Here is a 112223-nt window from a genome sequence, read left to right on the forward strand (position 1 = left end):
CGCCCTGGATCGGTTCTAAGATGACCGCCGCGGTCTCGTCGTCCACGGCGGCCGCGAGTTCCTCGCTATCACCGTAGGGTACGAACGCAACGTCGCCGGCCAGGGGTTCGTAGGGCTTCTTGTACTTGTCTTTCCAGGTGGCCGCGAGCGCCCCCATCGTCCGGCCGTGAAAGGAGCGGGTCGCGGCGACGATCTTCGACTCGCCGGTCGCCGAGCGGGCGAACTTCAGTGCTGCCTCGTTCGCCTCGGTACCGGAGTTACAGAACCAGGCCTGATCCAGTCCGTCCGGCGTCGACGCGACGAACGCGGCGTAGGCGTCCTCGCGCGACTGGACGGGGTACGACGAGTCGACGAACGTCAGTTTGCCGACCTGGTCTTGGACCGCGTCGACGACCGCCGGATGGGAGTGACCCAGCGGCGTACACGCGAAACTCGCACCCGCGTCGATGTACGCCGTGTCCTCCGCCGTGTAGAGGTACGGTCCCTCGCCGCGCTCGATGCCGATCGGCTTGCCGCCGGATACGAAATCGTGGTCGCTCATTCTGTGGCCTCCGTTTTCGCCTTCTCGTCGTCCTCGAGCGCTCCGGGCAACAGGGTCGTCCCGTCGCCGTCGAGCGCGCTCGTGATCGGTTCGTCCGCGTTCGCGTCGGCGACGACGACCGAGGCCGCCCCGCCCTCGAGTGATTCCTCGGCCGCCATCACCTTCTTCGTCATGAACCTTCCGCAGCGTCTTTGACCGCCTCGAACGCCGCGGGCGTCGCCGCCTCGTCGATCTTCGTCGACTCGTCGTCCGGGTCCTCGTAGATCCCAGAGACGTCGGTCAGGAGGACGAGGTTCGCCTCGAGCGCGCCCGCGACTGCGGCGGCCGCGCGATCCGCGTCGGCGTTGACGGCGGTGTAGCCGCCGTCTTTCTCCGCTCCGAGTACCGGAACGGAGACGACAGGCGTGTACGAACTCGAGAGCAGCGTCTCGAGTAGCTCCGCGTTGACCGACTCGATCGTTCCCGAGTGGTCGCCGCGTTTGATCTTCTTCTTCCCGTCTTCTTTGACGCGGACCGCGGACTTGCGCTTGCCTGAGAGCAGCTTTCCGTCGGTGCCGGTAAGCCCGACTGCGTCGACGCCCTCGTTCTGGAGGGCCTCGACGAGATCCGTGTTCAGTTTGCCGGGCATCACCATCTTGAAGACGTCCATCGTCCGATCGTCGGTGAATCGGCCGACGACGCCGCCGGGCGTCTCGACGTAGGTCGGCTCCTCGCCGAGTTCCTCGAGCGTCTCGTCGACGGCTGTCGAACCGCCGTGAGTGAGGACCACGTCCTCGCCATCCTCGACGAGCGAGGCGACGTCAGCGAGTGCGCCTTCGGGGTCGACGGCGCGCGCGCCGCCGATCTTGACGACGGTTACCATCTACGGTGCCCCCACGGGGTGTAATCCCGTAAATTCGAGTCCGGCGGTCTCCTCGAGACCAAGCGCGATGTTCGCCGCGTGGACGGCCTGTCCGGCCGATCCCTTCATCATGTTGTCGATGGCCGAAAAGACCACGACGCGCTTGTTCGACGGATCGAGTTCGAAGCCGACTTCGGCCATGTTCGTACCCGCGATCGCCTTCGGTTCGGGGTAGCGATAGACACCCGAGCCGCCGGCGGCCATCCGGACGAACGGCTCGTCCTCGTATTCGCCGCGGTAGGCCTGCCAGAGGTCGCCCTTCGAGACCGGTCCCGACGGGAAGACGTGACTCGTCGCGCTCGCGCCCCGGACCATGTCCACGGCGTGGCAGGTAAAGGAGACCGAGGTGCCGAGGAACTGCTCGATCTCGGCCTCGTGTCGGTGCCCCGTCGGCGCGTACGGGCGAACGACGCCCGAGCGCTCGGGGTGGCTCGAGGCTTCGCCGCCGCCGGCTCCGCCTTCGGAGGAGCCGACTTTCACGTCGACCACGATCTGTTCGTCGCCGTCGAGGATCTCGTGTTCGAACAACGGATACAGCCCGAGAATCGTCGCCGTGGCGTTACAGCCGCCGCCGGCGATCAGCTCCGCGCCCGCGAGGTTCTCGCGGTTGATCTCGGGGAGCGCGTACTCCGATTTCTCGAGGTACTCCGGCGCGTCGTGGCCGTCGTACCACTCGTCGTACTGGGCCTCGCTCTCGAGGCGAAAGTCAGCCGAGAGATCGACGACGGTGTCTGCAACGTCGAAGAACTCGTCGATCTGTCCCATCGACACGCCGTGGGGCGTCGCGGCGAAAAGCACGTCGACGGACTCGAGATCGTCGGGTTCGGTAAATCGAAGGTCCGTCCCGCGAAGCGGCGGATGGACCGAACCGACGCTCTTGCCGGCTTTCGAGCGGCTGGTCACTTCGGCGAGTTCGATGGTCGGGTGGCCGGCGATCAATCGCAGGAGTTCCCCACCCGTGAAGCCGCTCCCGCCGATGATACTGGCGGTAACCGCCTCGGTGTCCGTGCCGCCGTCGTCCAGCGAGTCGACCGCCATCAGACGGTCACCTCGAGTTCGGCATCGGACGCCGCGACGGCTTTCCGTTCGATCCAGTCGACGACGGTGCCCGCAACGTCGGTCTCGACGGCCGAATCAAGCGCCTTGAACTCGACGGTGTGGTTGACCTCGTGGACGGTGTAACTGTCACCGGTTTCCATCAGATCGACGCCGAGCAGTCCGCCGCCGACGGCGTCGCTCGCGTCTTCGACGAGGGCTTTCGCTTCCTCGTCGAGTTCGAAGACATCGGTCTCGGCACCTTTGGCGGCGTTCGTGAGCCAGTGATCCGAAGAGCGGGCCATTGCCGCAACGGGTTCGCCGTCGATGGCCAGCACGCGGATGTCGCGACCCGGCTTCTCGACGAACTCCTGGACGTAGAACACCTTGTGTTCGTAGTGGCCGAGCGTCGCCTTGTGCTCGAGGATCGCTTCCGCGGCGTCTCGAGAGTCGATTTTGGCCATCAGGCGACCCCAGGAACCGACGACGGGTTTGAGGACGCAGGGATAGCCGAACTTCTCGATGGCCTCGAGCGCGCTGTCTTTGGTGAACGCGACGGTCGTCTCGGGCGTCGGCACGCCCGCGGCCTCGAGCGCGAGGCTGTTTTTGACCTTGTCGGCGCAGATGTCGGCCGTTTCGTTCGAGTTGATGATCGGAATGTCGTACGCCTCGAAGAACTTCGTCGCGTACAGGCTCCGGCTCGTCGCGAGACAGCGATCGATCACGATGTCGAGATCGGCGAACGAGTCGGGCGCTCCCGAGATGTCGAACGTCTGCTTGCGGACGTCGATCTTTTCGACCTCGTGGTCGCGGTCGCGAAGCTCCGAGAGGAGCAGCTTCTCGTCCTTGCGGATTCGTGAGTAGAGGAGTCCTACTTGCAAGGTTACTCACCCCAGTCCTCTTCGAGCTCGGGGGCCCGTTCGAGGACTGGCGGCGCGGTGTCGACGACTTCTAGCTCTGCTCCACAGGTCGTACAGTCAACGATCTCTCCAACTTCCAGATCGTCGTGCAGGGCGATGTCAGCCCCACACTCGACGCATTCGGTCATTGTACTCCCAACTGGGAGGTGATTACCCTTAAACCTGTCGAACCTAACAGCACAATTACAATACTGCACGCCCCACTAACGGTGCCTACGTGTCTTTTTCAGGAATATCCATACCGATATATCAGAATACAGTTGTATATTGGCCCCGCGGGGGCCGCCGGGGTAACGGGGGCCTAAACCCGATTGGGGCCCGACCGGCCAGAGCGTGTGTCGAAATCGCGTCACACATACGCACCCACCTCCTGGCGGAGTAACGCATGTGCGCTCGCGAGTCGGTCCTCGAGGTCGTCGAACTCCTCCCGGTCAGCCTCGAGCGCTTGCCGACCGGACTCGAGTTGGTCTCGGACGGTCGACGGGGCGGGTCCGCCCTTCGAGTCGCGGCTGGCAACGCTCTCGGCCGGATCAAGCGCCGCTTCGACCGCGGCCGGATCGACGTAGCTCTCGAGCGGTTCGCCCAAAACCTCGGCGGCCGCGGCCTCGACGGCCTCGAACTCGTCGTCGGTGTCCGCTTCGGCCGCGCGTGCGACCACCTCGTGGGCGGTCCGGAACGGCAACCCGTTTGCCGCCAGCAGATCCGCGACGCCGGTCGCCGTCGAGAAGCCGGCACCCGCCTCGTCGGCGAGTTCGGCTTCGTTCCAGTCGGCCGTCGCGACCGCACCTGCTGTGACTTCCGCCGCATCGCGGACGGCGTCGACCGCCTCCCAGGCGTGGGTCGTCGCGCGTTGCAAGTCGCGATTGTACGCGCGCGGGAGTCCTTTTAGCGTCGTCGTCAACCCCTGTACCTCGCCGGCCGCGTCGCCGGCGACCGCGCGGACGAGTTCGAGCGTATCTGGATTTTTCTTCTGGGGCATGATCGACGACGTTGAGGAGTAGTCGTCCGACAGGGAAACGAAGCCGCGGTTCGCGAAGATGATGACGTCCTCGGCGAGTCCCGACAGCGTCGTCGCGTGCGTCGAGAGCGTCTGCGTCGTCTCGAGCAGGAAGTCGCGGCTCGAGGAGGCGTCCATCGAGTTCTCGAGGACGGAGTCGAACCCGAGCAGGTCGGCCGTCCGCTCGCGGTCGATGTCGAACGTCGTCCCGGCAAAGGCCGCCCCGCCGAGGGGCGACTGGTTGATTCGACCGTACGCGTCCAGCAATCGAGCCGTATCGCGACGGACGGCGTTCTCGTAGGACAGCGCCCAGTGGCCCACGGTGATCGGCTGGGCCGGCTGGAGGTGCGTGTAGCCGGGCATGGTTGTTTCGGCGTGTTCGTCGGCGACCTCGAGCAATGTCTCGCGAAGCGCGAGGGTCGTCTCGATCGCCGAGAGAACGTCCTCGCGGAGGCGATACCTGATGCAGGTCGCTACCTCGTCGTTGCGCGAGCGGGCGGTGTGCATCTTGCCGCCGTCGGGGCCGACCTGTTCGATAACGGCGGTCTCGATCGCCTCGTGGACGTCCTCGCCGTCGGGGAGGTTCTCGTGGCCCTCGACCTCGATCGCATCGAGCGCGGTGAGAATGTCGCCCGCGACCGTCGGCTCGATGATCCCGCGCTCGGCGAGCATCACGACGTGTGCGCGGTCGACCTCGAGATCCGCCTCGAAAATGCGCGCGTCGGCCTCGAGCGAGGAGAGAAAGCTCCGTGCGGGCCCGCTGCTGAACCGCTCACGGCGGACGACGCCCTCGCTGTTTCCGTCGGCGTTCCCGCCGTCAGCGTTCTCTCCCGTCATGGTTATTCCTCGCTCGAGTCGTCGCCGCCGTCGGTCTCGACCGAAACGGCGTCGCCGTCGATACTCTCGATGGCGGCGTTCGCGAGGCGGCGCTGGAAGCCGTGGTACTTCGCGACGCCAGTGGCGTCTTCCTGTTTGATCTTGCCGACCGTTTCGGTGTCGAAGGAGGCGTGGGCCGCCGAGTACGCCGCGTACTCGCTGTCACGAGCGACCGGGCGGGCCTTGCCGCCCTCGAACCTGATCGTCACGGTTCCGGTGACGCGTTTCTGGGTTTCGGCGATGAATCCCTCGAGCGCGTCGACAAGCGGCGCGTCGATCAGGCCCTCGTAGCCCTTCTGAGACCACTGCTGATCGATCTGCTGTTTGAACTGGCGCTCTTCTTGCGTGAGCACGAGGCCCTCGAGCGCTTCGTGGGCGTTGAGCAGCGTCGTCGCCGCCGGGTGCTCGTAGTTCTCGCGGACCTTGAGACCGAGCATGCGGTCTTCCATCGAGTCTGTACGACCGACGCCATAAGAGCCGGCGAGGTCGTTGAGGGTCTCGATCAGGTCGATCGAGTCGTACTCCTCACCGTCGATGCCGACGGGGTAGCCCTGTTCGAACGAGATCTCGATCTCTTCGGTCTCGCCGGTCGGCTCGTCGGTCCACTCGTAGATGTCAGTCGGCGGAACGTAGCTCGGGTCCTCGAGATCGTCTCCCTCGACCGAGCGGCTCCAGAGGTTGGTGTCGATCGACCAGTCACCGCCGCTGCCGCCCTCGACGGGCAGATTCTTCTCGTCGGCGTACTCCTGTTCCCACTCGCGTGTGAGCCCGAGTTCGCGCACCGGCGCGATGACCTCGAGGTCGGAGTCGCGCCAGATCGCCTCGAATCGAAGCTGGTCGTTTCCTTTGCCCGTACAGCCGTGTGCGATACCGGTACAGTCGTTTTCTTCTGCGACCTCGAGAATCGCCTCGGCGATCACCGGGCGAGCGAGGGCGGTTCCAAGCGGGTAGCCCTGATAGGTCGCGTTCGCGCGAACGCTCTCGAGACAGAGCTGTGCGAACTCCTCCTTTGCGTCGACGACGTAGTGTTCGAGGCCGAGCGCCTCGGCCGTCTCTTCGGCCTCGTCGAACTCGGAGGCCGGCTGTCCGACATCGACGGTGACGCCGATGACGTCGTCGTATCCGTACTCTTCCTCGAGCAACGGGACACAGACCGTCGTGTCCAGGCCGCCCGAAAACGCAAGTGCCACGCGTGTCATATCGTACTCGAGTGAAACGGCAGGGGAGACTTAAATTCATTGGTTTTAACTACGTAAAAATACGTCAGCAGCGCCGCTATCTACGAAATCGGTAGTTCGTGGGTTGGAAAATCGCCGGTGGGGGAAGGAGATGGTTCGGGCTCAACGAGCCCGCCGCGGTCGCCGCCGGGAGACGAACCTGTCGGTCACGGAATCGCGGTTCCGAACGCCGACCAGATTGCTCATTGTCCCCAATGAGCGACTCGACGTACTTAAAACCTTCTTGTAGCGACGACGGCCACTGTGTGTGTCAGTCGCGCTTCGGGAAGTATCGATCGGACTTCGAGAGCAACGATACCAGACTGGAGACGGTAAACCGGAAACACGCCAAAACGCGAACTCCCTGACAGAGGTCCCTCGCGTCGCTGGACAGTTGCTGGAGACGCCGAGCTATTCGTCGTCGGATTCCTCGGACAGCGTCAGGACGTTCTCGCGACCGATCCGGAAGACGTCGATCTCGTCGTCCTCGCGCAACCCGCCTACGACCTGACTCGTCTTCGCTTCGGTCCAGTCGAGTTCCGAAACGACCTGCTGTTGTTTGAGTCGACCGCCGCGTCTCTCGAGCAACTGCAACACGCGCTCTTCGTTGCTCAGGAGATCCGACGGTGGCGTCGCGGGTTGATCGGTCTCAGTGGCACCCGCCGCAGGCGCATCGGGACGATCCTGGGGTTCCGGGCTCGATATGCCACCATCGCGTCTGAAAAACCAGCCAGCCACGACGGCGGTCGTCGTGACGGCGACGAGAACGAGCGCGATAGCCAGCGTATCGAGCGGCACCGAACGAGGCTCGTCGTCGGCCGGCGTCGACTCGTTCGGCTCCGTGCTCTCTTCGATCAGTTCGATCTGTGGGGGTTGCCCGTTGGAGCCCGTGTCCTCACCGTCCCACGTCGCGACGTTGTCCTCGACCGACTGGGGCTGTGGCTCGGCGGCGGTCATGTTGTAGGACTGCGGCCAGCTAATTCTGAGCTCCGAGGCGTCGTCGAGCATAAATCCGGCGAGTGCGCTCCCCGCTTCCATCCGGTTCAGTTCGACGTAGGCGAACGATTCCCACTCGAAGGAAAACCGGACGTGTCCGTACTCTCGAGGAGTCGAGGTCTTGTCCGTTTCGACGGTGAACCCGGAGAGGTTCATGTCCCGACCGGTTTCGTTCTGACCCTCCTCGAGTGTCTCCTGCCAGTTTGCCGATTCCTCCTCGATGTAGGTCTGGTTGTTCGAGTTGATGTCCGTTTTGAGTTCCTCCCACTGCTCGTCCGTTTCAGTGTCGTTACCAATGTTGTATTGGTAGTCAACGGAGACGGTCGCGTTGCCGTCCGACTGCAGTTCTACTTCGGTGACGATGGTATCGGCGTCGTCGAGCGTCAGTCCGTCCGCCGAGTCCTGCTGTAACGCGGCGGAAGAACTCGAGCCGGTGTCGGCCATCGCGACCGCTGGCGAGCCCACCACGAGCACCACACTCGTCACCACGAGCACACAGATCAGGGCACGAAGCCCCCTCCCGACCATTGTACGGTGATGGTATGGCCGCGTAAATAGGTCTTTCCGACTCCGACGACAGTACTTATAGGAAAGTCATCCAAAGCAGAACGTATGATCGATACCCGCGGTTCCATCGAAGTCGAAACCCTGTTGAAAATCGTGCTCGCGCTGCTTGCCGTCTGGCTCGTGCTCTCGATCGTCAGCATGGTCGTGGGCTGGCTGCAGGCGATCCTTCCGATCTTGCTGTTAGGTACTATTGTGCTAATCGTCCTCTGGTATTTCGACGTCGTCTGAGCCTTTCAGCGACCGATCGAAGAGACTCGAACCGAACACTGATACGACGCCGAATCCAACCCGCAGACCACGTGTACAGCGTCAACGTCCCCGTTCCCGGCGAGGCTCGAGCGCTCGCAACGGAACTCTATCCGTCGCTTCGGGCCTTCGAGACGGTCCGCGAGAACCACTCGATGGTCCTCAAGCGACTCGGCGACGACGGCCACATCTCACAGCTCCAACACCGGTTCAACCGCACACTCGAGGGGACGGCCCCTATCGAAGCACGGATTACGGGAATCGACTACTTTTCCGACCCGCCGCTTGGAACCGCTCCCGTCGTCTATCTGGCCGTCGACAGCCCCGGCCTCGAGTCGATCCACCGCGAGTTGCTCGAGGAGTTTCCGCCCGTCGACGAACTCGAGGGGCCTGACTACGTTCCACATATCACGCTCGCTCGAGGCGGATCCGAACGGGATGCAAAACGGCTCGCGTCCCGTGATATCGAGCCGATCGCGTGGACGGTCGACGGCCTCGAGTTCTGGAACGGGACGGAGAAAGTACCGGTGAGTCGGATCGCCCTGTCGAAGTGATGGATCGGCAGGTCGAGTTCGCCAGCGAGACGGGGCGAGGCGAGGCGAAAACAGCCAGAAATTATTACACGTCGGTCTCGGAATCACTCACCATGCACAGACGAGCGTTTCTGGCGATCGCGACGATCACCCCACTCGCGGGGTGTGCAAGCGTCCTGGGAGGCGGCGGCGTCGATACCACGTTAGACGACGAGACGCGGGCCGAGTTCCGGGCCGAGGAGGGAACTGAACTGACCGCCACCGTCGACGTACAGAAAATCGCAGAGACCGGTGAAGGAACGGACGAGGACCCGGACGTCGAACGAGACTCGATCGGGTTCCAGATACAACACGAGGAGGAGGGACCGATCGAGACCTGGAGCGTCAAGGATTCTGAGACGTTCGACGTGACGGTCGAGAACGGCGGTATCCATTATGCGGTCGTCATGAGCGGCACCGCCGACGTAACCGTCGAGTGGTAGCGAGTAAGACCCACGAGAAGCGCACTCGAGCGCCACAGAACCGAGCTACGGCTCCGGCGGATCGCCGTCGTACCGGTCGTGATCCGCGTAGAAGTTCAACATCGCGAACTTGAGTTTCTCGGGGTCGATATCGATCAGTTCCTCGCGCTCCTCGATCGGGAACGTGCTGTTGACGCTGTACTTGCCGAGATCCGACTTCACTCGAGCGGAGTACCGCCGGTCGAGGATGGCCCGAACGCCGACGTCTTCGGGCGAACGGATCACCCGGCCGAGCGCCTGTCTCGTCTTTCTGACGGTCGGGATTTCGACGGCGTAGCGCCAGCCCGTGTCGGTGCCGTCGAAGGCTGCGTCGTAGGCCTCTTGGACCGCTTCGGCGCGGTCGTCGAGATGGGGGTAGGGCACCCCGACGACGAGGACCGTCGTGGCATCGTCGCCGTCGAAGCTCACCCCTTCAGCAAGGGTTCCCCACAGCGAGGTACACAACACGGCGTCCTCGTCAGCGACGAACTCCCGGCGTAGCTCTTCGACCGACACGCCCGGTTCGTCGCTGTAGACCGACGCGGCGGGGGATCGGGTCTCGAGTCGATCGGCGTACCGCGTCGCCTCGCCGTAGTTGGGGAAGAACGCGAGTGTGTTTCCGGGGGTGAGCCGAACCGCGTCGTCGATCGCGTCGGTGACCGCCGCCTGAACGTCTGGGTCGTCCCGATCCGAGGAGAAAAGCGGCGGCGTTTCGACGGCGTACGTTCGGCGATTCTCCGCGGGGAACTGGAGGCCGTATGCCATGGTCACGGGTTCGGAGAGGCCGAGAACGTCCTCCGTGACGTCGAAGGGCTGGAGCGTCGCGCTCATCAGCACCGTCGAGTGGACCTCCTCGAACAGTTCGCCGGTCACCTGTCGTGGGAGGCAACTGTAGAGTTCGGCGCGGCCGTATACCTCGTCAGTTCCCGCGTCTCGGCGAACCGATACGACCGGATACAGCCCCTGACTCGTTCCCTCGTCCATCCACGCGCTGACGAACTGAGCGGCCTGTAAGGTCTGACACTCGGTGCGGGTCGCGGTCTCTCCCTCCCGATACTCCTCCTCGTACTGCTCGTCGAGTCGTTTGCCGAGTTTTAACGCGGCCTCGAGATCCGAGTCGATGCCCTGGCCGGAGTATCGCTGCAGGAAGGCGATCGCAAGGTCGTCCCGGCCCTCCTCGTTGCTGATCGGGACGTCCTCCCAGTTCTCGCCGATCTGCTCTCGCCTGCCGAACCCAAACGAGTCCTCGTAGGTATCGACGAGGGCGGTCGCGAAGGCGCTGATGACGTTCGTCGCCCGGTCGGCCAGCGGATCGTCGGCGTCGGCGAGTTCGTCGAGCGCGGAGTCGAACGTTCGTTCCGTACAGGTCCGCGTCGCGTGCTCTCGAGCGGCGTCCTCGACGTTGTGGGCTTCGTCGAAGACCGCGATGACGTCGGAGGGATCGCGTCCGAGCCAGCGGAAAAACTGCTCGCGGATGCCCGAATCCAGCAGGTGGTGGTAGTTACAGACGACCAGATCGACGCCCTCGATTCCCTCCTTGAGGAGTTCGTAGCCACAGAGTTTTCGCTCGTCGGCGTACTCGTAGATTTGGTCGGGCGTGCGCACGTCCTCGAAGAGCCAGCCGAAGAACTCGTCGGTGTTCTCGGTGAGGTTGTTGTGGTAGTACTCACAGACGTTCTGGTCGTCTAAATCCTCGAGATCGTCCTCGAGTTCCTCGAGTTCGTCCATCACCGCGCTCCGGGCTTCGGCCGCGCTGGAGTCTCCCTCCCGACTCTCTGCTAAGAGTTCGCGCTGACGTTGCTCGAGTTGGTCGCGGTCGCGTTCGGTTTCGACGAGCGATCGGGTGTTATCACGAAGGGCCTGACACTCCTCGTAGCCGACATCGATATGACACATCGAGGACTTGCCCTTGAAAACGATCGTTCGAATCGACTCCTCGCGGGAGATCGCCCGCGCCTCGGCGACGAACTGACGCATCTGCTGGTGGACGTTCGTCGTGATGACGACCGTCTTGTCCTGCTCGCGGGCGACCTCGAGGGCCGGCACGAGCGAGGACAGCGTCTTGCCCGTTCCGCAGGCCCCCTCGAAGAGGACGTTCTGACCGCGAACCAGCGAGTTGTACATCCGCTCCATCGCCTCACCCTGGTTTTCGTACGGCTCTTCGTAGGGGAAAAAGCGCATGTACCCGTCAGTCTCGGCCACGGTGAGTGATTCGTTCCTCCCGCGATAAAAGGATTCGTCTCGACCCGGCGTACGCACGCATCAACCATACTACCTCGCCGTGCCGAGAGCAACCGATGCCAATCCCCGGCTACGATCCGACCGACGTACACGAGATCACACTCGAGTACCAGGACGACCCCCCGACAGTGCTCGACTCGAGCAGTCACGAGCAAAACAGCGACGAACGAACTGAGAGCGGGGAAAGCGGGGACACGGTTCGGGACCGTGCACACGTCGCGGTCGTCGCCGATCGAGTCCCCGACTCGGTTTCCGTTCGCGAGAGCGATCTGCCAGCGCCGGCCGACGCGCTCACCGAGCCGATCGAACTCGTCGGATTCGAGGTGATCGACGGACTCGAGGCGATCCAGCTCACGCTCGCGTACGATCCCGCGGCACTGCCGCCGGGAGCGAGCCCGACGGACGTCGCGGTCGGCTTCCAGACGCGAACGGAGTGCGAACAGGTCCCCTCGGCGGTGGACCTAGAGCGGACGACTGTCACCGCGATTCTAACTGAACCGCCTGCGTGGGGCACGGTCGTTGCGGTCCACGCGGTCGACGACGAGGAGTTAGTGGGCCGAATCGAGTGATCGGCTGGCCACGGGTGTCCGGCTGACCGCACCTACGGACGGACAAACGAAAGGTTCGTCCGGTCCGAGGCGATATCGGTCGTATGATCGCGATTCTCTCCGACACCCACAGCACCGGTGGCCACCGGCTCGAGGGCGCGCCGCTCGAGGCGGTTCGCGACGCGTCGGCCGTCCTCCATGCCGGCGACTTCACGAGCGCGATGGCGCTCGAGGCGTTCCAGTCCGAGTGTGACCTGCTGTACGCCGTTCACGGCAACGCCGACTCGGTCGCGGTCCGCGATCGGCTTCCAACCGCCCGAACGGTCGAACACGACGGCCTCCGAATCGCAATGACACACCGTCGAGACGGCGGTGAGACGGGCCTCGCGATGTTCGGTCGGTCGCGGGACGCAGACGTCGTCGTCTCCGGACACACCCACCGGCCGGCGGTCGTCGAGACGGACGACGTACTGCTTCTCAATCCCGGCAGCCACGCCGATCCGCGCGGGAACACGCCCGGATTCGCGACTGTCGAAGTCGAATCTGGCTCGTTCGAAGGACAGTTGCTCGCGACCGACGGGACCGTTCTCGAGACGTTTCGCGGGCAAATACAGCGATAGGCCGGGGTACCGAGATTACGCCAGCAACGCGTGAATAGTGAACGTCAGACGCGCGCGGAATCGGCCCGCGCCAGCGGGGACCACATGGATCGATCGGGTCGACAGCGATCCAGTCGGACACGGAATCCGGTCCGACGGATCGAAAGCGGTGGGCGAATGGTGTTGGCCGGTCGCGTGCCGGCCAGGACCAGCGGGCAGCGCCCCGGTCTCGAGAGGGTCGACGGCGTGGAGGGCAGGCGACCGGGACAAGAACACCTACATCTCGGACCGGGAAATACCCACGCTAAGCTAAAACCGCCATTTTAGTTTGTGGATCCGCTCGAGCGGGCGATCTGAACCGAGAGCAGCGAACCGCGATCATATCACTCCGATCGCGGTCGAAACGATTTTGCAACGCCGCTTCGTATGGCTCGCCAATGCTGGACCTGCTCCCCGACGACCCGGTCATCATCGTGGTGGTCGTGATACTGCTGTCGCTTATCTTCTTCTCGTACCTGCTGGTCCGCCGGACCATCCTCGAGTTCCGAGAGGGGATGGACGGCGATCGGTAAGTCGATCACGAACTCGCCCCCGCGACAGACGCTCGGTCGACCGCTGTCTTCTCTCGGTCGAGCGCAGTTCTGCCGCTCAGCAAATCGGCTTCGTCAACCAAATCGGCTTCGTCACTCGGTCTGAACGGTCGACAACGACGAAGATCGGTGAGGTTACTTCACCGACAGATTCATTTCGGTGTCACGTCTGCGATGGACTGAATGGTCCCCACTCCAACCGAACCGGGCGAATACGCGACCGATCCCGACGAGAGCCCGAACGGGTTCTGGTGGCACGTCGGCCGAATCACGGATCGACTGGACGACTTGGCGGTGTTCGCGCTGGTTCCGCTCCTGACGGCGCTTTTGAACGTTTCCAGTGTTGGACGGACGCTCGCGCCGAACCGGGGATTTTCGATCAATCTCGAGTTCGCCTTCCCGTCGCCGCTACTCGACCTCTGGTCGCTTGCCACTCCGCCGGAACCCGCCCCTGCGAGCACGGGCGGCGTGTATGGATCGCCCGCGACGGGCCCGACGAGTCCAACCGGTGGGAGCGGGTTCAGTGGTGGCGGCCCGACACCGGGCGGCACCGATCTGACCGTCGACACGCCGTTCGGTATCGTGGCCGGTTCGCTCGAGTCGGTCGGCCTCGCCATCGTGCCGCTCATTATTATCGGAGCGATCGTCTACGTCGTCTTCCTCGGCGTACTCGAGGCGATCTACGTCGGCGGACTCGACAGGCGACTCGAGCACGAGCGGATCGAACCCGTCGCCTGCGTCCTGCGGTACGCGCCGCGACTCGTCCTCTATAATCTCCTCATCGTCGGTGGATTCGCAGTACTGGTCCCGGTTTTGCTCGTCGCACCGCCCCTGTTGCTCCTCGCGTTCCCCGTACTGATCCTGGTCGCGTATCTCTTCTACGCCGTCCCGTTCCTGTTCATCGTGGACGACGCCCGTTTTCTCGAGGCCTTCCGCCAGTCCCACAGGATGGCGATCGATGGCGGCGCGTACTTCTGGTTCGCAGTCTGGCACGCCGTGACCGCCGTCGTCGCCTCGATCATCCTTTCGATTCTGGTGAGCATCGGCGGGCCGGTCGGATTACTCGTCGCGCTCGGTTTCGCGACCCCGCTCGGACTCGTGTTGACCGCGGCGACGGTGTCCTTCCTCCGCGAACTGGTCGAACTCGAGGGACAGCGATGGACGATGTAGCGAATCGAGTGGGGTGATCCGCCGCAGTGGGTTTTCGAATCGGCGAGACCGTCGCTGATAGTCACTTCCGAAACCAACCGGATCACAAACCGTTTTTCATGGCCGGGTCCGACTACCCGGGTATGGACCCACGCATTCGCGAACACGCCGAAATCATCGCCAACCACTCCGTCGACATGGAGGCAGGCGACAACGTCGTCATCGACGCCCACCCCGTCGCCGAAGACCTCGTCGTCGCCCTCCACGAGGTGATCGGCGACATCGGCGCGAATCCCGTCGCGACGAGTCAGCGAACCGGTACCCGAAACCGACGTGCATATCTGAAAGCCACGGGAGCCGACCTCGAAGACGACGAGTTCGAAACGCCCGAACACGAACAAGCGCTCATCGAGAACACGGACGTCTACATCGCCATCCGAGCCAGCGATAACGTCACCCAGACAAGCGACGTCGACCCGGAGGTCAGCGCCGCCTACCGGCAATCCCAGCGCCCAATTCTCGAGGAGCGACTCTCGAAGCGCTGGTGTCTCACGCAGTATCCCGCACCCGCCAACGCCCAGCTCGCGGAGATGAGCACCGAAGCCTACGAGAACTACGTCTGGGACGCCGTCAACAAGGACTGGGAGGAAGTCCGCGAACACCAACAGCAGATGGTCGAGATCCTCGATCCCGCCGACGAGGTTCGCATCGTCAGCGGCGACACCACCGACGTGACGATGTCCGTCGAAGGCAACCCGACGATCAACGACTACGGGGAGAACAACCTGCCCGGCGGCGAGGTCTTCACCGCACCCGTCCCCGACAGCGTCGACGGTGAGGTACTGTTCGACATGCCGCTGTACCACCAGGGCCGAGAGATCACGGACGCGTCTCTCGAGTTCGAGGACGGCGAGGTCGTCTCCCACTCGGCCGAAAAGAACGAAGAGACGCTGACCGAAGTGCTCGAGACCGACGACGGGGCCCGGCGACTCGGCGAACTGGGTATCGGAATGAACCGCGATATCGACCAGTTCACCTACAACATGCTGTTCGACGAGAAGATGGGCGACACCGTCCACATGGCCGTCGGCCGGGCCTACGACGACACCGTCGGCGAGGACAACGAACAGAACGATTCCGCGGTCCACGTCGATATGATCGTGGACATGAGCGAGGATTCGTTCATCGAAGTCGATGGTGAGGTCGTTCAAGAGAACGGGACGTTCGTCTTCGAGGAATAACGACTGCGACGAACGGAGTGAGGCGCAGCTTTTTCATCGAAGGTTTTGCGTGAGCGGTTGTCGAAGACAACCCGAACGGAAAAAGTTCGGAGTGATTCGTTCATCGAAGTCGATGATGAGGTCGTTCAAGAGAACGGAACGTTCGTCTTCGAGGAATAACGACTGCGACGAACGGAGTGAGGCGCAGCTTTTTCATCGAAGGTTTTGCGTGAGCGGTTCCGAGCGGACCGCTCGAGCTACTGCGTGTTCGTCATCCCGCCGTCGACGACGAGCGATTCGCCGGTGACGTAATCAGAGAGGTCACTTGCGAGGTACAACGCGGCGTCGGCGACGTCCTCGGGTTGGCCCGCGCGCCTCGAGGGAATCGCTTGTACGAACCCCTCCTCGGCGTCGGTCCCCATAATTTCGACATCGTCGGTCGTCATCGTGGTCTCGATCAGGCCGGGATGGATGGCGTTGACGCGAATTCCCTCCGGGCCGAGGTTCGACGCCATCGCGTAAGTCAGCAGGCGAACCGCACCCTTGGTTCCACAGTAGGTGATGTAATCGGCCGACCCCTCGAGTCCTGCGACCGACGAGAGGTTGATGATCGACCCGCCGTCGGCGTCAACCATTCGCTTGGCCGCCGCCTGCGCTCCGAAGAAGGTTCCCTTGACGTTGATGTCCATCATCCGATCGTAGGTCTCCTCGTCGATCTCGAGGAACTCGTCCTCGTGGAAGATCCCCGCGTTGTTCACCATGATGTCCACCCCGCCGTACTCCTCGGCGGCGTCGACGGCGTCCTCGAGGTCCGATCGACTCGTCACGTCGCACTCGACGTAGGTCGCGCTGGCGTCCGTTTCGGCATCGATCAGTTCGTGCGTGGGTTCACCGCCCTCCCGCGGTTCCTCCTGAATATCCGCGATCACGATATCGGCCCCTTCGCTCGCGAATCGCCGAGCCATCGCTCGGCCGTTCCCACTCGATGCGCCGGTGAGTACCGCAACGCGGTCTTCGAGCATTGGTGACATTGCACCGAGACGGACCACGAGTACACTAATAAAATCGAGCGGGGAGTATCACCTCGAGCAACGGACCTGTGGCTGCTCGTAACGGGGACCCACTCGAGATTCGCCTCGCTCAGTCCGCCCCACTGTACTCGAACCGGTCCAGAATAGTGCTCCGGTCGTTCGCGTTCCAGACGACCTGGATCTCGCCACCGTCCGAATCGAGCCCGCCATCCGAGTCCTCGGCGAGCGTGATCGAATCGCCGGTCGAGGTTGAGTTATCCCACGAGTTGTCCTCGACGCCGCCGCTGTCGTCGTCCGTCATCGCGGACAGTTCCTCGGTCATTCCGCTTCCAGTGATCGTCACCCCCGCGGCATCGAAGTCGTCACCGCCACCGTGGGCGATCGTCACCGTCTCGTTGTGTTCTTGAAACTCGAGGTTGACCGTCGGCTGTGACGGCTGGTCGGGGATCATTCCCATGACGAGCCCGCCGATAATCGCAGCCATAATCACGGTGATTCCGACCATGAGGACGATGCCGATAACGGGGCTCACTGCGCGCTCGTTCGACGATTCCGCTCGCTCGAGTGAAAGTGCGTTCAGATCCATTGGTGGAACAGCCTGCGAACTGACGGCGTTGCGAGCGCGAGTGCGGTTGTCGATCGCAAAGGTGCTCGAGATCGATGGTCGACGATGGCTCGCGAGTCCGTCCGGTTCGACCAGTGCTGTGGAAGCCTCCTTCGTTTTCTATTAAAAACTCTCGCGTGTGCTCACCGCTGGGGGGCGAGTCTCGAGGACGTTCGCTTCCACAACACGATCGAAACCCCAACAGGTCGGCGCGAGTTCAGATTCTACATGATCTATATTCTTTATAAAAAGAAGGAACTCAATTTATAGTACAATTTTTGAAATTGACGAACTCGGTGTATTTCCTGGTTTGCGCTCTGTACCCGCAACATCGCCCGCGTTCGGCCGTCACAACCGACAAACGACAATACTTTTCCATCGGGGTCCGAAACGACAGGTATGGCAGACGACCTCAAGAAAGGGCTGGAGGGAGTGTTGGTCGCAGAGTCAGGGCTCAGCTCCATCGACGGCGACGTGGGTCGCCTGGTGTATCGCGGGTACACCATCGAAGACCTCGCACGCGGTGCGAGCTACGAAGAAGTCGCGTACCTGCTCTGGCACGGCACGCTTCCGGACGAGGAGGAACTCGCGGAGTTCTCCGACGCGATGGCCGCAGAGCGCGACGTAGACGACGCCATCCTCGAGACGATTCGCGCGCTCGTCGAGGCAGACGAGCGACCGATGGCGGCGATGCGAACCGCGGTTTCGATGCTCTCGTCGTCCGAACCCGAACCGAACGCGGACCCGGCGGACCGGGAGGCGTCGCTTCGGAAGGGGCGTCGGATCACGGCGAAGATTCCGACGATCCTCGCGGCGTTCGAGCGGTACCGACAGGGCGAAGAGCCGGTCGATCCCGATCCGAGTCTCGGACTCGCGGCCAATTTCCTCTACATGATGACCGGCGAGGAGCCGGACGAGGTCGCCGCCGAGACGTTCGATCAGGCGCTGATCCTCCACGCCGATCACGGGCTCAACGCCTCGACGTTCACGTCGATGGTCATCGGCTCGACCATGGCCGACATCTACTCCGCTGTCACCGGCGGGATCGGTGCCCTCTCGGGGCCCCTTCACGGCGGCGCGAACCAGGACGTCATGGAAGTCCTCATCGAAATCGACGAGAGCGGCCTCGACCCCCTCGAGTGGGTCGAGCAGGCGACCGAGGAAGGTCGGCGCATCCCCGGCTTCGGCCACCGCGTCTACAGCGTCAAGGATCCCCGAGCGAAGATCTTACAGGAGCGCAGCCGCGAACTCGCCGAGACCGGCGACTCGAAGTGGTACGACATCACCACTACCATCGAGGACTACCTCACCGACGAGAAGGGACTCGTCGAGAAGGGCATCGCGCCGAACGTCGACTTCTACTCCGGATCGGTCTACTACCAGCTGGGCATTCCGATCGATATGTACACGCCCATCTTCGCGATGAGCCGCTCGAGCGGCTGGATCGCACACGTCCTCGAGTACCAGGAGGACAACCGACTCATCCGGCCGCGCGCACGCTACACCGGCCCGGACGAACAGGAACTCGTTCCGCTTGAAGACCGATAGATCGGGTCGAAAACCGCCGCTGGTGCCGATTTTTGAAAACTGATGTTCGTCTTCGTCTACGGAACGCTCACCGACGCGACTCGAGTCGACGCCGTGCTCGACGAGACGATCCGCGGGTCCAGACCGCCCGCATACGCGGACCCCGAGTTCATCGGTGATGCGACGCTCGAGGGACTTCACCGCGTCGACGGCGCGTATCCGACGCTCGTTCCCGGCGGACGCGTTACTGGGCGAGTGCTCTCGGTCGACGAACGCGATCTCGAGGCCCTCGACGCCTACGAGGGACTTACACAGGGACTGTACGTACGAGTGAGGCTTCCGCGCGTCGAGCAGCTCGGTTCGACGGCGACGCTGCCTGCGGACGATTTCGATGTCGCGGTGTCCGACGAGCCCGGCGCCGTTCCGGCAGAGGAACTGGATCCTGAGTCGTCCGTGTGGACGTACATCGGCGATCCGGATCGGCTCGGAGTCGAATCCGAGCAGGAATCGGCGGCCCACTGGCCGGGCTCGGGACCGTTCGCCGAACGGGTTCGTCGATTTCTCGAGCGGGACCCAACCGTGGTACTGACCGACGAATGACGATCGTCTGCTCGCCGTCAGACACCAGTTTCAGGTCGCTTCCCGCTTGCGATTTCACTTTCACTTCGGAGGCATGAGATTTATATGTGCCCGGTCCTCCTGTATAGTCGCACGTCACACGCCGTGCATTCCCTGTATTCCCGTAGTGCTGTTCCCTTGTATCAGCACTACCTTCCGACACTACTCGTGAGACACATCGCGAGCGATCGACGAGCGACGACGGCCCACAGCAATCCTTACAGTTCGTCCCGAGTAGTCGGTTGTATGCTCTCACTTGAGGCGATTCTCGAGGCGCGTCCGCGGGTGCGAGAGACGTCGCGGCACACGCCGTGTGAGTACTCGCACACGTTCTCCGCGATGACGGGCGCGGAGATCCACCTGAAACTCGAAAATCAGCAGCGAACGGGGGCGTTCAAGATTCGAGGGGCGACGAACCGAATCGCGACGCTGACGCAGGCCGAGAAAGACGCGGGCGTCGTCACCGCGAGCGCGGGCAATCACGCGCAGGGCGTCGCGCTCGCCGCGACGCGAACGGGCGTCGACTCGAAGATCGTCATGCCCGAGAACGCGCCGATCGCGAAGGTCAAGGCGACGAAAAACTACGGCGCGTCGGTCGTCCTCCACGGCGTCGACTACAGCGAGGCCGCCGAACGCGCACACGAGATCGAACGCGAGGAGGACAGAACCTACCTCCACGCCTTCGACGACCCGGACGTGATGGCGGGCCAGGGAACGATCGGCCTCGAGATCCTCGAGGATTGCCCCGAAGTCGAAACCGTCGTCGTCCCGATCGGCGGCGGCGGATTGATCAGCGGAATCGCGACGGCGATCAAAGAACAGCGCCCGGACGTGCGTGTGATCGGCGTACAGGCCGAAGGGGCCTCGAGCGCGGCCAGTTCGCTCGAGAAGGGAGAGCTCGTCACGCTCGATTCGGTCGACACCGTCGCGGACGGCATCGCGACCCGCAGCATCGGCGAACAGACGTTTCCGATCATTCAAGAGCGCGTCGACGAGGTCGTCACGGTCTCAGACGCCCAGATCGCCACGGCGCTGGTGCAACTGCTCGAGCGCTCGAAGACGCTCGTCGAAGGCGCGGGTGCGGTGCCGCTCGCCGCCGTGCTCTTCGAGCGGTTCGACTACGAGGACGACGAGGTCATCGTCCCCGCGCTCTGTGGGGGCAACATCGACATGAACATGCTCTCGACGGTCATCGTCCGCGGGCTGGTCGAAACCGGCCGGTACCTCAAGATCCGAACCGTTCTCGAGGACCGACCCGGCGCGCTCGAGGACTTACTCGACATCTTCTCGGCCCACCGCGCGAACATCTACGGCATCCAGCACGACCGGACCTCGCGCGATATCAGTATGAGCGACACCGAGGTCGAAATCGACCTCGAGATGCGCGGGCACGATCACGTCGCGGAATTCCTCGAGGACCTTCGATCCGAGGGCTACGAAGTCGACGTGCTGGTGTAGGCTCGCGTGTGGGCGGCGTTTGCGCTGGCTTCGGTACGTTTAGGTCGGCTCCGGAACTTCCCTCGAGCGAGTGCACTCACGACACAAATCTGCCCTCCTCTGGGGCCTGGTCGGTTCGATGGCGTTTCTCGCCGTGTTACAGGGCTATACGCTCGCTCGAGAGCCGTTGCTTTCGATCACGCAGGCGATTCTCGTCGCCGCCGTCGTCGGCGTGATGACGGCATTGATAGCCTACGGGCTCGAGCACCGTATCGCCGAGTGGACGGCAAAACGGGTGGACGGACAATGATCGCAGGCGGGCGCGGTCACTATCGTAGTCTTTAAACGACCGACCCGGTTAGCTACGGGTGAGCCAGGATGGCCGAACGGTAAGGCGCACGCCTGGAAAGCGTGTTCCCTTTGGGATTCAGGGTTCAAATCCCTGTCCTGGCGTATTCTGTCGCGAACAAACTCGTGAGCGACAGATACCCAAAGAAGGGATTTGAATCAGGGAGGTCGCGCACAGCGAGCAACGCGAGCGAGCACGTCCGACCGTGGTTCAAATCCCTGTCCTGGCGTTTTGTCGGAATCACGACTCGCTCCGATCGTCGGTTTTTCGACAAACTCCTGTCCTGACCCCCGTTTCCACGTATTTGACGCCTAACAACCGCATCACCCGAGACTCCTCCCCCGAAATTCGTCCCGGAACAACCGTTCTTAGCAGTTCCTCGAGCAGCCACTATTCTCCTCTCCCTCTGTCGCTCGAGACCGCGTCACTGCGTGATCTCGACCGGGGAGTCGGTCGCGATCCAGCAGTCGGGGTCGTCTCGGTCTCGCAGTTCGAGCAGTCCGTCGTCACAGACCACGAGTTCGTATCGGTCGTCCATTGGAATCGTCCGTCGATCCACCGAGAACGCGTATGGTAACGGGGCGCCTACCGTCCGCTGTGAAGGTGGTATGGACCGTGTACCATCGTCCCAGAGCGTGAAACTCGGGTGGGGACGGAGGCCTCGAGCGAGGGGTTCGACCGATGGGGACCGATGAAAGGATCTTATCGATGCGCCCCGTTGGAATCGGTATGTGTGGCCGCTATACGCTCTTCGTCGATCAGGACGATCTCGAGGATCGGTTCGACGCCCGGTTCGCCGAGCCGTTCGCGCCGCGGTACAACATGGCACCGGGCCAGCGTCTGCCCGTCATCACGAACGAGGAACCGGAAACGATCCGGTCCCTCGAGTGGGGACTGGTGCCGTCGTGGGCCGACAACGATAGAGACGGGCTAATCAACGCGCGTGCGGAGACCGTCGACGAGAAACCGAGTTTTCGCGAGGCCTACGACCAGCGCCGTGCGCTGGTGCTCGCCGATGGGTTCTACGAGTGGACCGAGACCGAAGACGGCGGGAAACAGCCGTATCGAGTCGCGTTCGAGGACGATCGACCGTTCGCGATGGCGGGGCTCTGGGAGCGCTGGGAGCCGGAGACGACCCAGACCGGCCTCGAGTCGTTCGGTGGCGGCGCTGGAGACTCCGAACCCGGCGACGATGCGGGACCGCTCGAGACCTTCACGGTCGTCACGACGGAACCAAACGACCTCGTCGGCGAGTTACACCACCGAATGGCAGCGATTCTCGAACCGACGGTCGAGCGCGACTGGTTGACGGGTGCGGCGTCGACGGCGGCGCTCGAACCCCATCCGGCCGACGAGATGGTCGCCTATCCGGTTTCGACGGCGGTGAACAGTCCGGCAACCGACGAGCCGTCGCTGGTCGAGCCGGTGTGATCGACCCGGTCGATAGAATATAAAAGTAGCACGGAACCGACGACGCTCGTTCCCGGAAAGGTACGCTATTGTGTGACACACTCCCCGAGTGAATCGGGCGCAGTGGTGCGATTTCGGGATGCGACTGCGTTCGCGATCGATCGGCCCCGGTCGACACCGAGAGTGAAGGTTTATATAGAAGGACAAACATAGAATCAGCTGACTATGAGTCAGCGAATGCAACAGGGACAGCCGATGATCGTAATGAGCGAGGACTCCCAGCGCGTCAAAGACCAGGACGCGCAGGACTACAACATCAGCGCCGCTCGAGCGGTCGCCGAGGCCGTTCGCTCGACGCTCGGTCCGAAAGGAATGGACAAGATGCTCGTCGACTCGATGGGCTCGGTCACCATCACGAACGACGGCGTCACCATCCTCAAGGAGATGGACATCGACAACCCGACGGCCGAGATGATCATCGAAGTCGCCGAAACGCAGGAGGACGAAGCCGGTGACGGCACAACGACCGCCGTCGCCATCGCGGGCGAACTCCTCAAGAACGCCGAGGACCTGCTCGAGCAGGACATTCACCCGACGGCCATCATCAAAGGGTTCCACATGGCCGCAGAGCAGGCTCGAGCGGAAGTCGACGATATCGCCGAAGACATCGACCCCAGCGACGAAGAACTCATCCGCAAGACAGCGGAAACCTCGATGACCGGCAAAGGTGCCGAGGTCAACAAAGAGCACCTCTCGCAGCTCATCGTGGATGCTGTCTCCGGCGTCACCGTCGAAACGGACGACGGCGAGAACGTCGTCGACCTCGAGTTCCTCAACATCGAGACCCAGACGGGCCGAGCCGTTGGCGAATCCGACCTCCTCGAGGGCGGCATCGTCGACAAGGACCCGGTCCACGACAACATGCCGACCGACGCCGAGGACGCGAACATCCTCCTGCTGAACGAACCGATCGAGATCGAAGAGACCGATGTCGACACCGAAGTCTCCGTCACGGATCCGGACCAGCTCCAGAAGTTCCTCGACCGTGAGGAAGAACAGCTCAAGGAGAAGGTTCAGCAGATCGTCGACCTCGATGCTGATGTCGTCTTCTGTCAGAAGGGAATCGACGACCTCGCACAGCACTACCTCGCCAAAGAGGGTATCCTCGCCGTTCGCCGCGCGAAAAAGAGCGACCTCGAGTTCCTCTCGGAAGTCGTCGACGCGGCCGTCGTCTCGGACCTCGCAAGCGCGAGCACCGAGGACCTCGGCTTCGGTGACGTCACCCGAGACGAGGAAGACGAACTGTTCTACGTCGAAGGGGAGGACGCCCACGGCGTTACCCTCCTGCTTCGCGGCTCGACCGACCACGTCGTCGACGAACTCGAGCGCGGCGTCAACGACGCGCTCGATGTCGTCGCACAGACCGTCTCCGACGGCCGCGTTCTGGCCGGCGGCGGCGCGATCGAGGTCGAACTCGCCTCGCGTCTGCGCGACTACGCTGACTCCGTTTCCGGACGCGAACAGCTCGCCGTCGAGGCGTTCGCAGACTCCCTCGAGCTCGTCCCGCGCGTGCTCGCGGAAAACGCCGGCCTCGACAGCATCGACACGCTCGTCGACCTCCGCGCGGCCCACGAGGACGGCGACGTTACGGCCGGTCTGAACGTCTTCTCGGGCGACGTCGAGGACACCTTCGACGCCGGTGTCGTCGAGCCAGCCCACGCGAAAGAACAGGCCGTGACCTCCGCGAGCGAGGCAGCGAACCTCGTGCTCAAGATCGACGACATCATCTCCGCCGGCGACCTCTCGACCGACAAGGGCGACGACGAGGGTGGCGCACCCGGCGGCGCAGGCGGCATGGGCGGCATGGGCGGCGGCATGGGCGGCATGATGTGAACTCGGCCCAAAGCCTATCCCATCCCTTGACCAACGGCAGAGCACACGACTGACCGTTTCGGACATTTTTGCGAGCGTGGATAGTTGCCGATCGAGCGGTGAGCCAGTTCTTTTATTCTTGCCCACGATAGACTGGTATGGCCTATCAAACCACGATCGGCTGGTCGCTCGTCTCCTCGGGGCTCGTCACGCTCGTGCTGTTCGTCCTCCCCGGCGATTCACTGTGGTGGGGGATCGGACTGCTCGTGCTCGGAGTACTCGTATTATACATCCGGTGAGCGCGCTCGTTCTCGAAAATGGGACTGGTGAACGAGTCACACGAGGAGTGACTTGAGGCGAGCGACAGAGACGAGACGCTCTGGGCTCGCAGGCAGATGATCGGAAGTCAGTAGTGGGTGTATCGAGGAGAAATTCGGTACGCAGGTCTCAGCAGGATTACTCGTCTTCGCGAACCTCGAGTTCGAACTGTTCGTTCTCCGAGACCGAGTTGAGGACGACGCTCGTGTTCGAGGCTTTGATGTCTGGATCGGTCAGCAGGGCTTTGATCTGTTCGTTCATTCCGTCGGTGTCGACGAACTTGGTGGAGCGCTCGAAAGAAAGTGGAAATGCTGCGAAAGCCGGACGAAGTCCGGTAGTTAGTGGTCGTTAGTTCTGACGTCGGAGTGCGAGCATCGCGGCACTGACGAGTGCGACGAGTGCGACAGCAACGCCGAAGCCAGGTGCTCCGTCGCCATCGCCTTCGCCGTCGTCACCGTCGTCGGAGGATCCTTCGTCATCGGAGGATCCTTCGTCATCGGAGGAGCCCTCATCGTCAGAGGAGCCCTCGTCGTCGGAGGATCCTTCGTCATCGGAGGAGCCTTCCTCGTTGACGGTCAGCGTACCGTCGTCGGTGGCCTCGAAGTCACCATTTTCGACGGTGATGGTGTAGTCGTGGTCACCTGCTGGAAGGTCCTCGACGGACATCGTGAACTCTGCCGAGCTGTCTGCGTCGATGTCGACAGACTCCATGACTTGCTCATCGCCAACCTCGAGCGTGACGTTGGCGCTGGTGTCTTCGCCTTCGTAGTTCTCGACGGTCACGTCGAATTCGGCGGTGTCGCCGACCGTGATGTCGTCAGCACTGCTGTCGACGCCGAGTCCTTCTTCGTCGGACTCGTCAGTGCTTTCGACGAGTTCGATGTCTTCGACGGTGTCGTCAGTGCTGAGCGGACCTTCCGCGTTGAGGTCGAACATCGATCCGACCTGTTCTGCGCTCAGGTCGAACGAGGCTTCGAAGGTGCCGTCAGCGGCAACTTCTGGGTCGTCCGACTCGAGGAAGCCGCCTTCCTCGTTTGGCGAGTCAGCTTCCGTGGTGATCTCCGTACCAGGTGCGAGGTTCGTCGTACCCGTCGCGTTCGATTCCGCGTTTGCGGGCATCTCGCTTACATCGTCCCACTCGAGATCAGCTTCTTCGAAGGTGAACTCGCTCTCAGTGGAGTAATCCTCACTGAGGATGTTGCTGTTATCGGCGTCAATGGAGAAGTTGATGTCGTAGGATTTGTCGTTGACATCGAAGCCATTGCCTTCGTAGTTGACCTTGAAGATCAGGTCGCCAGCAAGCTCCTCGTTGGTGTCGTACTCATCAGTGTCGATGAGTGACTCGACATTCAGCATTTGGCCAGCATCGCTATCCTCCTTCGCGTTGTAACTGGTGTTCCAGTAGTTGGCGTCACCAACAGCACCGGCATCCTGCTCACTGATGTTCAGGGCAAGGCCAGTCTGGTCGAAGAAAGCTTCATCAAGTCCGCCTGCCTCGTTAAGGGACTCGATCGAGCCATTCGCGCCAAAGTCCTCAACGGTCACGAAGAGGTGGTCACCAGTGTCGGCGTCTGTCGTTGCGATGGTGTCCGTTTCGGTGACAGTTGCGTCTTCGAAGTCGCCGAAGTTGTCAACCGTCGTGTCGCTTGGGGCCGTCTGGATGACGGTATCGCCCGGCGCAGACCGCTGTTCGATCACGAACGTTGCGCGGTCGTTGCTTTCGTCAAGGAAGTCAGCCGCACCGTAATCGACTGCGCTTGTCGTATCATCAGCGGTGGAGCCGACTTCAACGTCCCAGTTTGCGTTTGGCAGGGCTTCGCCCTCGCTGAGTTCAGTACTGACGTTGTAGCCGGTAATGCTTGCGTTGTATGCGTTGAATCCGACATCTGCGGCAGCCGTATCAACACCGCTGGAATCGTAATCCTCGCCGAAGGATGGCGAGTCACCAACACCGCCTGCGTTGTAGGTGTTGTATTCGAGGACAACCTCGTCGTTATCGGTGTCGTAGTCGCCAAGGGTCAGGTTTGCAACGTGGCCCTCTGCGTTGTCACCGACGGAGACTGCGACCTCGTCCGTGTTTGCGACATCGATCGTGATGTTGCCGATGTCACCCTCTTCGATGGTGTCAATGTCGATGATTTCGGCTTCCTGCGAGTCGTCAGTGATTTCGACGGTTGCGTTGTCTGAAGCGATCGAGTCAGTGTTCGAGAAGTCGAATTCGACTTCGTCGCCTGCGTCGACATCAACGCTATCGAAGTTTGCCTCGAGTGCACCGTCGCCTTCACCGAGCTGTTCGATGGTCAGGACGTCGTCATCATCGTGCACTGCATCCTCACTGGTATGGAGGGCGGTGTAGTTACCATTGTCACTGAAGATTTCGTGGAGATCCTCTCCATCGAATTCCTCAGAGGTGACGTTTACCGTCTGGTAGTTACGGTCGGATGCGAAGTCGACGGGAACAGTGCCATCTTCTGCGGCTGTTCCGTCGAACTCAACATTAAGATCCTCGGACACGAGGTTGAAGACCGCGTTACCCTCAGCATTCGAGTTTGAAAGGTCGTTCAGGTGATAGAAGGTGTCCGCCTCGAGATCAGAGGTATCGAAGCTGACCTCACCATCTTCACTCTGGGCCTCATCAACGACCTCAGCGTCTTCGTTTGTTGAATCAAGTCCCTGACGGAGTTGGACGTTATTCTCCGTCTCTACGGTGAATTCTTGGCCGACCCAAATCTGGTCATTTACGTCTGCTTCAGCTGGACTATCAAATGTCGGTCCTTCATCGTATGTCTCTTCATTGATTGCTGCTGCAGCACCGCCCGCAAACGCTGCGGACGCGGCAACAACCGAGAGGACCAACATTGCGGCAAGGAACAGTGAACGTCCCTTTTCGCGATACGTTGTTTCGTTCGTCATTTATGTTGTCTTGTTGTTTCGTTTGGTTGGTTAGCGCGCGATTCAACCGGTCAGGCGACCGTTACCGGCTTCCGACCTACATGTCATCGGTGAACGACTCAGCCTACCGGGTAGGGGTATATGGGGAATTTCGATGGTTCGTAATAAGTCTTCTTGTGCTATAGGTCCGATTTCGGGAGCGTTGTAAGTAGCGATTAAACGGTTTCAAACGGCGTCTCGAGCCCTCGAGCGCTAATATACGAAATATACCCATATTTGCATGAGAAGGTCTGGCAATGGTGACTACCACCGTCGGTAATATGTTGAGCGCGAGAAAGTGCCATGGAAAATAGGCGGTAGAGCCCCTATAACGCCCGAACTGATCGAGCCGACTCACGCGCGAATCTCGAGACGGCCTGTAGACCGACCCTCGTGGAGGGCCTAAGTCGAGTAATAATGATTGTTCGCACGCGTGGGAACGAACGGTTCACTCGAGTTACACCGGATTACGATCGGTTAAACGCAGTAAACAGCTATTTTCGGCTGGCGAAACTCGCTGGTTCGGCCTGCGAGTCGCTCGAGGGTGTCGTATCGAATCGACCGATTCTGCCACGATAACGCGTTTGAGACGACGGTTGCACGCGGCGAAAATACTGAGTGAGGGTATAGCTGGCCCGAAGGAAACACGGGTACCTAGTGAGACAGGACACTCTCTGCAACCATAATTTCCGCCTCGAAGCAGTAATTATATGTCACTACAGGTCAACGAGTCGAACGGAAGCCACCGAACAGCGCATGTGGGCGTTTCCGTTGAAATGCCCCGGGTGCTAGCCCACCCGAGACGTGGCTTCCAACCCTATGGAGGGTGGTTGCCATGATTGGATATCTTCTCCGCGGGCTTAAACATCCCGTCCGACAGACGAATCGAAGTCGACGACTGCACTCGAGGCCCACGCCGTCCCCCACCGCCGCTCGAGCGGGGGTGACCGACGAGTGAGCGCGCTCGAGCCGAGCCTGACCGTGGCCGTGGTCCGGGCGCTCGAGGCCCACGGCCTCGGGTGTGAGGAGTACCGACTCGCCGACGCGTTCGATCCCGACGCCCTCGAGCGGCTGGTGGCCTCCGCCGACGCGGTGGAGGTCCGACTCGAGGTGGCGGGGCGCGGACTGGTCGTCACCGACGAGGAAATTCGGGTGCTCGAGGAATGACCGGCGCGGAATCGGGCGACGAAGCCGGCGGTTCGGAACCGGAGCCCAAGCCCTGCCCCCACTGCGGCGTGGAAGTGACGGCCGTGATTCAACTCATCCCGTCGGCCCACCACGCCTATCCCTGCGGCTGTGCAGTTCGGGGTGATCTGCTCGAGTAACAACCTGAATCGGAACTGAGACGACTCGCGACTGTGCTGCGTTTTCCTGGCGGTCGTTGTTCACAATACGGTCAGCGGATCCCGAAGCGTCACCTGATCGGCGACTCGTTTTCGCGTCGCAATATCGAGAACGATTTGTCGGAGCTTTCGATCACCCGTCACCAACTGGACGGGCGTCTCCTGTGCTAACTCGCAAACGAGCGCCGGGAGGTACTGATCAGCCTTCACCTCGTGTTCCGGAAGCGAGTCGCTTGCGATCCGCCGACGCGCCTCGTCAATCACGTCACTCGAGGTTGCGTAATCGGGAGCGAGAACACTGAGATACCCCGCATCGACGAGTTGTTGGATCGACTGTGCGGATGCTCGATGATTCGAGGGCGCGTCCTCGTTTTCGAGAACGTCGTCGACGAGTTCTCGTTTCACCGACTGTGGCAGGATAACCGAGACGCCGTCTTCGACAGTATCTCGAACGCGATCGGCAAACGCGCGACCGTGCATAATGATCGCATTCGCATCGAGCACGATCACGGTCATCGTGTTAGCAACTCGAGTTCCTGAGCGACTCGCAGGAAGTCTGCGTGACGCATTCCGACCGCATCGCTCGCCTCGCGATAGGTCAGTTCACCGGCTTCGACCGACTCCCACACGTCGAGGACCGCATCGATGCAATCGTCACCGTACGTCTCGAGGGCGTACTCGATCGTTTCCGATTCGGACTCGACCGCGTTTGCGATCGAGGTCAACGAGAGTTGCAAGTCGAACTCTATCGGTGCGTATCGGGCTGGCTTGCCACCGATTCGTTCGAGGAGACCGGCTGCGTGCAGATCGCGACAGTATTCGTGCGCTGTCGTATGTGCGATATCGAGATCCGCTTTGAGTTCCGTCACCGTGAACTCGTCTCGGTCAGCGGCGTACCCCAAAATCTCGAGTTTCCGGTCGTTCGCGAGTTGTTCGAAGACTGTTTGTAACCGCTTTCTCGAGAGCGGCGTGTCGTCAGTGACGCTCATTTCTATTCTATGTATATACGCATGGTTCGAATGAACAAAGAACTTCGGTTAAGCTCTCTGGACGATAGGTGTGTTCTGATCCTACTTAGCAAACCGACCAACAGGGTACGTTCACCAGTGAGAAGCCAATTGACTATCCGAATCGTTACAACACGTTGGCCAGTCTTACTCCGCGTACACGCAGGCCTCGAGATACGACTCGACTTCCGCGCGAACGTCCTCGACCCACTCGTCGTCCTCGCTTGTCGAGCGCCGAACGATGATTCCGTTGATCAGCGTGGTGATCGTCGCCGCGACCCCCTCGGGATGACACGGCTGGAAGACGCCCTGTTCGACCCCCGCCTCGACGATATCGACGACCAGGTCCTCGAACACGTCGTCGCTCCGGTTGAAGTGCGATCGGTACGCCTCGTCGTGGGTCGCCTGCGCCCGGAGTTCGAACAGCGCGGCCAGCGACTGGCGCTCGTCGTCGTCGATGCTCCGCTCGAAGAGCCGATCGACCACCTCCTCGAGAGCGGCTCGAGGGTCCTCGATCGGTCCCTCGAGCGTCTCCGTGCGAAACGACTCGAGCATGAACTCGAGGGTCTCGAGGACCAGGTCGTCCTTCCCGTCGTAATGGTGGTAGATCAGCGACTGGCTCTTTTCGAACTCGTCGCCGATCTTGTCGATCGTCAGATCCGCGTACCCGTACTCGAGCAACGTCGAGAGCGTCGCGGCCATGATCTCCTCGCGGGTGTTCGAGGGGTTCTCGAGGATACTATCGGGCATCGAGCCCCCGTCGGCGCAGTCCGTCCTCGCCGCGCCCGCTCGTGTTCCGCCGGTAACCGCCTCGAGCGGCGGTCGGTAACTGTCCTCTGTCGTGCATACCATCGTGGACGAGATGGGAGATCAAAAAGTAGTTGATTGAACGTTCAATCAGAAGGCCTATAACCGCGCTGTTACGATATCGGGTAATGACAGACATTCATCGGCGGCGGAAAGTATCTCTGAGTGAACTGGCGATGAGTGGCGCATTCTTACGAGCAGGCGACCACCAGAGGGGGGCGTGAAACCATGGGTGTAAGACGTCGATCGGTCGTTGCGATTACGTTTGTTTTGCTGGTCGGAGCGAGCCTGACTGTGGGACCACTCGGCGCGCTCGCACAGGACAGCGGAGCAGGCGGTGGTGCCAGCGGCTACGTCCCGCCGGATCGAGGCCACCCGGACCTATCCGCGAACCTCCCCGATAACGAGGTCGGGACGGGAACGATAGAAGAACTCCAGTTCGAGATCACTAACGACGGAGAGATCATCTCCGGGTCCGGTTCGGGCGTCACCGACGCCCAAAGCGTCAGCGTCGAGATGGACGACGACGGACCGTTCGAGGCCCAGATGGACGAGGTCTCGATCGGAGCCGTTCAGGACGGCGGCGTTGCCGAGGCGGTGTTCCCGGTGGCCGTCCCCGATGACATCGAATCCGGCGAGTACGAGGTGAACCTCGACATCAGCTACACGTACGCCGAGAAGATCGGGTCCGACGGCAGCGTCGACCGCGAGCGCGAAACCGAATCCGTCGACGTCACCGTCGAGGTCCCCGACGAACCGCGCTTCGAGGTCGCCGACGTGAATACCGACGTCGAACCCGGCGCAAGCGGCGATGCGATCCTCGAGATCGAGAACACGGGGACGAAAGCCGCCAACGAGACTCGAGCGACGATCACCGGCGGTGGCGGCGTCGTCGTCGACGGCGAGGCCGCACGGGAAGTCCTCGGCGACATCGGCCCTGGGGAGTCGGCCACCGCGGTCGTCAACGTGCAGGTCAATAAGGCGACCAGTTCCGGCGAGAAGCCACTCGACCTCGAGTTTACCTACCGCGACGAAAATGGGGTCAAAAAGGAAGCACAATCCGTAACCGCGAGTCTCGCCCCCGCCGACGAACAGGAGTTCTCCATCCAGAATGTAGAGAGCGATCTCTCGGTCGGCTACGAGGGAGACATCAGCGGACAGGTCCGCAACGACGGCCCACAGACGGTCGACGACGCCGTTCTGGTCGTCGAACCGATGAGCGAAACGGTGTTCATCGAGGACACCCGCTACGCGCTTCCCGAAATCGCGCCGGGCGAGACCGCCGACTTCACCTACCCGACCGACGTCAGTGGCGAAGCCGACGGCGGCGCTCGCCAGCTTCGGTTCACCGTCGAATACATGGGCGGCGACGACACGCCGCTCGAGGACGGCCCGCTCTCAGAGCGTGTGATCGTCGAGGACAGGCAAGACGGGTTCTCGATCAGCGGCGACAACGCCTCGGTCGAGCAGGGCGAGAGCAACGAGGTCGCACTCGAGATCACCAACGAGCGCTCGGAGACGCTCTCGAACATCAACGCGATGTTGTACACCAGCGGCGAACTCGGTACCGACGACGACGAGGCGTTCGTCGACGAACTCGCGCCCGGCGAGTCCGCGGAGATTACCTTCGACGTCTCGGCGACGAGCGCCGCGTCTGCGAAGACCCACCCGGTCGAACTGGACTTCCAGTACGACACCGAAAGCGGCGAGACCATCGTCTCCGACACCTACCAGCATCCGATCGAGGTCACCGAGAGCGAGGACGATGGCGGCGGAATTACGGGGACGCTCGTCGGTATTCTGGGCGCGCTCGCCGTTGCGGGCGTCGGAATCACGATCTGGTGGCGACGAGGGTAACTAGATGAGTGAGTCCGATCGCCCCGACGACCGTGCCAGCGACGCCCCCGGCGACCGAGCGGACGCGCTCGCCAGCGACGGCGGCCGCTCCGGCGAGGGGGAAGACGCCACGAGCCGCGCGAGCGGACTTGTCGGCTCGCTGACCGACCGGCTCGGGAGCGGCGGTTCGGACGACGGCGAAATGGATCCGTTCACGAAGCGAATCAATCCCCTCATCTCGAAGCGTCCGTGGACGATCGTCGTCGTCTTTCTCCTGCTGACCGGCGTCTTCCTGGCCGGTGCGGGCATGGGCGGCGGCGAGTCCGAAGCCGGCACCGACCAGTTCGCAGACGACACCGCGGAGTCGGAAGCCTACGAAGACATTCAAGACGAGTTCCGCGAATCGGGCCACCAAGGGGGTGGGACGACCGCTCAGTTGTTCATCGAAGACGAGCGCAACGTGCTCTCGCAACCGAACCTCCTGCGGATGCTCGAGTTCCAGGAGGAGCTCGATACCCGCGAAGCGCTCCGCGTCGAATCCTCGACCAGCCCGGCGTCGCTGATCGCCCAGCAGCTCGATCCCGAGGCGACGACTGCCGAGGAACAGTATCGAGCGGTCGAGGCAGCCTCGGCCAGCCAACTCGAGCGGGCGATCGCGGACGCCGACGAGGCGGCCGGGCTCCCGGTGAGCACGGACTTCACCCCGGAGTCGGCGGAAGCTGACGTCGCGCAGGTTGCGATCACCTACGACACCCCGCCGATGGCCGACACGGACGACACCGCGGAGTTACAACACGAGACCGAAGCCGTCGCCGACGAGATCGACGGCTTCGAGAGCGGCGAGAACGTGATCGTCTTCGGGAACGCTATCATCGAAGAAGAGACCGTCCAGCTGTTGAACGATACCGCGATTGTCGTCTTCCCGGCCGCGATCGTGCTCATCCTGTTCTTCTTGCTTGTGGCCTACCGGGATCCGATCGATCTCGGGCTCGGGCTCGTTTCGCTGCTGATGGCGATGATTTGGACGTTCGGGTTCATGGGATTCTCGGGGATCGCGTTCTCCCAGTCGTTGCTCGTGGTCTTTCCCTTACTGTTAGCGGTCGGGATCGACTTCGGGATACACATCATCAATCGCTACCGCGAGGAACGTGCCGAGGGTGTACCGATCGGCGAGTCGATGACGCTGACGACGAAGCAGTTGACGGCGGCGTTTCTCATCGTGACGCTGACGACCGTCTTCGGCTTCGCGTCGAACCTCGTCAGTTCGATGAGCGGGATGCAGGACTTCGCCATCGTCGCCTCCGCCGGGATGCTCTTTACGTTCCTCATCTTCGGCGTCTTCCTCCCCGCTTGCAAGGTCGGCTTCGACCGGCTCCGAGAGGGGACCCGTTTCCCGCAGTTCGGAACCACGCCGATGGGCAGTGAAGGCTCCGTCCTGGGCAAAATACTCCCCGTCGGCGTTCGGATCGCTCGAGTCGCGCCCGTGATCTTTCTGATCACCATGCTCGTCGTCGGTGGCGGCGTGGCCGCCTATGGGACCGGCGTCGACACCGAGTTCGATCAGGAGGCCTTTTTCCCCGAACAGGATCGCCTCGATCAGTACGAGCAACTGCCCGGGCCGCTCGCGCCCGCCGATTACACCTTCATGACCGTCCTCGATTACATGGAGGAGGACTTCGATCGAGGGATGCAGAGTTCGGTGACGATCTACGTCGAGGACGGGGATTTACGATCCGACACTGCACTCAAGGATATCGACCGCGCGCTCGAGAACCCGCCCGACGAGTTCCGGCGCGACGGACGGACGGCCGACGCGGACAGCATCGTCTCGGTCGTCGAGACCCGGGCCGCACAGGATCCCGAGTTCGACGCGGTCGTCACCCGGTACGATTCGAACGGCGACGGAATCCCCGACCGAAACGTCGACGCCGTCTACGACGAACTGTTCGCCTCCGACGCGGGCGGCGAGGCGAGTCAGTACCTCACGAGCGACCGCGGCTCGAGCCGAATCAACATCATGATCGACGTCGACGCCGATCAGGCGGAAGCCGTCGACGCCGCCCAGCAGACCGCAAGCGACATGGAGATGGACGCGACGGCGACGGGACAGCTGGTCATCTTCGAGTCCGTCATCGAGGAGACGACCCAGTCGTCGATCAACAGCCTCGTGGTCGCGTTCCTCCTGACGACGATCTTCCTCGTGCTCGCCTACTGGTGGCTCGAGGGGCGGGCGATCTACGGGGTGCTCAACCTCGTGCCGGTGTTGATCACGGTCGCGTTGCTCGCCGGGTCGATGCGACTGTTCGACATTCCGCTGAGCCCGATCAACGCGCCGATCCTCTCGGTCTCGATCGGGCTCGGGGTGGACTACACGGTTCACTTCATGCACCGGTTCGTCGACGAGTTCGAGGACGGCAACGGCGTCCACGAGGCGTTGCTCACCACCGTCCGCGGAACGGGCGGTGCCCTCACCGGCAGCATGCTCACGACCGTCTGCGGACTTGGGGTGCTCTATCTCGCCTTGATCCCGCTGATCATGGAGTTCGGCCTGCTGCTCGCGCTGGGCGTGTTCTACGCCTGCTTTACGTCCCTGCTCGTGCTCCCCTCCGTGATCGTCGTCTGGGATCGCCTCGAGAACGGAACGATGAGCCTCCCCTCGCTCGGCTAGAGGCTCTCGGGCTGGTGCGTATCCCGTCTCGACACCCGATCGGCGGACCGCGCGTGCGAGTGAAGAGGAAGTGCTTTGCGGCTGGAAAAACGAGATCTGACATCACATGGTGGATCGTCGCGACGTGTTGAAACTCACCGGTGCAGTGGCGACGGTCGGGACGGCGGGCTGTCTCGAGATTCTCGCGTCGGCCTCCGAGGAACAGCCGCCCGCGTACAGAGACCACATCGTCACCGACGAGGACGGCTGGGTCGGGTTCGGCTACGTCGACTGGGACGAACTGACGTCGATAAGCGGTGCCGGTGCGGGCGAACGCGAGTACACCATCGAACTCGACGCTGCTGAGGTGATGCACGGCTATCCTCTCGAAGGAGTGCTCGCGCTTACCGACCGACTTACCGTCGAACTCGCCGGCTCGGGGCTCGACGATCTGCTCCGACCGTACCCGGTTCTGGAGGGGGTCAACGCCGATACCTCCGACCGCGAGGAGTCGACATCGTTCGACTCGACGGTCGACGCGGTCATGACCGTCAACGAATCACTGCTCGTCCGCGGTTCGATCGACGTCGAGGAGATCGCGACCCACGTCACCGAATCCGTCGAGGGAGACACCGTCCGGCGCGAGTACGAACGGAGCGGCGAACGGAACGGGTACGACGTGTTCGTTCCGGTCGAGAGCGATCCCTCACTCGGGACGCCCGCACTCGCTGTCGGCGAGGAAGAGATACTCGCCGCCGGCGGCGAGAGCGGGATCGAGTCGGGGTCGCCGGCCCTCGAGACGATAACCGACGACGGCGATCGAGCGGTCGAGGAGATCGACGCCTTCGGGTGGCTGTTAGATCACGCAGGAGCGGGACAGGTCATCTTCGGCGGCTACGGCGAATCGACGAGTTTCCCGCCGGACCCGAGCGAACACTGGGGTAACGTCGATCCGATCGCCGAGTCGTTCACCCAGTTCGTCGACGCGAAAGGGGCCGTGGGCTCGCTTACGTTCGAGAACGACGCGACGACGAGCGCGGCGCTCGCGATCGACTACCAGTACGATACGATCGACGACAGCTACGCGGCCGCGCTCAGGGGACGGCTCGCCTCGAGCGCGAGCGACCGGTCGATCGAGGTGGACGGCGAAGACCACCGCGTCCGGGCGTCGGCGACCTGGGCCGACGGCGGCAGAGACGGCGGAAACGAGTCGGTCCAGCAGTAAGAGCCAGCGCGCGTTCTGTCGGCGGGCGACTCCGATCGATCGCCCTCGAGCATTCGAACCTGAACCATGCGCGTTCGTCCACCGCCATCGACAAAATTCGCAGCGACCGTGAGCCGTCGTTCGACAGTCGTATGTCATCAGATGCCGTGATACTCTCCTGCCAGTTTCGGTCCGAATCGCAACTGTTAAGGATGTTTTAGGCATCCCTAAATATGGAATGGCAGGATCGAATTCGGCTGAAATGGGGCCGATCGTCCGCGACCGGGACGGGTGGGTGACCAGGCCGCTCCTCCTCTTTTGTCTGACAAGTACGCTGATCACCATCGTCGCCGGGTTCGTTCAGGTCAACTTTGGAACGTACTCGATGACGACGCTCGAGGTCGCTCGAGCGGTGACCGAGCCGACGATCCTGTTCAACCTCGACGCCTGGACCGGCTTTCTGTTCGGGACCGAACTTCCCGAGATGGAACCGGGAGAACTCATCGTCTGGACCATCCGCCTCCCGCGCGTGTTCGTCGCGATCATCGCCGGCGCGACGCTCGCGGTCTCGGGTGCGATCTTTCAGGCGGTCACGCGCAACGAACTCGCGAGTCCGTTTATTCTCGGGGTCAGTGCCGGTGCCGGGTTTGCCGTCCTCGCGACCCTGGTCGTCTTCAGCGGACTGGCGCCGTTTCTCCCGTTCATCGCGGCAATCGGCGGAACGGTCGCGTTCCTAATCGTCTACGTGATCGCGTGGAAGAACGGAACGAGCCCGGTTCGGCTCGTCCTCGCCGGCGTCATCGTCAACATGGTTTTTCAGTCCCTCCAGCAGGGATTGTTCTTCTTCGCCGACGACCTCGGCATCGTCCAGACTGCGATCTCGTGGCTCACCGGTTCGCTCACCGGCACCGGCTGGCCGGAGGTCAGAATCGCGATCCTGCCGGCCACGCTGGCGATCGCGATCGCGCTCGCTGGCTCGAGACAGCTCAATCTCCTGTTGCTCGGCGAACAGACCGCTCGCTCGCTCGGTATGCGCATCGAGTTGGTTCGGTTTTTGCTGTCGGCCGTCGCAATCTTGGCGGCCAGCGTCGCCATCTCCGTCGCGGGAATCGTCAGTTTCTTCGGGCTCGTCGTCCCCCACATCGTTCGAAACACGATCGGTGGCGACTACCGACAGCTGATGATCGGCTGTCTGTTCGCCGGGCCGGCGCTGATGGTCACCGCCGACGTCGGCGCGCGTCTCGCACTCGGCGGCACACAGATGCCGGTCGGCGTCGTCACCGGCCTGATCGGCGGCCCGTACTTCCTCTATCTGATGCGAAAACAGCGTTCGATGGGTGAACTCTAATGAACCGAGGCAACGCAAACGACGGACGGACCGCGACCTCCGAGTCGACGGACGCACAGGCGGCTAACGACCGATCGACAACTTCGACAGACCCAAACTCGATGCAGGACGGGTCGTCCGGGGAGTACGAACGCACGCGTGAGCAGGCGATCGACGAGGACGGCGTCGTCGTCGACAGCGCCCTCGCCGGCGATCGACTCGAGTTGAGCTACCCGACGGCCGAGGAGACGATCGTCGACTGCGAGCGCCTCGACATCCCCGAGGGGGAAGTCACCGCGCTCGTCGGCCCCAATGGAAGCGGCAAGAGTACGCTGTTGAAGGCGCTCTCGAGCCACCTCGAGCCCGAGGAAGGCGTCGTCAGGCTCCGCGGCGACGAGCTCCAGTCGTTCGGGCAGAAAGAACTCGCGCGCAAGCTGGGACTACTCTCCCAGGAAAACGATCCGGTCGGAAGCATCACCGTCGAAGACCTGGCCTACTACGGCCGGTACCCACACCGCGGGTTCTTCGAGGGCATCTCCGCGGAAGACCGCGAGGCGGTCGACCGGGCGATCGATCTCGCCGGCGTCGACCACCTTCGAGACACGGAACTGGGCCAGCTCAGCGGCGGGCAGAAACAGCTCGCCTGGATCGCGATGGTGCTGGCCCAGGATACCGACATCCTGTTGCTCGACGAGCCGACCACGTTTCTTGACCTCCACCACCAGTTTCGCGTCCTCGAGACGGTTCGCCAGCTCAACGAGCAAAAGGACGTCACCGTCGCGGTCGTCTTACACGATATCTCACAGGCAGCGCGCTTTGCGGACTACCTGATCGCGCTCCACGACGGCGTGCTCTACGACTGGGGGCCGCCCGAAGAGATCGTGACCGAACAGCTTCTGGCGGACGTCTTCGGCGTCGAAGCGAGCGTCCAGTACGATCCCGAGATCCAGATTCTACCCAAGCGTGCGCTCTCGGAGCGACGACGGTAGCCGGCCTTGAGCCGCGAGCCGCGGTAGATTCTCATCGCAGCCCCTCAACCGGTTCGTAAGCGATGGCAGCCCCGATCGCAGAGATACCTCGCGGATGCCACTTCCAACAAGTACACAACGACGGGGCGAGTGAGAATCGACAATGGACGTTCGGTCGCTCGCGCCGTACCGGTTGTCGAAACCCGAGATCGCGGTTTTCGTCTCGGGTATCGTCAGTATGGGTATCGAGATCCTCGCGGGGCGAGTTATCGCTCCCCAGTTTGGAAGCAGCATCTACACCTGGGGCAGCATCATCACCGTCTGTCTGGCCGCGCTCAGTCTCGGCTACTGGCAGGGCGGGAGGCGAGCGGAGCGCGCGACCACCCGGGAGATGTCCTGGATCCTCTTCGGGACGGCGATCTACATCGCCGTGTTGATCTACGGGAGCGATCTGCTCTTGACCTACACGTCGACGATACCGCTTGGCGCGCGCTACGCGTCCCTGCCGGCGGTCACCGCCCTATTCGGTCCGCCGACGTACCTGCTCGGCTTTATCAGCCCGTACGCGGCGGAACTCAGTCACAAGGAGGGGATCGGCGAAGCCTCGGGCCACGTCTACGCCGTCGGCACCATCGGGAGCATCCTCGGGAGCACGGCCACGACGTTCGTGTTGATTCCCGAGTTCAGTATCGAAACGATCAGCCTGCTTTTCGGCTTCCTCCTCGTCGTGACCGCGTTCGCGCTCACGCTCCCAGACGTCTCCCGGTCTACGACCGGTGCAACGGTGCTCGTCTCCCTGCTGCTTGTCGGCTCGCTGGTCGGTAGTGCGAGCGCGTTCGACCACAGAGGCGACGTGGTCTACCAGACCCAGACTGACCAGCAGCAACTCGAGGTGATCGACGACGGAGACACCCGAACCATGTACCTCGACGGTGCCAGACACAGCGCGATGGACCTCGAGAAGCCGGATCAACACGTCTTCGAGTACACGAAGTACTTCAACCTCCCGATGGCGATGACCGACGATATGGACGAAGTCGATAACGTCCTGTTCATCGGCGGGGGTGGGTACACCGGCCCCAAGGAGTTCGAAGACGAGTACGATGTCGACGTCGACGTGGTGGAAATAGACGGCGAAGTGACCGACGCCGCCGAGGAGTACTTCCGACTCGAGCACGGCGAGAACATGACCAGCTACGAGGAGGACGGTCGAAGCTTCCTCGAGGACGCACCCGACGACGAGTACGACGTGATCGTCCTCGACGCCTACAAGAAAGAACAGGTCCCCTTCCACTTGACGACCGTCGAGTTCATGGAACTGGTCTCCGATCGACTCACCGATGACGGAATCCTCCTCGCGAACGTCATCTCCGGGCCGAGCGGCTCCGCGGGGGAGTTCTACAGGGCCCAGTACAAGACCGCCGAGCAGGTCTTCCCCGACGTCTATAGCTTTCGAACGTCGAACTCGAGTAACATACAGAACATCGAACTCGTCGCGACGAACGAGGAGACCGACTTCACGCAGGCGGAGTTACAGCGCCGAAACGACGAGCGCGATCTGCCCGTCGATCTCGAGCCGGCTATCGACAACTACATGGACGAACCCGAAACCGGCGATGCGCCGGTGTTGACGGACGACCACGCCCCCGTCGACAGACTGCTCGATCCGATGGTCGGCCAGCGATACATCATCGAGGAATCGGACGGCTCGACGAGCGCCACCCAGACCGAGACCCCGGCGTCGATCGGCGCACGACCGGCAGTTGCATCCGGATAGGGCCCCGATCTGCGGTGTTAGAGCCTGGATAGGATCTCGATCCGCAATCGTTCTCTCGAGCGCTGGGCGTGACAGCCACGCACTCGTCTGTGTTACGAGCACAAACAGGACGGATCGAGAAACAGCAAAACAACACGTGAGCGTCGTTAGCGACGGTTTCGAGCGCGAACTCGAATCATCCAAAGCATGTAGTAGTCACTCTTAGGTCCATCCCGGCCGAACGGTCGGTGTGAAGGATCTCTCCCCGTCGCAGCCACCGACGATTCTCCTCGTCGAGGACAATCCCGGAGACGTGCGGCTGACCCAGGAAGCGTTCGAACGGTCCGCGTTCGATGCGACGATAGAGAGCGTCACGAGCGGCGAGGAAACTCTGTCGTATCTGGACAGGTGTGGCGACTCCCGACCGTACCCGCAGCTGTTACTGCTGGATCTCAATCTCCCGAAGACCGACGGATTCGCGGTCCTCGAGAAACTCAGAGAGAACGGCGATCACCCCCGGATTCCGATCCTCGTTCTCACGAGTTCGAACGCCGACGAGGACATTCTCAAGAGCTACGAACTGTCCGCCAACGCCGTTCTTCGAATTCGGTCCCTTGCTTCTCCGAAAACGTTTCCCAGATGTTGGTCCCGAGGAGTTCGTTTTCGTCCAACCCGAGAATTTCCGCGGCCCGTTCGTTGACGTACGTAAACTCCCATTCCTCGTCGAGCGCGAGGAATCCGTCGGTGATGCGACCGTAAATCTCCGAGAGTTCCGTCGCGAGTTCGTCCGTGCGACGCTCGAGTCGCCGTTCGCGTTCTTTGAGGTCCGTAACGTCTTCGCCCGTTGCGACGACGCGGTCGACACGCCCCTCGTCGGTCAGCAGCGGCGACGTACTGACGGACAACCACCGCTGGTCCCCCTCTTGTCGTTCGACGCGCAGTACTCGATCGGAGATCGCCTCTCCCGTCCTGACAGTTTCGATAGGGGGGTGTTCGTCCTCGGAGAGTCGTCTGCCGTCTTCCGTGTACGCGGTCCGCTCCGACGGGGAAAACTCGCCGATGTCATCGATATCGAGGAGGTGCCGTCCCCTGTCGTTTACCCTCGTGACCTCCCCGTTTCCGTCGAGCACCATGATTCCGACGGGGCTCGTCTCGAGGATTCGGTCGGTCAGATTGCGCTCACGCTCGAGTTGCGCTTCGCGGTTTCGAAGCCGCCGCTCGGTCCGCTTTCGGTCCGTGATGTCTCGGACAACCCCGACGGTCCCCGTGAACGAATCGCCGTCGAAAAGGAGACTCAGTCGAATTTCGCAAGCGAACGTCCCGCCGGTCGCCGTTCGGGCTGTACACTCGAACCGTTCGGTGGGCTCTCGGTCTGCTGTCAGTCGCCCGTGAATCTCGCGTTCGATTCGTTCGATGTCCTGCGAGTCGAGCAGCAGCGATGCAGACTCTCCGAGGAGTCCCGCGCGGTCGTAACCGGTCATCTCACAGATGACGTCGTTGACGGCGACGAAATGACCCTCCGCGTCGACCTGGTAAATTCCATCGTCGACCGTATTAACGAGCGTTCGATAGCGTTCGAGCGTTTCTCCGCCAGGACTTTCCGCCCAGAAAGCATATTCACGAGCGCTTCCCTGTCGACTCATAAAGCGAAGGTGGGTATCGAGTTGTATAAGTCGTCCCCCGTCCGTCGGTTTTGTGGACAGTTGGCCGTTCTTATCGGAACGTCCGCTTTCGTCAGGACTCGAGGACCTGATCGCCGATCGTGTTCCGAAGCACCTCGCTGGTCCCCTCGTAGATTTCGTTGAGTTTCGCGTCCCGATAGAACCGCTCTGCGGGGAAGTCCTTCGTGTAGCCGTAGCCGCCGTGGATCTGGATCCCCTCGTTTGCGACCTCTCGAGATACCTCCGAGGCGTAGAGTTTGGCCTGGGCCGCGTGCTTGATGAAGTCCTCGTCTCGAATCTTTCGATCGGCCGCACGGTGCATGAGCAGCTTCGCGGCCTGTACCTTCGTGTCCATATCGGCCAGTTTGTGTTTGATCGCTTGGAACTCGCCGATGGGCTGGTCGAACTGCTCGCGCTCGTTCGCGTAGTCGGTCGCTTCCTCGAGGGCCGCTCGAGCGATGCCGACGCCGCGGGCGGCGATGGTGATCCGGCCGCCGTTGAGCGTCTTCAGCGCCTGCACGAATCCCTCGCCCTCCTCGCCGAGCATTCGATCCGCCGGGACGCGAAGGTCGTCGAACCGGAGTTCGGCGGTCGGACAGCCTTTGTCGCCGAGTTTCTCTTCCGTTCCTTCCACGACGAAGCCGTCGTCCTCGTCCGGCCGAACGATAAACGACGAGATACCCTTGTTGCCGGCTTCGGGGTCCGTTTTCGCGAACAGCGTTATCGTGTCCGCGACCGAGCCGTTCGAAATCCAGAGTTTCCCGCCGTCGATGACGTACTCGTCGCCGTCTTTGCGCGCTGTCGTCGTCATCGACGGAACGTCGCTGCCCGCACCGGCTTCCGACAGCGCGAACGCGCCGATGTCGGACCCTTCGGCGAGCGGTGTGAGATACTCGCTCTTCTGGTCCTCGGATCCGAACTCGTAGAGCATGTTGCCCGCCAGCGAGGTGTGAGCGGCGACGATCGTTCCCAGTCCGCCCGAGCCCCGGGAGATTTCCTCGAGGCCGATCGCGTAGGAGTGATAGTCGAGTCCGGCGCCGCCGTACTCCTCGGGGAAGGGCATCCCCAGCAAGCCGAGTTCGGCCATCTCGTCGACGAGGTCCGCCGGAAACTCGTCGTCGTGGTCGACCTCGCTCGCGACGGGAACGACCTCTTCGTCGACGAACGTAGAAACCATCTCGCGGATCTGTCGTTGTTCGGCCGAGAGCGTAAAGTCCATATGCGTGCTAACGGCGGGTCGATCCTTTACAGTTTTTGTAACTGGACTCGAGTTCACTCGCGTGGTCGCGAGCCCGCTGTGGGTCGGTCAGTCGCCACAACGCGACGGAACTGACGTGCCGAAATCGGGTATCTGTCCCCCGCTGAAGGTCGCAACCGGGACCGCGGTGTTTTTCCGGAAAGCCCGCTAATAGGGTTGCACGTAGATGACTTCGGGCCAGCGCGAACTGACGACGGACGCCGATTTCGAGTGGTGTTTCGAGGCCGTACACGGGGTCTCACGGACGTTCTCGATAACTATCGACCGACTCGAGGAGCCGATGGCCGGACACATCTGTGTCGGCTATCTCCTCTGTCGAATCGCGGACACGATCGAGGACGCGGGTCACATTCCAGCCGAGACCCAGACGGAACTGCTCGACTCGTACGACCGGTTGCTCGACCCGGAAGACGACCTCGCCGTCGAGCAGTTCATGAACGACGTCGAGCCGTGGATCCCCGAAGAAACCACCGACGACTGGGAGGTCGTCGCCCAGACGCCGCGGGTCCTCGAAACCTTCGACGCGCTCGAGGACGAGCCGCGCGAGATCATGCGCGAACCGGTCCGGGAACTCGTCGGCGGGATGGCGATGTTCACGAGCCGGTACGCCGACGAGGGCGGGCTCCGCCTCCAGACCGTCGAGGAACTCGAGGAGTACTGCTGGTACGCGGCCGGGACGGTCGGGACGCTCATCACCGGGCTCGTCGCCCGCGGCGTCTCGGCGGATCGAGCCGAGGAGATGCGAGACAACGCCCGATCGTTCGCCCTACTCTTGCAGCTGGTCAACATCGCGAAAGACGTCGAGACCGATTACCGCGAGGAGAACAACGTCTACCTCCCTGCCGAGTGGCTCGAGGAGGAAGATGTGCCCGTCGAGGAAGTCACCCACGAGGACAACCACGGCGGCGTCACGAACGTCATCAAACGCGTCACTGGGCGGGCGGAAACCTACCTGGATGACGCCCACCGCTATCTCGAGATCATCCCCGAACACCACGGCAACAAGCTCTCGGCGTGGGCGATCCCGTACTTGCTCGCGGTCGGCACCATGCGCGAACTCCGCGAACGACCCGAAGACGTCGTCCGCGACGGCGACGTGAAGATCTCTCGAGCGGAAGTGTACGAACTCATTAGCCAGTTCGAGGAGGGCGTCGCACGGGGGAACCTTTCGACCCTTCGCAGCGAGATGGCGGACGGTCCGCTTCACCAGTAGTCGGCCCGTGTGCCGGCGGCCCGCCGGTCCCATCACCACCAGTCCGTCGATCTAGCCACCAATGGCCTGTCGATTCCATTTTTGACAACCCGCTGATCGCTCCCCTGACCGTTCGTCGATTCAGTCCCTAACGGTCGTCTCGAGGACGCTTACTCGTACTCGTAAAAGCCCGATCCCGTCTTTTTGCCCAGATCGCCCGCCTCGACCTTGCGCTTGAGGAGATAGGCCGGTCGATACCGCTCTCCGAGTTCCTCGTGAAGCGTCTCGGTCGCGTGGAGACAGATGTCGAGTCCGATGTGGTCAGCGAGCGCCAGCGGCCCCATCGGGACGTTCGTCCCAAGTTCCATCCCCGCGTCGATGTCGTCTTTCGTGGCCACGCCCTCGTCGTAGGCGCGGATTCCCTCGTTGATCCAGGGCATCAGGATGCGGTTCGTGACGAACCCCGGCTTGTCATCGGACTCCCAGGTCGTCTTCCCCAAATCCTCGGCGATTCCGTGGGCCAGTTCGCGAGTCGACTCGCTCGTCTTCTCGCCGACGACGACCTCGACACCCTCCATGATCGGGACCGGATTCATGAAGTGCAAACCGATCACTCGCTCGGGGTGGGCGAGATCCGACGCGATTGACGTTATCGAGAGGGTGCTCGTGTTCGTCGCGAGGACGACCGACGGATCACAGACCGTCTCGAGCTCCTCGAAGATATCCCGCTTGACCGGGAGTTCCTCGAGCGCGGCCTCGACGACGAGGTCGCAGTCGGCGAGTGCCTCGAGGGCCGTCGTTCCCTCGATTCGCTCGCGGATTGTCGCCGGGGATTCGGCGAGGCCGTCTCTGCCGGCGAGTCGCTCGAGGCTGTTGTCGATCGAGTCGAAGCCGCGCTCGACGAGTTCGGTGTCGATATCGCGCACGACAACGTCGTAGCCCGCGGTTGCGGCGACCTGTGCGATTCCACTGCCCATGGTACCCGCGCCGACGACGCCGATTCGGTCGATGCTCTCACGAACCATACTTCGACGGTCACGAGAGGTGGTGGTAAGCCTACCGGTGGTGACGATCCCCACGGCAATTCTGCCGTTCGGCGCCAAACGGGTCCGCCGCGACGATCGTGTTCGACTCCCCGACGACCGCGTCGGACTCGACGGGGACAACTTTCAAGACGAGACGCCGAGAGTTACGGATAGACTGGTGTCCCGAGTGAGCAACGACGCCGCCGTCGAGCGAACGGACGAGTCGCGGATCGAGGATCGAATCCGCGACTCGCTCGAGCGGGCCGACATCGACCCGGATCGGGTCGCCGAGAAGGGCTACTCCTTTCGCATGCTGCTCGAGGCCGGCCTCGAGGAGTCGGACGCCGAGGCCCTCCGCCGGCGGTTTTCGTTGCCGTGGTCGTTCGAAACCGACGGCGACCTCGACAGGCGCTCGACGACGGTTCGAGGACTCGGCGACGCCGAACGCGAGTGGGTCGTCGCCAGCGCCGACGAGGACTGGCAGGCCTTCGAGAACGTCTCCCCCCCGGACGAGCCAGCGGAGTCGACCGACGAACCCGAGCGCCCCTACCCCCACCCGACTCCTCTCGAGCGCGTCACCGGCGTCGGCCCCGACGACGCGGATCGGCTGGCGACAGCGGCATCACCTCCGCGGAGCGACTCGCGACGATCCGCGCCGCCGAGGTGGCCGAGGTTCTCGAGCTAAACGTCCTGCACGTCAGAACCTGGCGACACAACGCCAGAGAACTCCTCGAGTAGGTTCCGTAGGTTTCGTCGCGACGACCGATCGTCGCGGGCGCTCGAGCGATCACGTCGGCTATCCGACTCGAACCCGAAGGTCCTTTTCCGTCGAGTCCGTACGATCGTGTATGTTCGGTCCCGCAAACACACTCGCTCGAGTGACAGTCGCGGAGGGATCGCGATGAAACGCCGAGAGGCGATCGCCGGCGTCGCCAGTCTCGGGACGCTCGGCAGCGGCGTCGCCCTCTGGCAAACCGGAGTGCCATCGTTCGGAGGCGGGGCCAAGTCCCCGGAGAGCGATTCCGAGGACGAAGACGACGGTCCGCCCACAGTCCAGACGATCGACGCTGGAGCGAGCGAGGCCGGGACCCAGGTGCTCCCGCCCGAGGGGACGATTTCGGTGCTCAATTTCTTCGTCACCTACTGTGGGTACTGCAAACGACAGATGGGACCGCTCGCGGAAGCCAGAGCGGAGATCGACGACGACGTTCGATTCCTCTCGATAACGACCCAGACGATCGGCAAGACACTCGAGAAAGACAGGCTCCGCGAGTGGTGGAAAGACTACGACGGGGCGTGGGATGTCGGCCACGGGTCGACGTACTCGTTCCGCCAGCAGTACGATGTCATCGGCACGCCGGTAACGCTCGTCATCGACGAAGCGGGCGAGGCCGTCTTGAACAGTGACGCATCGATCGTCGGCTCGGGCGAAATCATCGACGCCGTCAACGAAGCCAGAGACGGTGATAGCGCGTGAACCGCCCCGCGTTCGACCCGGCCTGAAACGGTTTTCCCTCGGGCCGCTCACACGACGCTCGAGATCATGTAGAGGTTGATACCGATCGCGACCAGCCACGGCAGGGCCAGCCCCGCCGGCACGATCGGTCGGTACTCCGCGGGGAGCAAGGATCGACACCCGATGCCGACGGCGACCGCGACCAGTTTCAACCCGACCATGCCCGCTGGACCGTAGCCGTCGATCGCGCCGTGTGCGATCGGGTTCGATTCGGTGAGTCCGAGGTGGAGTCCGACGAACGTCGTCACGACATCTCCGATCAGGGCCGCGCCAACGGCAACCCACAGTAGCCCCTCGAGTTCGATCGGCGACGCTTCCGCGTCGGCCGCTCTCGCGAACCCGGCATCGGAACGCATAGGCCCCTGACCGGAGTCGAACCGGCTGGCGTCGGTGACCGTCCACCGGCGGTGGACCGTCTCTACCCTCCCACGGTGTCACGGAGCGGCCGTTCGAACGCCCGCTCTACCGATCGACGTATTGTTATGAGACCCATAGCCCGCGATCCGCGGCGAGGATGGTTCACGGTTCTTCGTTGGGTCGCAGAAAGCAGCGCTTACCACCCGTCGAAGCGTACGCCCGTCGACACGGATCGCTCTCAGCGCGAATTCACAGCGCGAGAATTCAGCGAGTTTCGAGGCCGTTCTCCCCCGCCCACTGGATCGAACGCCGAACCCACGTCCCCAGTCTACAGCGCTCGGATGTCATCCGAACCATCAGGATAATTCATCGCGGACAGCGTTTTTACCGTGCGGTTCTCAGTGCATTCACCATGAGTCACCGCCCTCTCACCCCCGACGAGGACCCGCCGAAGAAAGGCGTCCTCTTCTGTCCCGACTGCGGACACGAAAGCCACATAACGGGCGATTGGATCGTCCGCGAACGGCCCACTCGAGACATCTACGAGTGTCCGGCGTGTTCGACGACCATTCTGCGTCGCCGCCGTTTCGTTTCGCTGTCCTGTTGACTGCTCTTTCGTTCCGTTGAATTTCGTCGCCTCGGTTCGCCGGATTGGCGACCATCGCCGCCGTCGCTCACAGAATCGTGCCGTGTTTCTTGCTCGGGAGGGATTTCTCGACAGTGATAGCCGGTGTGCTTGGATTTGCCTTCTTCGCTTGGTTCCAAATCGCTAACGAAACAACAGGTTTCTTCTAACTGAAAGCTATCCACCGTCGTCTCGAGGAAGTCGCTGATGGTCGGTGAATTCGATTCCATAATGTTGGTGGAGAAGTCGTCAAGGGTTGCGCACGATACTTTAGACATTGGGATCACCCTCTGAAAGCGCTTCTTGTGCTTGATCGAGCGCTCCGCGTGCCGCGTCTGAATCGCCACGTTCGAAGGCTTCTTCGATCTGATCGAGTTCAGCCTGTACATCGGCGAGCCGTGTCTCGAGATTACGAACGTCCTCGGAGAGCGCCCCACATGCGTCATCGGTGACCATCTCGTACACCTCGGTGAAATCCTCTCGGAGGACGTCAATATCATCGCTGAACTGCTTTCTGACCCGGTTTCGGACAAGTGACTGTACCTTGTACCGATAGTTGCTCGTGACATCAGCATCTCCTGCGATAATCTCGCGTTCGCGCTCAGTCATGAGCGCGCGTCCTTCTTCGGCCATTAGCTGAGCCGTTTGTGTCGCTGCCATAAATTACTACATGTCGTAAGTCCTACCGAGAGCACTAAACTATACTGCTATCCGTATATCCTATATCCTGTGTATACGATATAAAGTAAGAATTAATAGGGTGGCTGATAGACTATTGAGTATAGATCAGGGGTCGCCGGGAAAATCCTGGCCGCGTGTTGTAGCACGCGACCCTGGTCTTAGCTCAAGACCAATGATCGATACAACGCGAATCCACGAAACGGTTTCGACCGCAACGGAGGACAACTAACATGGCCCGAATCCAACACATCGAACCAACGCCGACCAACGTTCCCGAGTCGGCGACGGTCCAGTGGGATTGGAGCGGCCCGCAGTGGGCCAGCGAGGGCACGTACGACGATGTCGACTACCCAGAGCCAGCTGTCGACGAGCGCGTGTTCTTCACAATCGCTGTCCAGGTCGGCCGGAAGCGCAACATCAAAGCGTGCGTCGACGTTCTCGCCGTGACGGCTGACCTCGAGTACGCGATCGAGGTGCGACTGCCAGCGACGCTTGACGCGGGCTACCAGGTGTATGTCCGAGATCGCGACGGCGTTCCGGCCAACTTCGTTCGTGAGCACGCTGCGGGCTCGATGATTCCTGAGGAGCGCCACGAGCAGTATGGACGGATACTCGAGAAGGCACACGGGATCGCCTCGGGGGTGTCCGACCGATGATGCCCGACGCACCGTCCTTCGACGACTACGAGCAGGGGATGGAAGCGGTGTGCGAGCGCGCCGAGGCACTCGAAACGACCACTGACCGGCGCCTGCACGAGCACGCGGTTGCGGAGTCGGTCGCCGGGCCCGGATCTGAGTCCGGTGGAATTCTGGTGGCCGACGGCGGCCAGACGATGCGTCGAACGCCCGGTGTGAACTACGAGCCAGATAGCAGGACAGACGTCGAGGACTTCGTGGCCGACTACGGCTACGACGCGATCGACGCTGGCGTCCATCCAAAACAGGTTGCGGCTGCGATTCGAGTGGTCGCGGACGAACTCGAGGTACACGCACACGAACGCGAGCGGACCCGTGACGAGCCGACGCGCTCCGAACCTGCAGACTTCGGCGGCGGTGAATCAACCGGGGTGGAAGACCTATAATGGCGGTCGCACAGTCAGCTGACCTCGAGGTCCTCGATGATCGCGACGGCCGCGCGCTCACGACGCCTATGACTGTGATCGAAGACGCTGGGATCGTTCGCGGCGCCGACGGGGTGTTCGAAGTCACGAGCGCAAGCGGGCGCGAGTACATCGTCGATATCGACGCCCCGGCAGACGCCCGATGCAGCTGTGACGATCAAAAATACCGACGCCCAGACGGCGGTTGCAAGCACATTTGTCGAGTTCTGTTCGCCATCGGGGCGAAGCCGATCCCATCGTGGGTCGATCGCGACGACGTCGACGACCAGCTGGGCGCGCACGTTGCCTCCGGAAACCCGGTGTGGTCCGAATGAGCGAGTACTCGGTCTGGAAGGTCAGCGACGACGGGTTCACGACCTTTACGGAGGATCCGCTGTTCGCAGAATGGTGCGAGCTCCGCGGCTGGATGGTCTCGATCGTCTCCTACGAGGTCGATCGGGATGGGTGAAGAACTGACTGGCGAGGACTGCAATAAGTGCAACACGGCACTGATCCGAACCAGCGCCGACGACGTCGCCAACCCCTACAGCAATCCGGTCGTGACGTGTCCGAACTGTCCGCGAGAGATTCGGGTGGAACGATGAGTTCGCGATCTCCGTTCACAATCGAGTGGACGCCGCCGAATGCCCGCCGCCGGAAGTTCGTCTTCGAGCCACGCCCGACCGGCGGGTACGATCGTGAGGAGTTTGAAGAACAGGACGACGGATGGCGGTTCGTCGGGTCGGAGATCGTCTCGAACGTGAGCCTCGAGACGCCCAGCGAGATCGTGCTGGATACGTCGTAGCTGCGGTTCGTGTTATTCGCCGCTGTTTTCGTTTAACTCCTTGAGTTCCCGGCGATCGGGTTGTTCGGTGTTAACCAACAAAAACTCTCTAGTATTATAAACTGTTGGTTAATATAACTCATAACTCAAAAGCGGGTACCAGCTGAGTTTCACTCGATTACGAGAGTTATGTACCAACTACATATTCGTGTGGAATTATATAATTGGGTCTCGTGACTTTCAATCCGGAAATAATGTATTAGATGCAGTTATAAAACTTCTAGCTCGTTTTGAAACAGTCCTGTAGGTGTGTATAAACGGGCGTGAAACGTCTATTCATCGCTTTCGGCCTGAATATATCTGAAAATCTGCTAACCGACCTGCCTTTATAACATACTCCCCCGACAAGGCGTAATCGTCGATGAGCACTACAGCCCACCCCTCCACGGAAAGCAAGGAACGTCGCCTGAAGAACTACCTGCGCAAACGCGCAGAAGACGGCGAACTGTACTTCAAAGGCAAGTTCATCGCTGACGACGTCGGCATGTCCCCCAAAGAGATCGGCGCGATGATGGTCAAACTCTCGGAGTCCGCGACGGACCTCGAGGTCGAGAAGTGGTCCTACACGAGCGCGACCACCTGGCGCGTCGAATCCGCGTAACCGACTGTTCGATCGACCTACCCCCCGGCCATACGACACCGAACGATCATAGAGTTCCCTCTCCTATCACACGTTGTTCCTCCTTGTTACTGCCGATCACTGTGACTCGATCCGGCACGCCTATCGATCTCGTTTGGTCCCGCAACAACCGATCGTCAGCGACTGTCGTCCGGCAGTCGATTTATACGACCCGAGGGTGAACCACCGGTGATGGACGGCCCGGATTCGTCCGCCGTCGGACGACACTGGTATTCCTCCGCGACCGACGACGATGTCGATCCGCCCGACGAGGGACCGCCGCTCGAGCAGATCGAGTCGACGTTCGTCGTTTCCGAAACGCGACGGGAGGACGAGACGCTTCTGTATGTCGGGACGCCGCTGGTTTCGCCCGAATCGATGATGCGCGAACTGTGGTCTGTCTTTCGCGAATCCGGCTACGAGGCGCGACTGACGGTTCGAGACGGCCGGTACGTCATCGTCGCCGAGCCTACTCGGCTCGGGATCGGTGGCATTCCGTGGACGAACATCCTTCTGTTCGTGGCGACGGTCGTCTCGACACTGTTTGCCGGTTCCATGTGGTACTACATCGATCCGTTTTCGAATCCAACGGAGATTTGGCGTGCCTGGCCGTTTACCGCGGCCATCCTCGGCGTCCTCGGCGTTCACGAGATGGGCCACTATCTGATGAGTCGGTACCACAGGGTCAGCGCCTCGCTGCCCTATTTCATCCCCATTCCGACGCTCATCGGGACGATGGGCGCGGTGATCAAGATGAAGGGTCGAATGCCGAATCGAAAGGCGCTGTTCGATATCGGCGCTGCGGGACCGCTCGCGGGACTGGTCGCGACGGTCGGCGTGATAAGCGTCGGCCTCCACCTGCCGCCCGTCCCCGTTCCCGACGCGCTTTTGAATAACCCCGACACGGTCGAGATCCAGCTCGGCTACCCGCCGTTGCTCGAGTTCCTCGCATCGGCGTTCGACCAGCCGCTGTACCGGAACGATCCCACAAGGGACGTCAATCCGGTCGTGATCGGCGGCTGGGTCGGGCTGTTCGTCACGTTCTTGAATCTCATCCCCGTCGGCCAACTCGACGGCGGACACATCCTGCGCTCGATGGCCGGGTCCGTCCAGCAAACGATCGCCGCTATCGTCCCCGGCGCGCTGTTCGCGCTCGCGGGCTATCTCTACTACGTCGGCGATCACAGCCTCAACACGGTCACGATCTGGGGGTTCTGGGGGCTCATCACGCTCTTCGTCGCGGCTGCCGGCCCAGCCCAGCCGGTCCACGACGAGCCGCTCGACCCGAAGCGCTTCGCGCTCGGGGTGGTGACGTTCGGGGTTGGACTCCTCTGTTTCACCCCGGTTCCAGTCATGATCGTCGGCTGACCGCTCGAAGCCGGTGGCTCGACCTCCGCTGATCGTCCGAAGTCGATGCCCCGACCTCGACTGACCGCTCGAAGCCGACGACTCGATCGATCGATTCGAGCTAGCCGTGCGTGTATCCCCGATCCGGGAGCGGTTCGCCCTCGATCGTGATACCGCTCTCGACGACGGTCCCGATCGGCGTGAGCGGCACCGTCGTCGCGGCCTGTGTGGCTTCGAGCGCAGTCTCGGGAATTGTTACGACGAGTTCGAAATCCTCGCCGAAGGTGATCGCACGCTCGAGGGCCGCCTCGTCCGTTTCGGTCGTCTCGAAGACGGCGTCGTCTACCGGGATCGTCGCGGCGTCGACGGCGAACCCGCAGTCCGATGCTTCGGAAAGCTGGTGGAGCGACCGGGCGAGCCCGTCGCTCGAGTCCATCATCGCGCTCGCGTGGGGTGCGAGCGCTCGTCCGGCCCCGACCCGCGGTTCGAACCGAAACAGCTCGTTCGCCCGCTCGAGCGCTGCGTCTCGTTCGTTCGCGTTCGTTTCGGTGCTCCCCGACCGATCGCCGGATTCGTCATCGCGCTCGGGTCCAGCACGATCGAACAACTCGAGGGCAGCCGCGCTGCGACCGAGCGTTCCGGTGACACAGACGCGATCACCGACCGCCGCGCCGCTCCGGCGGACGGGCGCGTCCGTCGTTCCGAACGCCGTCGTCGTGATCGTAAACTCTTCGTGGTCGTCGAGGTCGCCGCCGACGTACTCCGCACCGACGCGCTCGCAGACATCGCTCGCGCCGCGAACGAACGCCAGTAGCTCCTCTTCGTCGAATTCGGGCGCGGCGTAGGCCGCGACGGCGGCGGTCGCCCGTCCGCCCATTGCAGCGACGTCAGAGAGCGACGCGCCGACCGCCCGCCAGCCGGCGGTGTATCGGGTCGTTCCCGGCGGGAAGTCGGTCGTCTCGTGGAGCATGTCCGTCGTTACGACGAGATCGTCGACGACGGCGGCGTCGTCTCCGACCGGCCCGAGTTCGTCCTCGAGCACTGCCAGCGCGGCCCGTTCGTCCATACCCCTCCTTTCGACTCGAGTGCGAAAAATCGCCCGACGTTTGCGCGGCTGTGACGCGGTAGACCGACTCGAGCGCCGGTGACAGCCACAACGATGGTCTTAAATGCCGCGGAAGGGAACCAAACGCCAATGGCTACGATGTACGACGTTCCGGCGGACGCGCTGATTCAGGCGCTCGCTGCGGACCTCGAGGACCGACTCGACGAACCCGACTGGGCACAGTTCACGAAAACCGGCGCGAGCCGCGAGCTTCCGCCGGAGCAGGAGGACTTCTGGGCAGTTCGGGCTGCCAGTCTGCTCCGCAAGGTCGCCGACACCGGCCCGGTCGGCGTCGAGCGACTCTCGACCGAGTACGGCGGCGCGAAAGGCGGTTCGAACCGCTATCAGGTCTCCGCCGACAAGCGAACCGACGGCTCGCGAAACGTGATCCGGACCATCCTCCAGCAACTCGAGCAGGAAGACCTCGTCGAGACCGCGGAGGGACAGGGCCGCCGAATCACCGCCGAGGGACGCAGCCTCCTCGACGAGACCGCCGGCGAGGTCCTCGAAGACCTCGACCGTCCGGAACTCGAGCGCTACGCGTAGACGCCCCTTCTCGAACGCTCCCCACGCGGATTTCTACTGGCTGCGAGGCGAGCGAGGAACGTATCGATCGATTCGATTTCGAACTGACCGCCCGGCGAGCGATTGGGCCGGTCCGTAATCATTTTCCCCGCCGCGGGAGTAGATGCGCGTATGAGTGGCTCGCCTTCGGACGATGACATCGAAGAGCTTCGAAAGCAGAAAATGGAGGAACTCCAGAATCGCGCGGAGAATCAGGGCAACGAACAGGCACAGGAGGCCGCCCAGCAGCAGGCAGACGCCCAGAAACAGGCCCTGCTCCGCCAGCACCTGACCGACGAGGCTCGAAAGCGGCTCAACACCGTCAAGATGAGCAAAGAGCAGTTCGGCGAGCAGGTCGAACGCCAGGTCGTCGCGCTCGCCCAGAGCGGGCGCATTCAGGGTAAGATCGACGACGAGAAGATGAAACAACTGCTCAAGGAACTCCAGCCTGAGAAGAAGAGCTTCGACATCAAGCGGCGCTGATGCGGCTCGGAGTGCTCTACAGCGGTGGCAAGGATTCGACGCTCGCGGCTGTCCTCCTCGATCGGTTCTACGACGTGACGCTGGTGACAGCCCACTTCGGCGTCACCGACGACTGGAAACACGCTCGAGCGACTGCTCGGGCGACGGACTTTCCGTTCGAACGCCTCCAGCTCGAACCGGATGTCGCCGAGGAGGCCGTCGACCGAATCCGCGAGGACGGCTTCCCCCGCAACGGCATTCAGCTCGTCCACCAGCACGCCTTAGAACGGGCGGCCGAGGAAGGGTACGACGCGGTGGCCGACGGCACGCGCCGGGACGACCGGGTCCCGACGGTTTCGCGTGCGCAGGCCCAGAGCCTCGAGGATCGCCACGGCATCGACTACATCGCGCCGCTCTCCGGGTTTGGACGGACCGCCGTCGACCGGATCGTCGAGGACACGCTCGACGTGACCGTCGGTCCGAGCGAGGAGATCACGCGGGCTGATTACGAGGCCGAACTCAGGGCGCTTCTCGTCGAAGCGGACGGCGAGGCCGCGATAGAGGAGTGCTTTCCCGACCACGAGCAGACGTACGTCACGGATTTGCGGTGAGGACGCGACGGTTTTCGACGGACAAGCGCTCGTCCCGTCCGCGAACGAAAGGTTAGAAGTTCGCGCTCGCCAAACGAGTGGTCATGTACGACCGGATCAAGGGCTTTCGTGATGTCTACCCCGACGAGATGGCTGCGAGACGGCAGACCGTAGACACCATCGAGGAGACGGCCCGCCAGTACGGCTTTCGCGAGATCGAAACGCCGGCCCTCGAGCGGGCCGCGATGTGGACGGACAAGAGCGGCGACGATATCGTCGACGAACTGTACTCCTTCGAGGATCAGGGCGGCCGCCACGTCACGCTCACGCCGGAGCTGACGCCGACCGTCGCGCGGATGGTCGTCGCCAAACAGCAGGAGCTATCGAAACCGATCAAGTGGTTCTCGACGCGGCCGTTCTGGCGCTACGAACAGGTCCAGCAGGGCCGCCAGCGCGAGTTTTACCAGACCAACGTCGACATCTTCGGCACGAGCGAGCCCGAAGCAGACGCCGAGATTCTGGCGTGGGCCGCCGACGCGATGACGGGGCTCGGGCTCGACGCGGCCGACTTCGACTTTCGTATCTCCCACCGTGACATCCTCGGGGGCGTCCTCGAAACCTACGACGCCGATATCGACACGGAGGCGGCGATTCGCGCCGTCGACAAGTCTGACAAAATCTCTCGAGCGGAGTATCACGATCTACTCGTCGGCGCCGGGCTCACGGCCGAGCAGGCCGAGGAATTTGACGACCTGATCGCGGCGGGCGACCTCGCGGCCGTTGAGGAGTTCGCCGGCACCGAACGCGTCACCGAGGCGGTCGAAAACCTCCAGAACGTGCTCGAGGCCGCCGAGGACTTCGGGGTGCGAGAGTACTGTACGATCTCACTCGAGACCGCACGCGGGCTCGATTACTACACGGGAATCGTCTTCGAGTGTTTCGACTCCGCGGGCGAGGTCTCGCGGTCGATCTTCGGCGGCGGTCGCTACGACGACCTCATCGAGCAGTTCGGTGGCCAGCCGACGCCCGCGGTCGGCGTCGCGCCGGGACACGCGACCCTCTCGCTGCTCTTACAGCGGGCTGATGTCTGGCCCGCGGAGGCCGTGCAAACTGATTACTACGTCCTGCAGGTCGGCGACACGCGCTCGGAAGCCGCGCGGATCACCCGCGCGCTCCGCGACCACGGCCACGTCGTCGAGACCGATATCGCGGGCCGATCGTTCGGCGCGCAACTCGAGTACGCCGACTCGATCAACGCCGAGACGACGGTCATCGTCGGCGAGCAGGACCTGGCGAACGACGAGGTGACGATCAAGGAGATGGAGTCGGGCGACCAAGTGCAGGCCCCCGTCGAGGAGTTCCCCGGCGATCTCGAGCGGCCGACCGCCGCGGACTTCTCCTGACGCCGGCTCGATCGTCTTCGAATTCTGATACCGTCCACGACCGACTCGAGAGAACCAGAGCGATTTACTGGCGTCACAGCCCCGCGGGAACCCCGGCGTCGACGTGGGCGACTCGATCGCGAAAACGGGCTTCGCGCGGCGATCGGGTTACGCAGAGAGGATCCGCGCCCCGATCGGCGATTCGAGGACTGTCACGAGCCGGTAGAGGTCCTCGCCGACGTCTATCTCACCCGCCCGGTGACGTCGGTAGGTCTCCTGGACCTCTGCCCAGTCGAGACAGGACAGCGTGCGTCCTCGAGATTCGGTGCGCTGTAGGGCCGTCCCGAGGAAGTCGGTCGCGCGGATCACTTCGTCCTTGTCCTGTAGGGGGCCCTCCGTTCGGAACGATTCCGGCCCGCGCACCTTGGCGAGTTGGTTCGTGATCCGATTGCCCACCACGTGAGCCGCCTTGTGTGAGCTGACCGGAACGGCCGAGGAGGCGTCCCGGACGGCGGCGAGTGACGGGTCCAGTTTCGCCATCGCCCGGTGGACCGGGTCGTACCGAAGCCGGTATTTAAGCGGCATCTCGAGGTGAAGGTCGATGAGCCGGCGATCCAGCAGCGGCGTTCTCGTTCGGGTGATCTGGGACGACGCGAAGAGGTCGAAGCCGATGCCGTTCGTGATCGGGTAGAGGAAGGTACTGAGCGACATGGCTTCGGGCGACTCGTACTCGACGCCGTGGTCGGAGACGCGCCCGTTCGGCTTCCAGCCGACGTTCTCCGTCATGATTTCCTCGTAGGAGGGGGCGCGAAGGGCGGGCGGCTGGCGCGTCGGATCGTCGCCGACCCGGCGGGCGACGAACTCGTCCGTCGTCGTGGGGACCTGCGAAACCGGCGGCCAGAGCGTGACGCCGAAGGGCAGGGAAATCTCCCGCTGTGGCACCCCCCACGATCCGAAGAGCACGTCGCAGTACAACCCCGTGAACAACACGTCCATCTCGGCGAGCGTTCTGCGTACCCGAGCATGTGGCCGGACTGGAACGAGCCGACGAACTCCTGAATGGGCGCCGCGCGCTCTAACAGCGTCGCGTGATAGTCGCGCCCGCGCTCGAGGAGTTCGAACTCGGCACCGGCCGCGTTCGCCGCCCGTTTGGCGTATCTGGCCTCGCGGTTCCACCCGTCGCCCATGTGGAACCCAGTCAGTTCGGAGCCGCCGGCCGCGAGCACCGACCGGGAGTCGCTCCCACCGCTCAAAAGCAGGCCCGCGTCGCCGCCGTCTCGCGGCATTCGATCGGCGACCGCCCGTTCGAACCGTTCGGCGAGTTCGGACACGAAGTACGACAGCGGCTTGTCGACTGGCCGGTACCGAGGCTCCCAGTACTGTCGCTCGTCGAGAGCGCCGGCCTCGAGATCGTAAGTCAGCTGGGTTGCCGGAGCGATCTGTTCGATCCCGTCGACGGGCGTCTTCGTACCGTGAACGCGCCGGGAGTGGAGATACTCCGCGAGATAGGACTCCGAAAATGTCGGCGTGTAGCCGGGGATTTCCGGGACCGCCTGAATGCTGGTCGAGAAGGCGATGGCGTCGTCGCTGACGGCGTAGTACAGCGGGCGCGCGCCGACGCGGTCGGAGAAGAACGTCGCCGTTTCCTCGTCCGGATCGTACAACAGAGCGATGAACTCCCCGTCCAGACGTTCGACGAACCGGTCGCCGTACTCGTCGTACAGGTCGGCACACACCCGCGCGGTCTCGAACGGATCGACTCGCATTCGCCCGCCTCGGTCGTCGGTCACGCTGAATACTTCGCCCCACACCCAGACGAGCGGGCCGGCGTCGGTCTCGACGGGTTGTTCGACCGTCGTCCCCTCGTGAAACGCCGTTCGGACGGCAATCTGCTTGTCGCGATAGCTGTTCGTTCGTTCGTCGCTCACCGTCGGTCGTACCGTCTCGACCTCGAGTCCCCCGTGTTCGCCGACGACGCCAGAGAGCCCCACCATCTCAGGATCTGTTGGGTCCCCACACGTTCGGCGGCGCTCGAGAGCGCCCGATAGTACGTTTGTTTCTCCTGACTTGCTGCATCGTCGGTATCTCGTTCGACCACTATTTAGGCTAACCTAAAATCAGTTTCTATCCGCTGATTCCGGTCTGCCTCGAGCGACGGCCGGCACGTTGGCGTTCGGTGAGCCGGTCGCCGCCGAACTCTGGTCGCCGCTGAACGCGCTTTCGCGATGGCGTTCGACCGTGGGCCCGACACGGGTGGCCGGTTCGCGCCCTCGAAGCTGCCCAAACCAGCGTCGTCCCCGGCTTCGAAATCCTTTTAGGCGCTACAGAGGGATACTAGAGCAACTGAGTGATATCATGGACGTCGACATCATCTCCGAATCGGAGAATCCCATGTTGCACCGGACGGACGTCACGTTCGAACTGACCCACGACGAGGCCACGCCGTCTCGTCTCCAGGTCCGTGACAGTCTCGCGGCGAAACTGAACAAGGAAGCCGGCGAAGTCGTCATCCGCAAACTCGACACCAAGTTCGGGATGCGAAAGACCGTCGGGCAGGCGAAGGTCTACGAAACCGCGGACTTCGCTCGAGACGTCGAACAGGACCACATGCTCGAGCGCAACAAGATCGTCGCCGACGCCGATTCCGAGGCCGACGCCGAGACCGAAGAAGCCGCCGAGGCGGAGGAAGCATAAATGTCCCGACACGAAGTCTACAACGACGATGGCTCGGTCGACCGCGAGAACTGCCCGCGCTGTGGCGACACGTTCCTCGCCGACCACGGTGACCGCCAGCACTGCGGCAAGTGCGGCTACACCGAGTGGGAGTAACGAATGCGAATCCTCGGAATCGAGGGCACCGCCTGGGCGGCCAGCGCGGCCGTCTACGATTCCGACGCTGACGCCGACGGGGCGAATTCTTCCGACGCGGTCTTTATCGAGAGCGACGCGTACGAACCCGAAAGCGGCGGCATCCACCCGCGGGAAGCCGCCGAACACATGCACGAGGCGATCCCGCGCGTCGTCGAGACGGCCCTCGAGCACGCTCGAGACCTGCAGGAGGCGGCGGTCGACCGCGACGCGAACGCGCAAGCGGTAAACGGCCCGCCAATTGATGCCGTGGCTTTTTCGCGCGGGCCGGGACTCGGTCCCTGCCTCCGAATCGTCGGAACGGCGGCCCGAGCGTTGAGCCAGGTGCTCGAGGTGCCGCTGGTCGGCGTCAACCACATGGTCGCCCACCTCGAGATCGGCCGTCACACGTCGGGGTTCGACTCGCCGGTCTGTTTGAACGCGAGCGGCGCGAACGCCCACTTGCTTTCCTACCGGAACGGCCGGTATCGCGTGCTCGGAGAGACGATGGACACGGGCGTCGGCAACGCCATCGACAAGTTCACCCGTCACGTCGGCTGGAGTCACCCCGGCGGGCCGAAAGTTGAGGCCGCGGCCGAAGACGGCGAGTACGTCGATCTCCCCTACGTCGTCAAGGGGATGGACTTCTCCTTTTCGGGAATCATGAGCGCGGCGAAACAGCGGTCCGACGACGGAGTGGCGCTCGAGGACATCTGTTACTCGCTGCAGGAGAACATCTTCGCGATGCTCACCGAAGTCGCCGAGCGCGCGCTCTCGCTGACCGGCAGCGACGAACTCGTCCTCGGGGGCGGCGTCGGGCAGAACGCGCGGTTGCGAGAGATGCTCGCCGAGATGTGCGACCAGCGCGGGGCCGAGTTTCACGCCCCCGATCCGCGATTCCTGCGGGACAACGCGGGTATGATCGCCGTCCTCGGGGCGAAGATGTACGAGGCCGGTGACACGCTCGAGATCGAGGACTCGCACGTCGACCCGGACTTTCGTCCCGATCAGGTGCCGGTCACGTGGCGTGGGCGGTCCGAGCGAAGCGAGGGCCTCGAGAACGCGAGCGGTGACGGGGGGAACCGCGAGCGCGCCGCCGAGCCCGAACGACGCGTCGAGAGCGGAGACGAGAACGTAAACGGCGACGTTCGCGGTGCCGAGGCGCTCGTCACCCTCGAGCCGGATCGCGGACCGCTCGGTCAGGTGACCAAGAACCGCCGATCGAAGTCCTATCGCCACCCAGAACTCGACGAGCGACTGCGCCGCGAGCGGACGCGAATCGAGGCGCGACTGACGAACCTGTCGCGACGCGAGGGCGTCCCGACGCCGGTGCTGACCGATGTCGACGCGCGGGAGGCGATTCTCGAGTTCGAGTACGTCGGCGAGTCGGACCTCCGCGAGTCGCTGTCGGCCGACCGCGTTCGCGCCGTCGGCCGTCATCTCGCGAAACTCCACCGGGCGGGATTCGTCCACGGCGATCCGACGACGCGAAACGTCCGCGTCGACCCGGAGCGGACGTTCCTGATCGACTTCGGTCTCGGCTATCACACGGACCATGTCGAGGACTACGCGATGGACGTCCACGTCTTCGACCAGAGTCTCGTCGGGACGGCCGACGAGCCCGACCCGCTCCGAGCGGCGCTCCGCGAGGGGTACCGAAGCGAGGGCGAACAGCGGGTTCTCGAGCGACTCGAGGATGTCGAAGGACGCGGGCGGTACGTCTCGGAGTCCTAATCGGATCGAGAAGCGGTCTTACTCGAGTGTAGTTGGCGGAGCGAGATACGTTTGCATCGACTCGATCACAGCCTGTACGAACGTCTCGCGCAGACGGCCCTGTCGGCGCATGATCGCAGCGTGTTTCGGAGATGCAGTCGACCACGGCGACGCGTAACTCTGTCGAGGCATTCCCCCCTCCACCCAGTCCTCAGACTCGATCGGGACGGTGCCGTCGTGCGGCGTTGTGGTTAGTGTCACGGACATATACTGTTCGTTGCCAAACGGATGCGTATCGTTGTTGAGAATAAGCCACGGGTGAGGATTTTCGGTCGATTTGAAAGGGTCAGGTCCCCAGACGACATCGCCTCGCCGATAGCTCATTCGTGGTCCTCGTCTTCGACCGCATGTTCCAGCCACTTGTCCATATCCTCCTCGCCGAACCGGTCGTTTGCAGCGCGCGTGCTCTCGAGCGTGTCTACGTACGCTGCGATATCATCGCTCGAACCGAGCGCCCAGTAGTTGCCCTTGTGTCGAACGAGGTCGCGGTCCTCGAGACGAGAGAGGACGACGCTGATGCTACCGGCTTTGACGCCGGTCGAATCGCGTATTTCACTCTGCGTGAACGCTTTATCGGGGTTCGTCGCAAGAAAGTGCATAACCCGTTCAGCGTTCGTCTCGCCACCAGCAGTGAGGCGATCCTCGCCGGAGGATTCGAACGTCTCGATGTCGATCGGCATATGTATGGGTTGTCTTCGAGTGTATTAGATGTATCGTCGGTATCCTTTTGGTTCTTGGATAATTCGATCGGCCGATCGGCGACGATACCGCTGGCGCTGGAGACGATTCTTCGAAAGCCGAGACAGTCACACAATATTCTTATCAGGCGAGGCCGTAGGCCCGTGCATGGCAGACAAGCCGACCTCCGGAGAGATTCTCGGGGTACCGTACAACTTCGAACGTCCAAGTATCGGCCGGATGCTCTCCTCATACTGGAAACCGGGCGAAGGCATGCTCGTCGAGAAGCCCTTCGGCGTCGGCTATACCCTCAACCTCGCCAACTGGCGGTCGTGGGTCGTCGTCCTCGTCGCGGGCGCCCTGCTCTATCAGCAGGAAACGAGCGAATCCGACGCCGACGACGACCTCGAGGACGACACGAAAGACGAGCCGGTCGAAGTGATCGTCGACGACGACAGCGACGACTGATCGACTCCGCGCAGGTCGACCCCGCCGTTTTCTAGCTACCGATCGACTTCACCCATGATACAGTCGAGGCTGCCAATCGAGGCGATCAGGTCGGCGACGTACTCGCCGCGGGAGATTTCGGGGAGGACGGAGAGATTCGAGAAACAGGGACTCCGGATTTTAAACCGTGCAGGTGTGTCGGTGCCGTCCGCCCGAATGTAGATCCCTAGTTCGCCCTTGGCTCCCTCGACGGCGCGGTAGATTTCGGAATCAGCGTCGGGCTTGAGCGTCCGCGGAACGTTGGCCTGGACCGTTCGTTCGTCTTCGGGCCACTCTTCGATCAGGTCGAGACACTGCTCGATGATTTTCGCGGATTCCTCGACTTCCCGCATTCGCACGAGAAGCCGACTGTAGTTGTCGCCGTCGTCTTCGGTGACGACGTCCCACTCGAGATCTTCGTAGTAGCCGTAGGGGTCGTCGCGCCGGAGGTCGTAATCGATGCCCGAACCGCGGGCGACCGGACCCGTACAGCCGTACGCTTTGGCGACTTCGGGCTCGAGGATCCCGGTATCGACACAGCGAAACTGGAAGATCTCGTTGTTTGTAAGCAGGTCGTGGTACTCGTCGATCTTCGCGGGTAATTCGGCGAGAAAGTCACGCACCTGTGTGACAAATTCCTCGCGAGGTTCGGGGAGGTCCCAGACGACGCCGCCGAGTCGAAGGTAGTTGAACATCATTCGCTGGCCGGTCAGTTCCTCCAGAATATCGAGGACGAGTTCGCGGTCGCGGATCGCGTACTGGAAGGCGACGGTAAACTCGCCGATGACGTCGAGCGCGTACGTTCCGAGCGCGATGAAGTGCGAGGCCATTCGCGAGAGTTCCGCGCCCATCGTCCGGATAACCTGTGCGTACTCCGGCACCTCGATATCCGCGAGGTCCTCGGCGGCCCGCGCGTAGGCCCACTCGTTCAACAGTCCCGACGAGACCCAGTCCCAGCGGTCGGGGTAGGGCATGATCTGGTGGCGGTAAGTGCTCTGTTGGCACAGTTGCTCCTCGCAGCGATGGATGTACCCGATGTCCGGATCGGCGTCGAGCACCGTCTCGCCGTCGAGCACGGCCTCGACGTGGAGCACGCCGTGTGTGGAGGGGTGATGCGGACCAATATTGAGGAACATCGTCTCCGACTCGGGATCGCGTTCGTCGCCCGCGATCGGATTCGCGTGCTCCGAGAGCGTGACGATCTGCGGCTTCGTCTGGTCGTAATCGAGACGGAGCGGATGGCCCTGCCACGTTTCCGGCAGCAGGATCCGTCGCGGATCAGGATGGCCCTCGTAGTCGATCCCGAGAAGGTCGTACGCCTCGCGCTCGTGCCACTCTGCGGTCCGGTACACCGACGCGGCGGAATCGCTCACCGGGTCGTCGACTGCGGTGGGAACCACGACGCTCAGTTCCCGCGTCGGATCGGCGTACGATCGGAGGTGATAGATCGTCTCGAACCGATCGTGGTACTGCTGGGCGGTCACGCAGGCGCAGTGATCGAACCCTGCCTCCTCGCGAAGAGTTTCCAGGACGGCCACCACTTCGTCAGGTCGCACGACGATTCCCGGCGCGTTATCGTGATCGTCTCGAGCGAGAATTGCCTCACCGAGCAGGGTCTCGAGGTCGATTCCGCCCTCTCGGTCCGCAATTTCGGTTCGCCCACTCATCTCGAGCGCCTCGGATTCGGAACCTGTCGACATAGTTGCGAATGGGAGCGACCCTCGGGAGTCGATTCTGCATCAGTCACTAGGCTATTTATATACTCGAGCGGATCTGCGAACGATGAAAACGGTTCGGCTGACGCTTCACTACGATGCCGAGACGATCCACCCCATGCATCGGTTCGTCGCCGAGAGCGACGCGTTCGACTCCTACCGGATGGTACACGGCAACCTCACGGATGACGACGAGCGCTCGTTTATCTTTCACGTCGTCGGCGACGCGGCGGCCTACGAACGAGCCATCGCGGAGTTCGGTGGGACAGTCTCGTACGACCTGACGGAGCTAGGGGAACGATCCTTTTCGGTCTACGTCCGCGACGTTCCCGAGGACATCGGCGAACAGCTCCTCGAGACGTTCACTCGGGGGACGCTCGTCGCCCTGCCACCGCTCGAGTACCGCTCGGACTGGACGGTTCGATTCTCGGTCGTCGGTGAACCGACCGACCTCAAACGGGCCCTCGAGTCGATCCCGGACGGCATTACGGCGGACGTCAACCGGGTCGGAGAGTACGTGCACCCCCTCGACTCGGGAACGACCGGCCTGACACGGAGACAGCGCGACGCGCTCAGAATCGCTCGAAACGAGGGGTACTACGCGGTTCCGCGCGAGGCGAGCGTCGAGGATGTCGCCGCGGAACTGGACGTTTCCCCGGGGACGGCGGCAGAACACCTCCAAAAAGCCGAGTCGAGGGTGATACGCGGCCTCGAGCTGTGATCTGGCGGGTGGAGCGAGGAGCATCGACAGACGGTGGCGCGCGCTGTATCGGGGGAACGGACAGTGAGCCGCGACTCGAGAGCGCGCGAGGGGCGAGTGAGAGCGCGACGCGAAGCGTCGCGAGACTGCGAGCGAACGAGTCGGTTGGGGAGGACGAGGCGCGGTACTCGTTGTGGCCCGTGCGAGCTGGGCGCTCGCCGATCGGTCTCGCGAATCGATACCGAAACGAGTGAACCGATCTGAAACGACCGGCACGAATCGGGAGACACCGACGACCATTTAGCCCTCCCGGACGCCCCCTCTCGTATGCCCGTCCAGTTCGTCACCGGAAACGAGGGGAAAGTGCGCGAGGCGACCGCCTACCTCGAGGGAATCGAACCCGTCGAGCAGGTCGACTACGACTACACCGAGATCCAGAGCGACGACCTCGCGGCTATCGCGTCCCACGGGGCGCTCGAGGCCTACGAGGAACTGGGAGCCGAGGAACCGGTGCTGGTCGACGACGCGGGGCTGTTCGTCGACGCGCTCGGGGGCTTTCCCGGCCCCTACTCCGCGTTCGTCGAGGACACCGTTGGCGTCGAGCGCCTCTGGCGGCTGGCTCGCGAGGAAGACGACCGCCGCGCCCGATTCCGAACCGTGCTGGCCTACTGCGACGAGACCGGCACCGAGACGTTCGAGGGCTCCGTGGCCGGGACGCTGGTCGCGCCTCGAGGCGAGGGCGGGTTCGGCTACGACCCGATTTTCGAGTACAACGGCCAGACGATGGCCGAGATGAGCACCGAAGAGAAAAACGCCATCTCCCACCGCGGCCGGGCGCTGGCGACGTTCGCCGAGTGGTACGCCGACGAACGATAGCTCGGCGGGGCCACCGGCGAAGCTGTTCTCTCCGGCTTTCCCGTCAATACCGACCAATGCGAACAGTATCTTCAAGAGGTCGTGTCAACAAAAAACCACACACATGGCTCCGCTTCGATCCGCCCTTCCCTCGCTTCAACCCCTCCGCGACGGCCTGACGGACGACTCGCTTCGATTCGCGATCCTCGCCGGACTCGCGACGATTCCGTTCACTCTGCTTCTGTCCTGGGAACCCGTTCCGGACGACGGAGTCGTCGTCGGCGGATCCGTCTCGGGACTACCGTTACTGGTGGCCGCGGTCGTCGTCGGGTACCGCTACAGCGACCGCGAAACGGAGAGTCACCGCGCTGGCGTCTGGACCGGGCTCGCGGGCTCGCTCGGGACGGTACTCCTCTCTCTTGCGAACTCGGCTACCACGATTTGGAGCGGATCGTGGGAGACGACCGTGTTCACCGCCGTTCTCACGCCGCCCGTCATCATCTTCGGCGTCGGGCTGACCACAGCGATAACGGCGGCGATCGCGGCGATCACCGCTCGAGTGGCCAATCGACTCGAGCGAGAGCATCGGATCGTTCCACCGGGGGAGACTCGAGCGCGCGACGTTCGGGACTCGCGTTGGTGGATCTCGATCGCGGCGTACGTGCTCTTAGTTCCACCCGCGGCAATCGTTTTGATCGTTAGCGAGGGACGGAACGACGGCTGGTTCCTGCTGTCGGCACTCTTCTTGCTGGTGCTGATACCGCTGTCGCTCGTCGCGTTCATCGCGCTTTTCATCGACGCTACTGAACCTCGACCGGACGGAATAACGTGGATCCCGACCCTCTGGGTGTACGTCGGCCTCCCGATCGCCGGCTACGTGCTCGTGTCTCTGGGGGCAGCGTATCGGGGGATTTCGACGCCGTCCGCACCCGGCGCGTACGGGTTCTTCGCCGCCCTCTGGGTGACGGCCGTCGGGTATCTCGTGGCCAGATACCGCCACGTCGGCGGGCGGATCCGATAACTGCTGGCCGGAAACGCGACTACTCGAACGGTTCCCCGTTTCGCGGATCTCGATCTGGGCCCGGATACTCTCCGCCGTGGCCCTCGACCGTTTGGTACAGGCTTTCGGGATCGAAGAGGGTCGCGAACGCGTCGGGCGGGCGGATACTGAGCGAGACTCGAGGCTGAAGCGTCAACCCGGCTTTCGCCGAGCCGAGCCGTTCGTCGTAGCTCAGTAGATGCGCGGCGTTGCCCTGATAGGCCGACGCGAGCGCGGGGTGGTCCTCTGGGGGCTGTTCGACCCGAACCCGTTCGGCCTCGAGTCGCTCGCGGTGGTCGGCCGCCAGATCCGCGTCGGCCAGAGCGGCTACGAGGCGCTCGGTCTCGGCGAGCAGTTCGTCGCTCGCGACGAGGTCGACCCAGGAGTGACGTCGGACGTGATCGAGCGCCGCGCGGGCGTCGCCGCCGACGAGGAGGTCGGCCGCGAGCACGTCGGAAGCAGCGACGACGCGGGTCGGGTTCGGTTGCTCAGCCATCTTCGGTCACCTCGTCTCCCGAAGGGTGGGGTTCGGGGTCGTCCGATCCAGCGCCGTCGCGCTGGGCCTCGAGGGTTTCCCGGATCGTCTCGAGGTCGGCGTGGATCGTCTCGGCGCGTTCGAAGAGATCGGTCCAACTCGAAGGCATCGACCGACCTTCGCGCTACGGGACTAAAAATACGTGTAACTCGGCTATCGAGCCAGTACGCGACGACAATCGCAATTTGCAGGCAATAACTTCAGTCGAGCGTATCGGGCCGGTACGTCTCGATCGGGGGTGCAAAGGCATCGACAACGCGACACGGTTCGAGGGCCCGAACACCGTGTTCCGTCCCGGGCGGTACAACGTACGAACCGCCCGCCTCGACGGTTCTCGAGTACTCGCCGCGGAGTTCGAGCGATCCTTCGACGACGAAACTCGCTTGTGTCGTCTCGTCGTGGCTGTGGGGCGGTCCTTCTGCGCCCGCCTCGAGGGTGTAGTGAACGAGCATCATTTCGTCGGTACACGCCAGGATGCGCCGTTCGCCGCCGTCCAGTTCGTCGATTCGGGTTGGCTCGTTCCAGTTGGTGATATCCATACTGCTTGCTATCCTGTCACTGCACTATATTCTTCTCCTCGGATCACAGGTCGACGAATAATGCAAGAGCCTAACCAAACCCCCTAGCGCACCCGTCAGTTCGTTTGTCGAGAACTCGAGCGACGCTCGAGTCGACGATTGTGACGAATGGGTCATCAGTTGCCACTAGCACCACGATGATTGTACTGTTGGTAGAAACCCGTCAGGTTATTTTGCAAGCATATGTGACTGATGCTGATTCCCTAACGTTCGTTCGAACCGCGGCTATAGTGCGGGCGGCGAACCTTCCTCCGCGTTCTCGGCGTCGGCCGGCAGTTCGATGTCGATGGGTTCGTTGTGGCCGGTGATCGTCATCTCCGTCGACGACGTGGTCGTCTGGTTGCCGGTTGTCGTCGTCAACTCGGTGTTTATCTTGTGGATGTAGTTCGTCTCCTCGTCGACGTAGAGTTCGTAGGAGACGTCGTCGACGGTCGCACCGGTCGCCTGAAAGTTCGGCGAGTTCTGGAGTTCCGTTTTCAGTTCCTCGGTCGCCTCGACCGAGACGACGGTCGTTTCGACCCCGTTTACCGTCTCGGTTCCCTCCTCGGTCAGCGTCCCGGTTTCGATGAAGTCGGTCTGAGCCGCGAGCTGGGCGCTTTCCTCCCAGACGTTGCCCTCGAGTTCCATTTGGAACCAGTCGCCGCCGATCGACGCGTACAGCGTGTCCTCGACGATGTACTCGTCGATTTGAACCGACTCGTTCTCCGAGATGAGTTCGGTGTCGGCCGTCGAACTCACGTGCGAGCGGTTCGCAGATTCGTTGATCCGTCCCTCGGAGACGACCGTCTCGTCGCCCTCTTCAGTTCCGACCGTCCGCGTCATCTCATACTGATACGAGTCGACCGCCTCGATTTCCTCGAGAATGTCGGTTTGTTCGACTTCGTCCTCGTCGGCGGATTCCTGACCGCCGGGCATCGCGCCGGAGCAGCCGGCCAGCGCCACGATCAGTACAACGGCGAGGATCGCGCCAGTTCGGGTTGAGTGTGTCACGTTCTGTGAACGCTCAACAGATTGCATCTAAACCGTTGTCCTGCAGTTCACTCAGCGAGAGAAGAGAGTCGCGTAAGCGTGATAATCATCAGATCGGACCAGTGCTCCCCATGCCATCAAGCGCTATCGTTGCAACCCCCGCCATTGTCTCGAGGGCCATACAACAGTTCTCGTCCCTTTCTAATTAGATCCGCTACCCCGGAATCAGGGTACTCAGGAGAATGAGTAAGAAAACGAAAACGAAGAAAAACAACAACGAACTCACTATCCAGCGCCAGAGATTCGTCACGGCGACCACCTGCTCCGAGTCATAGCAGACAGTCGTGTAACCACTGGGAAAAAGATTTCCGTCCATTTTTCAGGCAAAATTTCTCGAGTTGACATTCCACTAATACATCATGTCTAGTAAGTTATTTGTGGGGATGGGGTCGATAACCCACACATGGTAGAGCGAGAAACATGGGCAACGAGAACAGGGTTCATACTAGCGGCGGTGGGAAGCGCCGTCGGACTGGGGAACGTCTGGCGGTTCCCCTACCAGGTCGGCGAATTCGGTGGTGCGGCGTTCCTCGTCGTCTACCTCGCGTTGATCGCGCTGGTCGGGTTCCCGGTATTGATGGTCGAATTTACAGTCGGCCGATACACCGACCGGAACCCGGTTGGCGCACTGAAACAGATCGGTCAGGGACCGGCGAAACGGATCGGATGGGTGTTCGTCACCGCCGGATTCGTCATCCTGTCGTACTACAGCGTCGTCGCCGGGTGGGTCCTGCAGTACACGGCGTACGGACTGCAGGGTAACTTCGCTACAGACGGCGCAGCGCAGTTCGGAGCCACCACGGGTGGCGCGGTATCGGTTCTCACACACGCGATTTTCATGGCCGCCGTCATCGCCGTCGTCGGGCTCGGTATCCGGCAGGGTATCGAACTCGCCGTCAAGTTGATGGTCCCCGCGATCATCCTGTTGACGGTCGGTCTCGCAGTTTACGCGTTTACGCTTCCCGGCGCTGGGGACGCGTACGCGTACTATCTCTCGCCCGATCTCGGTACCATCGCGGCGAACTGGACGGACATCCTTCCTGCAGCCGCCGGTCAGGCCTTCTTCACGCTCTCACTGGGGATGGGCGTAATGATCACGTACGCGTCTTATCTCGGAGAGGATCGCAACCTCGCCAAGGACGGCCTCATCATCGTCGCACTGGATACGGCGATCGCGTTTACTATCGGATTGGTCGCGTTCCCGATCCTCTTCTCTGGCGGCGTTGGCGTTTCTGAGATCACAGAAGTCGGTGCTGGTGCTGGTTTCATCTTCATCTCGCTCTCGCAGGCGTTCGCGAACCTCCCGCTCGGTGGCGTCCTCGGCGCGGTCTTCTTCGCGACTGTGGCCATCGCAGCGCTCTCGAGCGCGATCAGCATCCTGGAGGTCGTCACCTCGTACCTGATCGACGAACACGGCGTCGATCGGGCCCCAGCGACCCTTCTCGTCGGGACCGCTATCTTCCTCGTCGGCGTTCCCGTCGCGTACGACGGGGGCCTGTCGTGGCTCACGGTCTACGACCAACTCGCGAACTACATCCTGCTCGTCCTCGGAGCGCTGTTGCTCTCGATCTACGTCGGTTGGGTCAAGACCGACATGGGCCTCGAGGAACTCGGAAAGGGAGTCAAAAACCTCGGCGCGTGGGGGATCACCTGGATCTGGGTCCTTCGGATTCCGGTCATCATCGTGTTGGTCGTCGTCCTCACGTTGAACGCGATGGGGGCGTACGAGGCCCTCAGCGGACTCTTCGCCTAATCGCCACCTCTTTTCGGCGTTTACGCCTCGCCGTAGACCGGAACGGCCGCGCCGCTCGTGACCGACGCGCCGTCGCTACAGAGAAACGCCATCACGTCCGCGATCTCGAGCGGGTCGACCCACGAGTCGTGATCCGAATCCGGCATCATTTCCCGATTGGCCGGCGTATCGATGACGCTCGGCATGACGCAGTTCGCGCGGACGGTGCCGCGATTCTCCTCGGCCAGCGTTTCCGTGAGAATTCGGATGCCGGCTTTGGTGATTCGGTAGGGACCGTCGCCCTCGCCGCCCTCGAGACTCGAGCGCGCGCTCACGCTGACGATCGAACCCTCGCTCTCCTGTAGGTGTGGAAGGGCGTGTTTCGACACCAGAAACGCCGTTTTCAGGTTGATATTGAGGAGAGCGTCGAACTCCGCGAGATCCGTCTCCGCTACGTGCTGGCCGCCCATCCACGTCCCGGCGATGTTGAGCAGATGGTCGACCTGACCGTGGTCATCGACGATGGACTCGAACAACTCGGCAACCTCGTCCTCGTCGGTCAGATCCCCCTCGTAGAACTGGACGGCGTCGTCCGGCTCGAGGAGGCTGTCGTCCGCGTCCGGTTCGATGACATCGACGGCGCAGACGGTCGCGCCCGCGTCTCGAAACCGTTCGACTGCGGCGCTTCCGAGCGCGCCGCTCGCGCCGGTGACCACCGCGACCGTCTCCGAGAAGTCGTACGTGACAGACATACACACTCCTGCCACCCGCAGGTGCAAAAGTTCCCACCCGGATTTCGAGCGACGACGACTCGCTCGAGTCCCAACACGAGAGATGCGTTCGACGGGAGCTACGGCGTGACGACCAGTTTCCCGAGGAAGCTCTCGGAGACCACGGCCTCGTGTGCATCCGAAACTTCCTCGAGATCGTACGTTCGGTCGACCTCCGCCGAGAGCGTCCCGCTCGAGAGCAACGTGGCGACGCGGCGGAGCACCGCGGCGAGATCAGGTGTGTTGAACATGCTGATCAGGTGGATCCGAAGCTCCTTCGAGCGCGCCGCCGGGACGTTCGAGAAGCCGGCCTCAGGACCCGTGTTGCCGATGCCGACGACTCGAGTTCCTTGCGTCGCGACGTTCGCGTCGAACTGGAGGTAGTCGTCGAGTCGGTGATCGAGGATCACGTCGGGAGCGCCCGCGGTGATCACCGCGTCCTCGAGATCCTCGCGGTGGTAGTCTAACACGATGTCGGCCCCGAGGGACTCGAGTTTCTCGTGGTACTCCGGCGAGGCCGTCGTCGTCACCTCGGCCCCGGTCGCGGCCGCGATCTGTACTGCGGCGTGACCCACGCCGCCGCTCCCGCCGTGGACGAGACACCGCTCCGCGGGCTCGAGTTCGGCGTGATCGATCAGCGACCGCCAGGCGGTCACGGCGGGAACGCCGAGGGCCGCGCCGGTCTCGATCGAAACGCCGTCGGGAAGCGTCGCGATTCGATCGGTCGGAGACGCGACGTATTCCGCACAGGTTCCCGGGATGTCCTTCCCGAGTCCGGTTCCGAAAACTCGGTCACCCGGCTCGAACGCGGTCACCTCGTCGCCGACGGCCTCGACGGTCCCGGCGAAATCCGATCCGGGGATCCACGGCAGTTCCGCGGGCGCGTAGGATCCCTCGCGAAAGTAGGTGTCGACGGGGTTGATCCCCGCAGCGCCGATCTCGACCAGTACCTCGTCTGCGTCGGGTTCGGGCGTCTCGATTTCCTCGAGTTCCAGTACGTCCGTGCCGCCGTGTTCGTGGTATCGAACGGCCTTCATACCCGCCTGTAGGACAGCCTGCGATATAGGATCACGTGATCGACAGCGCGGTTTCTCTTCTCTCGAGGGCGGTTACTCACGGGGGCATTCGACCCACTCTGGCGGCTCTTCGAATGCATCGACGGCAATTGGATGGGTACTCAGTACGTTCTCACCGCGGAACCCGTGAATAAACGTTCCAATAACGCACTTCCCGTCGACGTCGTCCGATCCGCCGAAATCGTCCCGGATAAAATCGATAGTCGCGCGCTGATCGCCGACGCGACAGTGCACCGTAATTGGTCCTGGATCGGGCGGTACATCTGGAACGAACGTTTCGAATCCCGTCTGCTCTTCACCCGCGTCCGGTGTCACTTCTCGAGACGACCAGAAGATGATCTCGTCTTCGTTTTCCACGAGATAATGGAACGTGAGCGGTTCCGCGGTCGCATTTCCAAACTCGATCCCCACCAGTACGACACCTACAGGATCGGTTTCAGACGTAGAACAGCTGTCTCCTCGTAGACTGGGTCTCCATCTTCCAGAATCGTCACCGCAATGTCAGCCGACTCGTCCGATCGATTCTTGCCGAGAAGTCGCAGGTCAAGGTGATTTCTCGTTTTGTACTGTCGCCAGCCATAGTTGGCTGCACCCGTTGCGGTAACTCCCCCGAGGACGGTGACCACGAGTGAGCGACGACTAATATTGGGGACCATACTCTTAGAAACCAAACCATTTCATATAAACCCTGTGCCAACTCGGGGTTTAGACTCGCTATCGACCATACCCTGCGAACGCCTATCAATTGGTTCACTCACGCTCGAGAAGTCTGTTGATGTATTCGACCAACCGTCGAGTATCGGAGCCTGGATAGTGGAGATCCTTGCTGGAGGCGACTACCGCACCGCCTGCGTCGCCGCGTCGATAATCTCGAGCGCTTCTTTGAGTTCCTCCGTCCCGGTCGCATAGGAGAGTCGCGCGTAGCCCTCGCCGTGTGCGCCGAAGGCGTCGCCCGGCACGACGACCACGTCGCGCTCGAGGACTTCCTCGCACCAGCCGTCCGGAACCTTCGGCATGACGTAGAACGCGCCCGAGGGCGTCGGGACCTCGAGGCCGGCGTCCTCGAGGCCGTCGACGACGAGGTCTCGGCGCTTCTCGAACGCGTCGACCATCTCGTAGACGGGATCCTGTGGGCCGGTCAGGGCCGCCTCGGCGGCGTACTGCGCCGGTGCGCTCGCGCAAGCCTGTCCGTACTGGTGGACCCGTAGCATTCGCTCGATACGCCGATTCGATCCCACGACCCAGCCGAGTCGCCAGCCGGTCATCGAGTACGTCTTTGAGCAGGCGCTAACGACCACGACGTTGTCGCTCTGGGCGAACTCGAGCGGCGAGCGGTGTTCGCCTTCGAAGACGATTCGCTCGTACACTTCGTCGGAGAGACAGAGGACGTCGTGTTCGTCCGCGATGCGTGCGAACTCGCGCATGTCCTCTTTGGACTGGACCGCACCCGTCGGGTTCGAGGGGCTGTTGACCACGAACACGGCGGTGTCGTCGGTGATCGCCTCCTCGACGGTCGCCGGATCGAGCGTGAGGTCCTCCCGGAGCGGGACCGGCTTGGGCGTTCCGTCGGCGATCTTCGTCAGCGCGTCGTAGGAGACGAAGCCGGGGTCGGGGAAAATGACTTCCTCTCCCGGATCGACGTGGGCCTCTAACACCAGGTGAAGTGCCTCGCTCCCGCCGGATGTCGCGATGATGTCCCCCGGATCGATGCCGATCCCGTACTCACGGTCGTATGTTCCGGAAATTGCCTCACGGAGCGACTGCGTCCCTTTGTTCGACGTGTAGGCGTCGGTCTTCTTCGACTCGATGGCCTCGATCGCTCCCGCTCGAGCGTGCTCGGGCGTCGGAAAGTCCGGTTGCCCGAGTCCGAGGTTGATCGCGTCCTCGCCCGCGGCTTCGAACACTTCCCGGATCCCGCTGATCGACACCTGCTCGACCCGATGAGAGAACTCCGTCATGGTACAACGGGGGGAGCCAACCCCGATAACTCTTGATGTGTGTCCGCGATGGCTCCCCAGGTATCGATCGTCACCGGTCCATTTATCCTGTCGGATCGAATGAACCAGCCACAACGAATATGCTGTTGGTAACGAATACGGTAGGTAATGAGTTCTTCACGCAGACGGTTTCTTGCAGCTGGAGTGACAGGTTCGGTCGCAGCCCTCGCTGGCTGTCTCGATTTCGTCACCGGCGACGGACCGCTCGAGTTCAGCTCCGACCGCGTCGCGCCGACCGATAGTGCGCTCGAGGAGACGGGATTCGACGAGGTGAGCGTCGAGGAACGGACCTTCGAGGAGACGGTCGAAGCCGGCGTCGAGCGGGAGGTCAAAGCCGGACTCTGGCTCTCGAGTTACGCAAAAGCGCTCGAAATTCGGGGCCAATCCCAGGAGGCGACCGCGTTCGTCGCGGTCTCGACGCCGAACATGAGCGTCGCCGGTCGGTCGCTCAATCCCATCGACGGCATGGACAGCGAGGAGTTACTCGACGAGTTCCGTGGTCAGATCGAAAACGGGGAGACTGATATTCAGGACATCCAGCACGAGGAGACGTTTTCGGTGTCGATTCTCGGACAGAGTCGCGACGTCGACCGCCTGCAGGGACAAACCGAGTACCAAGGCGAAGCGATCGACATCGACCTCCTCGTGGCCTCGTTCGGTCACGAGGGCGACTATCTGGTTCTCGTCGGTATGTATCCGGAGCTGTTCCAGGACGAGGGAGCCAACGTCGAGGTACTGCTCGAGTCCGTCGAGCACCCAGTCTGAGCGCTCATCGGCCTGGTCCGATTTTCGCCCGGCGAACTCGAGGTGTTATCGGACAGACCAGACGGTATCACGCGAGACGGCGACGCCGAGAACAGTGCGGCGTAGTAGTGGCCGACTCTGCCCGTTGGCGACGTTTCGAGCAACCTGTGGCTGCGGTGATTCGGAGAGTGAAATCGTACTCGAGTCGCTCCAAAGCCGGAGTCGGTTCAGTAGAATTCGCGAACGAGGTCCATGGCGTCCTCGGGTGCGCCGTCCGGAATCTCGGACATGTCTTCGGTGACGCCGTGTTGCTCGTGATACGGCAGTGCGTTCTCGTTTTGGTACATCACGCCCTGGTACTCCTTCTCGCCGTCCGTGATGACTTCCTTGGCGTCCTCGTAGTTCGTTGGATCGTGGTCCTCGTCTTCTTTGAGGTCGACGAGCGTGTCGCGGAAGTAGTCGTAGGTGTCGACATCGTTGAAGGTGACACACGGACTGAAGACGTTGACGAAGCCGAAGCCGTCGTGTTCGATCGCCTTCTCGATGATTTCGGCGTGGCGCAACGCGTCCGAGCTAAAGGACTGGGCGATGAAGGTCGCACCCGATGCGAGCGCGAGCGCGAGCGGGTTGACCGGCGGCTGCTGTGGGCCCTCCGGTGTCGTCGACGTTTCGAAGTCCGAGCGCGAGGTCGGCGAGGCCTGTCCCTTCGTCAGCCCGTAAATGCGGTTGTCCATAACCACGTAGGTCATGTCCACGTTTCGGCGAACGGCGTGGACGAAGTGGCCGGCGCCGATCGAGTAGCCGTCGCCGTCGCCGCCGGCGACCATCACTTCGATGTCGGGGCGGGCCATCTTGACCCCGGTACCGACCGGCAGGGCGCGCCCGTGGACGCCATGCAGCGCGTAGCTGTGCATGTAGGTCCCGATCTTGCCCGAACAGCCGATCCCCGCCACGACGAACGTGTTGTCGGGGTCGTTGCCGGTGTTCGCGAGGGCTTTCATCATGCCGTTCATCGTGCCGAAGTCCCCACATCCGGGACACCAGGTCGGCTGCTTGTCGGATTTGAAGTCGGTAAATCGTACGTCTGAGCTCATTGTGCTGGAACCTCCTCTGCGAGTTTGTCAGTGATCTCCGTCGCGAGTTCGTCCGCTTTGAAGCGCACGCCCGTGTACTTGTTAATTCGCTTCAGACGGGTAAGCGCATCGTGCTCGAGTAGATCCGCGAATTGGCCCGTCGCGTTACACTCGACGACGATCGCCTCCTCGGCCGCCTCGATCTCCTCGGTCAGGTCGGGCCGCGGGAAGATGTACGGGACGGAGATGACGCGAACGCTGATCCCGTCGTCCTCGAGGTACTCGAGGGCTTCGACGAGCGCGCCCTCGTTCGAACCCCACGAGATGATGAGGTTCTCCGAGTCGGCGTCGCCGAACTCCCGGTAGTCCCACTCCTCGCGTTCTTTCGCGGTCTCGACTTTGCGATTTCGCTTGTCGACCTGCTGGACGCGTTCGTCTTCTTCTTCGGTCCGGCGACCGAGCTCGTCGTGCTCGAGGCCGGTGCTCATGTGTGCGCCGTCGATCGTGCCGGGTTTGGCACGCGGGCTGACGCCGTCGTCGGTGACGGCGTGGGCGCGGAATCGGCCCTCGTCGTCGAGCCACTCGTCGACCTCGTCCTGCTCGACGAGTTTGCCGCGGTCGATTTCGACCGCGTCCATGTCGAACGCTTCCGGCGGGAACGTCTGCTCGGTCACCGACATCGCGAGGTCGGAGACGAGGAAGACGGGCGTTTGATACTTCTCCGCCAGGTTGAACGCCTCGACGGTCTTCCAGAAACACTCGGTGATCGTCGTCGGCGTGACGACGAACCGGGGGACCTCGCCGTGGCCGGCGTACAGCGCCATGTTGAGGTCGCCCTGTTCTTGCTTCGTCGGCATCCCGGTCGAGGGACCAGATCGCTGGACATCACAGATGACAAGCGGTGTCTCGCTGGTGGCGACGAGTCCGAACGTCTCGGTCATGAGGTCGATCCCCGCTCCAGACGTCGCGGTCATCGCTCGAGCGCCGGCGCGCGCGCCACCGAGGGCCATATTGATCGCCGAGAGTTCGTCCTCAGCCTGGACGACGTGGCCACCGTAGTCTTCGATCCGACCGGTGAGATACTCCATGATGGAGGTCGCGGGTGTGATCGGGTAGCCGGCGTAGAACCGACAGCCGGCGGCGATCGCACCCATGCCGATTGCCTCGTTTCCGTTCAGCAGGACGTAATCGTTGTCCGTCGTCTCAAGGTCGTACCCCAACTCCTCGAAGTCGTAGTTCTCGCGGACGTACTCCTGGCCGAGTCGAGCGGCCTCCTTGTTGTTCTCGACGATCTTCGAGCCCTTCCCGCCGAAGCGCTTCTCGAGAGATTCGTCGAGGTACTCGACGTCGAAGTTCGTGATCTCACACGCCGCGCCGAGCGCGACGATGTTTCGCATGATCGCTCCCCCCGCGTCTTCGGCGAGTGATTTCAACGGAACGTCGACGGCGGTGATCTCGTCGGGGATCTCTGCCTCCCACGACCGTTCGCCGTCGTAGATGACCGCGCTGCCGTCGTGGAGTTCGTCGAGGTTCTCGTCGATGGTTCGCTGGGTCAGCGCGACTAGGATGTCGAGTCGATCGACGACGCTCTGTACCTGATCGACCGACGTCCGAATCTTGTAAGCGGTGTACCCGCCGCGGATTCGGGACGCGAAGTCCTTGGATGTGAACACGTGCCGTCCTGCCCTGGAGAGCGCCTGAGCGAAGATCTTCCCGGTGGAGTCGATCCCGTCCCCGGCCTCACCTCCGATTGCCCAATTTAGGTCCGCAGCCATGTTATGTCGCACCTTGCCCCCACCAAATGAAAAGCCTTCTGAAAGCTCAACCGTCCCCATAGAGCAGCGGCCGATATGTTGCCGGTAAACCGGGTTACGGGCCGTTTCTGTCCCAGTATTGTGGACGATCGTAGTGAAGGTTTTCGGCGGAGAACGGAACGACTTTTCGCGCCTCGGTCGAACGCTCACCCATGGATGGTACGCAAGTCCGCGTCGAATCGGTTCGCGACGTCGGACCGGGAACTGTCGCGATCGAACTCGAGTCACCCCAGTCGTTCGACCCCCGACCGGGGCAGTTCGTGCTCCTGCGGGCGGCGCCCGATGGCGAGGAACTCGCGCGCCACTACACACTTTCGTCGCCAACGGCCGAAGACACGTTCGAGATCACGGTCGGGATCGACCCCGACGGCGACCTCTCCCCGTGGCTCGCGTCCCTCGAGGGTGGAGAGACGGTCACCATCGAAGGACCGATGGGGGCCATCACCTACGACGGCTCGAGCGACATCGTCACGGTCGCGGGCGGACCCGGCGTCGGGCCGGCGGTCGCGATCGCCGAAGCAGCACAGGAAAACGGCCGAGACGCCGCGATCGTCTATCAGGACGACCGCCCAGCACACCGTGACCGACTCGAGGCGCTCGAGGACGATGGTACGCCAGTTACGATCCTCGAGGAAGACGCCACCGAGGCGCTCGCGGGCGCGGTGTCTGATCACCTCGGAGAGGGACAGTTCTACGTGTTCGGATTCAGCGAGTTCGTGACGACGGTCGCCGACAGTATCGACGACGCGGGCGGGGATTCAGACGACGCGCTGATCGAGAACTTCGGTTGAGGGCTGCTCGTACTTGAGCAAGCACGTCTTTCAGTGCTCGACGAGCTCGATCAAAATGCCGCCCGTGTCCGACGGGTGGACGAACGCGACCGAGTGTCCCCACGCGCCGGGTCGCGGTTCCTCGTCGATGAGCGTTACGTCGTGTTCGCGTGCGCGCTCGAGCGCCCCCTCGAGGTCGTCGGTCGCCAACGCGAGGTGGTGAATGCCGGTCCCCTGTTTCTCGAGATAGCGTGCGATTGTTCCCTCTTCGAGCGGCTCGAGGAGTTCGAAGTATCCCGAGCCGCACTCGAGGAAGACGACGCGAAGGCCGTCGAACTCCTCTTCGTGGGCGACCTCGAGGTCGAAGAGATCGGCGTACAGCGTCGCGAGCGAGCGTGCATCGTCGGTTGCGATTCCCGCGTGATCGAAGTGCATCGTCGAACGGTCACGCTGAAACCGCCTTACTCTTGCGTTCGATCATCGTCATCGTGTTCCACTCCGTTCGCGAAGGCCGCTCACTACTCGCGGACAGGTATACCTCTCGAGTGACCTCGAAAAATGCCATATTGTGCTTCGATCGGTGTGATTTTAACGGAATACGGCAGGTTTTCGTGACTACGCCGATTCGTTTCCGTTCGTTTCGTTTCCACCGTCAGTTTCGTTCTCGGTCCCGGTGTCGGTCTCGTTGCCGGTTCCCGTCTCGGACTCGTTTCCACCGTCAGTTTCGTTTCCGGCGCCCTCCTCGGATTCGTTGCCCGTTCCGCCGCCTCCGCCGCCGTTTTCTTCGATCTGGATGTCGCCGTCCATCGTGCTCTCGTGGGGCTCGCAGATGTAGTTCGTCATCTCGTCGCTGGCCTGGACTCCCTCGAGCGTCGCGGATTCGCCCTCGCTCGAGATGAGGTCGGTCTCGTAATCGTCGACGACTTGACCGTCGCCGTTGAGGATCTGCAAGTTGTGCTCTTGGCCGTCGCCGTTTTCCCACGTGATCGTGTACTCCTGCCCGTTGAACAGGACGAGCGTCGGGTTCTCTTCGTCGGCGATCGGATCGGGTGCGATGCCGACCCACCCCGAGGTCACGCCCTCGAGTTCGATCTCTTCGACGTCTTCCCACGCCGAGACGTCGGTTTCGCCGCCGTCGCCGCCGTTACCCCCTCCACCGTCACCGCCGCCATCGCCGCCGTCGCCGCCGTCGTCGCCGTCGTCGCCGTTACCGCCACAGCCGGCAATGACCGCCGTCGTTGCGGCGGCGCCTGTATACTGAATCATCCGTCGTCGGGACAGTCTTTTTTCGGATCTCATCACGTAGGTATCGGGTTCGAAGCTGGATAACCCGACGCCCGTCATTCGCTTGACGTTGATATACGAGGTTTCACTGACTGTTTGTGCTGAAATTCTGGATTCGATAACTATGTGTGGTAGAGACAACCGCGTTGGAACCGCGAGTTGTCGAAGGCAAATGTGGTGAAACGGCGGATGCGGCTAATGACAATCCAGATAGAAGTATGCTTCAGAAAAACGAAACTCACGACAGTCCGACCGACCTACTCGGACGGTTGGACCGTCACGACGGGAACGCTCGAGTTGCGGACGATCTCTTCGGCGACGCTGCCGAGCAGTACGTGATCGAGTCCCGTCCGCCCGACGGTCCCGAGGACGATCATATCCGCACCGATTTCGTCCGCGTACTCGAGGATCGTCTCCTGTGGGACGCCTTCGCGAACCTCGCTCGTCACGTCGACGCCGCCGTCTTCCGCGGCAGTCTCGACGAGCCGGTTGGCCTCGCGGGCTTCTTCCTGTGGCTCCGCACGTAACTCGTCTCGTTTCATGGCTCCGTGTGGTCCCTCCGGAACGATCGAGAGAGCCTGCACCGTCGCCTCGAGTCGGTCGGCGAGCGCGATGCGTGATCGATCGCCGCGCGAGACTCCTCGCTGCCGTCGGTCGGAATCAAGAGCGTATCGTACATCGTGTCCGAACAGTCGTCGGGACCGAACAAATACCGCGGGCTTGCTTTTGCATGTTCGACCCTCGAGACTCGACAGGTGACGGTCGGGTGCTCGGTTCAGGCGGTGGTGACCCGCTACGGTCGCGACTGCTAACTACCCGTGAGCCTCACGGTGACAGGACTTTCTTTCGGCGATGGAGGCGGGAAAGGCTACCGCTAACACAACGCGTCTATACGTGTTTGTGGTGGGTGTCGATCATGACGACAGTGGTCGAACTCGACGTGCCGGCCGAACACCTCGGACTCGCACAGACGTTCGATCGCGTGCCGACGTTCGAGTTTCTAATAAGCGGGCTGATCGGCGGCGGCCCGCCGCTCGTGTACGTTACGGGACCCGACTGGGAGCAGGTCGAATCGGCCCTCGAGTCGGACCCGTCCGCCGACGTCGTCGCGTCGGTGGACGACGCGAGCGACGGGCGGTGGGTCGTCCGCCTCGAGTTCAACCAGGGAATCCAAACGTTCCAGGGGATCGTTTCGGAACATGACGGCGCGATTCTCGAGGCGAGCGGGGCGGACGGTCGCTGGTCGCTCAAGTTGCTCTTTCACGAGCGAGCGGGCGTCTCCGAGTGTCACGCGGCGTTCGACGACGAAGATTTCGCCGTTAGCGTCACGCGGGTCAGTCCCACGGACGATTCGCCGAATAGCCAGACGCCGCTGACGAAGACCCAGTACGAGACGATCGTGAAAGCCCACGAACTCGGCTATTTCGACGTTCCGCGACAGGTCACGCTCGAGGAACTGGCGTCGGAACTCGATATCTCACACCAGGCGCTCTCCGAACGGTTGCGCCGAAGTCACTCGGCGCTCGTGAGCGCCGAACTCTCCAACCGAATCGCTCCCGCCGGACTGGATTCCTGACGAGAGACAACTCGAGATGCGATTCGATTCCCGGGAGCAATAGTTCGTCGACCGGCGTGTCGTGATCGATGTCTGTCGGGTACTGATCGGCGTTTGTCGGGTACTGACCGGCGTTGGTCGAGTAGTGATCGACGACGGGCGGATCGGTCGGTGTGACTCGCGCAAATTTCCTCTCTTGAACCAAGATATTTAGATGCATGTACTCTTTCTGTAGAAAATCTGTACGCTATCTGCATTTTATCCCCGGGATATATGGATATTGCTCCCATAGTTATATCAAAACAGTTCAATATCTCCACCACCAGAATTTGTCGATCAAGCGAACATAACTGATCTATCTATATATGAGGAGTTCGAAGAAAACTGGCCGGAATGCTGGGAACGTGCTGCTTCGTTTCTGGACTGGGATCAGCCTCACTCGACGGTTCTCGAATCGATTCCGAACCCACCGTATTACCGCTGGTTCACCGACGGTGAACTGAACGCGTCGTACAATTGCGTGGACCGCCACGTCGAAGCGGGTCGAGGCGACCAACCTGCAATTCAATGGGTTCGCGAAACCGGTTCAACGAAGACGTATACGTATACGGAACTCGAGCGACGGGTAAATTCCGTTGCTGCGTCGCTTCGGGATATCGGAGTAAATGAGGGGGACTCCGTCGCACTCTACCTGCCTCGTCTCCCCGAACTCCCGATAACCATGCTCGCTGCCGCCCGAATTGGCGCCCCCCACATCGTCGTCTTCGCGGAGTATTCTGTCAATGTTCTCGCCTCGTTTATGGCCGAAACGAACGCTGAAACGCTCATAACTGCGGATGGGTACTATCAGAACGGAACGTTTCAATCGCTCGAATCGAAAGTAGACCGCGGTATCGAACAGCTTGATTGGGACGTGACGACCGTTTCGGTTGACCGAACCGAGGGTGAGACCGAGAACAACGGCGCCGATTACGACTACGATCGCCTCTGTTTGAAGCACCGGGATAGCACCGTCGAACCAGTCTCGAGAAAGAGCGACGATGCGCTGTTCGTCTGCTATGCATCCGGCCCCACAGGTGAACCGGTCGGGATGGAACACGTGACGGGGTCCTACTTATCATACGTTGCGTGGACAACGCATGCCGTCCTCGACGTGAATGTAGGGGATACTCTCTGGTGTCCAGCTGGTATCGAGTGGATCACGGGACACTCATACGTTGTATACGGCCCGCTCGCTCTCGGTGCGACAACTGTCCTCTATGAGGGGGCTCCGGCCTATCCCGACAGAAATCGCCCGTGGGAGATTATCGAGAACAACGACGTCAATCAGTTCTATACAACGCCGACGGCGATTCGAACGTTTATGGAGTGGGGAACGGAATATCCGGCGGCACACGATCTTTCTTCGCTTCGATTGCTCGGAACGGTCGGTCAACGAATCGAACCAGAGACATGGAGATGGTTCTACGAACACGTCGGAAACGAGCAATGTCCGATCATCGATACGTGGTATCAGGCCGAAAACGGTGGTATCACGATTTCGACGCTCCCTGGCGTTCACGAGATGCGGCCAGGGTCGGTCGGCCAGCCGCTTCCAGGTATCGATGCCGATCTCGTTGATGCGAGGGGCGAATCGGTACCGCCCGGCAAATCGGGATATCTGATATTCAGGCGCCCGTGGCCTGGGTTCTTTCGACCAGTTCGCGACGCAGAAGAGGCTTCGGAGCTCTGGACGGAGTTCGGTGATCTGACTGATGAGTGGATCTATTTCTCCGAAGATAGTGCCGTTTGTGAGGATGGCTATATTACGATACTTGGACGGACTGACGACATCATCAATATTGGTTACTATACAAAAAACCGTATCCACGTCAGTGAAATCGAGCGCGTGACCGAATCGATCGACGAAATCACTGACGTCGCAGTCGTCTGTGGTCAGCACGATATTATGGGGGAGGCACCGTACGCATTCGTCGTCTGCGAGTCGGACTCGTCGACGAACGTGCGAGCGAAAATCCGCGAGACGGTTGAACGAGAACTCGCAGCACCAGCTTGTCCAGTGGATGTCTATATCGTTCCTGAACTCCCGCGAACGTATTCCGGCGGTGTACTTCGGCAGGTACTTACTGATCTCCTCGACAGTGAACGACTTGGCGACACGAATTTGATCCGTAATCCGGAAGTACTTGACTATATCGCCGTAGAAATTCGCCAGCGGCAATCGACCTCTGACGAATGACGGGTGTCGTCACCGTCTTCAAACCGTCGGGTCCTTTATAATCGTCCACTCAGTAGATGTGAGGAAGCACATCATGCTGGATAATAACGAGTATCACGGCTCATCGATAACGAGCGACGATGGTAACGAGATTGAGGCTTGGGAAACCAACATGAGCGCGGGTCGGCAGCTCGCGGAGACGGTCCGGACGACGCTCGGTCCGAAGGGACTTGATAAGATGCTCATTACGTCCGATGGAAAGGTCGTGGTTACGAACGACGGTGCCAGTATTCTCGACCGGATCGATATCTCTCATCCCGTCGCGGAACTCATCGTAAATGTCGCCGAACAGCAAGACTCGAAAGTCGGTGACGGAACGACGACCGCCGTACTACTCGCCGGCGAACTACTGAGTGAAGCCGAAACGTTGCTCGAACGCGGCGTTCACCCGACGACAGTCGCGAGAGGATATCACCTCGCTGCAGCGCACGCGATAGACGTCCTCAGCGAGCAGACGGTCTCGATCAATTTTAGCGACGATGAGCGTCTGCGAGAGATCGCCCGGACGGTAGTGACCGGAAAGTGGGACGACTCCGGCACCGACTTCCTCGCTGACAAGGCGGTCGAAACTGTTCGGTCGATAGAACGTGATGGTCGTGTCGGCTTCGAGCGAGTTACCCGGAAGACTATCTCGGGGGGTTCTTTCTACGACTCAGAGGTCCTCAACGGACTCGTCATCGATATGAACGAGTCCTCAGCAGACGTCGTTTCGCCGGAAACGAGCCTTCCCAAACGGTATGACGGCGCCACCGTCGCACTCATTGACGAAGAACTATCGATTGATACGGCCGAGGGAATCGGGGCCGTCGATCTCACCTCGTACGAGGACTACGAGGCGCTCCAGGAGTACGAACGGGACGTCTACGAGACGTATGCAGAAGCCATCACGTCCGTCGGAGCAGACGTAGTCTTCTGTCAGCAGTCCATCGACGAACCCGTTCGCTATTCGCTCGCGGAGTCGGACGTGCTATCCGTCGAGCGAACGCGCCGCGACGAACTCCACAAACTGGCGCGTGCGACTGGTGCACAACCGGTGCCGATCGATGACTTGAGTACCGCTACGGTCGGTGAAGCCAAAACGGTAAACAGGCGGCCAGTCGGACCGACCGAGATCACGATCGTCTCCGGCTTCGACGAATTCAAACAGGTCTCCGTACTCTTCCGAGGCGGCACTGAACACGTCGCCGACGAGACGAAACGGATGCTCGATAACTGTTTCTACGCGTTGAAGCTCTCGTTAGAGGACGAGGCGGTCGTCCCGGGCGGCGGTGCGACGGAGGTCGAACTCGCGCAGGAACTCAGAGAGTTTGCGACCGGTCGAGCCGGTAAGGAACAACTCGCGGTCGAAGCCTTCGCTGACGCACTGGAAACGATCCCGAAGACGTTAGCCGAAAGCGGTGGGATGGATCCGATCGATTCGTTACTCGAACTCCGAGCCGCACACCATGAGGGGGCGTACACCACTGGAATCGATCTGCGGGCACAGTCGGTTACGGACGTGTCCGATCGGGGCGTCCTCGAACCGTTATACATCAAACGACACGCGATCTCGAGCGCCGCGGAAGCCGCAAATATGATCGTTCGCGTCGACGATAATGTCCCGGTAACCGGAGACCACGGCGATCACGAACATGATCACGACCACGGTCCTGGCGGAGTGGTTCATAGTACGGAGGGCTATCCGTGGGCTGTCGGCCATTCGATGGGACACTGACCGTACCACATCAATCGCCGATCCGGTCTGAGGCCGATCGATCACGTAATCTATTCGACTATCCTTAACATATCATAGTCTGTAAATAGATGCGCTACGCGGAAGTCACGGACCCAGTCACTCGTTAACAAACATTTTTATAACCGAGCGGAGAATCCAAAACGGAAGCATGGTCTCAGTGAACCGACTTCCGCAGTTCGAGACGTGTTCGATGTAGAGGAACTCCTCGCCGACTCGGCGGATGTCGTTGCCGTCGTACTTTTCGTCCTCGAAGAGGATGCCGAAGCTCACGTCGGCTTCCTGTAAGATGGTCGCAAGCGAGCGGGCGACCTGCTTGTTGCGCTCGTCGTAACTGGGGTAGTCGCCGACGTACCAGAGGTAGTCGACCGTCTCCTCGCGGGCGTCGGTAATATCGAACGCGAGGTCGTCGGCCCAGTCGGCCCGATTGCGCTGGCTGTTACCGAACGTATTGCCGTCTTGCATGACGTTCTGGAAGACGTCCTGCATTGAACTCGAGACGTCGCCCTGGTCGGTCATCTGGCGGTTGAGCTTGGTGAAGGAGTTCAGGTGCTCGATCTCGACGGGGCAGGCGTCCATGCAGGCCATACAGGCCATACAGGACTCCATGGTCTCCGTATTAATGACGCTCGTGCCGCCGTCGGCGACGATCGGTTTCTCCTCGCCGCCGGCGTCTACCTCCTCGCGGTAGGATTTGAGGTCGAGGATGACGTTGCGCGGATCGAGCGGGCGGTCGGAGGCCTTGGCGGGACAGACCGACGAACAGCGGCCGCACTTGGTGCAGGCGTCCTGGTCGAGAATGTCTTTCCAGGTGAAGTCGTCGATGTCTTCGGCGTTGGTCGCATCCAGATCCGACGGGACGCCCGGAAGGCGTGCACCCGCCTTCTCGTCGCGCGTGATGACGTTGGCGAACGACGAGAGCATGTGGAAGGGCTTGGCGTAGGGGATCCACGCGATAAAGCCGAGCGCGAGCAGCGAGTGGCTCCACCAGGTCAGCCAGTGCAGGGTTTCGGCGTTCGCGCCGACGACGCTCACCGCCTGGTAGGTGGCGGGGTTCGTGGCCGCGTCGGTCGTCGGTACGCCGATCGCACCGAACAGCATGGCCAGTCCATAGCCGACGAAGCTGACTATTTCGTGGGCGGGCATGCCCGTGATGTAGATCCGCAGGCCCTCGAGGAGGAAGCCGCCGACGCCGAGTCCGAACAGCGTCCAGATGAAGATATCGTCTTCGTTGGAGGTGTGACGGCCCCAGAGGCGTTCGTTGCGCACCCAGTAGCGCCGATAGATCGCCATGCCGATGCCGACGACGAACAGCAGCCCCATCGCGTCGACCATGAACTGGTAGGCCAGGTAGAACTCGCCCTCCCAGAACTGGATGCCGAGCAAGAGATCGGTGCCGTAGCTCTCGAAGGCGATGATGCTCGTGGCGATAAACAGGGTCAGAAAGCCCCACATGAGAAACGAGTGCATCAGCCCGCCGTAGAGATCGCGGTTGAACTGCTTCTCGTTCGAGAGGACGAGCTTTGCGGCGCTGACGATTCGACTTGGCAGGGCGTTCAGCCGCTCGAGCGGGTCGTCGTCGCCGTCAGTATACCGACTCACGCGTTGATACACGCCGTAGGCGAAGACGGCGAGGACGACCGACACGAGAAAGTAAAACAGGAGCTTCTCGACGCCGTGGAGTCCCAGGTACATCTCCCTCGAGGCGTCCGCCTGAGCGACAATCTTCATGTTCTATCACCTGCGTGGATTCCCCTTAACTCTTGCCACCGGTTGAACCAGCCTGACTCGCCGCCCTCTACGTAAAATAACAAATAGATTCTCAGTTTTCTCGAGTTGTTCGTCGTGCCCTTTGCGATCGTGATCGTTGGCACCAAGCTTATATAGCATCCTCCCGCCAGTGTCCATCCATGAACGAAAAAACCGAAGAACTCCGCGACATCTTCACGAACGTCACCGACGGCGAGGAGACGGTCACGGAATCGCAGACGGCGACCCGCGGCTCGCTCGAGAAAGACGAGCGAACGATCGACGAGCGCCTCGAGAACGTCATCGCGCAAATGCGCGAGCGCTACGGGTTCGAGACGGCCCTGTCGGACGAGGAGCTGATCCGGGTCGCGAAGGGATTCTACGACGATGTCTCGGACGACGACCTCGCCTCTGAGCTCGAGGTCTCGAGCGAGGACATCTTCGATGCCCGGCTCTCCTTGCATCTCATCGACGACGCCGACGCGCCCGAGATCGATCTCGTGGCGGTCCGCGAGCGCGAAGACGCCGACCTCGGCGCGCTCGCGGACGAGTACGAGACGAGCGAGGCGCGGGTTCGTCGCGCCCGTCGCGTCGCGGCGGCCCAGGACGAATCCAGAGCCGCGAACGACCGCTACAGGGACGAGTTCGACAGTATCCTCGGGGATTCGGAACTCACGGACCGGCTCGCGAGCGACGTCCGGGAAGACGGCCTCGAGGACGCAACCGAGGGAATGGAAACCGACGTGTCGCTGTAGCTTCGCTACTCTCTCCACCGAGCCTTTTTATCGGATCGGGCGGCCAACGCGGCCGTGTCCCGCGTCGCCTTCAGTGATCTCCGCTCGGCCGCCTACTGTCCGCGAAAATGTTACTACGACCGCCAGCGCGAGGATCGCGAACCACCGCCGACGGTCGAGGCCGTCCGCTCGCTCGCGACTCGCTACGAACACCTGCTCGAGGCCGAGCCGTCGGCGCTCGCGGACGAGCCAATCGAACCGGATCCGGCGTCGTATCAGCGCGCGCTCCGGAACACTCGCGCGAGTCTCGAGTCCGCGGGACGGTGGGCGGCGATCTGCGATCCGAGCGCCGAATCCATCCTCGCAACTGGTCGCGACGTCCGCGGTATCGTTCACAAGGTCCTCGTCGACCCGCTCGAGCCGACCTCGTCTCGGCGGGAAAACCTCCCGAAACCGGCGTCTGGGCGCCCCAGTCGGTCCACGCCGTCGCGGCGGCGAAAGCGCTCGCCTGGGAGCACGAAACGCCGATCGAAGGGGTCTGGCTCGAGTACCCGGCCTACGGCGTCGTCCGTCGCGTCGAGATGACGACCCGGCGGAAGGCCCGGTATCGGCGCGTCCTTCGAACCGTCCGCGAACTCGACGGCCCACCTGCTCGCCTTCGAAACGACGCCAAATGTGACGCCTGCGAGTACGCGAGCGAGTGTGGCGTCCGGACGCGGACGCTGCGCTCGCTGCTCGGGTTCTGAGACGCGGTGTCCGGTCTCTGTCTCAGTTCTCCGCCAGCCACCGCTCGATCTCGTCGGCCATCGCGCCGCGCCGGTGGACTTCGCCGCTCGAGACGTTCACGACGGTGCTTTCGGTCCCGTCGGTCTCGCCGCCGTCGAGCACCGCGGCGGCGCGCTCGCGGATCTCCGGGTCCAGGTCGTCGACTTCTCTGGCGCTCTCTCGCCCGCTGACGTTCGCGCTCGTGGCGGTGATCGGCGTTTCGGCGCGTTCCGTGAGCGCCAGCGCGAGCGGGTGATCCGGGACGCGAATGCCGACGCGGTCGCCGCCGGCCGTCAGGATGTCCGGGACGCCATCCCGGCGCTGACAGAGAACGGTGACCGGACCGGGCAGAAAAGTCGCCATAAACTCGCGTTCGCGGGTGGTCGCGCGGACATACTCGAGCGCCGCGGGAACCGATGGCACCGCCATGGAAACCGGCTTCGATCGATCCCGCCCTTTCGCGTCGAATACGCCCTCGACGGCGTCGGCATCGAGCGCGTCGCCGGCGAGGCCGTAGACGGTCTCGGTCGGATAGACCACGAGGTCGCCATTCTGAATCGCGGTCGCCGCCCGCTCGAGAGACGATGGTGGCACGGTTGGCTCGACCTCCGTTCGTCGCGGGCAAAAACGTACCGCGTTCGATCGGCGAATGCGGCCGACAGGTTCGATTATCTTGGCGTCCGCTCGCGGGTCCTCACGCGAGACCTAGCGTCTCCTCTATGTCGTCGTACTCGGGGAACTCGGGCCACTCGGTGGCGACCCAACTCGCCTCGACGACGCCGTCGGCGTCGATCGCGAAGAACGCGGGTCGCGGCTCCGAGACGCCGGCCATGCCGTCCAGATCGTGGGCGATGCCGTAGGCCTCGGCGACGCCGTTCGCGGGATCGGCGAACAGGTCGAAGGGGTACTCGTTGTCCGCGATCACGCTCGAGTGTTCGTAGGGGCTCGCGGCGCTGACGCCGACGACGCGGGCGTCGCGCTCGTGCCAGCCGCGTTCGGTGAGTTCGTCCCAGATGTACTTCGCTGCGTAGGACCCGATCATCGGTGTGAAGACCAGAATCACGCGGCCCTCGGCGGTCAGATCGGACAGCGACCGGTCTTCCCAGAACTCGTCGTTGACGAGCGGGCGGGTGAAGTCGGGTGCGTCGTCTCCGGCTTCGGGATGGTCCGTCGGGTCGAGTTCGACGACATCGAAGTCGGGCATTCAGTCGTCACCTCCGGCGGCGGCGCTTGCGTTTTCGCCTTCACTATAGGTGTTCTCGAGGTAGTCGACGATGTTCGCGCTTTCGGCCATCGTGACGCCGGTGTTCTCGTCGACGATGACGGGCACGGATCGCACGCCCGCGACGCGCTTTACGACATCGCGGTCGGAGTGCATCGGCTCGACGTACCGCGAGGCGTACTCGAGGCCGTACTCCTCGAGGCGAGCCACGACGCGCTCGCAGAACGGACAGGCCTGGAGTCGGTACAGGGTGATCGGTGCGCTCATACCGATTCGTTGGGGCAACGAGCGGGTAAACGTGTCGTCGCCGGAAACCCCCGCAAAAGGACAAAGGGTTAGTCGGCTGGGTGATAATTCACCAGTAATCAATGGCCGTATTTCCGTTCCTCGAGATTTTGCTCGCAACATACGAGGTTCCGGCGGTCGGACTCGAGTTAGACCAGTCGACGGTGACGATTTTCGGCTCGATCGCGCTCGTCGTCCTGCTGGCACTGTCGGCGTTTTTCTCCTCCTCGGAAATCGCGATGTTCTCGCTCCCGAAGCACCGCGTCGAGGGAATGGTCGAGGAAGGGATTCCGGGCGCACGTCGCGTCCAGTCGCTGAAGGAGGATCCACATCGACTGCTGGTCACCGTTCTGGTCGGCAACAACATCGTCAACATCGCGATGTCCTCGATCGCGACCGTCCTTCTTGGCTTTTACTTCGGCGGGCTGGCTGCCGTCTTCATGGCGACGTTCGGGGTCACCGCGATCGTCCTGCTGTTCGGCGAGAGCGTGCCGAAGTCCTACGCCGTCGAAAACACCGAATCGTGGTCGGCTAGGATCGCGAAACCGCTCAAGGGGTCCGAGTACCTGCTCTACCCGCTGGTGGTCCTATTCGATTATCTCACTCGACAGATCAATCGGATCACCGGCTCCTCGGGGGCGATCGAGACGCCGTACGTGACGCGAGACGAGATACAGGAGATGATCGAATCCGGCGAGCGCGAGGGCGTCATCGAAGAGGAAGAACACGAGATGTTGACCCGAATATTTCGGTTCAACAACACGATCGTCAAGGAGGTGATGACCCCCCGACTCGACATGACGGCGGTGCCCAAAGACGCCGACATCGACGAGGCGATCGAGACGTGTATCCAGAGCGGCCACGCGCGGGTGCCGGTCTACGAGAACAGCCTCGACAACGTCCTCGGCGTCGTTCACATCCGCGATCTCGTTCGGGACTTGAACTACGGCGAGACGCGGGTCGAGGACCTCGAGATCGACGACCTCATTCAGCCAACGCTACACGTCCCCGAATCGAAAAACGTCGACGAGTTGCTGACCGAGATGCGCGAAAACCGGATGCACATGGCGATCGTCATCGACGAATTCGGCACCACCGAGGGGCTGGTGACGATGGAGGACATGATCGAGGAGATCGTCGGTGAGATCTTAGAAGGCGGCGAGGACCTTCCAGTCGAGATGATCGACGACCGGACCGTCCTCGTCCGCGGCGAGGTGAACATCGAAGACGTCAACGAGGCGCTCGAGATCGAACTCCCCGAGGGAGAGGAGTTCGAAACGATCGCTGGCTTCATCTTCAACCGAGCGGGCCGACTCGTCGAGGAGGGAGAGGAGCTCACCTACGAGGGAGTCCGGATCACCGTCGAGGGCGTCGAGAACACCCGGATAATGAAAGCGCGTCTGCACAAACTCGAGACGCCGCCGGAAGCGAGCGAGAGCGAAGACGGCGGGGACGACGACGCCGTCGAGGAGTAATAGGAGAACGGCTCAGTTCGACTCGGCCAGCAGTCCCTTCACGTCGGTCGCGATCCCGGGCGGAACGACGATCGTTCGCGGCCCTTTGACGTACTGCCCGTCGGGTTGGGCGTACGTGAGATTCAGTATCGCAACGTTTCTGACGCGGTAGATCGACACGTCCTCGATCACGTCCAGATCGATCACCCGGTCGGGATCGTGGAGGTAGATCGCCCGGTCGTCGTAATCGAGCGTGCCGACGGATCGGAGAAACGACGAGAGCGCGAGCGCGACGAGCGCGAGCGGGATCGTCAGCGCCGCCAGGAGCGTAAACGGTCCCGCGCCGAGCGCCAGGAGTTCATTCGTCGAGACGTAGCGACCAACCGCCATCAGGAGGACGATCGTTCCCGTCATCACGAGCATGCCAAGTGTGGCGTCGAGCGCGCGATCGAGGCTCGTTCCGGTCGGTGCCGTGATCGGGAGTCGGTCGGTGAGACGCTCGAGTCGGCGCTCGGTGTTGGAACCGAACGCGACGACGAGAATCCCGAGAACCACTGCGGCGAACGCGACGATGATCACGAGTTCGGCCCCGAACTGGCGGGCCATGTCGTACAGCCGCCAGAAGACGATGATGAGGACGGCGGCGAAGAACGTCCCGGCTCCGAGCGACCACAGGATGCGCACAGTCGGCGAGGTCGCGGCGTCCTGTCGCCACTGAACCGGATTGGAATCGTCCACTGCCATACTGGAGTTCACCGCTGTTCGTGTAAATGCCGTTCGGTCTCTCGCTGGGTCCGCTTACAAGAAAAGCGAGTCAATGAGCCAGTACCCGCTAAAGGAGACGACGATCGATCCGGCCAGCGAGAACACCCATGCGAGCACCGTGTATCCCATTTTACTCCCGCTGACGCCGCCGCCTGCCGTCGATGCGGCGTACCCGCTTCCGATGATGGCGCTCACGATGATCTCGTTGAACGAGACCGGAATGCCAAACAGGACTGCGACCTGCGCGATCGCGAACGAGGGGATCAACGCGGCGATCGATCGCCGGGGGCCAAGCGAGGAGTAGTCCTGCGATATCGCCTTGATCATCCGCGGCGCGCCGGTCCACGAGCCAATCAGCAGTCCGACGCCGCCGCCGAGCAACAACGCGATCAGCGGGATCTCGAAGTCACTCGAGATCGGGACCAGCGGGCCGATCGCGAGGCCGACCTGGCTCCCGCCCGCGGAGAACGCGACGAGTCCGCCGAGAACGAGCAGGAAGTGCCGCTCGCCCCGTTCGGTCCCCCTCGCGAGGTCGGTACCGATGACGACCCCCCAGAGGAGCGCGATCGCAAGCGTCACGAGGGCGACGGAGAGCGTCGGTCCGAGCGGGATCCACCCGCCGATCGCCTGTGCGATCGATTGGCCCTCGCCGGGCGGGCCGAGAATCGCGAACTCGATGTTCGCGACCACCGCGCCGACGAGCGCGCCGAGCCCGAGTATCAGTCGCTCTTCGCGGATCGGTTCGTCGCGCAGCACCCGTGCGATCGTGTACGCGATGCCGCCGCCGACGAACGGCGTCAGTATCCAGAGTGTGGCGATCTCCGTGTACTTCGCCCACGCCGGATCGCCCGCCATCGCCAGACCGACGCCGATCACCGCCCCCGTCGAGGTAAACGCCGTCGCGATCGGATAGCCGGCGAAGACGCCGATGGCGACGAGCGTGGCGGCGACGCTGAGCGACACCACGGCGGCGATCGGAGTCAACGTCACGCCGTTTATCAACTCGCTTCCGACGGCTCGAGAAACGTTCGCACCCTGTAAGAGCGCGCCAGCGAAGCCGAGCAGTCCGACGAAAAACCCCGCCCGCATCACCGAAATGGCGTTCGCGCCGACGGCCGGCGCGAACGGAGTCGAGCCGCTCGAGCCGGCCCCGATCGACCAGGCCATAAACAGCGCCGCGAGTGCGGCCACGAGAAACGTCCCGATCGTCGCGATATCGACCATTCTGATAGGGGGATACTAGCGGACGCTACAAGTGTGTGCCGGCCTGTCCGCGACAGGTCCCGCTCGAGGCCTGATCTCAGCTGACCCCCGATCACGCTCGAGGCCCGATCACAGCTGACTCCCGATCACACTCGAGGCCCCGATCAGTTCGTCGTAAATCCGGAGTTATCTTCGGGTTCCGGCGGTGGCTCGACGCCCTCGACGGCCTCGGCGGTCTCCGTGTCCTTCTCGGTGACGACGTGCCACCGGTCGACCTCGTCTTCGTAGTCTGCGAGCGACTCCGAGACGTCGTCTTTGAGCGCGTCGTCGTTGACGTTGATCTCGAAGACGAACGATTCGCCGTTCTCGGCGCTACGAGTCGACTGCTGGATGTTCGCGCTGACGAGTTCGTTGTCGAAGTAGTACGGAGCCAGCTGGGTCATCACGTTCTGATAGACGGTGTCCTCGACCCGGCGGAGCGCCTTCCGGCTCGCCGAATCCGCGGCCCGTGCGACGTAGTCGATCGACTCCTTCCAGTTGTCGACGGCGGCTTCGGCGTCGTCTTCCTCTAACTGTTCGTACGACTCCGAGAGCTTCTCGCCGGCTGTTTTGATGTCTTCGTCCGGGTCTTTGCCGGCTTTCTCTCCTTTCCCCTCCTCGACGCTTGCCTGCTCTGCGGTCTTCTCGCTCACGTCTCGCTCGAGCGTTTCGTGGGCTTTCGGTCGCCACTCCTCCCACTCCTCGAAGGCTCGAGCGAACCGAGCCCCGGCGTCGTGATCGGGGTCGTGGACGCCTGCGTCTCTCAGTGCGCGCGTGACCCGCTCGCCGTGTTCGACGACGGTCGCCCAGTCACCGCGGACTTTGAAACCCGAGATGCTTTCTTCCATTCGGTTGGGCGAGTGGTATGGCGCGGAGCGGTATAAACCTCTCCGCCGGGATGATACCTGCGACTGCCACCCCGCTCGAATCGGATCGATACCATGAACTATCCCGCCGAGCGCTGTACTACTATGCCAATCGACAAGCGAGATAACGCCTACGTCGTCACCCACGCACTGGCGAAAGACACGCTCTCACGGCTTCGAGACGTCGAGACCGAACAGGTCGGGTTCCGAAAGGGCCTGGTCAAACTGGGCCGCATCTGCGGCTACGAGATCATCGACGGCCGCATGGAGACCGAGTACGCCGAGATCGAAACGCCCCTCGAGCCGACGATGGGCGAGCGCGTCAAAGGCCTCGACAACGTCGTCATCATCAACGTCCTGCGCGCGGCCACACCGTTCGTCGAAGGGCTGTTGAAAGCGTTCCCGCGCGCGAGACAGGGCGTCATCAGCGCGAGCCGAGACGAGGAGGCGGGCAGGGGAGAAGACGGCTCGTTCCCGATCACCATCGACTACGTGAAACTTCCCGAGATCCACGAGGAAGACACCGTCATCGTCGCCGACCCGATGCTCGCGACGGGAAGTACAATGTGTGCCGTGTTAGATCACGTCGTCGAGAACTCAGTCGATCCCGAGCACCTCATCGTTCTCTCCGCGGTTTCCGCGCCGGACGGATTGCTTCGCGTCGACGAGGAGTTCGATCAGGTCGACCTGCTCACCGTCTCGATCGACGACCGACTCGACGACGACGGCTTCATCGTTCCCGGACTGGGCGACGCGGGCGACCGCGCGTTCCGAACGACCTGATCTTCGCCTCGCTTTCGGAGGCCGGCTACTGTCGCCGCTGCTCTCGAGCGCCGCGTGGGCCAGTTGCGGTCTGGATATCACGCTTCACCGCAGGTATCGATCCCAAGTAAGGCGTTTACCGGACACCGCCCGATGATCGCCGTCGCGAAGATGTCGCTCCCGGCGATAAACGCGAGCGAGCCGATCGTTCGCTCTCGATGCCGATAGCCGTAGTAAAGCAGGGCGAGCCCGCCCGCGAGGCGAACGAGTCGATCCGCGCCGCCGACGTTTCGATCCATAGACAACCGTACGATCCGCCGGTTCTTAGTAGTCACCTCGAGGGCCCTTTCGTCCGACTCCGATCGACCCTCCCGTTTCGTCTCGAGCCCCCGTCCCTGCACGCGGTCGTTCCATCCGAAGTTGCAGTCGAAGCGTACCTACGTGGTCGGCGCTTCGCTCTCGCTAGTGCCGTCTTCGGCCCCGCCTTGCTTCCCGGCGCTCAGTCCCTCGTCGCGGCCGCGCTCGAGCGCCGGCGGGGTCTCGCGGTGGCTCGAGTAGCCGTCGAACCAGCGGACGATGCGCTCGATACGGTCGACGACGTGTGCCGGCTCCCCGCTACGAGAGAGTTCGTGTCCTTCCCGCGGATACCGCACGAGGCGGGTGTCGACGCCGTGTTTTTTCAGTCCGAGGTAAAACAGCTCCGCCGTGTTCGCGGGCGTCCGATAGTCGCGATCGGCGTGTACCACGAGCGTCGGCGTCTCGACATCCGCGACGCGGGCGACGGGCGAGTGTTTCCAGAGGAGGTCGGGGTCGTCCCACGGCGTCGTGCCGAAGTCGCCCTCGATCAGCTTGAACGCGTCCGTCGAGCCGTAGAAGCCGGTCAGATCGTAGACGCCCCGCTGGGAGACCGCCGCCCGAAAGCGGTCCGTCCGGGTGACCGCCCAGGCGGTCATGAACCCGCCGAAGCTACCGCCGGTCACGTACGCTTCGCTCTCGTCGACGTACTCGCGCTCACAGACTGTCTCGACGCCGGCGAGCACGTCTGAAAGCGTCACGTCGCCCCAGTCCCGTTCGATCGCCGTCATGTGCTCCTCGCCGTACCCGGTCGAGCCTCGCGGATTACACCAGAAGACGACGTAGCCCGCTGCGGCGAGCGCCTGGAACTCGTACCACATCGTCCCCGCAGCGGTCCACTGGAGGTGCGGTCCGCCGTGTATTTCGACGACGAGCGGGTACGTCTCGTCCTCGTCGAACGTCGGCGGCGTGAGCACCCACCCCTGGATCGGCCCCTCGTCGCCGTCGATCCACACCTCCTCGGGCTGGGAAACCGCGCGGTCGGTGAGGTACGCGTCGTTGACCCGCGTCAGTCGCGTCGCCTCGTTGCCGCCTCGAGTCGTCGCGAAGACGTCGCCGGGGTGGTCCCACTCGCTCTGGACGAAGGCGATCGCGTCCAGGCCGACCGAGAAGTCCTCCACGGTGACGCCCTCGCCGTAGACCGGCGTCGGCGGCTCGCTCGCGTCGCCGGGCACCGAGTAACAGACGACCGAGCCCTCGTCGGGTGCGGTGAAGTACAGCAATTCGCCGTCCGGGCCCCACTCGACGTGCCCGTCGTGTGCGAGATCCCGATCGAGCGGTTCCGTCGGCGTCGTCTCCGCTCCCGTCTCCCGATCGTAGACCCGAATCTGGCTCTGGGCCAGCGTCAGCCGATCCTCCGAGGCGTAGGGATAGGCGACCCGCCCGTCCGCTGTCGCCCACAGCGAGTCGACCCACCCCGTCGTCTCTGCGAACGCCTCGATCGCGCCCGACTCGAGGTCGTGTTCGAGCAGGTCGAACGTCACCGAGTCGTCCGGCGAGCGATCGTCCTCGACCGCTTTTCGCGCGTAGTAGACCGTCTCGCTGTCGCCCCACGTCGGCCCGACGTGGTCCGCGTTACCGCCCGTGAGTCGCTCGATCGCGGATGCCCGATCGTCCTCGGTCTCGAGCGCCCGCTCCACGTCGAGGACGTAGACGTGCGCCCGTTTCCCGTCGAGGTACTCCGTGCCGGCGCGATAGATCATCCGGTCGATCACGCGGGGGTCAGGCGCGTCCGGTTCGAAGCCGGGCTCGGCCGCCAGATCGCGTCCCTCCTCGCAGTCGAGGGCCGTCACGGCCTGCGTGAACAGGATCTTCGTCCCATCGGGACTCCACTCGAGGCCGGACACGCCGCCGCCGACGCTCGTCACCTGTCTCGCCTCGCCGCCGTCCACGGGAAGGACCCACAGCTGTGGGCGGTCATCGTCGGCACCGCGCGTGCTGACGAACGCGAGGAACTCGCCGTCGGGACTCCACCGCGGCTCGCTGTCGACGCCTTCGGCGATGGTGAACCGCCTCGAGTCTGCCCCGCCGAACGAGGCGACGTGGATAGTCGCTTCGTAGCGCTCTTCGTCCGTCGGTCGCTTCTCGACGTAGGCGACGCGCTCGCTGTCGGGCGATATGTGGGGGCTCTCGACCTGTACGAGGTCGTCGTAATCGTCGGCGTCAACCGTCTTCATGGCCCATGGCACCGCCGCGCACGAATTAGCAGTTTCGATTCGAAATACGACGGACACCAAAGACGAGGCACTCCCAACCGGCTGGTCACTCGAGGTCCGCCCGACCGCTCGTCGCGCTCCGAAGCCGATCCTCGAACGCCTCGCGCTCGGCGACGGGCACGCGAACATCGAACGTGACCGCGGCCTCGTAGGTCGCGTCGAACTCGTAGCCCTCGCTCTCTATAATCCCCCTGACGGTCCCCGAGTCGTCGTACTCGACGGCGATCTCGATTCGCTCGTGGGGCCGTTCTTCGACGACGCCCGCTACCTCGAGGGCGTCTTTGACCGCCCGCGAGTAAGCCCGGACGAGGCCGCCGACGCCGAGGTTCGTCCCGCCATAGTACCGCGTCACGACGACCGCGCAGTTCTCTACGTCCTCCTGTTCGAGGACGTTCAGCGCCGGCTTTCCCGCCGACCCCGAGGGCTCGCCGTCGTCGCTCGAGTACTCCCGCAGAAAGTTCCCCGAAGTGCCCGCTCGAACCCGATAGGCGGGCACGTTGTGGGTCGCGTCGGCGTACTCACGTTCGACCGCCTCGACGAACGCTTCTGCCGCGCCGACGGACTCGACGGGTCGGACGTGGCCGAGGAACTCCGATCCCTGGACGACGAACTCGGCGGTGGCGGGCTCGGCGACGGTGCGGTAGGTGTCGGTCACTGGTGGATGCAGTAGGCGTCGGTCACTTGTGGATGTGGCAGGTCTCAGTTATCGGTGGAGGCGGTCGGTGTCGGCCCGCGGTTGGGATCGCTCGCTCATGGTCTCGTTACTGGAGTTCGATCTTGCGGACGAACGTGATCTCGCGGAGGTCAGTAAAGAGGTCGCCCGGGAGCTCCTCGTCGGTGACCAGATACAGGCGCGGGTCGTCGGTGAACTCGGGATCCTCGCTGATCGTCTGTCGGATCGAGATGTCGTGATCCGCGAGCAAGCCCGTGATCGTCGCGACGATACCTTTCTCGTCGGCGTCGTCGACTTCGATCGTGAGGACGGTCAGATCGAGCACGGGCGCGAGGTCCATCAGACTCGGGACCTGCGAGATGTTCTGGAAGATACGACGCAGTTCCGGATCCTCGAGGATCGCGTCGGTCGTCGAGTCGACGACCCGCCGGTCGACGTCGATCTCGCGGGCGATTCCCGTGTTCGGGATCTCGATCCCGCCGGAGACGACCCGACCCTCGTCGTTGACGGAGAACCCGCGCTCGAGCAGCAGGCGGATAACTGCCTGCTGGCTCGGTGATCCCTCGAACTTCTCCATGATCTCGTCGAACATTCGTCCGCGAGTGTATGCGGGCTGGGATATAATGTCCGGTGGTCGCTCGCCGCGGACACCCGCTCTCGTCTCGAGTTCGCCTCGTCGATTCTACGTCTGACGGACGTTTTTGAGGGCGTAGCCGAAACCCCTCCCCATGCGCGCACTCAGTCACTGTGATTTCTGCGGTGCCGACGCCGCCGGGACGTTCGAACTCCTGCCGCCCGAACTCGAGCCGACCGAGGACGAACAGCGTCGCGTCGTCCTCTGTCAGGCGTGTTCCGCGCGGCTGGAGGAACTCCTCGAGCCGCTGTTGGCCCGCGCTGGCGTCGAGTCGGCCGACGAGACGACTGCTGGCGATACCGACGGGCCGGCCGATTCGAACCGGCTCGATTCCGCCGACGATTCCACGACTGGCGATGCGAGCGAACTCGAGACGGCCGACGAGGACGCACCGTCCGATTCGACGGAATCCAGTCGACCGGCCGTGATCGACGTGAACGCGGCCAAAACTGGTCCAGACGAGAACGAGGCCGATACGGATGCTGGTTCGGACGCGTCCAACACGGACGCTGATCCAGACCGACCGGATTCCTCGGAACCCACCGCTGCGACCGACCGCGGAATTACGCTCGAGCGCACCGCCGACGAGGATTCGTCCGCGGAGGCTTCGACTGAGAACCCCTCGGACGAACACGACGCTGACTCGAGTACCGATGCGGACCGAGATGCCGACGGCGTCGATGATGGTGGCTCCGCGACCGCCGCTGATTCGAGTACCAGCCCCCCGCGGGGGTACGGGAAAGTTATTCGGCTCCTTCGGAACCGTGAGTTCCCCATGGCACGCAGCGACGTCGAAACGCTCGCCGCGGGAGCGTACGACCTCGATCCTCACACCGTCGAGGAGATCGTCGAGTACGCGCTCGAGGACGGTGAGTTTGCAGAAGACGGCGGTCAACTCGTCCGCCGGTGAGCGTTCCCGCCAGCCATCCGCCGGTAGACGCCCCTGTTTCCTGCTCGTAGTCGATCACTAGCCGCCGTTCGAAAGGCATTCCGCAAGCAATTAGTCCAGTTCGTGCCCGCCGAATAGTCGATCTGCTGTCGCTTCGTCGCCTTGCTCACTCCGAGAGCGTTCCCTTGGTGCTCGGCGCACCCTCCCGACGCTCGTCGAACCGTGTCGCGTCGTCGAGCGCTCGAGCGAGCGCCTTAAACAGCGCCTCGACCTCGTGGTGGGCGTTCTCGCCAGTCTCGACCGATAGGTGAAGCGTCAGACCGGCGTTCATCGCGAGCGACTCTCCGAAGTGTCGGGCCATGTCGCTGGTGAACTCGCCGATCTGGTCCTGCGAGAAGGCTCCGTCGAAGTAAAACCGCGGGCGACCGCTCACGTCGACGACTGCCGAGGCGACGGCTTCGTCCAGCGGGACCCGGCGATCGGCGTACCGAACGATGCCCGTCCGATCACCAAGCGCGTCCGACAGCGCCGTTCCGAGGACGATCGCAACGTCCTCGACCGTGTGGTGGTCGTCGATCTCGAGGTCGCCGTCGCACTCGACCGCGAGGTCGAACAGGCCGTGTTTGGCAAGCGCCGCCAGCATGTGATCGAAGAATCCGATTCCGGTTTCGACGTCGGCCGTGCCGGTTCCGTCGACCGCGAGTGTGCACTCGATCGTCGTCTCGCCCGTCTCGCGGGTGACGGTCGCCGTTCGCTCGCTCATGGGAAAACGAGGGGGCCGCCGGTACAAGGCGATTGCGCTCGCAGCGCCGACTCGAGCGACGCTCTCCGAGCCGTCGATCCGATCCTTGATAGAACGACGAAACTCTCTTAGAACGCTCGGTAAAATGTCTAAAGATCTCTCAGGGTGTAACGAAACATCAGTTGGTATCGCCTACACGCGTAAAACGGACCGAAATTAGGCCAACCTTCTCCCTCTTATATGTTGTCGCCGATGATAGTCAGGAATAGCCGAGGTGAACACCCCAATGTCCAACTCTTCCCCGCTCCCCAACGAATCGATCGCCCAGTCGTCCCCCGAGAGAGACGCCGACACCGACCGCCGCCTGCTCCGGACGATCAAACAACCCGCACAGTTCCTCTCGTTCTGGATCGCGATCGCATTGCCGTTCGTCCACGTCCCGCTGCTTGCCCGAGGACTGAACGACCCGACGGTGACGATGACGTTCCTTACGCTCTTGGCGATCAACGTTCTCGCGCTCTATTTCGGTCACGGCTACAACGAATCGCCCTGATCCCGGCCGAACGGAACTGCCCTTCATCGCCGTCTCAGCTCTCCAACCGGCATCTCAGCTCTCTACCGTCGTCTCGGCGCTTTCAACCCGACGTTACCGCCGCTCCGAGTATCCGTTTGGTGCAGTGTAATCGATCTTGTCCCAGATTCGCCGACCGAACCGATTATTTCCTCCCCGACGCAGGTCTGATTCCATGAGGGTTCGTGTCGACTGGCGCTCGAGTTGCAGTCTCTCCGGGACGGTACTGAAGTGGCTCGCCGTTCCGCTCGCAGCCCCGCTCGCGCTGGCAGTGTTCGACGGCTCGGATCCGACGCCGTTCGTGGCGGCTATCGTCGTCACTGTCCTCGTCGGCCTGGCGCTCGAGCGACTCACCACGGACCAGGAGCTCGGTCAACGCGAGGCGTTCCTGATGGTCGCGTTGACGTGGTTCTGTGTCGCCGCCGTCGGCTCGATCCCGTTTTTCGTCGCGGGCGTCGGAACGCTTGCACACCCAGTCAACGCCCTCTTCGAGAGTACGAGCGGGCTCACGACCACGGGCGCGACCGTGATCGAGAACTTCGAGATCCACTCGCGGGCGATCATGCTCTGGCGACAGCTTCTCCAGTGGCTCGGCGGATTGGGGATCCTGGTCGTCGCCATCGGCCTGCTCTCGAACCTGATGGTCGGCGGTGCGCAGTTGATGGAAACCGAAACGCAGACGCAAAACGTCCGGAAGCTGCGCCCGCACATCGACGACACGGCGCGGCTCATCTGGGGGCTGTACGTCGGCCTCACCGTCCTCGCGGCCGTAACCTTCTACGCGCTCAACCTGCTCGGTCTGGGGGACAACATGACGCTTTTCAACGCCGTCGCGCACGCGCTCACGAGCGTCTCGACGGCCGGCTTTTCCCCCGAACCCCGGAGTATCGCCGCGTTCTCGCCGATCGTTCAGTGGGCGATCGTCCCTTTCATGATCCTCGGCGCGACGAACTTCGTGTTGCTCTACTACGTCGTTCAGGGGAACTACGCCCAGCCGCTGCGAAACGAGGAGTTCCGCTTCTACCTCGGTGTCTTGACAACGTTTAGCCTTCTCGTCGTCGCCGTCCTGTCGCTCGACGCGTCCTTCGAGCGCGGCCTCGAGCCGACGATCCGACACGGCGTGTTCAACGTCGTGTCGATGGTCACCACGACCGGCTACGCCTCGGTGGACTTCGACCTCTGGTCGCCCGGCGCGAAGCACCTCCTCTTTCTGTGTATGTTCCTTGGCGGCATGGCGGGGAGTACGACCTGTTCGATCAAACTCCTGCGCTGGCTCGTCGTCCTCAAGACCCTCTTTCGTAACCTGTTCACCTCGGTGCACCCGCAGGCGGTCCGCCCGGTCAGACTCGGCGACAGCGTTATCGACGAGGACACGATCACCGACATCTTCTCGTACGTGTTGCTCGCCATCGTCATCTTCTTCCTGCTGACCATCGTCATCGTCGTCGACGCCGCTCGAGTTTCCTCCACCAGTGTCTCGGAGTTCGACGCGCTGGGGGCGGCGGCCTCCATCTTCCTCAATATCGGCCCCGCGTTCGGTATGGCCGGCCCGATGGGAAGCTACGAAGGGTTCTCCGCGTTCTCGAAGTCCGTCATGATCGTCATGATGTGGATCGGCCGCATCGAGATTATCCCCGTGCTCGTGTTGCTGACCCCGGCGTTCTGGAAGTCCTAGTAAACGAAGTTTTGACACCGACCTTTTGCGCTGCGGGTGCGCCGTCGGCGCACCCTCGGCAAAACGTCGATGAAAAGCACTCCTCCTTCCGTTCCGACCCACAGGGTCTCCACATCAGTCGTCGGCCCGCTTGGTCACTTCGTGACCTCGCGGCTCAAAAGAGTGTGAACCGCCTGCCCTCCCCCGGATCGCGGGCGTCTCGCAGTTGCTCGACGCCCGCTCTCGGCCACAGCCCGCTTACTCGTCGACGGCGGCCTGTGCCTCCTCGAGCGAAAACTTCCCCTCGTAGAGCGCGCTGCCGACGACGACGGCCGCTGCGCCGGCCTCTTCGAGCGCTCGCACGTCCTCGAGCGTCGCGACCCCGCCGCTGGCGACGATCGGGACATCAGTGGCGTCGACGAGTTCCCGAACGGGGTCGGTCGCGACGCCCTCGAGTTGCCCCTCCACGTCGACGTTCGTAAAGAGAATTCCGGCGGCTCCGAGGTCCTCGTAGCGCGCTGCGGCCTCGACCGGCGTCATCCCGGCCCCTTCCGTCCAGCCCTCGATGACGACTTCGCCGTCTTTCGCGTCGAGGCTCACGACCACCGAGTTCGGCCGGCGCTCGCTGATCTCGGCGACGATCTCCGGATTCTCGACGGCGGCGGTGCCGAGGATAACCCGGTCGACGCCGCGCTCGAGCAGATCGATCGCGTCGGTTGCGGTTCGAATGCCCCCACCGAGTTGCGTCGGAACGTCGACGGCGTCGACGACGGCGTCGATCGCGTCCGCGTTCGCTCGTTCCCCTTCGAAGGCCCCGTCGAGGTCGACGAGGTGGAGCGTCTCCGCGCCGGCGTCGATCCACCGGCGGGCGGCGTCGACGGGGTCGCCGTAGCGTGTTTCGGTACCCCGTTCGCCCTGGACGAGCTGGACGACCTCGCCGTCCTGTACGTCGACCGCGGGGATCACTTCGAACGTCGGAAACTGACTCATACCCGAACGCGCGGTGGCTGTCGGGATAATCCCGTTGGTCCGGGTCGGGGATCGAAGAGCCGAGTCGCCGAACGATCCGCCACTCGCTTCTCGATCCGGACCGATCAGCGATGGATAAAAATACGCGTCCTTTTAGGTTCCGCAGGTCTACGTGGTAGACGTGACAGAAGTACTGTTATTCGTCGGAATCCTCGTTGCAGTCTTCGTCGGATACAACATCGGCGGTGCGACGACCGGTCCGGCGTTCGGTCCCGCCGTCGGCGCGAACATCATCTCGAAGGGGATCGCTGCGGCGCTGATGTCTGTCTTCTTTGCGATCGGCGCGTTTACCATCGGGCGGCAAGTCGTCGACACGCTCGGGAACGAACTGGTGACGAGCACCGAAATTTTCACGCTCGAGGCGAACGTCGCCGTGCTCTTTTTCATCGGCGGCGCGCTCTTTATCGGCAACTACGCCGGCGTTCCCGCCTCCACCTCGATGACGGCGGTCGGCGCGATCGCCGCGCTCGGGTTCGCGACGGGCGAACTCAACGTGGCCGTCCTCGGGGAGATCGCGATCTGGTGGATCGTCGCCCCCATCATCGGCTTCTGGATCGGGGGTGTGGTGGGCCGGTACTTCTACACCCGAATCAACGAGTGGGTGGCGATCGAAGAAAACACCACGGGGTCGCCCTTGCTCAGCATCGATACCACGGGCTACGTCCCCCGTCTCGAGACCGTCGCCGGCGTCTCGAGACGCGAGTGGACTGGTTCGATCCTCGTCGTGGTTATTGGGTGTCTCATGGGGTTCAGTTCGGGAACGAGCAATATCGCAAACGCCGTCGCACCCCTCGTGGGTAGCGGCGAACTCGCGGAAGATCCCGCGCTCATCATCGGTTCTATCGCAGTCGCGATCGGCGCGTTTACGATCGCTCGGCGAACTCTCGACACGCTCGGAAACGATATCACGAACCTGCCGCTCACCGCGGCGGTCGTCGTCGCCGTGATAAGTTCGACGATCGTCGTTGGCCTCTCCTGGATCGGCATCCCCGCGAGTTTCGTCGTCATCGCGACCATGGCTATCGTCGGACTCGGCTGGGGTCGCGCGACCAGAACGACGCGACTCTCGGACGCCGCTCGAGGCGAGGAGACGGCGGTCTCGGTCGGTGCGCTCACGGCCGACGAGGAGGGCGAGCCGTCCCCGGAAATCGGCGAGGAGCAGGTTAGCGACATCCCGAAAGCGTCCGATCTCTTCGATCCGACGACGACCGCGCGCGTGATTCTCATGCAAAACGTCGTCCCGCTCATCTCGACTGTCGGCGCCTTCCTCACGTTTCGTTACGTTCCGCTCTTTGGATTCTAGGCGTTTGCTGCGTTTTTATCCATATTTTTCATTCTATCGGAGATACCGTACGGAAACGAAACGACTGACGAGTTCTTTCCCGATATATCGTCAATCCTATGTGAAAGACAATCGGACTCCATCCCAAAGATCGACCCCACGTTATTCCGAAGCCGCTTGGTCCAGTGAGCTGCCCGAAATGAGAGGTGCTCGGTCCAAGTAATCCTGAAAAATAAAACATCACGATGAGATATAGAGCAACGACAAGTGCGGCACCAATACGATACACTCGACGTTTCGTTACAGGTCGAGTGTGCCAGATCACCCAGACTGAGGCGGTGAACCAAATAAATGGAAGGACGAAATGGGTCCACCGGCTCCCCATATCTCCTGTGAAATATGCGTACACCAACCCGGCGATCAACTGTGCGGCGAGGAGGAGATTGAGCCACGTGCTTGACTTGAGAACCCGGCTAATGCGATCAGTTTCGAGTGTTGCTTGTGACATGATGGGTAGTGTTAGTATGAATTTCTACGTCTGTTAGTTCTGCAGGTCATCACTCGGATACACGCGGTAGGTTCGACCCTGTCGTTCCCGATACAGCAGCCCGCGCTCCTCGAGTGAACTCACGGTCTGGCTCACTTTACTCTTTGAGAACTCAGATCGATCCCGAAGTTCGATCTGCGTGATTCCAGGCGAGTTCAGGACGGGTTCAAGGACGCGTCGTTCATCATCCGGTAAGAGATCGAGAACGCGCGCTTGCGGATCCGATTCAGGATTGATAGGCGTCGCCGGCGAGGCGTCATCGTCTATCGATGTAGGCGTTGCCTCCGATACCTGATCGGGGTCGATGTGATCCGCTGAGTCGGTTGTCGAATCGATGAGATTCCCTCGAACCACGTAATAGATGCCACCGATACTGCCTGCGACCAGAAGGGTTCCAACCACGTACCAGAGAGGATCTGGACCGTGAATCGCCCCCATAGACGAGTCCATCATCGGCCCCATCGACTGCTCGATAGCGCGACGCTGTTGATAGGCCCGCCAACTGAGTAGTCCGCCAGCCAAGAGGACGAACCCAAGGAGCACACCAACGACGGTATCCGCTGGACGTTGGTTCATATGACATCCCCTTGTTTCGATATCTGACTGCTCATACAATCAATTTTGGCGCGACAGGTGTGACAATTGCGGATTGAAGGTGCGATGATGAAGTGCTTCACAGCGGATGAACCACAGTACATCTATCAGTGATCGTGATCGTGGTTTGTTATCTGCGGGCTTTGATCAGCAAATTCCGTGGGCTCTTCCTCGAATGCCCGCTTACAGGTCTTCGAGCAAAAATAGTACGTCATCCCATCATTGGACGCACTCGGCCCCTCATCGTCGGTCCGCATGCCACACACCGGATCACGATACTGACCTGGTGCGCCGATTCCACGTCGGTAGACATACAGGAGGAACCCGGAGAGCGCGAAGGCGATAATATTGAGGTAGAACGTGTAGTTGAGCTCGAAGTACGTCTGTTCGGTCGCCGTCTCGCCACCGGCCAGATCTGGTACGATGCCGAGGGCGTCGAACAGCAACTCCATGAGGAAGCCAGTGAACGCCATCGTCACGAAGAAGACGCCAAGGATGTACAGCATGATCTTCCAGCCGTAGTACTTCCGGTAGACGTTCAGCACGGGCACGGTGATGAGGTCGGCGTAGACGAACGCGATGATCCCGGCGAAGCTGACGCCACCGCCCCACAGCGCGACGGCGAACGGGACGTTGCCCATACTGCCGACGAAACTGAGGACGGCGATGATGACGCCCATGACGGCGTTCTCGGCAGTCACGAGCAGGCCGTCGCCCTGAATGAACAGCGTGTTCCACACCCACTGCGGGACGAAGACGATGACGAACCCAGAAATAAGGAAGCCGGCGACGATGTCTTTCCAGATCATCGACCACTCCTTGCGGTACTGATTCCCGACCTTGTACCAGCCACCCCACGACAGCAACTCGTCACGCCACCCGCCGCTACTCGACGTCTCCTGGCGATAGGTCTCCATACAGCCCTCCGAGCAGAATTTGAGCGTCTCACCGCCGTCGGTCGTGAGCGTGTACTCGTCTTTCCCCTCCATCCCGCAGGTGGGATCTTCCGTGACGCCCGCCTGGCGGTCGCGCTCGTTGAGCTTCTCGCGGACTTCGTTAAACAGGTTTTCGGGAAGCGTAAGGTGGACGATGGCGGCCATGACGGCGATGAGAATCAGGCCGCCGAGCAGTTCCGCGACGAGGAACTCCCAGCCAAGCAGGATGAGAATCATCAGCCCTAGTTCGACGATGAGGTTCGTCGACGCGAACATGAACGCGAGGAAGTTCACCGCGTGCGCCCCCTTCTTGAACAGGCCCTTCCCGATGGCGACGGCGCCGAAACTACAGCCACTGCTTGCTGCTCCGAACACAGTCGCCTTGGTAAGTCCAGTTAGATCGCCCTCACCCAGCACCTGTGCCATCCGCTCCTTCGAGACGTAGACCTGGACCAGACTCGTAATCGTGAGGCCCATGATGATCGCCCACGCCGCCGTCCAGAGAAATCCGACACCGATACGAAGGGATTCAAGAACTCCGTCGATTATCGTCGCCTGCATAGGTGTATCATTGTAGGGATCATCTATTGCGGTTTTGATTAGAATATACTGCCTATGAGGGTATCAGTACTATGGCATCGTAACCGTCGGCCATAGATGATCTATCGTGAAGAGGGGAAAACATTGCAAACCTCCACAAGCTCCACGGAATCCGACTTCAGATTCAAAAGGGGAATCTGATTAAATCACGCCGACGTATTAGAGGCTAATGGGACCAGTAGAGACCGATGATATCCCAAATGAGGGGAACACCACCTGGAAGAACAGCCTTCGCCGGCCTGCTCGGTTGTCCAGTACGGTAACTGTCACATCCACTTCCTAATTTACGATGGCTGTCGATCTGGCAATCCATGATGCACTCGTTCTCACAGCCGACGAGCGGAACCGCCTGTACGAGCGCGGCACAGTATGCATCACCGATGGCTGTATCGAAGAAGTCCGACCATCACGTGCAGGAGACGGAGAATTAGAAGCGTCCACCGTTATCGACGGGAACGGGAAACTGGTGATGCCGGGGTTGGTGAACGCCCACACGCACTTGGAGATGACACCGCTCATCGGTGCGTTTAGCGAACTCGAGCTGACGGAGATGCTTGGGAGTGGGACGGCCTTGTTTAACAGATTAGGGAACGGCGAATTCGAGTACCTCGTCGAGGCAGGCGTCGAGCTCGCAGCGCTCAATTTCCTCTTGGGCGGTGTCACGACCGTGAACTCGATGGACGCACGGCCTGCCGCAGGTGCAGAGGCGTTCGGGGAAGCAGGGCTCCGCGGATTTTTCGGCCCGGCGATCTCGGACCTCTTCTGGGACCAACCAGTCGATCAGCAGTTCTCCCGTGCTCGCGAGTTCGTCGAAACGTACCACGACACGTACGAGGGCCGAATCAGGGCGACGATCTGCCCGCACGACGACTGGTCGTGTACCAGGCAGCTGTGGGAACGGACCGCGTCCCTCGCCGCAGAGTACCCGGACCTGCTCGTCCACACGCACTTGCTCGAACTCGAGGAGAGTAACACGATGGCACGAGCGAACGGTGGCGAGGACTCGGTGGGATTGCTCGACGACGTTGGACTCCTGGACGACCGACTGGTCGCTGCTCACTTCCGCCTCGCCGACGAAGAGGACATCCAGCGAACCGCCGAGGCGGACGCGGCTGTTGCGCACTGCCCGTCCGTCTTCTGTTACTGGAATCCGGACGGGGAGACGCAGTGGACGCCCGTTCCCGAGCTTCGAGCCGCCGGCGTCGACGTCGGAGTAGGGATTGACGACCACTACTGGCACGACTCGTACAGCATGTTCGGTGAAGCGCGGCAAGCTCGGCTGGCGGCAAATCTCAAGCGTTCAGCCGGGCAGTTCGACTCGATGGAACTGATACGAATGCTCACTATTGAAGGCGCACGCGCGCTGGGGATGGGCGACGAGATCGGCAGTATTGAAGCGGGAAAGCGCGCGGATATTATCCTCCTCGACGTCGACAAACCGAAGTTCACGCCACGGACCAATATTCCTGCACAGGTCGTGAACAACGCGGTGCCGGCCGACGTCGAGACAGTGATCGTTGACGGCGACGTCGTCCTCCGGAATGGTGTGCCCGAGACAATGGACTCGGACGACGTGCGACAGCGAGTAAATCAGGCTGTCGAACGCTTCATGGACGAGACAGGCTGGGAGTTAGACATTGGTGGTAGTGAACCGCCGACCAGCATCGAGACTGTACGGGACCTCCCAAAGCGTGGCCCTGCGCGACTCCTGACTCGCCTCGCGATGCAATCCGCGCGTGATCGGTTCTCCTTCTAAGACCCTGCCAGCGTAGGGGTGGTTCCCCCTCAGGAATTTCTGTGGGCGCGAACGAACGCACGTCGCAGGACGGTCAGAAGAACGTACGTCTCGTACTTCTGGGTCTGGCAGTGCTCGCAGGGCTGCATATCCTCGACGATCTCCTCAATAGCGTCGTCGTACTCGTCGGTGAGCGTAGTGAGCGCGTCCGTGATCTGGGGCTGGGCAGCGTCGATCATCTCCTCGACGGCGGCGTCGGCCGAATCTGGTAGTGAGTACGAGAGGACGATCGTGTTCGCGTGGTAGTACTTCGTCGTCCCACCACGCCCCTCCTCGAAGCGAACGACGTCGACGAGGCCCGCATCCCGGAGCTCGTTGATGTGATGGCGGACCGTGTTCTCCGTCCGGTCGATGCCGCGATCGTCGAGGCGTTCGTGGACCTCGGTCGCAGTTAGGGCTTCCTCGGACAGAATGTCGAGGACCATCGCCCGCATCGGCTCGTCGATGGCGTCCGAAATCCGAGTGTCTCGCACCGCGATGTCGTCGAGACGGTGGTCGGTATCGGAATCACTCATACGAGAACTGAGCGCGAGCACGCGGGAAAAGGTAGCGGGGCAGGAGTCGGGTAGGTGTCTGTCGAGGTATCCAGTACAGGATGGACCCGCGATAGCGAAAGCCCTAGACGACCCGTTTGACTGTTCCAACGACCCGTATCCGAATTCAAACATATCATCTAAAAAATACTTATTGAGGTACGGGCACTATCTCAAACTGTAATGAGCGACACAACCCAATTCCGCGTCCTCGACTTCGACTGCCGACCTGCGCGAGTACCGTCGAACGCGCCCTGTCGAACGTCGACGGCGTCCAGCACGTCGAAGTCCACTACGCGACCGGCCGCGTCGAGATCGAGTACGACGACAGCGTCACTGACCCCGACGCCTTCGCAGAGACCATCGAAAACCAGGGGTACACTCCCCAGCCCGCCTAACACTATGAACAAACAATCGATCACGCAGTACTACCGGAACCACCGGAAGGCCATCGTCACGGCGACGAGCGGCCTGCTGTACGGCGGTGGCTGGAGTCTCGGCTACCTCACGAGTTTCGAGATGGCAAGCGCCGCCATCCTCGTCCTCGCGACGGTCGTGGGTGGCTACGACATCGCCAAGACCGCTTACCACGAGGTCACCAACCGGACGCTCGGCATCAAGACGCTGGTGACGCTGGCCGCCATCGGTGCTATCGTCATCGGGGAGTACTGGGAAGCCGCCGCCGTCGTCTTCCTGTTCAGCCTTGGCAGCTACCTCGAAGGCCGGACGATGCGGAAGACCCGGACGGCACTTCAGGAGCTACTGGAGATGACGCCCGACACGGCGACCGTCCGTCGCGACGGGACACTCCAAGAGGTCTCCGCCCGCGATGTCGAAGAGGGCGAAGTCGTCGTCGTAAAGCCGGGCGGGAAGATCCCGGTCGACGGAACCGTCGTCGACGGCGAGAGCGCAGTCAACCAGGCGCCGGTCACCGGCGAGAGCGCGCCCGTCCACAAGGCCGACAGCGACGAGGTGTACGCCGGGACGGTCAACCAGGAGGGCGCGCTAGAAATCCGGACGACGGGAGCGGGATCGGATACGACTCTCGAACGGATCATCCGTCGCGTCGAGGAGGCCCAGGAGGCTCAGTCGCCCACGGAGAGTCTCATCGACCGGTTCGCGAAGTACTACACGCCGGCCGTCATTGCCCTGGCTATCGGCGCGTACGCGGTCACGCAGAACGCGATCCTGTCGCTGACGCTGCTGGTCATCGGCTGTCCGGGCGCGCTGGTCATCGGGCCACCGGTCAGCATCGTCTCGGCCATCGGTAACGCCG

Annotated in this window: 115 protein-coding genes, 1 tRNA gene and 7 pseudogenes (2 of these 123 running past the window's edge); 64 read left to right on the forward strand and 59 right to left on the reverse strand. The window is 62.4% G+C overall.

Annotated features, from left to right (window positions below; genetic code table 11):
- The 8 genes and pseudogenes from EL22_RS10230 to EL22_RS10265 form a co-directional block, all read right to left on the reverse strand.
- Positions 1 to 541: the 5' portion of an aspartate aminotransferase family protein gene (locus EL22_RS10230; protein WP_050051412.1), read on the reverse strand. The gene continues 602 nt to the left of window position 1, outside the view; the window shows 541 of its 1143 coding nt (coding positions 1-541); it begins with the start codon at positions 539 to 541; its stop codon lies off the left edge, out of view.
- Positions 538 to 1403, reverse strand: a pseudogene (locus EL22_RS10235) (acetylglutamate/acetylaminoadipate kinase). Before EL22_RS10235 ends, EL22_RS10230 begins: the two are co-directional and overlap by 4 nt.
- On the reverse strand, positions 1404 to 2480 hold the full coding sequence (argC, locus tag EL22_RS10240; RefSeq protein WP_050051413.1) for an N-acetyl-gamma-glutamyl-phosphate reductase: 1077 nt from the start codon (positions 2478 to 2480) through the stop codon (positions 1404 to 1406).
- Positions 2480 to 3358, reverse strand: a complete 879-nt coding sequence (gene lysX, locus EL22_RS10245) for a lysine biosynthesis protein LysX (protein ID WP_050051414.1) — start codon at positions 3356 to 3358, stop codon at positions 2480 to 2482. Before lysX ends, argC begins: the two co-directional genes overlap by 1 nt.
- Positions 3359 to 3360: 2 nt before the next feature.
- Complete coding sequence (gene lysW / locus EL22_RS10250; RefSeq protein WP_050051415.1) at positions 3361 to 3525, reverse strand: lysine biosynthesis protein LysW; 165 nt, start codon at positions 3523 to 3525, stop codon at positions 3361 to 3363.
- A gap of 221 nt (positions 3526 to 3746) precedes the next feature.
- Complete coding sequence (argH, locus tag EL22_RS10255; RefSeq protein WP_050051416.1) at positions 3747 to 5231, reverse strand: argininosuccinate lyase; 1485 nt, start codon at positions 5229 to 5231, stop codon at positions 3747 to 3749.
- A gap of 2 nt (positions 5232 to 5233) precedes the next feature.
- Entirely contained in the window at positions 5234 to 6469 is a 1236-nt protein-coding gene (locus EL22_RS10260) for an argininosuccinate synthase (RefSeq protein ID WP_050051417.1), read from the reverse strand.
- Between the two features lie 429 nt (positions 6470 to 6898).
- Complete coding sequence (locus tag EL22_RS10265) at positions 6899 to 8011, reverse strand: hypothetical protein (RefSeq protein ID WP_050051418.1); 1113 nt, start codon at positions 8009 to 8011, stop codon at positions 6899 to 6901.
- Positions 8012 to 8095: 84 nt separating this feature from the next.
- On the opposite strand from EL22_RS10265, the gene EL22_RS10270 reads away from it, so the two are divergent.
- From EL22_RS10270 to EL22_RS10280, 3 genes are all read left to right on the forward strand, one after another.
- Positions 8096 to 8278, forward strand: coding sequence for a hypothetical protein (locus tag EL22_RS10270; protein ID WP_050051419.1), 183 nt, complete (start codon positions 8096 to 8098; stop codon positions 8276 to 8278).
- 71 nt (positions 8279 to 8349) lie between these two features.
- The gene (locus tag EL22_RS10275; RefSeq protein ID WP_050051420.1) at positions 8350 to 8850 is read left to right on the forward strand and encodes a 2'-5' RNA ligase family protein; all 501 of its coding nucleotides are present in this window, start codon (positions 8350 to 8352) and stop codon (positions 8848 to 8850) included.
- A complete protein-coding gene (locus tag EL22_RS10280) occupies positions 8850 to 9311 on the forward strand; it encodes a hypothetical protein (protein WP_231587926.1) in 462 nt (153 codons plus the stop codon). Before EL22_RS10275 ends, EL22_RS10280 begins: the two co-directional genes overlap by 1 nt.
- Before the next feature lie 45 nt (positions 9312 to 9356).
- Here the strand turns inward: EL22_RS10280 and EL22_RS10285 are convergent, their stop codons facing one another.
- Entirely contained in the window at positions 9357 to 11531 is a 2175-nt protein-coding gene (locus tag EL22_RS10285; RefSeq protein ID WP_050051421.1) for an ATP-dependent DNA helicase, read from the reverse strand.
- A gap of 95 nt (positions 11532 to 11626) precedes the next feature.
- On the opposite strand from EL22_RS10285, the gene EL22_RS10290 reads away from it, so the two are divergent.
- From EL22_RS10290 to EL22_RS10305, 5 genes are all read left to right on the forward strand, one after another.
- A complete protein-coding gene (locus tag EL22_RS10290; protein WP_050051422.1) occupies positions 11627 to 12139 on the forward strand; it encodes a hypothetical protein in 513 nt (170 codons plus the stop codon).
- Between the two features lie 83 nt (positions 12140 to 12222).
- Positions 12223 to 12738: a metallophosphoesterase gene (locus EL22_RS10295; RefSeq protein ID WP_050051423.1), complete on the forward strand. Its 516-nt coding sequence runs from the start codon at positions 12223 to 12225 to the stop codon at positions 12736 to 12738.
- Positions 12739 to 13154: 416 nt separating this feature from the next.
- A complete protein-coding gene (locus EL22_RS18990; RefSeq protein ID WP_255349668.1) occupies positions 13155 to 13289 on the forward strand; it encodes a hypothetical protein in 135 nt (44 codons plus the stop codon).
- Between the two features lie 201 nt (positions 13290 to 13490).
- Complete coding sequence (locus EL22_RS10300; RefSeq protein WP_050051424.1) at positions 13491 to 14477, forward strand: hypothetical protein; 987 nt, start codon at positions 13491 to 13493, stop codon at positions 14475 to 14477.
- A gap of 122 nt (positions 14478 to 14599) precedes the next feature.
- The gene (locus EL22_RS10305) at positions 14600 to 15697 is read left to right on the forward strand and encodes an aminopeptidase (protein ID WP_050051553.1); all 1098 of its coding nucleotides are present in this window, start codon (positions 14600 to 14602) and stop codon (positions 15695 to 15697) included.
- Positions 15698 to 15933: 236 nt separating this feature from the next.
- On the opposite strand, the gene EL22_RS10310 is transcribed toward EL22_RS10305, so the two are convergent.
- Positions 15934 to 16707 carry an SDR family oxidoreductase gene (locus tag EL22_RS10310; RefSeq protein WP_050051425.1) on the reverse strand — a complete coding sequence of 258 codons (774 nt, stop codon included), beginning with the start codon at positions 16705 to 16707 and terminating at the stop codon, positions 15934 to 15936.
- A gap of 109 nt (positions 16708 to 16816) precedes the next feature.
- The gene (locus EL22_RS10315) at positions 16817 to 17293 is read right to left on the reverse strand and encodes a type IV pilin (RefSeq protein WP_050051426.1); all 477 of its coding nucleotides are present in this window, start codon (positions 17291 to 17293) and stop codon (positions 16817 to 16819) included.
- A 417-nt stretch (positions 17294 to 17710) separates the two neighbouring features.
- Here EL22_RS10315 and citZ point away from each other — a divergent pair, with 417 nt between their 5' ends.
- The 8 genes from citZ (at position 17711) to EL22_RS18045 (ending at position 24823) form a co-directional block, all read left to right on the forward strand.
- Complete coding sequence (gene citZ / locus EL22_RS10325) at positions 17711 to 18859, forward strand: citrate synthase (RefSeq protein ID WP_050051428.1); 1149 nt, start codon at positions 17711 to 17713, stop codon at positions 18857 to 18859.
- A 42-nt stretch (positions 18860 to 18901) separates the two neighbouring features.
- Positions 18902 to 19438 carry a gamma-glutamylcyclotransferase gene (locus EL22_RS10330; protein WP_050051429.1) on the forward strand — a complete coding sequence of 179 codons (537 nt, stop codon included), beginning with the start codon at positions 18902 to 18904 and terminating at the stop codon, positions 19436 to 19438.
- Between the two features lie 264 nt (positions 19439 to 19702).
- Positions 19703 to 20914: a threonine ammonia-lyase gene (ilvA, locus tag EL22_RS10335; protein ID WP_050051430.1), complete on the forward strand. Its 1212-nt coding sequence runs from the start codon at positions 19703 to 19705 to the stop codon at positions 20912 to 20914.
- A 70-nt stretch (positions 20915 to 20984) separates the two neighbouring features.
- Positions 20985 to 21203: a hypothetical protein gene (locus EL22_RS10340; RefSeq protein ID WP_050051431.1), complete on the forward strand. Its 219-nt coding sequence runs from the start codon at positions 20985 to 20987 to the stop codon at positions 21201 to 21203.
- A 62-nt stretch (positions 21204 to 21265) separates the two neighbouring features.
- Positions 21266 to 21346: transfer RNA gene (locus tag EL22_RS10345), tRNA-Ser, on the forward strand.
- A 625-nt stretch (positions 21347 to 21971) separates the two neighbouring features.
- Positions 21972 to 22673, forward strand: a complete 702-nt coding sequence (locus EL22_RS10350) for an SOS response-associated peptidase (RefSeq protein ID WP_050051432.1) — start codon at positions 21972 to 21974, stop codon at positions 22671 to 22673.
- Positions 22674 to 22889: 216 nt separating this feature from the next.
- Positions 22890 to 24545 carry a thermosome subunit beta gene (gene thsB / locus EL22_RS10355; RefSeq protein WP_050051433.1) on the forward strand — a complete coding sequence of 552 codons (1656 nt, stop codon included), beginning with the start codon at positions 22890 to 22892 and terminating at the stop codon, positions 24543 to 24545.
- A 137-nt stretch (positions 24546 to 24682) separates the two neighbouring features.
- Positions 24683 to 24823 carry a hypothetical protein gene (locus tag EL22_RS18045; protein WP_197075887.1) on the forward strand — a complete coding sequence of 47 codons (141 nt, stop codon included), beginning with the start codon at positions 24683 to 24685 and terminating at the stop codon, positions 24821 to 24823.
- A 157-nt stretch (positions 24824 to 24980) separates the two neighbouring features.
- On the opposite strand, the pseudogene EL22_RS16070 reads toward EL22_RS18045, so the two are convergent.
- Positions 24981 to 25124: pseudogene (locus tag EL22_RS16070) on the reverse strand (Lrp/AsnC family transcriptional regulator); the annotation flags it as partial.
- A 66-nt stretch (positions 25125 to 25190) separates the two neighbouring features.
- Positions 25191 to 27755 carry a BGTF surface domain-containing protein gene (locus EL22_RS10360; protein WP_050051434.1) on the reverse strand — a complete coding sequence of 855 codons (2565 nt, stop codon included), beginning with the start codon at positions 27753 to 27755 and terminating at the stop codon, positions 25191 to 25193.
- Between the two features lie 972 nt (positions 27756 to 28727).
- On the opposite strand from EL22_RS10360, the gene EL22_RS10365 reads away from it, so the two are divergent.
- Positions 28728 to 28940 (forward strand): hypothetical protein, encoded by a 213-nt coding sequence (locus EL22_RS10365; protein ID WP_050051435.1) that lies wholly within the window; start codon positions 28728 to 28730, stop codon positions 28938 to 28940.
- On the forward strand, positions 28937 to 29098 hold the full coding sequence (locus tag EL22_RS18050; RefSeq protein WP_197075888.1) for a hypothetical protein: 162 nt from the start codon (positions 28937 to 28939) through the stop codon (positions 29096 to 29098). Before EL22_RS10365 ends, EL22_RS18050 begins: the two co-directional genes overlap by 4 nt.
- Before the next feature lie 60 nt (positions 29099 to 29158).
- Here the strand turns inward: EL22_RS18050 and EL22_RS10370 are convergent, their stop codons facing one another.
- The 3 genes from EL22_RS10370 to EL22_RS10380 form a co-directional block, all read right to left on the reverse strand.
- On the reverse strand, positions 29159 to 29632 hold the full coding sequence (locus EL22_RS10370) for a hypothetical protein (RefSeq protein ID WP_050051436.1): 474 nt from the start codon (positions 29630 to 29632) through the stop codon (positions 29159 to 29161).
- The gene (locus EL22_RS10375) at positions 29629 to 30105 is read right to left on the reverse strand and encodes a helix-turn-helix domain-containing protein (RefSeq protein ID WP_050051437.1); all 477 of its coding nucleotides are present in this window, start codon (positions 30103 to 30105) and stop codon (positions 29629 to 29631) included. The genes EL22_RS10370 and EL22_RS10375 overlap by 4 nt, the downstream gene beginning before the upstream one ends.
- A gap of 165 nt (positions 30106 to 30270) precedes the next feature.
- Positions 30271 to 30975 carry a TetR/AcrR family transcriptional regulator gene (locus EL22_RS10380; protein WP_231587927.1) on the reverse strand — a complete coding sequence of 235 codons (705 nt, stop codon included), beginning with the start codon at positions 30973 to 30975 and terminating at the stop codon, positions 30271 to 30273.
- 249 nt (positions 30976 to 31224) lie between these two features.
- Between EL22_RS10380 and EL22_RS10385 the strand changes: the two genes are divergently transcribed.
- The 7 genes and pseudogenes from EL22_RS10385 to EL22_RS19305 all read left to right on the forward strand — a co-directional run.
- Positions 31225 to 32787: a COG1361 S-layer family protein gene (locus EL22_RS10385; protein ID WP_197075889.1), complete on the forward strand. Its 1563-nt coding sequence runs from the start codon at positions 31225 to 31227 to the stop codon at positions 32785 to 32787.
- A gap of 4 nt (positions 32788 to 32791) precedes the next feature.
- Positions 32792 to 35434 carry an RND family transporter gene (locus EL22_RS10390; RefSeq protein WP_050051439.1) on the forward strand — a complete coding sequence of 881 codons (2643 nt, stop codon included), beginning with the start codon at positions 32792 to 32794 and terminating at the stop codon, positions 35432 to 35434.
- A gap of 106 nt (positions 35435 to 35540) precedes the next feature.
- Positions 35541 to 36638 (forward strand): hypothetical protein, encoded by a 1098-nt coding sequence (locus EL22_RS10395; protein WP_050051440.1) that lies wholly within the window; start codon positions 35541 to 35543, stop codon positions 36636 to 36638.
- Between the two features lie 217 nt (positions 36639 to 36855).
- Positions 36856 to 37965 carry an iron ABC transporter permease gene (locus EL22_RS10400; RefSeq protein ID WP_050051441.1) on the forward strand — a complete coding sequence of 370 codons (1110 nt, stop codon included), beginning with the start codon at positions 36856 to 36858 and terminating at the stop codon, positions 37963 to 37965.
- A 101-nt stretch (positions 37966 to 38066) separates the two neighbouring features.
- Positions 38067 to 38933 (forward strand): ABC transporter ATP-binding protein, encoded by an 867-nt coding sequence (locus tag EL22_RS10405; protein ID WP_050051555.1) that lies wholly within the window; start codon positions 38067 to 38069, stop codon positions 38931 to 38933.
- A gap of 142 nt (positions 38934 to 39075) precedes the next feature.
- Positions 39076 to 40689, forward strand: coding sequence for a spermidine synthase (locus EL22_RS10410; RefSeq protein WP_050051442.1), 1614 nt, complete (start codon positions 39076 to 39078; stop codon positions 40687 to 40689).
- Positions 40690 to 40981: 292 nt separating this feature from the next.
- Positions 40982 to 41209: pseudogene (locus EL22_RS19305) on the forward strand (response regulator); the annotation flags it as partial.
- A gap of 25 nt (positions 41210 to 41234) precedes the next feature.
- Here EL22_RS19305 and EL22_RS10415 read toward each other — a convergent pair.
- Together EL22_RS10415 and EL22_RS10420 are read right to left on the reverse strand one after the other, a co-directional pair.
- Entirely contained in the window at positions 41235 to 42311 is a 1077-nt protein-coding gene (locus tag EL22_RS10415) for a PAS domain S-box protein (RefSeq protein WP_050051443.1), read from the reverse strand.
- A 91-nt stretch (positions 42312 to 42402) separates the two neighbouring features.
- Positions 42403 to 43548, reverse strand: coding sequence for an acyl-CoA dehydrogenase (locus tag EL22_RS10420; protein ID WP_050051444.1), 1146 nt, complete (start codon positions 43546 to 43548; stop codon positions 42403 to 42405).
- A gap of 205 nt (positions 43549 to 43753) precedes the next feature.
- On the opposite strand from EL22_RS10420, the gene EL22_RS10425 reads away from it, so the two are divergent.
- Positions 43754 to 44800, forward strand: a complete 1047-nt coding sequence (locus EL22_RS10425; RefSeq protein WP_050051445.1) for a phytoene/squalene synthase family protein — start codon at positions 43754 to 43756, stop codon at positions 44798 to 44800.
- A gap of 149 nt (positions 44801 to 44949) precedes the next feature.
- Here EL22_RS10425 and EL22_RS10430 read toward each other — a convergent pair whose 3' ends face one another.
- Positions 44950 to 45804 (reverse strand): 3-hydroxyacyl-CoA dehydrogenase family protein, encoded by an 855-nt coding sequence (locus EL22_RS10430; RefSeq protein WP_050051446.1) that lies wholly within the window; start codon positions 45802 to 45804, stop codon positions 44950 to 44952.
- A gap of 190 nt (positions 45805 to 45994) precedes the next feature.
- Here EL22_RS10430 and EL22_RS10435 point away from each other — a divergent pair.
- Both EL22_RS10435 and EL22_RS10440 read left to right on the forward strand, forming a co-directional pair.
- Positions 45995 to 46542, forward strand: a pseudogene (locus EL22_RS10435) (hypothetical protein); the annotation flags it as partial.
- A gap of 163 nt (positions 46543 to 46705) precedes the next feature.
- Positions 46706 to 47281, forward strand: coding sequence for a TlpA disulfide reductase family protein (locus tag EL22_RS10440; RefSeq protein ID WP_050051447.1), 576 nt, complete (start codon positions 46706 to 46708; stop codon positions 47279 to 47281).
- Between the two features lie 47 nt (positions 47282 to 47328).
- Here EL22_RS10440 and EL22_RS10445 read toward each other — a convergent pair whose 3' ends face one another.
- Positions 47329 to 47676 carry a DUF5658 family protein gene (locus tag EL22_RS10445; protein WP_050051448.1) on the reverse strand — a complete coding sequence of 116 codons (348 nt, stop codon included), beginning with the start codon at positions 47674 to 47676 and terminating at the stop codon, positions 47329 to 47331.
- A 413-nt stretch (positions 47677 to 48089) separates the two neighbouring features.
- On the opposite strand from EL22_RS10445, the gene EL22_RS16080 reads away from it, so the two are divergent.
- Complete coding sequence (locus EL22_RS16080) at positions 48090 to 48284, forward strand: hypothetical protein (RefSeq protein ID WP_082146755.1); 195 nt, start codon at positions 48090 to 48092, stop codon at positions 48282 to 48284.
- Between the two features lie 288 nt (positions 48285 to 48572).
- Here EL22_RS16080 and EL22_RS18055 read toward each other — a convergent pair whose 3' ends face one another.
- The gene (locus tag EL22_RS18055) at positions 48573 to 48935 is read right to left on the reverse strand and encodes a hypothetical protein (protein ID WP_197075890.1); all 363 of its coding nucleotides are present in this window, start codon (positions 48933 to 48935) and stop codon (positions 48573 to 48575) included.
- A gap of 278 nt (positions 48936 to 49213) precedes the next feature.
- On the opposite strand from EL22_RS18055, the gene EL22_RS10460 reads away from it, so the two are divergent.
- Positions 49214 to 49639 (forward strand): hypothetical protein, encoded by a 426-nt coding sequence (locus EL22_RS10460; RefSeq protein WP_050051450.1) that lies wholly within the window; start codon positions 49214 to 49216, stop codon positions 49637 to 49639.
- Positions 49639 to 50064: a hypothetical protein gene (locus tag EL22_RS10465; protein ID WP_050051451.1), complete on the forward strand. Its 426-nt coding sequence runs from the start codon at positions 49639 to 49641 to the stop codon at positions 50062 to 50064. The genes EL22_RS10460 and EL22_RS10465 overlap by 1 nt, the downstream gene beginning before the upstream one ends.
- 14 nt (positions 50065 to 50078) lie before the next feature.
- On the opposite strand, the gene EL22_RS17200 is transcribed toward EL22_RS10465, so the two are convergent.
- Positions 50079 to 50384 carry a hypothetical protein gene (locus EL22_RS17200; RefSeq protein WP_156184102.1) on the reverse strand — a complete coding sequence of 102 codons (306 nt, stop codon included), beginning with the start codon at positions 50382 to 50384 and terminating at the stop codon, positions 50079 to 50081.
- A gap of 29 nt (positions 50385 to 50413) precedes the next feature.
- Here EL22_RS17200 and EL22_RS17205 point away from each other — a divergent pair, with 29 nt between their 5' ends.
- The 5 genes from EL22_RS17205 (at position 50414) to EL22_RS10485 (ending at position 52913) form a co-directional block, all read left to right on the forward strand.
- Positions 50414 to 50551 carry a hypothetical protein gene (locus EL22_RS17205; protein ID WP_156184103.1) on the forward strand — a complete coding sequence of 46 codons (138 nt, stop codon included), beginning with the start codon at positions 50414 to 50416 and terminating at the stop codon, positions 50549 to 50551.
- Entirely contained in the window at positions 50544 to 50687 is a 144-nt protein-coding gene (locus EL22_RS17210) for a hypothetical protein (protein ID WP_156184104.1), read from the forward strand. Before EL22_RS17205 ends, EL22_RS17210 begins: the two co-directional genes overlap by 8 nt.
- On the forward strand, positions 50684 to 50887 hold the full coding sequence (locus tag EL22_RS10475) for a hypothetical protein (protein ID WP_050051453.1): 204 nt from the start codon (positions 50684 to 50686) through the stop codon (positions 50885 to 50887). Before EL22_RS17210 ends, EL22_RS10475 begins: the two co-directional genes overlap by 4 nt.
- Before the next feature lie 400 nt (positions 50888 to 51287).
- Complete coding sequence (locus EL22_RS10480) at positions 51288 to 51527, forward strand: hypothetical protein (RefSeq protein ID WP_050051454.1); 240 nt, start codon at positions 51288 to 51290, stop codon at positions 51525 to 51527.
- Between the two features lie 210 nt (positions 51528 to 51737).
- Entirely contained in the window at positions 51738 to 52913 is a 1176-nt protein-coding gene (locus EL22_RS10485; protein WP_050051455.1) for a site-2 protease family protein, read from the forward strand.
- Between the two features lie 100 nt (positions 52914 to 53013).
- Here EL22_RS10485 and thiL read toward each other — a convergent pair whose 3' ends face one another.
- Positions 53014 to 53958 carry a thiamine-phosphate kinase gene (thiL, locus tag EL22_RS10490; protein ID WP_050051456.1) on the reverse strand — a complete coding sequence of 315 codons (945 nt, stop codon included), beginning with the start codon at positions 53956 to 53958 and terminating at the stop codon, positions 53014 to 53016.
- 129 nt (positions 53959 to 54087) lie between these two features.
- Between thiL and EL22_RS10495 the strand changes: the two genes are divergently transcribed.
- The 4 genes from EL22_RS10495 to hisS all read left to right on the forward strand — a co-directional run bounded on the left by EL22_RS10495 (position 54088) and on the right by hisS (position 57016).
- Entirely contained in the window at positions 54088 to 54543 is a 456-nt protein-coding gene (locus tag EL22_RS10495) for a 30S ribosomal protein S19e (RefSeq protein WP_050051457.1), read from the forward strand.
- Positions 54544 to 54693: 150 nt separating this feature from the next.
- Complete coding sequence (locus EL22_RS10500) at positions 54694 to 55044, forward strand: DNA-binding protein (protein ID WP_050051458.1); 351 nt, start codon at positions 54694 to 54696, stop codon at positions 55042 to 55044.
- Entirely contained in the window at positions 55044 to 55634 is a 591-nt protein-coding gene (locus EL22_RS10505) for an asparagine synthase-related protein (protein WP_050051459.1), read from the forward strand. The genes EL22_RS10500 and EL22_RS10505 overlap by 1 nt, the downstream gene beginning before the upstream one ends.
- Positions 55635 to 55717: 83 nt before the next feature.
- Positions 55718 to 57016, forward strand: coding sequence for a histidine--tRNA ligase (gene hisS, locus EL22_RS10510; RefSeq protein ID WP_050051460.1), 1299 nt, complete (start codon positions 55718 to 55720; stop codon positions 57014 to 57016).
- Between the two features lie 147 nt (positions 57017 to 57163).
- Here the strand turns inward: hisS and EL22_RS18060 are convergent, their stop codons facing one another.
- Together EL22_RS18060 and EL22_RS10520 are read right to left on the reverse strand one after the other, a co-directional pair.
- A complete protein-coding gene (locus EL22_RS18060) occupies positions 57164 to 57781 on the reverse strand; it encodes a hypothetical protein (RefSeq protein WP_050051461.1) in 618 nt (205 codons plus the stop codon).
- Complete coding sequence (locus EL22_RS10520; protein ID WP_050051462.1) at positions 57778 to 58989, reverse strand: asparagine synthase-related protein; 1212 nt, start codon at positions 58987 to 58989, stop codon at positions 57778 to 57780. The genes EL22_RS18060 and EL22_RS10520 overlap by 4 nt, the downstream gene beginning before the upstream one ends.
- 361 nt (positions 58990 to 59350) lie before the next feature.
- On the opposite strand from EL22_RS10520, the gene EL22_RS10525 reads away from it, so the two are divergent.
- From EL22_RS10525 to EL22_RS10535, 3 genes are read left to right on the forward strand one after another with little or no spacing between them, the layout of a single operon-like run.
- Positions 59351 to 59689 carry a 30S ribosomal protein S24e gene (locus tag EL22_RS10525; protein ID WP_050051463.1) on the forward strand — a complete coding sequence of 113 codons (339 nt, stop codon included), beginning with the start codon at positions 59351 to 59353 and terminating at the stop codon, positions 59687 to 59689.
- Complete coding sequence (locus EL22_RS10530; protein WP_050051464.1) at positions 59690 to 59824, forward strand: 30S ribosomal protein S27ae; 135 nt, start codon at positions 59690 to 59692, stop codon at positions 59822 to 59824.
- A gap of 3 nt (positions 59825 to 59827) precedes the next feature.
- Positions 59828 to 61576: a bifunctional N(6)-L-threonylcarbamoyladenine synthase/serine/threonine protein kinase gene (locus EL22_RS10535; protein WP_050051465.1), complete on the forward strand. Its 1749-nt coding sequence runs from the start codon at positions 59828 to 59830 to the stop codon at positions 61574 to 61576.
- An 18-nt stretch (positions 61577 to 61594) separates the two neighbouring features.
- Here the strand turns inward: EL22_RS10535 and EL22_RS10540 are convergent, their stop codons facing one another.
- Both EL22_RS10540 and EL22_RS10545 read right to left on the reverse strand, forming a co-directional pair.
- Complete coding sequence (locus tag EL22_RS10540) at positions 61595 to 61822, reverse strand: hypothetical protein (RefSeq protein WP_231587928.1); 228 nt, start codon at positions 61820 to 61822, stop codon at positions 61595 to 61597.
- A 113-nt stretch (positions 61823 to 61935) separates the two neighbouring features.
- Entirely contained in the window at positions 61936 to 62295 is a 360-nt protein-coding gene (locus EL22_RS10545) for a helix-turn-helix domain-containing protein (protein WP_050051467.1), read from the reverse strand.
- A gap of 166 nt (positions 62296 to 62461) precedes the next feature.
- Here EL22_RS10545 and EL22_RS10550 point away from each other — a divergent pair, with 166 nt between their 5' ends.
- Positions 62462 to 62761, forward strand: coding sequence for a DUF5808 domain-containing protein (locus EL22_RS10550; protein WP_050051468.1), 300 nt, complete (start codon positions 62462 to 62464; stop codon positions 62759 to 62761).
- Positions 62762 to 62796: 35 nt separating this feature from the next.
- On the opposite strand, the gene EL22_RS10555 is transcribed toward EL22_RS10550, so the two are convergent.
- Positions 62797 to 64446, reverse strand: coding sequence for an NADH-quinone oxidoreductase subunit D (locus EL22_RS10555; RefSeq protein WP_231587935.1), 1650 nt, complete (start codon positions 64444 to 64446; stop codon positions 62797 to 62799).
- Positions 64447 to 64561: 115 nt separating this feature from the next.
- Here EL22_RS10555 and EL22_RS10560 point away from each other — a divergent pair, with 115 nt between their 5' ends.
- The 3 genes from EL22_RS10560 (at position 64562) to EL22_RS10575 (ending at position 67070) form a co-directional block, all read left to right on the forward strand.
- A complete protein-coding gene (locus EL22_RS10560; RefSeq protein WP_050051470.1) occupies positions 64562 to 65215 on the forward strand; it encodes a helix-turn-helix domain-containing protein in 654 nt (217 codons plus the stop codon).
- 306 nt (positions 65216 to 65521) lie between these two features.
- Positions 65522 to 66070, forward strand: a complete 549-nt coding sequence (locus EL22_RS10570) for an XTP/dITP diphosphatase (RefSeq protein ID WP_050051472.1) — start codon at positions 65522 to 65524, stop codon at positions 66068 to 66070.
- Between the two features lie 103 nt (positions 66071 to 66173).
- Entirely contained in the window at positions 66174 to 67070 is an 897-nt protein-coding gene (locus tag EL22_RS10575) for a DUF5518 domain-containing protein (RefSeq protein ID WP_050051473.1), read from the forward strand.
- Positions 67071 to 67089: 19 nt separating this feature from the next.
- Here EL22_RS10575 and EL22_RS10580 read toward each other — a convergent pair whose 3' ends face one another.
- The 4 genes from EL22_RS10580 to EL22_RS10590 all read right to left on the reverse strand — a co-directional run bounded on the left by EL22_RS10580 (position 67090) and on the right by EL22_RS10590 (position 69191).
- Positions 67090 to 67584 (reverse strand): hypothetical protein, encoded by a 495-nt coding sequence (locus tag EL22_RS10580; RefSeq protein WP_050051474.1) that lies wholly within the window; start codon positions 67582 to 67584, stop codon positions 67090 to 67092.
- Complete coding sequence (locus tag EL22_RS17215) at positions 67577 to 67732, reverse strand: hypothetical protein (protein WP_156184105.1); 156 nt, start codon at positions 67730 to 67732, stop codon at positions 67577 to 67579. The genes EL22_RS10580 and EL22_RS17215 overlap by 8 nt, the downstream gene beginning before the upstream one ends.
- Positions 67733 to 67823: 91 nt before the next feature.
- Positions 67824 to 68162: a cupin domain-containing protein gene (locus tag EL22_RS10585; protein WP_050051475.1), complete on the reverse strand. Its 339-nt coding sequence runs from the start codon at positions 68160 to 68162 to the stop codon at positions 67824 to 67826.
- A 264-nt stretch (positions 68163 to 68426) separates the two neighbouring features.
- Positions 68427 to 69191 carry a DUF6612 family protein gene (locus EL22_RS10590; RefSeq protein WP_050051476.1) on the reverse strand — a complete coding sequence of 255 codons (765 nt, stop codon included), beginning with the start codon at positions 69189 to 69191 and terminating at the stop codon, positions 68427 to 68429.
- 442 nt (positions 69192 to 69633) lie between these two features.
- On the opposite strand from EL22_RS10590, the gene EL22_RS10595 reads away from it, so the two are divergent.
- The gene (locus tag EL22_RS10595; RefSeq protein WP_082146756.1) at positions 69634 to 70983 is read left to right on the forward strand and encodes a sodium-dependent transporter; all 1350 of its coding nucleotides are present in this window, start codon (positions 69634 to 69636) and stop codon (positions 70981 to 70983) included.
- A 20-nt stretch (positions 70984 to 71003) separates the two neighbouring features.
- On the opposite strand, the gene EL22_RS10600 is transcribed toward EL22_RS10595, so the two are convergent.
- From EL22_RS10600 to EL22_RS10620, 5 genes are all read right to left on the reverse strand, one after another.
- A complete protein-coding gene (locus EL22_RS10600) occupies positions 71004 to 71714 on the reverse strand; it encodes an SDR family oxidoreductase (protein ID WP_050051557.1) in 711 nt (236 codons plus the stop codon).
- 98 nt (positions 71715 to 71812) lie between these two features.
- Positions 71813 to 72769: an NADPH:quinone reductase gene (locus EL22_RS10605; protein WP_050051477.1), complete on the reverse strand. Its 957-nt coding sequence runs from the start codon at positions 72767 to 72769 to the stop codon at positions 71813 to 71815.
- Between the two features lie 72 nt (positions 72770 to 72841).
- A complete protein-coding gene (locus tag EL22_RS10610) occupies positions 72842 to 73219 on the reverse strand; it encodes a hypothetical protein (protein WP_050051478.1) in 378 nt (125 codons plus the stop codon).
- An 11-nt stretch (positions 73220 to 73230) separates the two neighbouring features.
- Positions 73231 to 73464 carry a hypothetical protein gene (locus EL22_RS10615; protein ID WP_156184106.1) on the reverse strand — a complete coding sequence of 78 codons (234 nt, stop codon included), beginning with the start codon at positions 73462 to 73464 and terminating at the stop codon, positions 73231 to 73233.
- A 180-nt stretch (positions 73465 to 73644) separates the two neighbouring features.
- Positions 73645 to 74766: a pyridoxal phosphate-dependent aminotransferase gene (locus EL22_RS10620; RefSeq protein WP_050051480.1), complete on the reverse strand. Its 1122-nt coding sequence runs from the start codon at positions 74764 to 74766 to the stop codon at positions 73645 to 73647.
- Positions 74767 to 74913: 147 nt separating this feature from the next.
- On the opposite strand from EL22_RS10620, the gene EL22_RS10625 reads away from it, so the two are divergent.
- On the forward strand, positions 74914 to 75570 hold the full coding sequence (locus tag EL22_RS10625; protein WP_050051481.1) for a DUF6517 family protein: 657 nt from the start codon (positions 74914 to 74916) through the stop codon (positions 75568 to 75570).
- 206 nt (positions 75571 to 75776) lie between these two features.
- Here EL22_RS10625 and EL22_RS10630 read toward each other — a convergent pair whose 3' ends face one another.
- Together EL22_RS10630 and EL22_RS10635 are read right to left on the reverse strand one after the other, a co-directional pair.
- Positions 75777 to 76643, reverse strand: a complete 867-nt coding sequence (locus EL22_RS10630; protein WP_049952764.1) for a 2-oxoacid:ferredoxin oxidoreductase subunit beta — start codon at positions 76641 to 76643, stop codon at positions 75777 to 75779.
- Entirely contained in the window at positions 76640 to 78397 is a 1758-nt protein-coding gene (locus EL22_RS10635; RefSeq protein ID WP_050051482.1) for a 2-oxoacid:acceptor oxidoreductase subunit alpha, read from the reverse strand. Before EL22_RS10635 ends, EL22_RS10630 begins: the two co-directional genes overlap by 4 nt.
- A gap of 191 nt (positions 78398 to 78588) precedes the next feature.
- On the opposite strand from EL22_RS10635, the gene EL22_RS10640 reads away from it, so the two are divergent.
- Positions 78589 to 79227, forward strand: coding sequence for a ferredoxin--NADP reductase (locus EL22_RS10640; protein WP_050051483.1), 639 nt, complete (start codon positions 78589 to 78591; stop codon positions 79225 to 79227).
- Between the two features lie 30 nt (positions 79228 to 79257).
- On the opposite strand, the gene mce is transcribed toward EL22_RS10640, so the two are convergent.
- The 4 genes from mce to EL22_RS19150 all read right to left on the reverse strand — a co-directional run bounded on the left by mce (position 79258) and on the right by EL22_RS19150 (position 81169).
- Complete coding sequence (mce, locus tag EL22_RS10645; RefSeq protein WP_050051484.1) at positions 79258 to 79641, reverse strand: methylmalonyl-CoA epimerase; 384 nt, start codon at positions 79639 to 79641, stop codon at positions 79258 to 79260.
- Positions 79642 to 79821: 180 nt separating this feature from the next.
- Complete coding sequence (locus EL22_RS10650) at positions 79822 to 80472, reverse strand: plastocyanin/azurin family copper-binding protein (RefSeq protein WP_050051558.1); 651 nt, start codon at positions 80470 to 80472, stop codon at positions 79822 to 79824.
- A 275-nt stretch (positions 80473 to 80747) separates the two neighbouring features.
- Positions 80748 to 81074, reverse strand: a complete 327-nt coding sequence (locus tag EL22_RS10655) for a universal stress protein (RefSeq protein ID WP_343123189.1) — start codon at positions 81072 to 81074, stop codon at positions 80748 to 80750.
- On the reverse strand, positions 81029 to 81169 hold the full coding sequence (locus tag EL22_RS19150; protein ID WP_343123190.1) for a hypothetical protein: 141 nt from the start codon (positions 81167 to 81169) through the stop codon (positions 81029 to 81031). Before EL22_RS19150 ends, EL22_RS10655 begins: the two co-directional genes overlap by 46 nt.
- 237 nt (positions 81170 to 81406) lie before the next feature.
- Between EL22_RS19150 and EL22_RS10660 the strand changes: the two genes are divergently transcribed.
- The 3 genes from EL22_RS10660 to thsA all read left to right on the forward strand — a co-directional run bounded on the left by EL22_RS10660 (position 81407) and on the right by thsA (position 86037).
- Entirely contained in the window at positions 81407 to 82066 is a 660-nt protein-coding gene (locus EL22_RS10660) for a helix-turn-helix domain-containing protein (RefSeq protein ID WP_050051485.1), read from the forward strand.
- A 289-nt stretch (positions 82067 to 82355) separates the two neighbouring features.
- A complete protein-coding gene (locus EL22_RS10665) occupies positions 82356 to 84284 on the forward strand; it encodes an AMP-binding protein (RefSeq protein ID WP_050051486.1) in 1929 nt (642 codons plus the stop codon).
- A gap of 73 nt (positions 84285 to 84357) precedes the next feature.
- The gene (thsA, locus tag EL22_RS10670; RefSeq protein ID WP_050051487.1) at positions 84358 to 86037 is read left to right on the forward strand and encodes a thermosome subunit alpha; all 1680 of its coding nucleotides are present in this window, start codon (positions 84358 to 84360) and stop codon (positions 86035 to 86037) included.
- Between the two features lie 207 nt (positions 86038 to 86244).
- Here the strand turns inward: thsA and EL22_RS10675 are convergent.
- Positions 86245 to 87786, reverse strand: a pseudogene (locus tag EL22_RS10675) (4Fe-4S binding protein); the annotation flags it as partial.
- Positions 87787 to 87965: 179 nt separating this feature from the next.
- Here EL22_RS10675 and EL22_RS10680 point away from each other — a divergent pair.
- Together EL22_RS10680 and EL22_RS10685 are read left to right on the forward strand one after the other, a co-directional pair.
- Positions 87966 to 88559, forward strand: coding sequence for a hypothetical protein (locus EL22_RS10680; protein WP_050051488.1), 594 nt, complete (start codon positions 87966 to 87968; stop codon positions 88557 to 88559).
- Positions 88560 to 88613: 54 nt separating this feature from the next.
- Positions 88614 to 89284, forward strand: a pseudogene (locus EL22_RS10685) (hypothetical protein).
- Positions 89285 to 89306: 22 nt separating this feature from the next.
- On the opposite strand, the gene EL22_RS10690 reads toward EL22_RS10685, so the two are convergent.
- From EL22_RS10690 to EL22_RS10700, 3 genes are all read right to left on the reverse strand, one after another.
- The gene (locus EL22_RS10690) at positions 89307 to 89897 is read right to left on the reverse strand and encodes an L-threonylcarbamoyladenylate synthase (RefSeq protein ID WP_050051489.1); all 591 of its coding nucleotides are present in this window, start codon (positions 89895 to 89897) and stop codon (positions 89307 to 89309) included.
- 100 nt (positions 89898 to 89997) lie between these two features.
- Positions 89998 to 90507, reverse strand: a complete 510-nt coding sequence (locus EL22_RS10695) for a redoxin domain-containing protein (protein WP_050051490.1) — start codon at positions 90505 to 90507, stop codon at positions 89998 to 90000.
- Positions 90508 to 90792, reverse strand: coding sequence for a glutathione S-transferase N-terminal domain-containing protein (locus EL22_RS10700; protein ID WP_050051491.1), 285 nt, complete (start codon positions 90790 to 90792; stop codon positions 90508 to 90510).
- Positions 90793 to 90893: 101 nt separating this feature from the next.
- Between EL22_RS10700 and EL22_RS10705 the strand changes: the two genes are divergently transcribed.
- Positions 90894 to 92285, forward strand: coding sequence for a hemolysin family protein (locus EL22_RS10705; protein ID WP_050051492.1), 1392 nt, complete (start codon positions 90894 to 90896; stop codon positions 92283 to 92285).
- Between the two features lie 12 nt (positions 92286 to 92297).
- On the opposite strand, the gene EL22_RS10710 is transcribed toward EL22_RS10705, so the two are convergent.
- From EL22_RS10710 to EL22_RS10720, 3 genes are all read right to left on the reverse strand, one after another.
- Positions 92298 to 93008, reverse strand: a complete 711-nt coding sequence (locus tag EL22_RS10710) for a hypothetical protein (protein ID WP_050051493.1) — start codon at positions 93006 to 93008, stop codon at positions 92298 to 92300.
- A gap of 54 nt (positions 93009 to 93062) precedes the next feature.
- Positions 93063 to 94253: an inorganic phosphate transporter gene (locus tag EL22_RS10715; protein ID WP_050051494.1), complete on the reverse strand. Its 1191-nt coding sequence runs from the start codon at positions 94251 to 94253 to the stop codon at positions 93063 to 93065.
- 143 nt (positions 94254 to 94396) lie between these two features.
- Positions 94397 to 95119: a DUF5828 family protein gene (locus EL22_RS10720; RefSeq protein ID WP_050051495.1), complete on the reverse strand. Its 723-nt coding sequence runs from the start codon at positions 95117 to 95119 to the stop codon at positions 94397 to 94399.
- 123 nt (positions 95120 to 95242) lie between these two features.
- On the opposite strand from EL22_RS10720, the gene upp reads away from it, so the two are divergent.
- Positions 95243 to 95920 carry a uracil phosphoribosyltransferase gene (gene upp / locus EL22_RS10725; protein ID WP_050051496.1) on the forward strand — a complete coding sequence of 226 codons (678 nt, stop codon included), beginning with the start codon at positions 95243 to 95245 and terminating at the stop codon, positions 95918 to 95920.
- Between the two features lie 77 nt (positions 95921 to 95997).
- Here the strand turns inward: upp and EL22_RS10730 are convergent, their stop codons facing one another.
- The 4 genes from EL22_RS10730 to EL22_RS10745 form a co-directional block, all read right to left on the reverse strand.
- Positions 95998 to 96198 carry a DUF2892 domain-containing protein gene (locus tag EL22_RS10730; protein ID WP_050051497.1) on the reverse strand — a complete coding sequence of 67 codons (201 nt, stop codon included), beginning with the start codon at positions 96196 to 96198 and terminating at the stop codon, positions 95998 to 96000.
- A gap of 138 nt (positions 96199 to 96336) precedes the next feature.
- Positions 96337 to 98430 carry a S9 family peptidase gene (locus tag EL22_RS10735; protein WP_050051498.1) on the reverse strand — a complete coding sequence of 698 codons (2094 nt, stop codon included), beginning with the start codon at positions 98428 to 98430 and terminating at the stop codon, positions 96337 to 96339.
- 85 nt (positions 98431 to 98515) lie between these two features.
- Entirely contained in the window at positions 98516 to 99124 is a 609-nt protein-coding gene (locus tag EL22_RS10740; protein WP_050051499.1) for a YigZ family protein, read from the reverse strand.
- 106 nt (positions 99125 to 99230) lie between these two features.
- Positions 99231 to 99734 carry an amino acid-binding protein gene (locus EL22_RS10745; RefSeq protein ID WP_050051500.1) on the reverse strand — a complete coding sequence of 168 codons (504 nt, stop codon included), beginning with the start codon at positions 99732 to 99734 and terminating at the stop codon, positions 99231 to 99233.
- A gap of 136 nt (positions 99735 to 99870) precedes the next feature.
- Between EL22_RS10745 and EL22_RS10750 the strand changes: the two genes are divergently transcribed.
- Positions 99871 to 100686, forward strand: a complete 816-nt coding sequence (locus EL22_RS10750) for a hypothetical protein (protein ID WP_050051501.1) — start codon at positions 99871 to 99873, stop codon at positions 100684 to 100686.
- Positions 100687 to 100831: 145 nt separating this feature from the next.
- Here the strand turns inward: EL22_RS10750 and hisB are convergent, their stop codons facing one another.
- A complete protein-coding gene (gene hisB / locus EL22_RS10755) occupies positions 100832 to 101428 on the reverse strand; it encodes an imidazoleglycerol-phosphate dehydratase HisB (RefSeq protein ID WP_050051502.1) in 597 nt (198 codons plus the stop codon).
- A 265-nt stretch (positions 101429 to 101693) separates the two neighbouring features.
- Here hisB and EL22_RS10760 point away from each other — a divergent pair, with 265 nt between their 5' ends.
- Both EL22_RS10760 and EL22_RS10765 read left to right on the forward strand, forming a co-directional pair.
- A complete protein-coding gene (locus EL22_RS10760; RefSeq protein ID WP_050051503.1) occupies positions 101694 to 101960 on the forward strand; it encodes a hypothetical protein in 267 nt (88 codons plus the stop codon).
- 193 nt (positions 101961 to 102153) lie between these two features.
- The gene (locus tag EL22_RS10765; RefSeq protein ID WP_050051504.1) at positions 102154 to 103653 is read left to right on the forward strand and encodes a TrkH family potassium uptake protein; all 1500 of its coding nucleotides are present in this window, start codon (positions 102154 to 102156) and stop codon (positions 103651 to 103653) included.
- Positions 103654 to 103890: 237 nt separating this feature from the next.
- Here the strand turns inward: EL22_RS10765 and hisA are convergent, their stop codons facing one another.
- Positions 103891 to 104622: a 1-(5-phosphoribosyl)-5-[(5-phosphoribosylamino)methylideneamino]imidazole-4-carboxamide isomerase gene (gene hisA / locus EL22_RS10770; RefSeq protein WP_050051505.1), complete on the reverse strand. Its 732-nt coding sequence runs from the start codon at positions 104620 to 104622 to the stop codon at positions 103891 to 103893.
- A 160-nt stretch (positions 104623 to 104782) separates the two neighbouring features.
- On the opposite strand from hisA, the gene EL22_RS10775 reads away from it, so the two are divergent.
- Entirely contained in the window at positions 104783 to 105964 is a 1182-nt protein-coding gene (locus EL22_RS10775; RefSeq protein ID WP_050051506.1) for an inorganic phosphate transporter, read from the forward strand.
- A 520-nt stretch (positions 105965 to 106484) separates the two neighbouring features.
- Here the strand turns inward: EL22_RS10775 and EL22_RS10780 are convergent.
- A complete protein-coding gene (locus tag EL22_RS10780; RefSeq protein ID WP_004048657.1) occupies positions 106485 to 107066 on the reverse strand; it encodes a MarR family transcriptional regulator in 582 nt (193 codons plus the stop codon).
- A gap of 125 nt (positions 107067 to 107191) precedes the next feature.
- Positions 107192 to 108580, reverse strand: a complete 1389-nt coding sequence (locus EL22_RS10785; protein WP_049986199.1) for a permease — start codon at positions 108578 to 108580, stop codon at positions 107192 to 107194.
- A gap of 328 nt (positions 108581 to 108908) precedes the next feature.
- On the opposite strand from EL22_RS10785, the gene EL22_RS10790 reads away from it, so the two are divergent.
- Entirely contained in the window at positions 108909 to 110375 is a 1467-nt protein-coding gene (locus EL22_RS10790; protein WP_050051507.1) for an amidohydrolase family protein, read from the forward strand.
- Positions 110376 to 110404: 29 nt separating this feature from the next.
- On the opposite strand, the gene EL22_RS10795 is transcribed toward EL22_RS10790, so the two are convergent.
- Complete coding sequence (locus tag EL22_RS10795; protein WP_004048660.1) at positions 110405 to 110929, reverse strand: helix-turn-helix domain-containing protein; 525 nt, start codon at positions 110927 to 110929, stop codon at positions 110405 to 110407.
- Positions 110930 to 111130: 201 nt separating this feature from the next.
- Here EL22_RS10795 and EL22_RS16085 point away from each other — a divergent pair.
- Positions 111131 to 111345: pseudogene (locus EL22_RS16085) on the forward strand (heavy-metal-associated domain-containing protein).
- Positions 111346 to 111349: 4 nt separating this feature from the next.
- Positions 111350 to 112223: the beginning of a cation-translocating P-type ATPase gene (locus EL22_RS10805; RefSeq protein ID WP_006186939.1), read on the forward strand. Its footprint extends 1046 nt past the window's final position; the window shows 874 of its 1920 coding nt (coding positions 1-874); it begins with the start codon at positions 111350 to 111352; its stop codon lies off the right edge, out of view.

This window comes from Halostagnicola sp. A56 (assembly GCF_000691505.1).
Classification (GTDB): domain Archaea; phylum Halobacteriota; class Halobacteria; order Halobacteriales; family Natrialbaceae; genus Halostagnicola.

Bases quoted from the DNA above. Each gene is read 5' to 3' on its own strand.
- EL22_RS10705 (WP_050051492.1), top strand. From the start codon at position 90,894: ATGGCCGTATTTCCGTTCCTCGAGATTTTGCTCGCAACATACGAGGTT.
- EL22_RS10405 (WP_050051555.1), top strand. From the start codon at position 38,067: ATGCAGGACGGGTCGTCCGGGGAGTACGAACGCACGCGTGAGCAGGCG.
- citZ (WP_050051428.1), top strand. From the start codon at position 17,711: ATGGCAGACGACCTCAAGAAAGGGCTGGAGGGAGTGTTGGTCGCAGAG.
- EL22_RS10310 (WP_050051425.1), bottom strand. From the start codon at position 16,707: ATGTCACCAATGCTCGAAGACCGCGTTGCGGTACTCACCGGCGCATCG.
- EL22_RS10700 (WP_050051491.1), bottom strand. From the start codon at position 90,792: ATGAGCGCACCGATCACCCTGTACCGACTCCAGGCCTGTCCGTTCTGC.
- EL22_RS10620 (WP_050051480.1), bottom strand. From the start codon at position 74,766: ATGACGGAGTTCTCTCATCGGGTCGAGCAGGTGTCGATCAGCGGGATC.
- argC (WP_050051413.1), bottom strand. From the start codon at position 2,480: ATGGCGGTCGACTCGCTGGACGACGGCGGCACGGACACCGAGGCGGTT.
- lysW (WP_050051415.1), bottom strand. From the start codon at position 3,525: ATGACCGAATGCGTCGAGTGTGGGGCTGACATCGCCCTGCACGACGAT.
- hisS (WP_050051460.1), top strand. From the start codon at position 55,718: ATGTACGACCGGATCAAGGGCTTTCGTGATGTCTACCCCGACGAGATG.
- EL22_RS10395 (WP_050051440.1), top strand. From the start codon at position 35,541: ATGGTGGATCGTCGCGACGTGTTGAAACTCACCGGTGCAGTGGCGACG.
- EL22_RS10780 (WP_004048657.1), bottom strand. From the start codon at position 107,066: ATGAACCAACGTCCAGCGGATACCGTCGTTGGTGTGCTCCTTGGGTTC.
- EL22_RS10710 (WP_050051493.1), bottom strand. From the start codon at position 93,008: ATGGCAGTGGACGATTCCAATCCGGTTCAGTGGCGACAGGACGCCGCG.
- EL22_RS10650 (WP_050051558.1), bottom strand. From the start codon at position 80,472: ATGATTCAGTATACAGGCGCCGCCGCAACGACGGCGGTCATTGCCGGC.
- EL22_RS10575 (WP_050051473.1), top strand. From the start codon at position 66,174: ATGGCTCCGCTTCGATCCGCCCTTCCCTCGCTTCAACCCCTCCGCGAC.
- EL22_RS10300 (WP_050051424.1), top strand. From the start codon at position 13,491: ATGGTCCCCACTCCAACCGAACCGGGCGAATACGCGACCGATCCCGAC.
- EL22_RS10600 (WP_050051557.1), bottom strand. From the start codon at position 71,714: ATGTCTGTCACGTACGACTTCTCGGAGACGGTCGCGGTGGTCACCGGC.
- EL22_RS10795 (WP_004048660.1), bottom strand. From the start codon at position 110,929: ATGAGTGATTCCGATACCGACCACCGTCTCGACGACATCGCGGTGCGA.
- EL22_RS10605 (WP_050051477.1), bottom strand. From the start codon at position 72,769: ATGAAGGCCGTTCGATACCACGAACACGGCGGCACGGACGTACTGGAA.
- EL22_RS10305 (WP_050051553.1), top strand. From the start codon at position 14,600: ATGGACCCACGCATTCGCGAACACGCCGAAATCATCGCCAACCACTCC.
- EL22_RS10265 (WP_050051418.1), bottom strand. From the start codon at position 8,011: ATGGTCGGGAGGGGGCTTCGTGCCCTGATCTGTGTGCTCGTGGTGACG.
- EL22_RS10570 (WP_050051472.1), top strand. From the start codon at position 65,522: ATGCCCGTCCAGTTCGTCACCGGAAACGAGGGGAAAGTGCGCGAGGCG.
- EL22_RS10525 (WP_050051463.1), top strand. From the start codon at position 59,351: ATGGACGTCGACATCATCTCCGAATCGGAGAATCCCATGTTGCACCGG.
- EL22_RS10480 (WP_050051454.1), top strand. From the start codon at position 51,288: ATGAGCACTACAGCCCACCCCTCCACGGAAAGCAAGGAACGTCGCCTG.
- EL22_RS10380 (WP_231587927.1), bottom strand. From the start codon at position 30,975: ATGGTATGCACGACAGAGGACAGTTACCGACCGCCGCTCGAGGCGGTT.
- EL22_RS10425 (WP_050051445.1), top strand. From the start codon at position 43,754: ATGACTTCGGGCCAGCGCGAACTGACGACGGACGCCGATTTCGAGTGG.
- EL22_RS17210 (WP_156184104.1), top strand. From the start codon at position 50,544: ATGGGTGAAGAACTGACTGGCGAGGACTGCAATAAGTGCAACACGGCA.
- EL22_RS10400 (WP_050051441.1), top strand. From the start codon at position 36,856: ATGGCAGGATCGAATTCGGCTGAAATGGGGCCGATCGTCCGCGACCGG.
- EL22_RS10330 (WP_050051429.1), top strand. From the start codon at position 18,902: ATGTTCGTCTTCGTCTACGGAACGCTCACCGACGCGACTCGAGTCGAC.
- EL22_RS10520 (WP_050051462.1), bottom strand. From the start codon at position 58,989: ATGGTGGGGCTCTCTGGCGTCGTCGGCGAACACGGGGGACTCGAGGTC.
- EL22_RS10505 (WP_050051459.1), top strand. From the start codon at position 55,044: ATGCGGCTCGGAGTGCTCTACAGCGGTGGCAAGGATTCGACGCTCGCG.
- upp (WP_050051496.1), top strand. From the start codon at position 95,243: ATGCCAATCGACAAGCGAGATAACGCCTACGTCGTCACCCACGCACTG.
- EL22_RS18055 (WP_197075890.1), bottom strand. From the start codon at position 48,935: ATGGCCGAAGAAGGACGCGCGCTCATGACTGAGCGCGAACGCGAGATT.
- EL22_RS10485 (WP_050051455.1), top strand. From the start codon at position 51,738: ATGGACGGCCCGGATTCGTCCGCCGTCGGACGACACTGGTATTCCTCC.
- EL22_RS10735 (WP_050051498.1), bottom strand. From the start codon at position 98,430: ATGAAGACGGTTGACGCCGACGATTACGACGACCTCGTACAGGTCGAG.
- EL22_RS10295 (WP_050051423.1), top strand. From the start codon at position 12,223: ATGATCGCGATTCTCTCCGACACCCACAGCACCGGTGGCCACCGGCTC.
- EL22_RS10535 (WP_050051465.1), top strand. From the start codon at position 59,828: ATGCGAATCCTCGGAATCGAGGGCACCGCCTGGGCGGCCAGCGCGGCC.
- EL22_RS10625 (WP_050051481.1), top strand. From the start codon at position 74,914: ATGAGTTCTTCACGCAGACGGTTTCTTGCAGCTGGAGTGACAGGTTCG.
- EL22_RS10720 (WP_050051495.1), bottom strand. From the start codon at position 95,119: ATGGAAGAAAGCATCTCGGGTTTCAAAGTCCGCGGTGACTGGGCGACC.
- EL22_RS10635 (WP_050051482.1), bottom strand. From the start codon at position 78,397: ATGGCTGCGGACCTAAATTGGGCAATCGGAGGTGAGGCCGGGGACGGG.
- EL22_RS10560 (WP_050051470.1), top strand. From the start codon at position 64,562: ATGAAAACGGTTCGGCTGACGCTTCACTACGATGCCGAGACGATCCAC.
- EL22_RS10615 (WP_156184106.1), bottom strand. From the start codon at position 73,464: ATGGTCCCCAATATTAGTCGTCGCTCACTCGTGGTCACCGTCCTCGGG.
- EL22_RS10260 (WP_050051417.1), bottom strand. From the start codon at position 6,469: ATGACACGCGTGGCACTTGCGTTTTCGGGCGGCCTGGACACGACGGTC.
- EL22_RS10410 (WP_050051442.1), top strand. From the start codon at position 39,076: ATGGACGTTCGGTCGCTCGCGCCGTACCGGTTGTCGAAACCCGAGATC.
- EL22_RS10550 (WP_050051468.1), top strand. From the start codon at position 62,462: ATGGCAGACAAGCCGACCTCCGGAGAGATTCTCGGGGTACCGTACAAC.
- argH (WP_050051416.1), bottom strand. From the start codon at position 5,231: ATGACGGGAGAGAACGCTGACGGCGGGAACGCCGACGGAAACAGCGAG.
- EL22_RS10390 (WP_050051439.1), top strand. From the start codon at position 32,792: ATGAGTGAGTCCGATCGCCCCGACGACCGTGCCAGCGACGCCCCCGGC.
- EL22_RS10375 (WP_050051437.1), bottom strand. From the start codon at position 30,105: ATGAGCGTCACTGACGACACGCCGCTCTCGAGAAAGCGGTTACAAACA.
- EL22_RS10785 (WP_049986199.1), bottom strand. From the start codon at position 108,580: ATGCAGGCGACGATAATCGACGGAGTTCTTGAATCCCTTCGTATCGGT.
- EL22_RS10745 (WP_050051500.1), bottom strand. From the start codon at position 99,734: ATGTTCGACGAGATCATGGAGAAGTTCGAGGGATCACCGAGCCAGCAG.
- EL22_RS10500 (WP_050051458.1), top strand. From the start codon at position 54,694: ATGAGTGGCTCGCCTTCGGACGATGACATCGAAGAGCTTCGAAAGCAG.
- EL22_RS10585 (WP_050051475.1), bottom strand. From the start codon at position 68,162: ATGGATATCACCAACTGGAACGAGCCAACCCGAATCGACGAACTGGAC.
- EL22_RS18050 (WP_197075888.1), top strand. From the start codon at position 28,937: ATGACCGGCGCGGAATCGGGCGACGAAGCCGGCGGTTCGGAACCGGAG.
- EL22_RS10280 (WP_231587926.1), top strand. From the start codon at position 8,850: ATGGATCGGCAGGTCGAGTTCGCCAGCGAGACGGGGCGAGGCGAGGCG.
- EL22_RS17205 (WP_156184103.1), top strand. From the start codon at position 50,414: ATGAGCGAGTACTCGGTCTGGAAGGTCAGCGACGACGGGTTCACGACC.
- EL22_RS10445 (WP_050051448.1), bottom strand. From the start codon at position 47,676: ATGCGTTCCGATGCCGGGTTCGCGAGAGCGGCCGACGCGGAAGCGTCG.
- EL22_RS16080 (WP_082146755.1), top strand. From the start codon at position 48,090: ATGAGTCACCGCCCTCTCACCCCCGACGAGGACCCGCCGAAGAAAGGC.
- EL22_RS17215 (WP_156184105.1), bottom strand. From the start codon at position 67,732: ATGCCTTCGAGTTGGACCGATCTCTTCGAACGCGCCGAGACGATCCAC.
- EL22_RS10715 (WP_050051494.1), bottom strand. From the start codon at position 94,253: ATGGTCGATATCGCGACGATCGGGACGTTTCTCGTGGCCGCACTCGCG.
- EL22_RS10290 (WP_050051422.1), top strand. From the start codon at position 11,627: ATGCCAATCCCCGGCTACGATCCGACCGACGTACACGAGATCACACTC.
- EL22_RS18990 (WP_255349668.1), top strand. From the start codon at position 13,155: ATGCTGGACCTGCTCCCCGACGACCCGGTCATCATCGTGGTGGTCGTG.
- EL22_RS10430 (WP_050051446.1), bottom strand. From the start codon at position 45,804: ATGGTTCGTGAGAGCATCGACCGAATCGGCGTCGTCGGCGCGGGTACC.
- EL22_RS10495 (WP_050051457.1), top strand. From the start codon at position 54,088: ATGGCTACGATGTACGACGTTCCGGCGGACGCGCTGATTCAGGCGCTC.
- EL22_RS10760 (WP_050051503.1), top strand. From the start codon at position 101,694: ATGTCCAACTCTTCCCCGCTCCCCAACGAATCGATCGCCCAGTCGTCC.
- EL22_RS18060 (WP_050051461.1), bottom strand. From the start codon at position 57,781: ATGACGGAGAACGTCGGCTGGAAGCCGAACGGGCGCGTCTCCGACCAC.
- EL22_RS10360 (WP_050051434.1), bottom strand. From the start codon at position 27,755: ATGACGAACGAAACAACGTATCGCGAAAAGGGACGTTCACTGTTCCTT.
- EL22_RS10555 (WP_231587935.1), bottom strand. From the start codon at position 64,446: ATGAGTGGGCGAACCGAAATTGCGGACCGAGAGGGCGGAATCGACCTC.
- EL22_RS18045 (WP_197075887.1), top strand. From the start codon at position 24,683: ATGGCCTATCAAACCACGATCGGCTGGTCGCTCGTCTCCTCGGGGCTC.
- mce (WP_050051484.1), bottom strand. From the start codon at position 79,641: ATGCACTTCGATCACGCGGGAATCGCAACCGACGATGCACGCTCGCTC.
- EL22_RS19150 (WP_343123190.1), bottom strand. From the start codon at position 81,169: ATGTACGATACGCTCTTGATTCCGACCGACGGCAGCGAGGAGTCTCGC.
- EL22_RS10270 (WP_050051419.1), top strand. From the start codon at position 8,096: ATGATCGATACCCGCGGTTCCATCGAAGTCGAAACCCTGTTGAAAATC.
- EL22_RS10640 (WP_050051483.1), top strand. From the start codon at position 78,589: ATGGATGGTACGCAAGTCCGCGTCGAATCGGTTCGCGACGTCGGACCG.
- thsA (WP_050051487.1), top strand. From the start codon at position 84,358: ATGCTGGATAATAACGAGTATCACGGCTCATCGATAACGAGCGACGAT.
- EL22_RS10415 (WP_050051443.1), bottom strand. From the start codon at position 42,311: ATGAGTCGACAGGGAAGCGCTCGTGAATATGCTTTCTGGGCGGAAAGT.
- EL22_RS10420 (WP_050051444.1), bottom strand. From the start codon at position 43,548: ATGGACTTTACGCTCTCGGCCGAACAACGACAGATCCGCGAGATGGTT.
- thiL (WP_050051456.1), bottom strand. From the start codon at position 53,958: ATGGACGAACGGGCCGCGCTGGCAGTGCTCGAGGACGAACTCGGGCCG.
- EL22_RS10680 (WP_050051488.1), top strand. From the start codon at position 87,966: ATGAACGAAAAAACCGAAGAACTCCGCGACATCTTCACGAACGTCACC.
- EL22_RS10630 (WP_049952764.1), bottom strand. From the start codon at position 76,643: ATGAGCTCAGACGTACGATTTACCGACTTCAAATCCGACAAGCAGCCG.
- EL22_RS10730 (WP_050051497.1), bottom strand. From the start codon at position 96,198: ATGGATCGAAACGTCGGCGGCGCGGATCGACTCGTTCGCCTCGCGGGC.
- EL22_RS10580 (WP_050051474.1), bottom strand. From the start codon at position 67,584: ATGGCTGAGCAACCGAACCCGACCCGCGTCGTCGCTGCTTCCGACGTG.
- EL22_RS10465 (WP_050051451.1), top strand. From the start codon at position 49,639: ATGCCCGACGCACCGTCCTTCGACGACTACGAGCAGGGGATGGAAGCG.
- thsB (WP_050051433.1), top strand. From the start codon at position 22,890: ATGCAACAGGGACAGCCGATGATCGTAATGAGCGAGGACTCCCAGCGC.
- EL22_RS10460 (WP_050051450.1), top strand. From the start codon at position 49,214: ATGGCCCGAATCCAACACATCGAACCAACGCCGACCAACGTTCCCGAG.
- EL22_RS10475 (WP_050051453.1), top strand. From the start codon at position 50,684: ATGAGTTCGCGATCTCCGTTCACAATCGAGTGGACGCCGCCGAATGCC.
- EL22_RS10660 (WP_050051485.1), top strand. From the start codon at position 81,407: ATGACGACAGTGGTCGAACTCGACGTGCCGGCCGAACACCTCGGACTC.
- EL22_RS10765 (WP_050051504.1), top strand. From the start codon at position 102,154: ATGAGGGTTCGTGTCGACTGGCGCTCGAGTTGCAGTCTCTCCGGGACG.
- hisA (WP_050051505.1), bottom strand. From the start codon at position 104,622: ATGAGTCAGTTTCCGACGTTCGAAGTGATCCCCGCGGTCGACGTACAG.
- EL22_RS10545 (WP_050051467.1), bottom strand. From the start codon at position 62,295: ATGCCGATCGACATCGAGACGTTCGAATCCTCCGGCGAGGATCGCCTC.
- EL22_RS10695 (WP_050051490.1), bottom strand. From the start codon at position 90,507: ATGCCCGACTTCGATGTCGTCGAACTCGACCCGACGGACCATCCCGAA.
- EL22_RS10440 (WP_050051447.1), top strand. From the start codon at position 46,706: ATGAAACGCCGAGAGGCGATCGCCGGCGTCGCCAGTCTCGGGACGCTC.
- EL22_RS10750 (WP_050051501.1), top strand. From the start codon at position 99,871: ATGCGCGCACTCAGTCACTGTGATTTCTGCGGTGCCGACGCCGCCGGG.
- EL22_RS10370 (WP_050051436.1), bottom strand. From the start codon at position 29,632: ATGACCGTGATCGTGCTCGATGCGAATGCGATCATTATGCACGGTCGC.
- EL22_RS10540 (WP_231587928.1), bottom strand. From the start codon at position 61,822: ATGTCCGTGACACTAACCACAACGCCGCACGACGGCACCGTCCCGATC.
- hisB (WP_050051502.1), bottom strand. From the start codon at position 101,428: ATGAGCGAGCGAACGGCGACCGTCACCCGCGAGACGGGCGAGACGACG.
- EL22_RS10530 (WP_050051464.1), top strand. From the start codon at position 59,690: ATGTCCCGACACGAAGTCTACAACGACGATGGCTCGGTCGACCGCGAG.
- EL22_RS10315 (WP_050051426.1), bottom strand. From the start codon at position 17,293: ATGGATCTGAACGCACTTTCACTCGAGCGAGCGGAATCGTCGAACGAG.
- EL22_RS10350 (WP_050051432.1), top strand. From the start codon at position 21,972: ATGTGTGGCCGCTATACGCTCTTCGTCGATCAGGACGATCTCGAGGAT.
- EL22_RS10790 (WP_050051507.1), top strand. From the start codon at position 108,909: ATGGCTGTCGATCTGGCAATCCATGATGCACTCGTTCTCACAGCCGAC.
- EL22_RS10595 (WP_082146756.1), top strand. From the start codon at position 69,634: ATGGTAGAGCGAGAAACATGGGCAACGAGAACAGGGTTCATACTAGCG.
- ilvA (WP_050051430.1), top strand. From the start codon at position 19,703: ATGCTCTCACTTGAGGCGATTCTCGAGGCGCGTCCGCGGGTGCGAGAG.